The following is a 112,177-nucleotide window of genomic DNA, read 5'->3' as shown; positions in this document are numbered from 1 at the left end:
GGACGGCTTCTCCGTCGTGGGCGGCGCGGAAGGCGGCGACCGTCTCGGGTCCGGTGGCGGGCGCCCAGTCGGGCTGGAGGGTGCCGGTGCCGGTCAGCGCGGCCCGCAGCAGGCCCTTGTCGCGGAGCAGGTGGGCGGCCTTGACGCCCGCGCCGGGCAGCCCCCACTCCTCGGCGAGCGCGGCGGCGATGACCACCCCGTACTCGACGACGGGGACGACCGCGCGGACCTGGGGCGGGCGGGGTACGGCGCGGACGAGGCGCTCGGGGTGTGCCTCGTCCTGGGTGGGCGCGGGCAGCAGCGCGGCCACGCAGGCGTGGCGGTCGGAGAGCCCGGCGAGCCCGCGCGCCTCGATGACGTCGGGTTCCTCCAGCACCAGCACGGAGCCGACCGGGAGGAGGCCGTCGAGCTTGCCGAGCATGACGGGGCTGTAGCCGACGAGGACATGGGTGACGGACGCCTCCGGCACTGCCTCGGGGCCGGTGTCGACGGTGACGGCGGCGCGCACCTCGGCCTCCAGCGCGTCGAGTTCGGCGACGGTCGGGGCGTCGATCAGGAAGGACACCGCACGGTCCTCGGAGCTGTGCAGCTCGCCCAGGCGGGCCCCCCGGTCCTGGTGGACGAGGACCGCGCGCAGGGCGGGTGGGGCGTCGGGCGGGCCGGGCTCGAGGTGCGGCCAGAGTCCGCGTTCCCCGACCCAGGCGGGCGCGACCCCGAAGCCGTCCACGGCGACGTCGCGCAGGATGCCCGGAGCGTGCTCGAGGTAGACCTGGCGGGCGAAGCGCGTGGGCGCCGGGTAGGTGACGGGTTCGCCGAGGGCGATCCGGATGATCTGCCGCTCCAGCGACGCCCCGGTGGCCAGTTCGTACAGCACGCAGAGTCCGTCGCCGGGCGGCCGGGCGGCGACCTCCATCAGTACGGGCCGCCCCTCGGCGCCGATCCGCCACTCGGCGTGGGCGACGCCGTCGCGGAATCCGAGGGTGTCCAGAACGCTCGCGTTGGCGGTGAGCAGGGCCTCGGCGTCGTCGGGGCGGTCGCCGGGCACGGTGTGGGACAGCTCGACGAAGGTGGGCGCGTGGGTGTCGGTGGTGTCCTTGCGGGTGACGGAGGCGAAGACGATCCGGCCGCCCTGTACGAGGGACTCGACGGAGAACTCCTGCCCGGCGACCTTCTCCTCGACGAGCACCGTCTCGTGTGCCGGGTGCCCGGCGAGCAGCTCACGCAGCCGGGCGGGCCCGTCGACGCTCTCCACCCCGGAACTGGAGTGCCGCCCGGCCGGCTTGAACACCACCGGGTAGGCCAGGGACGCCACGTCGACCCGGTCGCGTTCGCCGGGCGGTACGACGACGGCGGCCGGGCTGTACTCGGGCAGGTACCAGCGCTGGAGGTACTTGCTGCGACAGGCGCGGCTCGCGCGCAGGCCGGGGCCCGGCACGCCGAGGGCGTCGGCGAGCAGCCCGACGGGTTCGACCTGGGTCTCGCCCACGGCACAGGCGCCGACGATGTCGTACTCCTCGCGCCAGCGCAGGGCGGCGGCCACCGCGCCGGGGAGGAAGGAGTTGTCGCGGCCGGGGTCGCCGTCCACGAAGGCGAAGTCGTGGATGCCGGCGGCCGGATGGGCGGGGTCGGCGGCGCAGGCCAGCGCCTCGTCGCGAGCGCCGGCGGGGGTGATGAGGAGGATCTTCAGGCCGCGCCGGGCGAGTTCGTCCAGGTAGGCCGGTGACCGGCACACCACCAGGAACGATCCCGCCAGTACGAACGCGGGCGGGCGCTGTTCTCTTCGCTGCGGCTCGTCCATCTCCTGTTCCCCCCGAATGTCGTTGCCGGTGTCGATGGTGCGCGGCGGCCGGGCCGCTCCGCTGTCGGCGGGAGGCGGCCCGGTCGCCGTGGGGGCGCGTCTCAGTCGAAGCGGAGACTGCCCGTGCGGGTCCTCTTCAGCTCGAAGAAGTCCGGGTAGTTGGCCAGCGCGCGGGCTCCGTCGAAGATCCGGGCGGCTTCCTCGCCGCGCGGGATGGAGTTGAGCACCGGGCCGAAGAAGGCGACGCCGTCGATGTGGATGGTGGGCGTGCCCACGTCCTCGCCGACCGGGTCCATGCCCTCGTGGTGGCTCTTGCGCAGTTCCTCGTCGTAGGTGTCGGTGTCGGCGGCGGCCAGCAGCGAGTCGGGCAGGCCACGGGCGGCGAGGGCCTCGGCGGCGACCGCGAGGTAGTCCTTGTTGCCGCCGTTGTGGATGCGGGTGCCCAGCTCCTCGTACAGGCCCGGCAGCACCTCGTCGCCGTGGTGGTGCGCGGCGGCGGTGACGATCCGGATCAGGGCGAGGGAGTTGTCGACCAGTTCGCGGTACCAGTCGGGCAGTTCGCGTCCCTCGTTGAGGACGTACAGGCTCATCAGCCGGAAGCTGAGGTCCAGTTGACGGTGCTGCTGGACCTCGAGAATCCAGCGGGAGGTGATCCAGGCGAAGGGGCATGCCGGGTCGAAGTAGAAGTCGACCTTGGCGGTGTCCGTACCGGCGCCGGCGGCCGGCGCGGTGGCGGGCGTGTCTGCGGTCATGCGGTGGGCTCCTCGTGGACGGCGACGAGCACGCCGTCGCGGTCACGGACGTAGGCGGTCAGCTCGGCGTACTGCTCGCGCAGTTGCCGCTTGAGGACCTTACCGGTGACACCCACAGGCAGACCGGTCTCTTCCGGGACGATCTCCAGCAGGCCGAGCACCGGGTGGCCGGCGGCCCGCAACGCCTCGTTGGCCTGGCGGAGCAGCTTCTCCGGGTCGGGGTCGGCGACCGACTGGCCGACGGTGACGACGGCGACCGGTACCGTCCGTCCGTCGCGGCGCCCGGCGACCACGGCGACGTCGCCGGTGTCGGGGACGTCGTTGAGGATGACCTCCTCCATGAACACCGAGTAGCCGGTGCCCTGTTCGGTCTCGATGGCGTCGGCGGCGCGGTCGACGAGGAAGAAGTCGCCCTCGCTGTCGCGGTAGGCCATGTCGCCGGGCAGCCAGTAGCCGGACAGCTTGAAGCGGTAGGTGAGGTCGGAGTCACCCCAGTAACCGGGCGTGATGGCGGGGCCCTTGGCGGCGAGGAAGCCGACCTCGCCGTCGTCGGCGTGGCTGCCGTCCTTGCGCAGGATGGCGACCTCGGCGACGCCGACCGGCTTGCCCGCACAGCGGTCGTGGCGCTCGCTGTCCAGGGTGCGGGCCTTCAGCAGCACGCCCCAGCCCAGTTCGGTGGTGCCGAGCCGGTCCAGGAAGGCGGCGGGCTCCAGGCCGGGGCTGCGCATGGAGAGCACCTTGGTGATGTGGGCCTGGTGCACGGCGTCCCCGATGGACACCCACGCCTGCACGGAGTCCAGCGCACCGGGCTCCGGCTCGGTGTTGGCGAGTTCGGCGTAGGCGTGCGCGAAGGACATCACGGAGGTGGGCCGGTACTTGCCGACGGCGGTGGCGAGTCCGGGGCCGCTGCGGTCACTGAGGGCGACGATCGGGGTGCCTCCGAGGACCGCGTACACGGTGTACGCGATGCAGCCGAGGTGGGACTGGGGCAGCGCGGTCATCATCAGCGCGCCCGGCTGCTCGGTGTGGTCGACCAGGCGGAACTTGGGCCCGGAGACGATGGACTTGTGGGTGTGGATGGTCGGCTTGGGGCGGCCGGTGGTGCCGGAGGAGTGCAGGATCGCCACCGGGTCGTCGTCGTGGTGGCGCCAGTAGGCGGAGTCCGGGAGCGGCGCGGCCGGCGGGGCGGGCAGCTCCTCCACGGACACGGCGAAGCGCAGGCCGAGGCCGTCCACGGCGGAGCCGAGCCGGTCGAGGCGGGCCCGGTCGGCGTAGAGGCCGACGGGTGCGGTCTGCTCGATCAGTGAGGTGGCGATGGCCTGCGGGGCGTTGGAGTTGATCAGCAGGGCGACCGCGCCGATCTGGGCGAGGGCGTAGAAGTGCAGGGAGTAGGCGAGGGAGTCCTCGAACCAGACGGCGACCCGGTCGCGGGTGCCCACGCCCTGCGCGAGGTACCAGGCGGACCAGCTCTGGGCCAGCGCGTCGAACTCGGCGAGGCTGAACTCCTCGCGCTCCTCCCCCGAGGGCACGGGTATCGGCCGGCTGGAGCGCAGGAACGGCAGGTCGGGGTCGGGGCTGGTGGCCAGCGCGGCGCGCAGCAGGTTGCCGCCGCCGATGGCGGGGTCGGCGGCGAGCGCGGCCCGCTGCTCGGGGGTGAGGACGGTCGGGGCGAACGTGGTCATGGACAACCTCTCGGACAGGGTTCGGGCAGGGTGCGGCGAGGTCTTCGCCGCCGGTGCCGTGCGGCCGCGGGTGATCCCTGGGACCTGTCGTCGCGGGCGGGACTCGGACGACGGGTCCTAGGGCTGTGCGAAGAGCCGGGCGCAGGTGTCGCGGTGGTGGGCGAGGTCGTCACCCAGGTAGGCGCGGAGTTCGCCGAGGAGGGCGGCGAAGTCGGCCTCGGTGCCGTGCTCCACGGTGTCGGCGACCCGGTGCACCGCCTCGGCCAGCGCCTTGCGGGCCGCCCCCGCCTCGGCGTTGGCGTGCTGGACGTCCCAGTACACCTCCGGCGTGCCGGAGGCGACGCGGGCCAGCAGGGCGAGCAGCGTGGTCGCGGGCGGCGGTGCGATCGGCCGCAGGTCGGCGGCCGACACCCCCGTACCGGCGAGCGCCAGCCCGAAGCCGAGGACGGCGGCGTGGGTGAGCGCCTGCGAGGCGGCGGCCAGCCGGTCGTGCTCGGCGGCGTCGACGCGTACGACCGTGGCGCCCCACTCCTCGATCAGCGCCAGCAGCGCGGCTACGCCGGGACCGTCGTGGACGACCACGGCGGCGACCGGCCGGCCGGCGAAGCCGAGCGCGGGCGCGAACATCGGGTTGAGGCCCACCGCCTGGACGCCGGGGGCGTGTTCCCGTACGGCGCGGGTGACGGCCTGCTTCACGGACAGCGTGTCGGCGAGCACCGCGCCCGGCGCCAGCGCCCCGGCCAGGCCGGGCAGCGCGGCGAGCGCCACCGGCTCGGGCACGGCGAGGACGACGAGGTCGGCCCGGCCGAGTTCGGCGGTGAGCGCCGGGCCGGGGTCGGTGATGTCGCCGCGCGTCCGGCGCGCCGCGCCGAAGACCGGGGCGTCGGCGGGGTCGACCACGGTCACCTCGGCGCCCGCCCCGAGCAACCGCTCGGTGAACAGCCGCCCCACGGCCCCGGCCCCGCCGACGACGACGGCCCGCCGGGTCACGGCCGGCCCCCGGACGGCGACGCGGAACCCAGCTCCAGAGCGGTGTCCAGCACGGCCGTCACCATCGCCCGCGACTTCACGACCGTCTCCTCGAACTCCTCCTCGGGGTCCGACAGCGCCACGATGGCCCCGCCCACCCCGAAGGCGACCCGGTCCGGCGTGGCGACGAGCGTGCGGATCACGATGTTGAGATCGGCGGCCCCGCTCAGCGCGAACCAGCCCAGCGACCCGGAGTAGACACCGCGCGGCCCCTCCTCCAGCCGGTCGATGATCTCCATGGTGCGCAGCTTCGGCGCCCCCGTCATCGAGCCGCCGGGGAAGGCGGCCCGGACACAGGACACGGCCGTCTCCTCGGGGCGCAGCGTGCCCCTGATGGTGGAGACGAGCTGGTGGACGGGCGCGTAGGTCTCCACGTGGAACAGGCGCGGTACGTGCACGGAGCCGACCTCGGAGACCGAGTTGAGGTCGTTGCGGATCAGGTCGACGATCATCAGGTTCTCGGCGCGGTCCTTCTCCTGGCTGAGCAGGTCCCGGCGCAGCTCCTCGTCCTCGGCCGGGGTGGCGCCACGCGGCCGGGTGCCCTTGATGGGCTTGGACTCGGTGACCCGGTCCGTGCCGACCGTGACGAACCGCTCGGGCGAGGCGCTGAGCACGGCGACGCCCTGGAAGTCGAGCAGCGCCCCGTACGGCACCGGGCTCAGCCGGCGCAGCCGCGCGTAGGTGGTGAGCGGGTCGATGCGGACGTCCATGACGACGGAGTTGGTCAGGCAGACCTCGTACGTCTCGCCCTGCCGGATCTCCTCCAGGCTCTGCCGGACCCGGTCGAGATAGGCGTCCTTGCCGTGCCGGAGCCGCAGGAGGGCACTGGCGTCCGGGTCGGTCATGCCGGTGAAACGGGCCGGGGTGTCCGGTGCGGTGCCGGGGGCGGGCAGGGCGCGCAGCCTCGCCTCGGTCTCGTCCAACCAGCGCAGGGCGTCGCCGTCCTCGCCGTCGGCGGAGAGGGCGAGCAGGTAGCTGACGCCCTCGCCGTGGTCGACGGCGAGCATCCGGTCGGTGAACAGCATGGCCGCGTCCGGGGTGGCGGACTTGTGCACGGCCTGGCCGCCGGTCTCGGCCTTGAGTTCGTAGCCGAGGTAGCCGACGTAGCCGAGGTTGAACTCGAAGGGCAGCCCGGCCGGTACGGGCACGGCGCGGGTGCGGATCTGTTCGTCGAGGTACTCGAAGAAGCCCTGCTCGACGATCTCGCCCTCGTCGTCGGCGCGGCCGGGGCTGCGGACGGTGACGCCGCCGTCGGACACCCGGTAGCTGACGTACTCGGCGAGCGGGCCGCGCCCGTCGCCGAGGAAGGAGAAGCGGGACAGGCCCTCGATGACGGCGCCGCTGTCCAGCCAGAAGCTGTGCGCGTCCCCGGCGAAGAGGGCGCGGTAGGCGGCCTCGGTGTCGGGCTGGAGGCCGACCCGGCGGGTGTGCACGGTGTACCGGGAGCCGCTCGCAGCGGTGGCCCGGTGGGCGAGCGCGAGGCGGCGGAAGTTGCGCAGCAGGTCGCGGCCGTACTCGCTGCTGATGGACTCGGGGTGGAACTGCACGCCCCACACCGGCCGGGACACATGCCGTACGCCCATGATCACGCCGTCCCCGGTCCAGGCGACGGCCTCGAGTTCGTCGGGCAGGTCGGTGGCGGCCAGCGAGTGGTAGCGGACCACGTCGAAGGGGCTGGGGAGTCCGGCGAAGAGGTCGGTGCCGTTGTGGTGGACGGCGGAGATCCGGCCGTGCATGGGCTCGGGCGCGAGGGCGACCGTGCCGCCGAACAGATGGGTGATGCCCTGGTGGCCGAGGCAGACACCGAGGACGGGCAGCCCGCTGTCGAGGATGGCGCGGGCGCTGATGCCGAAGTCCCGCTCCCGGTCCGGGCGTCCGGGACCGGGCGAGATGACGACGGCGTCGAACTCCTCCAGCCGCAGCGCGGACCAGTCGGCGCCGTTGCGGACGACGACCGGCGGCCGTCCGTTGACCTCGCCGAGCAACTGGTAGAGGTTGTAGGTGAAGGAGTCGTAGTTGTCGATGAGCAAGGTCCTCACGACGAACCTCCGATCACCCGGTCCTCGACGCGGCAGGTCTCCTCGATCACGAGGTCGTACAGCTTCCGCAGGAACTCCCGGTCGATGCCGTGCCGTTCGCCGTAGCGGGCGGCCCGCTCCTGGACGACGCCGATGCGGTGCGGCTGCATCATCGGCACGTCGTGCTCCCGCTTGAAGTGGCCGATCTCCACGCACTTCTCGATCCGGGCGCGCAGTTGTTCCAGGAAACGTTCGTCGATCGCGTCGAGCTCCGCCCGAAGGCCCTCGATGGTGACGCCGGCTGTCGGCCTCTCCCCCATGGCTGCCCCTCCCGCCTGTCCACGGTCCGAATGTGCCCGCCACCGGGCTCGGCCCGCCACCGGCCCGATAGCTCGGATCACCGCAGTGCACACAGTGCGGGGATCGATACGGGGGCAAGCGGGACATCTCGGCGAGCCCCGGAGGCAGTGCGGAAGCCGTGCGGGAGGGGTCAGACGCGCAGGAACGCCGGCGCCCCTGGCGCGGTGGCCTCGGCGACCGTGCCGTCCTTCGCGGGGTGGTCGCGCAGCAGGTCGGCCACGATCTCGGTGGCGAGCCGGTGCCAGGTGGGCAGGCGGCGCAGCATGGCGTGTTCCGCCCCGGTGATCATGATCATTCCGGCGTGCGCGCCGGCCGTGCGGGCCCGCCGCACGAAGTTCACGGAGTCGTCCGCACCGGTGATCCGGTCGGCGTCGCCGTGCATCACCACCAGCCGCTGTCCGCGCAGGTGGACGGCGGGTTCGGCGGCGGGCAGCCAGGGCGCGAGCGCCAGCACTCCGCGTACGGCCGGGTGGGCGGCCGCGTGCAGGGCCGCCCGGCCGCCCATGGAGTGGCCGACCAGCACGACGGGCAGCGGGCCGAACCTGTCGTGCAGTTCGCCGAGGGCGCGCAGCACGTCGTCGGCGGCGGCCCCGCCGTTCCAGCCCCGGTGCCGGTAGCGCACCTCACCGAGCACGATGCCGTCCGACGGCAGCCCTGAGGCGACGGCGCGCAGCACTGGGCGCATGCGCAGCGCGGCGAGATGCCAGGGCCGGCTGACGGAGACGTCCTCGGCCCGGCCGCCGTGCAGGGTGAGCACGGCGGCCTTCGGGGACTTCGGGGCGTACCGGACGACCAGCGCGCTCTCGGGGCCCTCCACGCCCTCGCCGCCCTGCTGGTGCGTCGTCTCGTCCGGGCCGTCGCTGTGGACACTCACGCGGGGCGCCTTCCCTTCGGGCGGTCGTACGGGATCGTCACGTGGAATCCGTAGCCGCTCGGCCTGCGGCTTGGTCGGAGGGGCCCGTTCCGCCTACTGCGACGGGCGGGACAAAACCACGTCTGAGAGGGTCGGACCGGGGCACATGTGCTCAGGCAAGGACTTCTCACCGTGATGACAGAGGTGAACCATGACCAGCCAGACCAAGGATCTGACCCCCGAGTACACCGTTCCGGGCCTCGAGCGTGAGGCGGCCGGCAAGCTCATCGGTCTGCTCCGCCTCCGTCTGCACGCGCTCAACGACCTCCACCTCACGCTGAAGCACGTGCACTGGAACGTCGTCGGACCGCACTTCATCGCCGTGCACGAGATGATCGACCCGCAGGTCGACCAGGTCCGTGAGATGGCCGACGACGTGGCCGAGCGGATCGCCGCCCTCGGCGGTGTCGCCCAGGGCACCCCGGGCGCGCTGGTGTCCGAGCGGACCTGGGACGACTACTCCATCGGCCGGGGCGATGCCATCGCGCACCTCGCCGCGCTGGACGTGGTCTACACCGGCGTGAACGAGGGCGTGCGGGCCGCGGTCAAGGAGGCGGGCGAGATCGACCCCGCCACCGAGGACCTGCTGATCGGGCAGCTCCGCGACCTGGAGCAGTTCCAGTGGTTCGTGCGGGCGCACCTGGAGAGCGCGCGCGGCACGCTCGCCACCGGTGACGTGCACTCGGAGAAGGAGGCGGCCGCCAAGGGCGCCGAGGTGAGCTGAGCCGCCGGTACGGAATTCGCCGCGCGCCGCTGCCCCTCGTGGGCGGCGGCGCGCGGCGTTTCCCGTGTCCGGTCAGGGCGGCGCGTCGCCCCGGTCGTGCGCGGTGCGCAGGACCTCCTCCACGTCACTGAGGCGGTCCAGGCCCTGTACGGCCCGCGACGTCCGGTTGTTCGCGGCGAGCAGGTCGCGGTGGCGGTGCACGAAGGCCCAGTAGCCGGTGGTGTACGGACAGGCCCGCTCCCCGGTCCGGTCACCGGGTTTGTAGGCGCAGCCACCACAGAAGTCGCTCATGCGGTGGATATAGGCCCCACCGGAGGTGTAGGGCTTGGTGGTCATCCGGCCGCCGTCGGCGTACTGGGACATGCCGACGACGTTGGGCAGCATCACCCAGTCGTAGCCGTCGACGAAGCAGCGGTGGAACCAGTCGGTGACCGCGCGCGGCTCCCAGCCCTGCTGGAGCGCGTGACTGCCGAGCAGCATCAGGCGCGGGATGTGGTGGGTCCAGCCGGTGTCGCGCACCTGGGCCAGGGCGGTCGACAGACAGCGGGCGGTGACCGCGTCGGCGTCGAGTTCGAGGAACCAGTCGGGCAGCGGGGCGTGGGCGCGCAGGGCGTTGTGGTTGCGGTAGTCCTCGCCGAAGTACCAGTAGAGCTGCCACACGTACTCCCGCCAGCCCGCGACCTGCCGGACGAACCCCTCGGCGCTGGAGATGGGCGCGTCGCCGGCACGCCAGGCGTCCTCGGCGGCGGTGACGACCTCGGCCGGGTCGAGCAGGCCGAGGTTGAGGGAGGAGGAGAGGAGGCTGTGGCTCATCACCGGGTCGGCGGCGAGCATGGCGTCCTCGTGCGGGCCGAACCCGGCGAGTCGGTGCCCGGTGAACCGGCGCAGCGCGGCCAGCGCCTCCCGGCGGGAGGCGGGGAATCGGCGCGGACCGTCCCGGCCGACGAAGGTGATGCCCTCCTCGCGCTCCCAGCGGTCGAGGTCGGCGCGGACCTCGTCGTCGATCTCGTCCTCGCGGGGCCGGTAGGGCTTGGGCGCGCCGAGGGTGCGGGCCCCCTTGGGCGGGGGTTCGCGGTTGTCGTGGTCGTGGTTCCAGCGGCCGCCGGCCGGTTCGCCGCCGTCCATGAGGAGGTCCAGCTCACGGCGTACCCAGTGGTAGAAGTCCTCCTGGCGCAGCCGGTGTCCGCCGCGTCCGTCGGCCCAGGCACGGAAGGTGCCCTGCGGGAACAGGAAGCCCCGGGCGGGCAGCACGCGCACCTGCTCCAGTGAGCGGACCAGGCCGAGGGCGGCGCGCGAGGTGGGGTGATGGACGGTGACGCGGCCGGTGCCCGCCGCCTCGCGGAGGCCCTGGCGGTAGGTCTCGGCGCGGACGTACCGGGCGCGGTCACCGAGTTCGGCGGCCCGGTGGCGCATCGCGGAGAGCATCAGGTGGGCCTTGGCCCGGTGGAAGCGGCGGCGGCGGAAGACCGAACGCGCCTCGATCAGCACCACGGGGGCGTCATGGGCGGGTCCGTCCGGGCCGGAGGTGAGGAAGTGGGGGCCGAGCTGGTCTCCGAACAGCCAGTGCCGGTCGGTCATCGCGGCCACTCCTCGATCGGTGCTGGAAGCGGCGGGCCGCGCAGGTGGGGGTGTATCCATGTGGCGTCGATCTCATGGCCATCGGGTGAAACACTTGCCGTTTGACAACTATGACCATGAACCAAGAAAGTATCCGGTGTCACAGCAGGAGGGGAAGGATCTGGGATGTCCCGGTCGGCGGAGGCCGCGCCGTTCGCCGGTCACCGGTCGCCGGTCACGATCCACGGCAGCCCTGGCGGCGCCGGCTCGGCTCGCTCAGGCGGTTCGGGTGCCGGAGGACTGGTCGTACCCGTGTATCTGTTCCGACGCGACCGCGCAGAACGCCTCCAGCCCGGTGAGCAGGGCGCTGCGGTCTCCGGACGACATCCGCTCCAGCACCGAGCGCAGCGTCTCCTCGCGCCGGGCGCGCAGGTCCGTCAGGAAGGCGCGGCCCCGGCTGCTGAGGTACAGGCGCACCTCGCGCCGGTCCGTGCGGCTCAGCTCGCGCTCGAGAAATCCCGCCGCCTGGAGCCGGTCGCACAGGCGGCTGGTCGAGGGCGGGGTGGAGGCAAGATGGTCCGCGAGAGTCCGCAGGTTGATGCCCTCCTGGTGCTCCAGAATGAGCAGTACGCGCAGCTGGGACGCCGAGGCGGGAGCCGTGGAGGCCCGACCCCACAGGACTTCCAGCAGTTCCGCGGCCGTAGAGGTCACACGCGCGACTTCGACGGGCTCTGGGCGGGGGTGGAAGTTCGTCACAGTCACACTCTCGCAGGTACGGGGACGACCCACAGCCTACTAGCAGGCAAGACGGTCCGGAATATCGAAGAAGACGGCACGCGGCGTCCACCACTCGGCCCATCGCGGGGCGGTCGCAGCGTTCTTACGGGTGAGAGATTGGCATACCTACGATCGTGAACAGATTCATGGCTGTCGAGCGGGCGTTGCGCACGGCACCTCCCTACGCCCTGGCCGACACCGTCCGCCGGGAGCTGGCCGGGCTCTACGCCGCCGAGGCCGTGGAGTTCCTCGTGGCCGATTACGGCCTCACCATGCTCCAGCCGGTGACCACGCCGCCGCACGCGCTGCCCCCGGTCTCCCTGCGCAACGGCCCCGCGGGCCGTGCCTTCGGCGCGCAGGAACCCTTCCTGGAGAGCCTGGCCGACCACCGGATGCGGGTCCAGTTGCCGGTCACCGTGCACGGGGACCGGCTGGGCGTGCTCACGGTGACCCTGCCCGACACCGAGGACACCCGCGCGGCGCTGCCCGAGCTGGCGGAGATCGCCCAGGTGCTGGGGCACGAGGTGCTGGTCGCCGACCGCGAGACCGACCTGTACCTCCAGGCCCGGCGGCAGGACCGGCTCACCCTGGCCGCCGAGATGCAGTGGCAGCTCCTGCCCGGCCACTCCTGCTCCCTGCCCGAGTTCGACCTCGGCGCCCAGCTCGAACCGGCGTACGCCATGCACGGCGACAACTACGACTGGTCGTCCACCGACGACCGGCTCACCCTGTACGTCTCCAACGGCATGGGCGAGGGCATAGAGGCCGCGCTGCTCACCAACCTCGCGGTCAACGCGCTGCGCAACGCCCGCCGGGCCGGCATCCCGCTCGCCGACCAGGCGGCCCTGGCCGACCAGGCGGTGTACGCCCAGTACCGGGGGCACCGCTATCTGTCGGTGCTGATGCTGGACTTCGACCTCGCCACCGGCCGCACCCGGGTGGTGGACGCCGGGTGTCCGCAGTTGCTCCGGCTGCGCGACGGCGCCGTGGAGCGCATCGGCTTCGAGGCGCAGTTGCCGCTCGGCATGTTCGAGGAGACCGACTACGTCGCGCAGGAGCTCCAGGTGGAGCCCGGCGACCGGCTGGTCTTCGTCAGCGACGGCGTGTACGCGGTCGCCTCGCCCAAGGGTGAGCCGTACGGGGACACGGCGCTGACGCGGGCCATCCAGGCCACCAGGCTGCTCCCGGCCTCGGAGGTGCCCGGAGCGGTGCTGCGCGAGCTGGCCGAGCATCGGGGCACCCCGTCGCCGGACGACGACGCGCTGGTGGTGTGCCTGGACTGGCACGGCCGCTGACGGCCCCCCGTTTCACGCGCCGGCCCGGTGTGACCGCCGTACCCGCACGGCGGCCGCACCGGGCCGCTGCCTCACTCGACGAGGCGCAGCGAGCGGCGGGCCGGGGCCGCGCGCAGTTCCTCGGCGGCCACCGGCACCCCCGTGTCCGCGTCGACGTAACTGACGCGGATCACCGGGTCGCCGGGCGTGTCGCGGCCGGCGGTGGCGTCCAGGGCGAACAGGACCGCCACCGGGCGGGCCGCCTCTCCCTCGCCGTGGACGCCGGAGTAGTGCAGGATGCGCCAGCCGTCGCTCTCCCAGTGGTCCAGCAGCGCCGAGCGCACCACGGGTGACGTGGTGTGCCAGGCCAGTGAGTTCTCCAGCAGTTCGACGCTGGCGGCCACCGGGACCTGCTGCGCCCCGCCCCCGCCGGTCAGCGGGTGACCGAACACGCGCAGCCGGGTGCGGCGCAGCGGCAGCAGCCACCAGCGGTCCAGGTCCGCCGAGAGGGCGAACAGGACCAGCGCGCCCCCGGCCAGCAGGACGGCCGAGGCCACCGGCCGGTCCCCGAGCGCGCCCCACCAGGTGCGGCGCGCCCCGGCCGCCGTGAGCCCGCCCGCCAGGACGAGCGCGGCGCGGGCGAAGGCGCGCCAGGTGACCGGCGTGTCCTCGCTCGCGGAGCAGCCGCAGGACGCCTGAGGGGCCCGCACCCGGCCATAGCCGAGATAACCGAGGAATCCGGCCCCGAGGACCGCGGTGGCCGACCCTGGCAGCGCGCTGCCAGGTGCCGCCAACAGGGCGCCGGCCAGGAGCAGTTCGACCCACCCCGTGGCACGCAGGACCAGGACGGCCCGCTCGCTGCTGCTCAGCAGGCGGGCCAGCGCGGTCTTCGGCGCCGTACGGACGACGTCCGGGCCGAGGGCTTTGACCGCGCCGGTCCAGGCGAGCAGCCCGGCGAGGAGGAGCGGGAGGAGTCCCGTGGTCAGTGACAGCATCTACGCCTCTCCCAACGTCCGGTTCAGTGCCCGACGGAGATACGGACGACGTCCACGGAGTCGTCGGACGGCCGCCAGGCGCCCAGCACTTGGGCGCTCTGCCCGATGCGCAGCCGGGACAGGTCGGAGGTCAGTCCGCGTCCGGCGTAGGAGGCGCCGGTGTCGGTGAGGATGTTGCCGACGACCTCGTGCTGCCCGTGGGCGAGGTGGACCCGGTTCCTGGCGATGCCCCGGATCGTGGTGTCGAGGTTGACGATGTTCACCCAGACCGCGTCGGCGGCCACCGTGCCGTCGGGCATGGGGACTCCGCGCGCGTAGAGTCCGTCGCCGACCTCGATGACTTCGGCGGTGGTGGGACGCACCTTCCACACGCTGGTGACGTTGGTCATCTGCACCCGCGCGTGGCCGCCGCTGGAGCCGGCCACCTCCAGCACGCTGCCGGTGATGCCGGTGATTCTCCCCTCCACGAAGGAGGACTTGGCGATGGCCGGGTCGAGGGAGGGCTCGGCGGCGAAGGCCGCGTCGGCGTCGAGTCCGCCGAGCGCGCTCGCCCCGACGATGGTCGCGCCGCCGAGGGCGGCGGTGGTGAGGAAGCGGCGGCGGCGCATCCCCTCGGACGGCACTCCCGTGGTGTTCCGTGCGTTCATGTCGGGCCTCCTCACTCGTAGATGTAGACGGGGAGCTTGCCGGAGCTGAGGTTGCCGATCGCCGAGAAGGCGGCCGGGGTCAGGTCGAGCACGCGGTTGGTGCGGCAGGCGCCGTTGCAGCAGGTCGCCTCGCCGCACCAGTCCTTGGTGCGGGGGCCGCAGTCGGTGATGGTGATGCACACCGTGGCGCCGGAGCACTGGTGCCGGACGTTCATCACCGAACCGCAGCCGCGCCGGGGGATGTTCTCGCCGCAGAGGTCGGGGCGAGTGATGTTGAAACACGCCGCCGAGGCGTTGGGCCAGGCGCCGTGGTGCGCGCTGGACTGGCAGTTGCCGCAGGCGCCGCCACCGGCGCTGCCGCAGGGCCCCCATGAGTTGCCGCAGCAGAACCAACTGGTCTCACCGGCCCAGAGGCTGGTCGATCCGCAAGCCATCGTGCAGTCCTCCCTTATTGCAGGTACATGACAAACCTGGGATGGGTTGGAGCGATGGAGCGCTCCCATGATGCGCGCGTCTACGCGGGTTGCATAGAGCACGCGCACGACCTCCCAGCGTGATGTGTCCCGGCCGAAAACCCCCTGGACTGTGACGCGGTGGACCCCGTACGGCACCATGGACCCATGGTGAACCGCGGTCAGACGTTTGAGGAAGTGATCCCCCCGCCGGTGGCGTACTCGCGAGCCGACGGAGAACTGTGGGTCATCGGCCTGCGCGGCCACCTCGACCCCGAGGAACTGGACACGGTGGAGGACGCCACCGAGGACGCCCTGGTCCGCTGGACCGGGCCGCTCGTGTTCGACCTGCGGGAAGTCGGCTTCTGCGACTCGTCGCTGCTCAACCATCTGCTGCGTACGGCGCGGCGCCGGAGCGTCGGCATCTTCGGCGGTGACGGGACCGTACGGCGCCTGCTCGAACTCACCGGAGCGGACCGTCTGCTGCCTTCGCACCCCGACCTGGAGTCGGTGCGTGCCGCCCTGTCCTCGCTGCCGCGTCAGGCGCGGCCATGAGCGGCTCCGTCCCGCTTACCGGCGTGCACCGTCCGGACGCGGGCACGCGCAGGGAAAGCACGCCCGCGCGAAAGGGGCTCATGTTCACCGCACACTCCCAGGCATCGTCACCGGCCGACGCCCGTCGGCTCGCGGCGGCGTACCTGGATGCGCACTGTCCCGGCGCGGACGCGGAGGCGGTGCAGATCGTCGTGAGCGAGCTGGTCACCAATGCCGTCCGGCACACCCCGGACGGCACGTGGTCGCTCGTCCTCAGACTGGAGGAGGGGCAGCTCATCCTGGAGATCACCGACGACAGCCCCGAGCTGCCGACCCCGCGCCCGGACCCGCCCCTGGACGGCCGAGGGGGCCTGGGGCTCGGACTGGTGGAGAAGCTCAGCGACCACACCGCCGTCGCGCCCACCGCTCGGGGCAAGACCATCACCGCCTGGTGGAAGCTGCCCACCGGTCACCACGCGGAGCGGCCGGCCTCGGAGCGCTGAGGCTCAGGACGAGGTGGACTCGGCCTCGCCGGTGAGTTCCCCGCCCGGCGCGACGGTCCCGGCGGTGCCGTCCGCGCGGGCGGTGAGGTACTCGGCGGTGCCGGTGAGCGCCAGCATCCGGATCAACTGCACCGGCCGGTGCCGCAGGTTCAGGGTGACGCCCGCCGGATGGGTCCGGCGTCGCAGCGTGAGCAGGGCTGCCAGCCCGCTGGAGTCGAGCAGGCGCAGGCCCGCGCAGTTCATGTCCAGCTCGCGCAGGGCCGGGCCGTGCTCCGCGGCGTGCGCGTCCAGCGTGGTGCCGACCACGTCGAGGAATTCGTCCCCGGACTCGAAGTCGAGGACGCCCTGGAGCGTCAGACGTATCGTGTGCGGGTCGACGGCCTCGACGGTGACGGAGAAGCCGACGGGCTGGTGGAGGGTCATGCGGTCTTTCCTGGGCCGGGGCGGGGTCGGGGGGCGGACGGCGCGGGGAGGGCCTCGGCGGCCGCCTTCAGGAAGCCGAGGGCGCGGGGGAAGTCGCGCAGCTCTCCCGCCAGGATGTCCAGCCCTGTCCGCAGGCTGTGCGGGGGCACGCGGCGGGCCTGGAGGATCTCCGCGGTCCATGTGACGAAGCCGGTGAACAGCTCCGCGTCGTCCACGTAGAGCGCGGTGGCCAGGAAGTCCACGATGTGCGCGAGGTCCTCGGCGGTGCGCTCGCGCTGCGCCTCGGTGTACGCGCGCATGACGGGCCAGTGCTCGTCCAGGGCCGCGACGGACTGCCGGACGAGGGCGGACCGGTTGCCCTTGATCAGGGTGTATTCCTGGTCCGCGAGGTGGGGCAGGTCGTCGATCTGCTGCCGCGTCGTCGGCTCGGGGCGGACCAGGCCGTCGGCCAGCAGCGCGGCGGCGGCGCGGGCGTCGGGGGCCCAGGCGTCGGCGCCGATCAGGCGGGCGTAGCGGCCGTCCTGGCCGAAGGCCGCGCCGCCGACCATGACGGGGATACCGACGGACTGCACGGCCGTCACCGCGATGTGCGCGCTCGGCAGGTGCAGGGGCAGCGAGGCCGAGAGCAGCGTGGCCGCCGGGTTGGTCGCGTGCAGGTGCGCGATCAGATGGGGGGTGGTGGTGTGGGCGCCGAGGAAGTCCACCTGCCAGCCGCGCCCGGTGAGCACCTCGGCGAGCAGCCGGGCGGGCAGCACATGCCATTCACCGTCCACGCAGGCGACCGTGACCCGGGGTCGGGCCGGCGCGGAGGCCGGTGCCGGGACCCGGTGGGCGAGGGCGGCGACGACCCGGTCGATGATCGCGGTGGCCGCGTGCTCCTCGGCGACGCTGATCCGGTCGGCGGCCCACTCCGTACCGACCCGGCGCTGCACCCCGCCGAGCACCTCCAGCAGGAGGCTCTCCCGGCCCGCTCCCGCGTCCGCCGCCGCGAAGACCTCGCGAACGGCGGCCGACTCGTCCCCCGCGATCACGGCCTCCCACACCCGCTCCGACAGTTCCGCGCGCTCCTTCACCGCCGCGCCGGTACCGGTGGTCATCGACGGACCGCCTTGTGCCGGACCGCGGTGCTGTAACGGCCTTTGACGGCGTGCAGGGCGCCGTGGCCGCCCGCCGGGTTGGTGATGGCGAGGCTGGCCATGTCGTCGTGCCGGCCACCGCCCAGCCACTGCGCCGCGAGCATCTGCACCCGCTCCACCACCGCTTCCGCGGGCATCCGGGCACACGGGCCGAGGGCCGCCCGCAGCCGCTCCTCACCGAAGAACTGGTCACCCAGCGGGCCGCCGGAGGCTTCGGTGATCCCGTCCGTGTAGAGCAGGCAGGTCTCCCCGGGCGCCAGCGACACATGGGCGCTGCGTGCGGTGACCTCGGGCATCGCGCCGACGAGCTGCCCCTGGGTGGGGGCCTCCTCCACCCGGCCGTCGCTTCTGATGATCAGCGGCGGCAGATGACCGGCGCTGGTCAGCCGGAGCCGGACGTGGCCCGAGCGGCGGGTGACGGACGCCAGTACCAAGGTGGCGAACCGGGTGTGGTGGGAATCGAGCAGCGCGCCGTTGAGCAGGGAGAGCACCTGCTGGTGGTCACCGGACAGCGGCAGCAGCGCGTGCAGGACGCTACGGATCTTGCCGGTCAGGACGGCGGCCTCCAGCCCCTTGCCGGCCACGTCGCCGAGGACGACGAAGGTCTCCTTGTCCGCGTCCGCGCCGGGATGGACGTCGTAGAAGTCGCCGCCCACCCGCTCGTGGTCCCGCGCCGCCCGGTAGGCACCCGCGTATTCGACGCCGTGGACGCGCTCCAGGCGCGGCGGCAGCAGTTCACGCATCAGGGTCGTGGTGATCGAACGCTGTTCGGCGTACAGGCGTGCGGCCGAGAGCGCGACACCGGCCCGCGCCGCGAACAGACGCGCGAAGACCTCCTCACCGTCCGTGAACGCCTGATGCGTGCTGGAGCGCAGCAGGATCAGTACGCCGGCGGGCACACCGTGGCCTGGCAGCGGGGTGACTATGACCGAGCCGATCGGGCCGTCGAAGCCCTCGGGGACGGCCCAGTCGGGCAGCTCGGCCGGGTCGATCCAGCGGGCGGGGACCGGCGGGAAGCCCTGGAGGGCCTCCGCGAGTCCGGCGACCGAGCGCGGGTCGACCGGGAGCATGGTCTGGGTGACCTCGCCGCCCGCCTGCGCGTAGGTCAGCGGGTGGCGGCGGCCCTGGGCGGGGGCGACGATGATCGCCGCGTCCGCGAGGTGGCCCGCGGCCATCCGCGCGGTCACCGTCATGCACCGCTCGACGTTCAGCGAGGACAGCAGGGCGCTGGAGACCTCGGCGAGCAGGGCGGCGCGTTCCCGTTCGCCGCGCAGCGCCTGCTCGGCGAGGCGGCGGTCGGTGTCCTCCAGCAGCCACCACACCACGGTGCCGTCGTCGCAGGCGGAGGGGTACGCCTCGAAGCTGCGGCCGGCCACCTCGCCCGAGACGGCGTCCACCGGGGTCCCCGCCGAACGCAGCGCGCGGTCGGCGGCGGCCAGCCAGGCCGGCATGGCCGCCGCCGTGACGGAGTCCCCTGCCACAAGCGGTATCAGGCGGCGTGCCGCCTCGTTCGTCTCCACCAGCGTCCCGTCGGCGCTGATCACCAGTACGGGGCAGGGGGCGTTGTCCCACGCCGTGGCCACGCCGGTGCCACCGGCGTGCGGACTTTCGGGTGTACCCGGAGAAGAAATCACAGTCGGGAGCGCGAGCGTGCGCTCCACCACCTCTCTGCAGATCGAGAACGTTTACCGATGACAACGGTCTCGCATCCACCGGCCACGTGCAATGCCTGACAGATTTCCGCACATATTCACCACACCCAGCGCAAATCGCCCTCTTGACCGGCCGACTTCGATGTGCGCGGGGGGGGTCAGGCGGGCAGGAGGGAGTCGTCCTGGGGGCGCGCGCCGGGCAGCCGGTGGCGGGCGGCGATCAGTGCCGCGTCGATGTCTCGGGTACCGGTGGCGACGCACAGGGTGTAGGCGATGTCGTCCATCCGCTGCCGCACTTCGGCGCTGCCCTCCTGGGCGTGCAGGATGCGCAGCGCGTCGTACTGCTCGATCAGGTTCTGGAGCACGGCGGGGTGGGCCATCAGCATCTCGGGTTCTCCCTCTGACCAGCTATCACATGGGTCCTACACCGGCCCGGTTACCCTGAGCCTCTTCAGACACACCTGCGTTTCTTCACCCGATCGCCCCCCGTCCTACCGGAGATCTCCCCGTGCCCGTACCCCTCGGTGACGATCTGCTCGCGCTGCTGCGCCGCGCCAGCACCTGCTACATCGCCACGACGATGCCCGACGGCTCGCCCCAGCTCACCCAGACCTGGGTGGACACCGATGGTGAGCACGTCCTGATCAACAGCGTGCGGTCCCACCAGAAGACCCGGAACATCGCGCGTGACCCGCGGGTGGCCGTCGCGGTCTCCGACCCCGCCGACCCGTCGTCGTACACGCAGATCCGCGGCCGGGTGGTGCGGGTGACCACCGAGGGTGCGGTCGATCACATCGAGGCACTCGCGCAGAAGTACCTGGGCGGCCCCTACCCATGGTTCGGCGGGCGGGACCAGGTGCGCGTGATCTACGTCATCGAGCCGGAGCGGATCAGCAGCCCGCGCGGCTGATCTCGTAGGACTCAGGCGGCTTCGGTCTCGGCTTCGCCCTGGCCGGCCGGGGCGAACGTCTGCCCCCGGCCGCCGTGGATCAGGCGCAGATGGCGGCCTCGGGCGTGGCGGGGCGGTTGCGGCGCCCGCGCCAGCCAGTCCTCGGTACGGTCCATCCCGTACAGCAGCATGGTCACGACCGGCAGCAGCAGAATTGCGACGATGGCCACGGTGGGGGCTCCTCCCCGGCAGACGGCTCTGTACGGATGCCCGCCGCGCGTCCGGCCAGCGGGCGGCCCCTGTGGAGATGCGGTGCCCTTCCGGTGCCCCCTCGCCTGAGTGCACGCCCGGCGGTTTCTGCGTACGCCGCCCCGCGCGCATCCCTAGGGTGGAGCGATGGCGAACTCAGTCTCTTCCCTGATCGACAACGCCGTCCGGGCCACGGCTCCCGTGGTGGACGGCATCACCGACGAGCAGCTCGGCGATCCCACGCCCTGTTCCGCGTACGACGTGCGCGCCCTGCTGAACCATCTCTTCCACGTGGTCACCAACTTCCAGAAGCTGGCCGTCGGGGAGCGCGCGGACCTGGCCTCGGTCGGCGAGTATCTCGACGAGGGCGACTGGCGGAGCCGGTTCCGCGAGGAGGGGGCGCGGCTCGCCGGGGCGTGGGGGGCGCCCGGCTCGGAGGAGGGCATCTCCCCCGCGATGGGTCTGCCGCAGCGCACGCTGGCGTACATGGTGCTGGGCGACCTGCTGGTGCACGGCTGGGACCTGGCGCGGGCCACCGGCCAGGAGTACACCCCGGACGAGGCGACCGTCGAGGAGGTGGCCCCGGAGCTGGAGAAGATCGCGCCGATGGGCCGTAACGCGGGGGTGTACGCCGAGGCGGTGCCGGTCCCGGCCGGGGCGACGCGGTTCGAGCGGCTGCTCGGGGACACGGGCCGGGACGCGAGCTGGTCGCCGAGCTGACCGGCGTCGCGTAACGGGCCGTTCACCGGGGGCGGGACTTCAGGGAAACAAGCGATTCGTAGCCTGGCCCGCCGGCCTCCGTCCGGCAGCGACGCCGGACGGGGGTCTCCCCCCGGTACCCGTACGGAGAGAGGCGTGGCATGAGCGCGACAGAGTCACGACCGACGGCAGAAGGGTCGGCGAAACCGACCACGAGCCAGGCGACCAAGGAGACGCTGGAGGACTACACCCTCCGCTACGCGCCCCGCAGTTACCGCCGCTGGACCCCGATGGTCGTGGCTACCACGGCGCTCGGCGGCATCGCGTACATGGCCGACTTCTCGATCGGCGCCGGCATCGGCCTGGCCCACGGCACCGGCAACGCGCTGGTCGCCATCGCGGTGGCCGCCGTGGTCGTCTTCGTCACCGGCTTCCCGCTCGCCTACTACGGCGCCCGCTACAACATCGACCTGGACCTGATCACCCGCGGCTCGGGCTTCGGCTACTACGGCTCGGTCCTCACCAGCGTCATCTTCGCCAGCTTCACCTTCATCTTCTTCGCGCTCGAGGGCTCGATCATGGCCCAGGGCCTCCGGCTCGGCCTCGGACTCCCCCTGTGGCTGGGCTACTTGGTGTCCACGCTGATGGTGATCCCGCTGGTGGTCTACGGCATGAAGGCGCTGAGCAAGCTCCAGGTGTGGACGACGCCGGTGTGGCTGGTGCTGATGGTGGGGCCTCTGGTGTACCTAGTCGTCACCGATCCGGGCACGGTCGACCGCTTCCTCTCCTACGCGGGCACCGACGGCGACGGCGGCGTGGACACCGCCTCCGTGCTCCTCGGCGCGGGCGTCTGCCTCTCGCTCATCGCGCAGATCGGCGAGCAGATCGACTACTTGCGCTTCATGCCGCCCAAGACCGAGGCGAACAAGCGCCGTTGGTGGACGGCCGTGGTGATGGCCGGGCCCGGCTGGGTGGTGCTCGGCGCGCTGAAGCAGGCGATCGGTGTGTTCCTCGCCGTCTACATCCTCGCCTCGGTCGGCCCGTCGGTCGCACCCGAGCCCATCCAGCAGTTCAAGGGCGCCTTCGACGCGATGCTGCCGTCCTGGCTCGTGGTGCCGCTGGCCGTGGTGCTGGTGGTGATCAGCCAGATCAAGATCAACGTGACGAACGCCTACTCCGGCTCGCTCGCGTGGACCAACTCCTTCACCCGGCTCACCGGGCGCTACCCCGGCCGCATGATGTTCGTGCTGGTCAACCTGGGTTTCGCGCTCGCCCTGATGGAGGCCGACATGTTCAGCTTCCTCAACGGCATCCTGGGCTTCTACTCCAACTGCGCGATCGCGTGGGTCGTCACCGTCGCCACCGACATCGGCGTCAACAAGTACCTGCTGAAACTCTCCCCGCACGCACCGGAGTTCCGCCGGGGCATGCTGCACGCGGTCAACCCCGTGGGCGTGGTGTCCTTCGTCGCCGCGTCCGGGCTGTCCATCGCGATGTACTTCCACGCCTTCGGCGACACCCTCCAGCCGTACTCTCCCGTCGCCGCCGCCGTCATCGCCTTCGCCCTCACCCCGCTGATGGCCGTGGTGACCAGGGGCCGGTACTACCTGCGGCGCACGGACGACGGCATCCCGGAGCCGCTCCTGGACGCGGACGGGAACCCCTGCGGCACGGTGTACGACTGCCACGTCTGCCACCAGGCGTACGAGCGGCCGGACGTGGCGGCGTGCGCGACCCACCACGCCGTGGTCTGCTCGCTGTGCCTGAGCACGGACCGGGTCGGCGACCATGTGCTGCCCGCGTCAGGCCAGTTGATCGCGTAGCACCGCCTCCAGCCCCACGGGCTCACGGCCGATCAGGGTGGTGAGGGCCGGGTCCTCGGCGGCGAACTCGCCGGCGCGGGCGGCGGTGAAGACACCCATCAGGCCCTCCACCCGGTCGGCGGGGACCCCTGCCTCCGCCAGGTGCCGCCGGAACGCGTCGTCCGGCAGCGTGGTGCGGGTGAAGGGGCGCCCGGTGACATCGGTGGCGAGGGCGGCGAGGTCCTCGAAGGTGAGCGACCGGGTGGCGGTGAGGGGCGGGGTGGGCCCGTCGTAACGGCCCTCGTCGGCCAGGATCGCGGCGGCGGCCTCGGCGAGGTCGGCGTGGGCGGTCCAGCTCACCGGGCCGTCCTCGGGGAGCGCGACCTGTCCGGAGTCGAGGGCGGGGCCGAGGAACTGGAGGGCGCTGGCGGCGTAGAAGCCGTTGCGCAGCGAGGTGTACGGCACGCCGCAGTTCCGCAGGAGGCCCTCGGTGGCGGCGTGGTCGCGGCAGGCCTGGAAGTGCGAGTCGGGGCTCGCGGCCATGTGGCTGGTGTACAGGACACGCCGGGCACCCGCCTTCACGGCCGCCTCGATCGCGGTCCGGTGCTGCCGCACGGCTTCGTCACCGAACTTGTCGACGGAGACGATCAGCACCTGGGTGGCGCCCTCGAAGGCGTGGGCGAGGCTGCCGGGGTCGGTGAAGCTGCCCTCACGCACCCGGACGCCCCGCGAGGCGAGGGCCTCGGCCTTCTGCGGGTCGCGGACGCTGACGCCGACGCGGTCGGCGGGGACGCGGTGGAGTAGGCGCTCGACGGTCTGGCGGCCGAGTTGGCCGGTGGCGCCGGTAACGATGATCACGGTGTCCTCCTCTGGATGTTTCCACTGGAACCACTTCAACGGTAACACCGATATTTCCTGGGTTATCGTTCGCCCGGTACCGTTGGAACATGCAGAGTGGCGCCCCTGAGGGAACAGCGACCGGCGAGGCCGCAGGCCGGGAGAAGACGCGGCAACGGGTCATCGAGGCGGCGATCGGCCTGCTGGAGCGGGAGGGGCGGGAGGCGGTGACGACGCGGGCCGTCGCGGCCGCGGCGGGGTTGCAGCCACCGGCGATCTACCGGCTCTTCGGCGACAAGGAGGGCCTGCTGGACGCGGTGGCCGAGCACGGCTTCCACGCGTTCCTGGCCACCAAGCACGGGGCGCCGGAGCCGGAGGACCCGATCGAGGGCCTGCGCGCGGGGTGGGACCTGGCGGTGGAGTTCGCCGTGGACAACCCCGCGCTCTACGCCCTGATGTACAGCGAGCCCAGCCGGGCCACCTCGGCGGCCTTCCGGACCGGGATGCGGATGCTGAAGGAGCGGGTGCACCGCCTCGCCCTCGGCGGCTGGCTCCGCGTGGACGAGGACCTCGCGGTGCTGGTCATCCACGCCACGGCGCGGGGTGCCGCCCTCACCTGGCTGTCCCTCCCCGAGGAGGCCCGGGACCCCGCCCTGCTGAGTACCCTCCGGGACGCCATGACCGACGCCGTGACCGACCCGGAGCCGGCGGTACGGGACACCGGCCCGGCAGGAGCGGCCCGCGCCCTCCGCGCCGCCCTGCCCGAGCAGACCATCCTCAGCGGGGCGGAGCAGCAACTCCTCCGGGAGTGGCTCGACCGCCTCTCCTGACGCTCAGAACGCCCACCGCGTGTGGGTGAAGAGGCCGCCCTCCCGCCCGAACCCGTACGCCGTGTCCGGCTCCACGGCGAACACCACGGCCCGCCCGGTGCGGAACGCGTCCCCGATCCCGCGGAAGGTGCCCTCGGGCGAGGTGATGTGCGCCCCGTACTTCGCCTCGTAGGCGGCGATCACCTCCTCCACCTTCGCCGGATCGGTGACCGGTTCGGCCATTCCCTCGACGATCAGGTCCAGCCCCTCGGTGAGGGAGTTCCGGCCGGTGGTCAGGGCGCAGTGCGCGTTCTGCGCGAGGTTCTTCGCCTTCTGTTCCTCCGGCCCGGTGGAAAAGTACAGCACCCCGTCGTGCCAGGCGGCGATGACGGGGGTGACGTGCAGCCTGCCGTCGGGGCGGACGGTGGAGACCCAGAAGATCTCGGCGTCCTCGATGTGGCGTTGGGCCTCGGGCCAGGGGGTGGGGGTGGCGTTCTCGGCGCCGGGGCGGGGGTGGAGGGCGGAGCTGTAGCGGGGGTCGAGGTCGGTGGTGGGCTCGGGTGTGGGCATGGGGGTCTCCTTCCGTCTGCCAGGGGTAACGAGGATCAGCCGGTGTCGGTCGCCGCCATCTGGGCGAGGGGCGTCGCAAGTTGGCCGCCGTCGTCGCCGCTGTCGAACATGGGCTCAGTCAGCGAGCGGGGCCCGCCGGCCGAGCCACTGATCGGCGTCCCACGCCCGGAACCGCTCTACTTCGATGAACCCCAGCTTCGCCGCGAGTCGCATGGAGCCGGCGTTGGCGGTCTGGGTAGCGAGCACCACGGCCTCCCCGGGCAGGACACCGTCGAGCCAGTCGAGTGCCGCCGCGCACGCCTCGGCGGCGTACCCGAATCCCCATGCCCGTGGCAGGAACAAGTAGCCGAGATCGACCTTCCCCACGGCAGCGGGACTACGGTGCTCAGTCGCCCTCCTGAGCAGAACCTGACCGATCATCGCCCCGTCGAGGTCAACGACGAAACTCCCGGACCGCAGCCCGGGCACCTCGGGCATCTCCCGCTCAAGCTCGTCACGCGGTCGGGGGCCGCCGAGATAGGTATGCACCTCCGGCGAGGCGTACAGCTCGATGAACGTCGCACGGTCCCGGGCCTCGGGCTCACGCAGCACGAGCCGCTCGGTCCTGATCGGTGCGGGTGGCCAGGCAACAGGTCCGAGATCGATCATGTCGGCCAGCCAACCAACAGGCTCAGGGACGGTCAAGACTCGCGGACACTCTTGCTCATCAGCCCCCTGAGGTGTCCAGCGCCAGGTGAGGCCGGCGCTTCGGCACCGCCCACCGTCCGGCCGCACGAAAAGCCCTCGCCCGCCCCGGATGATCAATTGTGGGCGGTCAGGCCTCGCGGTCGACTTCCGGGTGCGTGAACCGCACGGGCTTGCCCAGCGACCGGGCGTAGGCGATTTCGGCGCGGGTGCTGTCTCCGATGTAGTCGCCGACCACGAGCACCTCATCAGCGAGCCGGATCTTCGCCCGGTGCAGATCGTCCAGTCGGACCTTCAGCGCCTCGGCCTCGCCAGGATCGGACCAGAGTTCGTGCGGCGACTTCATGTCGCAACCCGGCTTCACGACAATCTTTCCGGCTTTCGTCTCCCGCAGATCGGCCTCGGTCATCTCGGTCATGAAGCGGGTGGAGCCGCAGATCACGACGATACGCGGGAGGCTCAACAGCTTCTTGGCGTCGGCCAGTTTCTCCTCGGGGGTGAGCGGCTGCGGGTATGACACTGGTTCCTCCTGGTGGTGTGGTCCAAGGGGTGCCTGCGGAGACAACCTGGCAGGCGGGGCCGACTACGGCTACTGCGCCAGCGACTCCACGGGGGTGAGCGACGAGGGCGGCTTCGCGCCCGCCCCGCGTACCGCCGAGGAGGCACTCGAGTTCTTCCATGACGGCGCCTACGACTACACCGGGGAGGGCGTGCGACGGGATTTCGCGCGGGAGGCCGCCGGGCCCGCCCGGCCGGTGGTCGCGGACGTCACCCGGGACGAGCTGGTCGAGATCGTGCGCAGACTCCTTGCGGCCGACCCCGACAGTGATCACTACCTGCGGCTCCTGAAGGCGAACACGCCCCACCCCCGGGTGAGCGACCTGGTCTTCCACTCACCGGGCGCATGCGCGGAGTAGATCGTCGACGAGGCAGTGAATCACCGGGCCTTCGCCCTCTGAAGCCCCCTCATCCCTCGTCCAACCGCCCCAGGTGTGCTGTCACGTCATCCACCAGCCGCCCCAACAGCCGCCCCAGGTCCGCCCGTTCCTCGTCCGACCAGTCCGCGATCGCCTCGGAGAACCAGCCGACGAGCGAGGCCGCGTAACGGTTGGCCGCCTCGGTGCCCTCGGAGGTCGGCTCGATGAGGCTGGCGCGGCGGTCGTGGGGGTCGGCCACCCGGTGCACCAGACCGCGCCGCTCCAGCCCCTGCACCTGGCGGGTCACATGCGGGCCCACGACCTGCATCCGGTCCGCGATCTCGCCGATCCGCAGCGGACGGTCCGCCATGTGCAGGGTCATCAGCACCCCGACCGCCGGGCGGTCCAGCGCCAGCCCGGCGGCCTCGGCCGCGCGCTCGGTCAGCCGGCCGCGGTTGACGGCGTTGCTCAACTGCGCCAGCCGGGGCACGACGGCGAGCACATCGGCCGAAGGCGACTCTGCGTTCACATCAACTCCATTTGCATACCTGAGTTAGGTATCTATATGCTCCAGCAGGAAGGACCTCGGGAGTCTCCCATGCCTCCCAAAAGGATACCTAAGGTACGCATCTTCGCCGTCCCGGAAGGACCCCGCCGTGAACCACTCCGCGCGCCGCACCGTTCTCGTCTCCGGCGCCAGCATCGCCGGTCCCGCCCTCGCCTACTGGCTCGACCGCTACGGCTTCGAGGTCACCGTGGTCGAGAAGGCCCCAGCAGTCCGGGGCGGCGGCTACGCCATCGACATCCGGGGCACCGCCCGCGAGGTCGTCGACCGCATGGGCCTGCTGCCGCGCCTGCGCGAGGCACACGTGGACTCGCAGCGGCTCTCCTTCGTGGACACCGAGGGCGCCCTGATCGCCGCGATCCGCCCCGAGTCCGTCACCGGCGGCACCGAGGGCCAGGACCTCGAGGTGCGCCGGGGCGACCTGGCCGACGCCCTCCAGACCCCGATCCGCGACCGGGTCGAGTTCCTCTTCAACGACTCCATCGCCACCCTGGACGACCGCGAGGACCGGGTGGACGTCGTCTTTGACAGCGGCACCCGCCGCTCGTTCGACCTGGTCATAGGCGCCGACGGGCTGCACTCCAACACCCGCGGCCTGGTCTTCGGGCCCGAGGAGAAGTACCACCGCTACCTCGGCCACACCTTCGCCGGCTTCACCCTCGCCAACGACTTCGGTCTGGAGCGCGAGGGCGTCATCTGGAACGCCCCCGGCCGGGCCGCCGTCCTGTACGCCCATGAGCCGAGCGACCGGATGCACGGCTTCCTCACCTTCACCCAGGAGGTGCCGCCCTTCGACGCCTTCCGGAACCCCGCGGCGCAGCGGGAGCTGGTCGCCTCCCGGTTCCCGGAGCAGAGCTGGCACGTCCCCCGGCTGGTGGCCGCGATGCGGGAGGCCGACGACCTGTTCTTCGACGTGGTGAGCCAGATCCACATGCCCGCCTGGTCGTCGGGGCGTGTGGCGCTCGCGGGCGACGCGGCCCACGCCACCTCGTTCCTGTCGGGCCAGGGCTCCAGCGTCTCCCTGGTCGGCGCCTATGTGCTCGCCGGTGAGCTGGCCGCGCGGGCCGACCACTCCGAGGCGTTCGCCGCGTACGAGCGGATCACGCGGGACTTCGTGCAGAGCAACCAGGCGCTCGCCACCACCGGCGGCACCTTCGTGACCCCCACCACCCAGGAAATGCTCGACGCCCGCAACGCCGCCCTGCGGGACGCGGCCTCGCTCACCGCCGACGAGGGCCGCGCCGCCCACACCGGTCTGGTGCTGCCGGACTATCGTCACCTGGGCTGAACGCTCAGCGGGCCACGAGGCTCGATCCCCGTACCACCAGCTCCGGTTGGAGCACGACCCGGCGGTGCGCATGCCCCCCGGTGTTCTCCGACTCCGTTTCCTCCAGCAGGAGTTCGGTCGCCAGCGCGCCCATCGTGACGGCGGGCTGGCGTACCGAGGTGAGCGGGACCGCCGAGGCGGCGGCGAACTCGATGTCGTCGTAGCCGACGATCGCCATGTCCTGCGGGACCTTGACGCCCGCCGCGTAGAGGGCCTGGAGGACGCCGAGGGCCAGCAGGTCGTTGGCGCAGAACACCGCCGTGGGGCGCTCGGCGAGGCCCAGCAGGCGGGCGCCCGCGTCACGGCCGGCGGCCACGTCCAGGCGCTCGGTGGGGAGTTCGCGCAACGCCTCGGGCCCCAACCCGGCCTGGGTGAGGGCGAGATGGGCGCCTTCGCGGCGGTCCCTGACCTGCTTGAGCTGGGGTGGCCCGCTGACGTACGCGATCGAGCGGTGCCCGGTGTCCACGAGGTGGCGCACGGCGAGGGCGCCGCCCGCCACGTCGTCCACGGAGACCGAACACTCGGTGGTGCCCTCGGCCACCCGGTCGACCAGGACGAACGGGATGCGGTGGCGGCGGAACGCGTCGATGTTGCGGCCCGTGGCGTCGGTCGGGGTCAACAGCACCCCGCGCACCCGGTGTTCGGCGAAGAGGGAGAGGTACTCGGCCTCCTCGGCGGGGCTCTGGCCGCTGTTGCAGACCATGACACCGATCCCCGCCTCCCGCGCGGCCCGTTCGGCACCGCGGGCCACGTCCACGAAGAAGGGGTTGCCCATGTCGAGGACGAGCAGCGAGATGATCCGGCTGCGCCCGGCCCGGAGTTGGCGGGCGCTCTCGCTGCGTACGTATCCGAGCCGGTCGATCACCGCCTGGACGCGCAGCCGGGTCTCCTCGGTGACCGAGTCGGGGCGGTTGATGACGTTGGAGACGGTGCCCACCGAGACCCCCGCGTGCCGGGCCACGTCCTTGATGCCGACTCTGCCTGCCATGCGCGCCTTGCTCCGTTCCGCCGTCCCCCGCCCCGCGCCCAGCCTATGCCGGGTCAGAACCTGTACCGGTCGATGTTGCCCCGGTCGAAGACGGTGGGGGCTCCCAGGTCGATGACGCCCTTGTCCCCGACGGTGAAGGTGCCGAGGCTCCCCGCCTTGAAGGTCTCGCCCCGCTGCCCGGTGATCTGCCCGGAGGAGAGGGCGACGGCGGCGTGCGCGGCCAGGGCGCCGAGCTTGGCGGGGTCCCAGAGTTCGAAGGCGTCGACGGTGCCGTTCTTGACGTACCGGCGCATGTCGTCGGGGGTGCCGAGGCCGGTGAGACGGACCTTGCCCTTGTACTTGGAGCCGGAGAGGTACTGCGCCGCGGCCTTGATGCCGACGGTGGTCGGGGAGATGATCCCGGCCAGCCGCGGGTGTTCCTGGAGGAGGCCCTGGGTCTGCTGGAAGGACTGCTGGGCGTCGTCGTTGCCGTAGGCGGTGGTGACCAGCTTCATGTCCTTGTACCGGGGCTTCTTCAGCTCGTCCTTCATGAAGCCGATCCAGGTGTTCTGGTTGGTGGCGGTCTGCGCGGCGGAGAGGATCGCGATCTCTCCCTTGTACCCGAGCTGCTTGCCGAGGAGCTGGACCTGGGAGCGGCCGAGGGCCTCGGCGCTCGCCTGGGACACGAAGAGGTCGCGGCACCCGGGGTTGGTGTCGGAGTCGTAGGTGACGACCTTGATGCCGTTCTTCATGGCCTGCTTGAGCGCCGTGCACAGGGCACCGGGGTCCTGGGCGGACACGGCGATTCCGTCGACCTGCTGCTGGGTGAGGGTGTTGACGTAGGAGACCTGGCCGGAGGTGTCGGTGGCGTTGTTCGGGCCCACCTCCTTGTAGGAGGAGCCGAGTTCCTTCAGTGCCTGCTCGCCGCCCTTGTCGGCGACGGTGAAGTAGGGGTTGTTCACCTGCTTGGGCAGGAAGGCGACGGTGAGGCCCTTCTTGGTGGGGGCGTCCGGGTCGGCCTTGGCATGGGAGTTCCGGGCGCCGGCGTCGTCGTCCGCGACGGACTTCTTGGTGGTGCCGCCGCAGGCGGTCAGGGTGAGGGCGAGCGAGACGGCTGCGGCGAGCGCGGCGCACGCCGGGCGGAGGGCGGGGGTGGGCATGGCAGGTGGGTCCCTTCAGGAGGCGTGCGGCAGGGCGGTGCCGGCGCGCGTGGCCCGTGCGGCGGCGATCCGGCGGGCGAGGCGCGGGGCGAGCACGGAGACGACGAGCAGGACGCCGGTGACGACGATCTGCGACTGCGCGGAGACGTTGAGCAGGCTCATCACGTTCTGGAGGGCGCCGAGCAGGAAGACCCCCGCGAGGGCGCCGCCGAGGGTGCCCCGGCCGCCGTCGAAGCTGATCCCGCCGAGCAACACGGCTGCGACGACGGAGAGTTCGAGGCCGGTGGCGTTGTCGTAGCGGGCGCTGGCGTAGTGCAGGGCCCAGAAGATCCCGGTGGCGGAGGCCAGCAGGCCGGTGGCGGTGAACAGCCACAGCTTGTGCCGCCTGACCCGGACACCGGCGAACCGGGCCGCCTCCTCGTTGGCACCGATGGCGTACAGGGACCGACCGAAGGGGGTGGCGTGCAGGACGAGGACGGCGACGGCGAGCAGCAGCAGGAAGGGCGGCAGGGCGTACGGGACGAAGGTGCCGCCGATGCGGCCCGCCGCGAAGTCGAGGTACTGGCCGGGGAAGTCAGTGACCGCGTCGGAGCCGAGGACGATCTGCGCGATGCCCCGGTAGGCGGCCATGGTGCCGATGGTGACGGCCAGGGACGGCAGCCCGAGCCGGGTCACCAGCAGCCCGTTGACCAGCCCGCAGACCACGCCGAGCAGCAGGCACAGCGGGATGATCGTCTCGATCGCCATCCCCGCGTTCCACAGCGCGCCCATCACCGCGCCGGACAGCCCGGCGGTGGAGGCCACCGAGAGGTCGATCTCCCCGGAGACCACGAGGAGCGTCATGGGCAGGGCGATCAGCGCGACCGGCAGGGTGTTGCCGATCAGGAACGACAGGTTGAGGGCGTTGCCGAAGCCGTCCACGAAGGAGAAGGACAGCAGGAGCAGGACGAGCAGCAGGGCGCCGACGACCGTGTCCCAGCGGACGGCGCGCGCGAGGGGTGAGTCAGTCATGGCGGAGATCCCTCCGGTGCGGCGCGGACCGTTTCTTCAGGGCACGGGCGACGCGCAGCGCCACGATCCGGTCGACGGCGATGGCGAGCACGAGCAGCACGCCGTTGATGGCGAGCACCCACACGGAGCTGACGCCGAGCGCGGGCAGGACGCTGCCCACGGTGGTGAGCAGCAGGGCGCCGAGCGCCGCGCCGTACAGGCTCCCCGAACCGCCGGTGAAGGCGACCCCGCCGACCACCACGGCACTGACGACGGTGAGTTCGTAGCCGCTGCCGGTGGAGCTGTCGACGTTGCCGAAACGGGCCAGGTAGAGCGCGCCGGCGAGTCCGGTGAGGGCGCCGCAGGCGACGTAGGCGGCGAGGACGCGCCGTCGTACGGGGATGCCGGCGAGCCGTGCCGCCTCCGGGTTGGAGCCGAGCGCGTACAGCTCGCGGCCGCCACCGAAGTTGCGCAGGTAGTAGGCGGTGACCACGAGTACGGCGAGGGCGATCAGGGCGAGGTACGGGACGGCGGACAGGCCGCCGGAGCCGAAGTCGGTGAAGGTGTCGGGCAGGTCGGAGGCGGTGATCTGGCGGGAGCCGACCCAGATGGAGTCGGCGCCCCGGACGATGTACAGCGTGCCCAGCGTGACGACGAGCGCCGGGACCCGGCCGAGGCTGACGAGGGCGCCGTTCAGCAGACCGCACCCCACGCCGAGGACGACCGCGAGCAGCACCGCCACCAGGGCACTTCCGCCTCCCTGCAGGAAGTCCCCCGCGGCGAAGGCGGTGAGGCCCAGCACGGAGCCGACGGACAGGTCGACATTGCGGGTGATGACCACCAGCGCCTGACCGGAGGCGACGAGCACCAGGATCGTCGCGTTGAGCAGCAGGTCCTTGACGCCCTGCTCGGAGAGGAACTCCCGGTTGTCCGCCTGGGTGACGGCGATCATCACCAACAGGACGGCCAGAATGGCGAGTTCGCGGAGCTTGAACACGCGGTCCAGCAGCCGGGTCTCCGCCGCCGTGCCCGGCTCGACGGTGGGTGCGGGGGTGTGTCCGGTGACGGTCATCGCGCCCTCCCGGTGGCTGCCGCCAGTACGGATTCCTCGGTCGCGTCCGCGCGGGGCAGCTCGGCGGTGAGCCGCCCCTCGTGCATGACGAGGACCCGGTCGGCCATGCCGAGGATCTCCGGCAGGTCGGAGGAGATCATCAGCACCGCGACGCCGTCGGCGGCCAGCCCGGACAGCAGCCGGTGCACCTCGGCCTTGGTGCCGATGTCGATGCCCCGGGTCGGCTCGTCCACGATCAGCACCCGGGGCCCGGTGGCGAGCCACTTGGCGAGCACGACCTTCTGCTGGTTGCCGCCGGACAGGGTGCCCACGGCGTCCGCGATCCGGGCGTACTTGACCTTCAGCCGGACCGCCCAGTCCAGCGCCCGGCTGCGCTCCGCGCCCCGGTCCATCAGCCCGGCCCGAACGGTCGAACGGAGCCCGGTCAGGCCGATGTTGCGCTCGATGGACATGTCCATCACCAGTCCTTGGGCACGCCGGTCCTCCGGTACCAGGACCAGCCCGGCGGCCATGGCGGCGCTCGGGGAGCCGTTGGTGAGCGGCCGGCCGCAGACCTCGGCCGTTCCGGCGTCCCACTTGTCGACGCCGAAGACGGCACGCGCGACCTCGCTGCGCCCGGCGCCGACCAGACCGGCGAGGCCGACGATCTCACCGCCGCGCACCTCGAAGGACACATCGGTGAAGGCTCCCTCGCGGGTCAACCTTCGTACGCTGAGCGCCACTTCACCGGGCTCGGCCGGTTCCTTGGGGTACAGCTCGCCGAGGTCCCGGCCCACCATGCGGCGGACCAGAGCGTCTTCGGTGAGATCCCCGACCGGCTCGGAGGCGACCACCTCGCCGTCCCTCAGCGTGGTGACGTACTGGCACAGATCGAAGATCTCCTCCAGCCGGTGCGAGACGAACAGGATCGCGCAGCCCTGGTCGCGCAGGGCGCGTACGACACCGAAGAGGCGGGCCACCTCGCTGCCGGTGAGGGCGGCGGTCGGCTCGTCCATGATGAGGACGCGGGCGTCGAAGGAGAGCGCCTTGGCCGTCTCGACGAGCTGCTGGTCGGCGATGGAGAGGCCGCGCGCGGGCCGTTCGGGGTCGAGGTCCACCGCGAGGCGGGCGAAGAGCGCACCGGCGGCCGCGTTCATGGCCCGGTGATCCACGCGCCGCAGGGAGCGGCGGGGCTGGCGGCCCATGTATATGTTCTCGGCCACGGACAGGTCGGGGAAGAGCGTCGGCTCCTGGTGGATGACGGCCACCCCGGCGTCGCGGGCGTCGGCGGGGCCGTGCAGGACGACCGGGTCGCCGTTCAGCGAGAGGACACCGATGTCGGGCCGGTGCACCCCGGCGAGGGTCTTGATCAGGGTGGACTTGCCGGCGCCGTTCTCGCCCGCGAGGGCGTGGACCTGGCCGGCGTACAGCTCCAGGGAGACGTTGCGCAGGGCGCGCACGGCGCCGAAGGACTTGCTCAGGCCCTGCACGGCCAGGACGGGGGGCTCTGGCATGGGTCACACCGATCGGTCGGTCTGAAAGGTTTCAGGGAATTGCAGGGAAGCTAAGCCCGACCCAACTACCGAGTCAATGGGCGAGACTTGAAAATGCCGGAGGATGCCCGGTGCCCTTGACGGAGCCCGCCGCCGCCCCTAGCTTCACCTTCCGTGAAACGATTCATCACCGAGTCGTTACGGAGCCGACCATGATCAGCAGAAGACGACTATTGGGCACCACCGCCGGTACCGCCCTCGCCGCCACCCTGGCCCCGGGCGCCACCGAAGCCCAGGCCGCACCCCGCGCCGGGCACCCCGCCATCCGGGTCTCCCGGCCGACCGTGGAGTACGTGCGCAACCCCCTGGGCCTCGACACGCCCCGGCCAAGGCTCAGTTGGCCGATGACGCCCGAGGGGCACGACCAGACACAGAGCGCTTATCAGATCCGGGTCGCCACCCGGCCGGGCCGCCTGACCTCGCCGGACGTGTGGGACAGCGGCAAGGTGAAATCCCCCGACTCGGTCCTGGTCCCCTACGCGGGGCCGGAGTTGAGGGCGCGGACGCGCTATCACTGGCAGGTCCGGGTCTGGGACGGCACGGGCCGCGTGGGCGCGTGGAGCGAGCCGGCCTGGTGGGAGACGGGTCTCACCGCCGCCTCCGACTGGACGGCACGCTGGATAGCCGCCCCGAGCGAGCTGGTTGGGGCACCTTCTCTGCAGGGCGCTTCCTGGATCTGGTTCCCCGAGGGCGACCCGGCGAGCAGCGCCCCGGCCGCTACGCGCTGGTTCCGGGCCCGGGTGGAGGTCCCGGCCGGGGTGACGCGGGCCCGCCTGGTCATGACGGCCGACGACGGCTTCACCGCCCACGTGAACGGCGTACCCCTCGCGCACACCGAGCCGGACGGCCCTGCGGAGAACTGGAAGCGTCCGGTCGTCGCGGAGGCTCAACTGACGCCTGGAATCGCGGTGTTCGCCGTTGCCGCGACCAACGCCACTGAGAGTCCGGCGGGTCTGCTCGGCCTGATCGAGCTGACCACCCCGTCCGGTGTGCGCACCGTCGTGACCGACGCGTCCTGGAAAGCGGTGGCCAAGGAGCCCACCGGCGACTGGCGTTCGGCCGACTACGACGACAGCGCCTGGTCGGCGGCCAAGGTCGTCGCCCCCTGGGGGCAGGGGCCTTGGGGCAAGGTGACCGCCGCCTGGTCCCCCGCCGCGCAGTTGCGCCACGAGTTCCGCCTCCCGGCCGGGAAGACCGTCGCCCGGGCGCGCCTGTACTCCTCCGCGCTCGGCCTCTACGACGCCCACCTCAACGGCGCACGCGTCGGCGAGGACCGCCTCGCACCCGGCTGGACGGACTACCGCGAGCGCGTCCAGTACCAGACCCACGACGTGACGGACCGGCTCACCTCCGGCACGAACGCCCTCGCCGTGACTCTCGCGGCGGGTTGGTACGCGGGCAACATCGCCTGGTTCGGGCCACACCAGTACGGCGAACGCCCGGCATTCATCGGCCAGTTGGAAGTGACCTACACCGACGGCTCGACGGACCGCGTGCTGTCGGACTCCCGCTGGCGTGCGACCACCGGGCCGGTCACCGGCGCGGACCTGCTCTCCGGCGAGGACTACGACGCCCGCCGGGAGACACCGGGCTGGACGCGGGCGGGCTTCGATGACACCGGCTGGACGCCCGTCGACGAGGTCGACAAGGTGGCGGCGAAACTGGTCGCCCAGGTCGACGGCCCGGTCCGGGTCGAGCGCGAGGTCGCCGCCAAGAAGGTCACCGAACCCCAGCCCGGTGTGTTCGTCTTCGACCTGGGCCAGAACATGGTGGGCGCGGTCCGGCTGCGCGTCCGGGGTGAGGCGGGCACCTCGGTACGGCTGCGCCACGCGGAGGTGCTGAACCCCGACGGCACGCTGTACACCGCGAACCTGCGCACGGCGCGGGCCACGGACACCTACGTCCTCAAGGGCGGCGGCACCGAGATCTTCGAGCCGCGCTTCACCTTCCACGGCTTCCGCTACGTCGAGGTCACCGGCTTCCCCGGCAGGCCGCCGCTCGACGCGGTCACCGGCCGGGTGCTGCACACCTCGGCCCCGTTCACCATGTCCTTCAAGACCAATGTGCCGATGCTCAACCAGCTCCACAGCAACATCACGTGGGGTCAGCGCGGCAACTTCCTCTCCGTCCCCACGGACACCCCGGCCCGCGACGAACGGCTCGGCTGGACCGGTGACATCAACGTCTTCGCGCCGACGGCCGCCTACACCATGGAGTCGGCGCGCTTCCTCGCCAAATGGCTGGACGACCTGCGCGACGGCCAGTCGCCGGACGGCGCCTTCCCGAACGTCGCGCCCGTGATGGACGTCGGCGTCGGCGCGGCGGGCTGGGGCGACGCCGGGGTGACCGTGCCGTGGGCGCTGTACCGGATGTACGGGGACGTACGGGTGCTGGAGCGGGCCTGGGCGTCGATGGTGCGGTGGCTCGACTACCTGAAGGCGCACAGCACCGGGTACCTCCGGCCCGACGAGGGCTACGGGGACTGGCTGAACCTCCAGGACGAGACCCCCAAGGACGTGATCGGCACCGCGTACTTCGCGCACAGTGCCGATCTGGTGGCGCGGGCGGCCGAGGCGCTGGGCCGGGACCCGGAGCCGTACCGGACGCTCTTCGGACAGGTGCGGGACGCCTTCCGGGCCGCGTACGTCACCGGGGGCGGCCGGGTGAAGGGTGACACGCAGACGGCGTACGTCCTGGCGCTCTCCATGGACCTGCTCGCCGAGGCCGACCGCGCGCCCGCAGCAGCCCGGCTGGTCGAGCTGATCGAGGCGCGGGACGGGCATCTGTCCACCGGCTTCCTAGGTACCCCGAGGCTGCTGCCCGTGCTCACCGACACCGGGCACACCGAGGTCGCCCACCGGCTGCTGGCCCAGCGCTCGTACCCCGGCTGGGGCTATCAGATAGACCGGGGCGCCACCACGATGTGGGAGCGCTGGGACTCCATCAAGCCCGACGGCAGCTTCCAGGACGCCGGGATGAACTCCTTCAACCACTACGCGTACGGCTCGGTCGGCGAGTGGATGTACGCCCACCTCGCCGGAATCGCCCCCGCCGCGCCCGGTTTCCGGAAGATCCTGGTGCGACCCCGCCCGGGCGGGGGTGTGACCGAGGCCCACGCCCGGTTCGACTCGGTGTACGGCCCGGTCTCCACCGACTGGACGACGGGCGAGGAGGGGTTCCGCCTCACCGTGTCCCTACCGCCCAATACCAGCGCCGAGGTGTGGATACCCGAGGGCCGCCGGAAGGCCCAAGTCCGGGGCGGCACAGCCGCGTTGCTGCGCAGGGAGGACGGCTGCGCCGTCTTCGCCGCGGGCTCGGGCACCCACCGGTTCGCCGGCTGACCACCATCCTCCAGAAGGGCTGCGCGATGACCAGTAGGGACGAGCCCCGCTCGCGGGACGCCGTGAAGGCGGCGCTGAGCACCCAGGCCGTCGAGACCCCGTCCTGGGCGTACGCGAACTCCGGCACGCGCTTCAAGGTCTTCGCGCAGCCCGGCGTGCCCCGTACCCCCTTCGAGAAGCTGGACGACGCGGCCCGCGTGCACGCGCACACCGGAGTGGCGCCGACCGTCGCCCTGCACATCCCGTGGGACCGCGTGGACGACTACGGCGAACTGGCCGAGCACGCGGCCAAGTTGGGCCTACGGATCGGGACGATCAACGCCAACGTCTTCCAGGACGACGACTACAAGCTGGGCTCGGTCACCAATCCGGACCCGGCGGTGCGCCGCAAGGCGGTCCGACACCTGCTGGACTGCGTGGAGATCATGGAGGCGACCGGGTCGCGGGACCTGAAGCTCTGGTTCTCCGACGGCACCAACTACCCCGGCCAGGACGACCTCCGGACCCGCCAGGACCGGCTCGCCGAGGCTCTGCGCACGGTGTACGACCGGCTGGGCGACGGTCACCGGATGCTGCTGGAGTACAAGCTCTTCGAGCCCGCCTTCTACGCCACCGACGTGCCCGACTGGGGCACCGCCTACGCGCACTGCCTCAAACTCGGCCCGCAGGCACAGGTGGTGGTCGACACCGGGCACCACGCGCCCGGCACCAACATCGAGTTCATCGTCGCCACCCTGCTCCGCGAGGGGCGGCTCGGCGGCTTCGACTTCAACTCCCGCTTCTACGCGGACGACGACCTGATGGCCGGCGCCGCCGACCCCTTCCAGCTCTTCCGCATCATGTACGAGGTGGTACGCGGCGGCGGCCTCACCCCGGACGTGGCCTTCATGCTCGACCAGTGCCACAACATCGAGCCGAAGATCCCCGCGATCATCCGCTCCGTGATGAACGTCCAGGAGGCCACCGCCAAGGCGTTGTCGGTCGATGCCGAAGCCCTGGCGGACGCCCAGCGCGCCGGTGACGTGCTGGCGGCCAACGGGGTCCTGATGGACGCGTTCAACACGGATGTACGACCGCTGCTCGCCGAGGTGCGCGAGGAGGCGGGACTCGATCCCGATCCGATGGCCGCCTACCGGCGCTCGGGCTGGGCGGAACGGGTCGTGGCGGAGCGGGTCGGTGGCGAGCAGGCGGGGTGGGGCGCATGACACGGCAGGCCGACGTGGTGGGCGAACTCCTGGCGCGTGCGCACCGGCTGGGAGCCGACCCGCGCAACACCAACTACGCGGGTGGCAACGCCTCCGCGAAGGGCACCGCCGTCGACCCGGTGACCGGTGACGACATCGGACTGCTGTGGGTCAAGGGCTCGGGCGGCGACCTCGGCACCCTCACCCCCGAGGGCCTGGCCGTGCTGCGCCTGGACCGGCTGCGGGCGCTCGCGGGTGTCTATCCGGGAGTCGAGGCCGAGGACCGGATGGTCGCGGCCTTCGACTACTGCCTGCACGGCAAGGGCGGTGCGGCGCCGTCCATCGACACCGCCATGCACGCCCTGGTGGACGCGGCCCATGTGGACCATCTGCATCCGGACTCCGGTATCGCGCTCGCCTGCGCGGCGGACGGCGAGAAGCTGACCGCCGAGTGCTTCGGCGAGCAGGTGGTGTGGGTGCCGTGGCGGCGGCCCGGCTTTCAGCTCGGCCTCGACATCGCCCGCGTCAAGGAGGCCAACCCGCGCGCGATCGGGGCGATCCTGGGCGGGCACGGCATCACCGCCTGGGGCGACACCTCCGCCGAGTGCGAGCGCAACAGCCTGCACATCATCCGCACCGCCGAAGCCTTCCTGGCCGCGCGCGGCAAGGCGGAGCCCTTCGGCCATCTCCTCGCGGAGTACACCCCGCTGGAGCCGGCCGCGCGCCGGGAGCGGGCGGCCGCGCTGGCCCCCACGGTCCGCGCGCTCGCCTCACAGGACCTGCCGCAGGTCGGTCACTTCGACGACTGCGCCGAGATCCTGGAGTTCCTGTCCCGTGCCGAGCATCCGAGGCTGGCCGCGCTCGGCACCTCCTGCCCGGACCACTTCCTGCGCACGAAGGTCCGCCCCCTCGTCCTCGACCTGCCCCCGGCCGCGCCACTGGACGAAGTGCGGGCACGGCTGCGGGATCTGCACACCGCCTACCGCGAGGAGTACGCGGCCTACTACGCCCGGCACGCGGGCCCCGACTCCCCCGCGATGCGCGGCGCGGACCCGGCGATCGTGCTGGTTCCCGGGGTCGGCATGTTCTCCTTCGGCCGGGACAAGCAGACGGCGCGGGTGGCGGGCGAGTTCTACCGCAACGCCGTCAACGTGATGCGCGGGGCCGAGGCGGTGTCGTCGTACGCGCCCATCGAGGAGCGGGAGAAGTTCGGCATCGAGTACTGGGAGCTGGAGGAGGCCAAGCTGCGCCGGATGCCGAGGCCGCGCCCGCTGGCCACCCGGATCGCGCTGGTGACGGGCGCGGGCTCCGGTATCGGCCGGGCCATCGCGCACCGGCTGGCCGCCGAGGGGGCCTGTGTGGTGGTGGCCGACGTCAAGGGCGCGGAGGCGGTGGCCGAGGAGCTGGGCGGGGCGGACCGGGCGGTCGCGGTCACGGTGGACGTGACGAGCGAGGAGCAGATCGCCGACGCGTTCCGCCGGGCGGTGCTGGCCTTCGGCGGGGTGGACCTGGTCGTCAACTGTGCCGGGATCTCCGTGTCGAGGCCGCTGCTGGAGACGACGGCGCGGGACTGGGACCGCCAGCACGCCATCATGGCCCGCGGCTCCTTCCTGGTGTCCCGCGAGGCGGCACGGGTGATGACGGAACAGGGGCTCGGCGGCGACATCGTCTACATCGCGTCCAAGAACGCGGTGTTCGCGGGCCCGGACAACATCGCCTACTCGGCGGCCAAGGCCGACCAGGCCCACCAGGTGCGTCTTCTGGCGGCGGAGCTGGGTAAACACGGCATCCGGGTGAACGGCGTCAACCCGGACGGTGTGGTGCGCGGCTCCGGCATCTTCGCGGGCGGCTGGGGCGCCCAGCGCGCGGCGACGTACGGCGTCCCGGAGGACGAGCTGGGCGCCTTCTACGCCCGCCGCACCCTGCTGGGCCGCGAGGTGCTGCCCGAGCACGTGGCCAACGCGGTCTTCGCGCTGACCGGCGGGGACCTGACCCATACGACGGGTACGCACATCCCGGTCGACGCGGGTGTGGCGGCCGCGTTCCTGCGGTGAGCCTCGGGAACGCGTACGCCGCCGTCGACCTGGGCGCCTCCAGCGGCCGGGTCATGGTCGGCCGGGTCGGACCGGACACCCTCCGCCTCACGGAGGTCCACCGCTTCCCGAACCGCCCGGTGCGCCTGCCGTCCGGGCTGCACTGGGACGTGCTCGGCCTGTACGCCGGGGTCCTCGACGGCCTGCGCGCGGCGGGACGCCTGGCCCGGCTCACGTCGGTCGGCATCGACTCCTGGGCCGTGGACCACGGCCTGCTGGACACCGACGGCGCCCTCCTCGGCAACCCGGTGCACTACCGGGACACCCGCACCGAGGGCGTCCCCGAGCAGGTGTGGGCGAAGCTGCCGCCGACGGAGCTGTACGCGCACACGGGACTCCAGTACGCCCCCTTCAACACCCTCTACCAGCTCGTCGCGGCCCGGAACAGCGCGCAACTCCAGGCGGCCACAGAGGTGTTGCTGATTCCGGACCTGCTGGCGTACTGGCTGACGGGGACGCGCGGCACCGAGCTGACCAACGCCTCCACCACCCAGTTGATCGACCCGCGTACCCGTGCCTGGTCGCACGAGGTGGCGGACCGGGCCGGCATCGACCTCGCGCTCTTTCCCCCGCTGCGCCTGCCGGGCACCCCGGCCGGGTCGCTGCTGCCCGCCGTGCTGGAGGAGACGGGGCTGACCGGGCCGGTACCCGTGACCACGGTCGCCTCGCACGACACGGCGTCCGCCGTCGCCGCGGTCCCGGCCGCCGCCGGGGAACGATTCGCGTACGTCTGCACCGGCACCTGGTCCCTGGCGGGACTCGAACTCGACTCCCCCGTGCTGACCGAGGCGAGCAGGCTGGCCAACTTCACCAATGAACTCGGCCTGGACTCCACGGTCCGCTACCTGCGCAACATCATGGGCCTGTGGCTCCTCCAGGAGTGCCTGCGCGCCTGGGGTGAGCCGGACCTCGGCCCGCTCCTCGACGCGGCGGCGGCAGCGGAGCCGCTCCGGTCGGTCGTGGACGCGGGCGACCCGGAGTTCCTGACCCCCGGCCGGATGCCGGACCGTGTCGCCGCCGCCTGCCGCGCCACCGGACAGCCGGTGCCCGAGGGCCGGGCGGCGACCGTCCGCTGCGTCCTGGACTCCCTCGCCCTGGCCCACCACCGGGCCGTCGAAGACGCCCAGCGCCTTTCCGGACGCTGTGTGGACGTCGTACGGGTCGTCGGCGGGGGCGCGCGCAACGCACTGCTCTGCCAGCTCACTGCCGACGCCTGCGGGCTCCCGGTCATCGCGGGCCCGACCGAGGCGGCGGGCCTGGGCAACGTGCTCGCCCAGGCCCGCGCGCACGGCGACACCGGGGAGTCCCTGGCCGAGCTGCGCGCCCTGGTGGCCCGTACACAGCCGCTGAGCCGGTACGAACCGCGGGGCACGACGCGTGCCTGGCGGGCGGCCGGTCAGCGGCTGGCCGACGGTCAGACTCCGGTGGCGGTCACGGCCGAGGAGTAGACCAGTGCGACACGGTGGTTGTACTGGATCGTGTACATCTTCCTGGCGCCGACGACGACCGCCCCGGAGGAGAAGTAGTCGTCGGTGTTGACCGGCGGCCGGGTGGCGACGTACGCCTGACCGGCGGGGACGGTGTAGTAGCTGAGCGGCGCCTGGGTGGAGGGGGACAGCCCCGCGGGGTACTCCGCCGGGTCGGGGTAGCTTGAGCCGTAGACCGCGACCGGGGTGGTGCCCGCGGCGGAGACCAGGGTGACGCCCTGCGCGGGCGTGGTGTTGACGCCGGCCGGGTTGAAGAACCAGACCTTCGTGCCGCTGTACCAGATGGCGGTCCAGTCGCCGTCGGTGCCGGCCACCACGAACTGCTGGCCCGCCTGCGCGGTGGAGCCCCAGTCACTGATCCGGTCGGTGCCCGCGGCGCCCTTGTGGATGGCCTGGTCGCCGAAGAGCGGGGCGGTGGCGCTGGGCGCGGTGCGCAGGTAGACGAAGTTGGCGGCCTGCTGCTGGCGGACGCAGGAGGGGGTCGCGCCCGTGGGGTCGTCGCCGGGGCAGATCTGCACGGTCTGCTGGTTTCCGCTGAAGCCGGGGGCGATCGTCACCGCGGAGCCGACCGGGCCGACGCCCTGCTCCCCGGTCACCGGGGCGCCGAGCAGGCTCATGAAGTGCTCCCAGTCCCAGGCGGTGCCCGGGTCCCAGTGCATGCCGGCGATCAGGCTGGAGCTGGGTCCGGCGACATCGTCGTGGCCCATGATGTGCTCACGGTCCAGGGGTATGCCGAAGCGGCCGGCGAGGTACCGCACCAGGGACGCCGTGGCCTGGTACTGCGCCTCGGTGTACCAGGTGGCGCCGTGCGCGGCGTAGCCCTCGTGCTCGATACCGATGGAGTGCAGGTTCGTCGAGTAGTTGCCCGCGTGGTAGGCGACGTCCTTGGTCGGCACCATCTGGGTCACCGCCCCGTCCGAGGACCGCATCACATAGTGCGCGGAACTGCCGCCCGGGTTCTGGAACGTGGAGATGGCGGACTGGTACGACGACTCGGTGTCGTGGATGACGATCGTGTCGATCCGGACACCGTTGGCGGACCGGTTGGACACCTGCCCGTTGGACGCCGCCGCCGGCACGAAGGTGCAGGTGACGTCGGACGGGCATTCGGTGGCGGTGGCCGTCGCGGCACCGGCCAACTGCCCGTTGGCCGGGTGGACGTGGCCGTCGGCGGCCATCGACACGCGCTGCCCGTCGGAGGTCGTGCGGGCGGCGCCGGTGCGCAGGGTGGCGAAGACGCGGTCGGCGAACGCCGTGGCGGTCCGCTTCCCGGCGGAGCCGCTGTAGCGGGCCACCGCGCCGTACCACTGGCCGGGGTCCGCCGACAGGGTGCGGCGCGCGGACTTCTGATAGGAGGCGAGCAGCGCGGCGCCGCCCGCGATGTTGGCGGCGGGGTCCTCCCGCAGTTCGGCCGGGGACAGCCCGGTGAGCTTCGCCGCCGCGCGCAGGGTGTGCAGGGCGGGGTCCTTCGCCAGATCGGCGAGGTCGGCCCGGCCGACCGCTCCAGCCGGGCCGGAGGCCAGCATCGCGGGGGTGACGTCGGTGAGGTGCATCGGGCCGTAGCCGCCGCCGGTGCTCACCTGGCCGGCGTGCGCGTCCCACGCCGACTCCTGGTAGGAGACGGCGAGCAACACCTGGGTGGGGACGTGGTACTTGGCGGCCGCGGCCGCGAAGGCGTGCTGACGCGCGCCGGGTCCCGACGGCGCCGGGGTGGCGGCCTGCGCGGTGGTGGGCACCAGGCCGGTCAGGGCACCCGCGGTGAGCGCGCCCGCGGCGGCCAGACCGAGCAGCCGATGGCGTACGACGGGCTTACGGGCAGCGTTCTCCGTGGGTCTTTTGGTCTTCATTCGTTTCCGCACTCCATGACAACCAGGAAAGGGTAAAAAGGCATTCGTCATCGCATTGCCGCGCTTCTTTTGGAGCGTCAATTCCCTTGTAGGTCAACGGCGTTCGAACCGTATGGCCACTGAACTCAATTGCGCAACCAGCTCTGCGGGGGCATCGCGGCATCACCCGATCACCAGGCGCTCGCGGCACGGACCGGCCGGTCAGGCTAGGTTTTGCCCATGGCTCCACCCCCACGACAGACGCCCGCGCCATCGCCCGCCGCACCACCGGACACCGGTCAGGACGGGCTGATCAGGGTCCGTGGCGCCGACGAACACAATCTGCGGCATGTCGATGTGGACGTACCCCGTGACCAGGTCGTGGCCTTCACGGGAGTGTCGGGGTCCGGCAAATCGTCGCTCGCGTTCGCGACCATCTACGCCGAGGCCCAGCAGCGCTACCTGGAATCCGTGGCGCCGTACGCCAGGCGCCTGATCGACCAGGGCGCGGCCCCCAGGGTCGGCTCGATCACCGGTCTGCCGCCGGCCGTGGCGCTGCGCCAGCAGCACAGCGGCGGCAGCACCCGCTCGACGGTGGGCACCGTCAGCCGGGTCTCCAACGTGCTGCGCATGCTGTACTCCCGCGCCGGTACCTACCCGGCCGGACGGACCCCGGAGGACCTTGCCGGAACGTTCCCCCGCGACGCGGCGCCGCTGGACTCGGACAGCTTCTCGCCGAACACCGCCGTGGGCGCCTGCCCGACCTGCTCCGGTCTGGGGCGGCTGCACAGCGTCGACGAGAGCAAGCTCGTCGGCGACGACTCCCTGAGCATCCGCGAGGGCGCGATCGCCGCCTGGCCGGGCGCCTGGCAGGGCAAGAACTACCGGGACATCCTCGCCGAGCTGGGCATCGACATCGACGTGCCCTTCCGCGAGCTGCCCGCCGCCCGGCGCGAGTGGCTGCTGACCACGGACGAGCAGCCGACGGTCACCGTGCACCCGGTCCGTGACGCGCACCGGGTCCAGCGCTCGTACCAGGGCACATACATGAGCCCCCGCAAGTGGGTGATGCACACGTTCGCCACCTCCAAGGCGGCGCATCTGCGCGCGAAGGCCGCCTCGTTCATGGCCGAGGAGATCTGCCCGACCTGTCACGGCAAGCGGCTGAATCCGGAGGCGCTGGCGGTGACCATCGCCGGGCAGGACATCTCCGTGGCCACCTCGATGCCGCTGAGACAGCTCGCGGCCTTCCTGGAGTCGGCGCGGGACCACCCCGACACCCTGGCCCTGCCGGCCGAGCGCAGGCAGGCCGCGCAGGCCCTGATCGGCGGCCTCCAGGACCAGCTCGGCACGCTGACCGACCTGGGCCTCGGCTATCTCGCCACCGGGCGCGCGACGTCCACCCTCTCCAGCGGCGAGCTGCAACGGCTGCACATGGCCACCCAGCTCCGCAGCGGCCTGTTCGGGGTGCTGTACGTGCTGGACGAGCCCTCGGCCGGGCTGCACGCCGCCGACACGGAACTGCTGCTCACCGCACTGCGACGGCTCAGGGGCGCCGGGAACAGCGTCTTCGTGGTGGAGCACAACGCGCAGGTGCTCGCCTCGGCCGACTGGATCGTCGACATGGGCCCGGGCGCCGGCCGGCACGGCGGCCAGGTCCTCTACAACGGGCCCACCGAAGGGCTGCACGAGGCACCGGAGTCGGTGACCGCCCGGTACCTCCCGCTGGACGCGCCCAGCGTGCCGGGACCGGAGGAACCACGGCAGCCGGAGGGGTGGCTGCGCCTGGACGGGGTCACCGGCCACAACCTCCGTGACGTGGACGCGAGTTTCCCGCTCGGCACGCTCACCGCGGTCACCGGCGTCTCCGGGTCCGGCAAGTCCACCCTGGTCCGGCGCGCCCTCGCGGAGACGGTCCGCGATCACCTGCACGCCGACGAGACCACGGAGGACCTCGCCCGCAACCCCGCCTCGGTGGAGACCGCCGACGAGGAGGAGGCCGGGGTGCCGGTCTGGGCCCTGGAGGAGGACCGGGTAACGGTGCGCTCCAGTGCGGGACTTGAGCACATCAACCGTCTGGTGGTCGTGGACCAGAAGCCCATCGGCCGTACCCCGCGTTCCAACCTCGCCACCTACACCGGTCTCTTCGACAGCGTCCGCAAGCTGTTCGCCGCCCAGCCGACCGCGCGCGAACTCGGTTACACCGCAAGCCGGTTCTCGTTCAACGTGACCCAGGGCCGCTGCCCGCACTGCCTGGGCGACGGGGTCGTCAGCATCGAACTCCTCTTCCTGCCCACGGAGACCTCCCCCTGCCCGGTCTGCGAGGGCGCCCGCTACAACCCCGGCACGCTGATGGTGCGTTACCGCGACAAAACCATCGCCGACGTGCTGGCGATGAGCGTGGAGGAGGCGCACGAGTTCCTCGCCGACGTGCAGCCCGCCGCCCGCATCCTCAAGCTGCTCTCCGACATCGGGCTCGGCTATCTGACGCTGGGTCAGAGCGCCACCACCCTGTCCGGCGGCGAGGCCCAGCGCATCAAGCTGGTGAGCGAGCTGCACCGGGCGCCGCGCGGCCACAGCCTCTATCTGCTGGACGAGCCGACGACGGGACTGCACCCGGCGGACGTGGACCTGCTGATCGGACAGTTGCAACGCCTGGTGGACGCCGGGAACACGGTCGTCGTGGTGGAGCACGACCTGCGCACGGTCGCCGCCGCGGACTGGGTCGTGGACCTCGGGCCGGGCGCCGGGGACGACGGCGGCCGCATCGTCGCCGAGGGCCGACCGCAGGACGTCGCGCGGGCGGGCGGCACCCCTACCGCCGACCACCTGGCGCACCGCCTGTCAGCCCGCTGACCTGCGAGGCTGCGGTCTGTCCATATTTGTCGGCATATCTGATGATTGTCGGTAGCATGGATACGGCCGTAGCCGCGCGAGGGCCGCAGCGGGCTCGTGGGGCTGCCAACCGAGGGGTGCGGGCAGAACGCTCCCCGACACGGAAGGTGAGCGATCATGACGGGCAAGATGGACGCATCAGAGGCCGCACGCATCATGAGCGACCCGAACTCCACCCCGGAAGAGCGCTCGGTCGCGGCCAGCGCCCTGTCGGACAGCGAGCGCGGGCACCACACGAGCAAGCGTGTCGGCTCCGAGGCGGGCCGGCTTCTGGACGACCAGAACATCTCCGAGGACGACCGGTCCGTGGCCGGCAGCGACCTCGAGCAGGACCGCAGGCGCAAGGGCCACTGAGCAGTTCCGGCCGGAACGCCCGACGAGATGGACGCCGCCCGTCACGCGGCGTCCATCTCGTCGTACGGACAAGGGAGTTACGCGCCGTCCTCGTCGGCCGCCGCCTTCGAGGTGACCGCCAGGTCGATGAACCGGCGGATGGTCTCCACGGGCATGTCGAGCCCCTGGGAGGCGGCGTCCTCGTCACCGAAGACCTCCACCGCCTCCACGACGGCCACGGCCAGCTCGGCCTCCGCCTTGCGCGCCTTCACCTCGGCCTTGTCGACGGTGTCGACGACGGCGAGCTGACGACGCTGCTTCTCCTGGAGGCGCTGTTTACGGGACGGCGTCTTGCCGGGGCTCTGCACAGTCACAACCAAGATCATAAACGGACCCGCGGCCGGACAAGAAATCGGCAACTACACGCGGCCGCAACCCTGTTCAGGCCGACAGCTCCCACGCGTACGGCGGTTCGGCACCGGAGCGGGAACAGGTCAGGGCGGCGGCACGGGCGGCGAAGCCGAGCACATCGCGCCAGACCTCGGCGTCCAGACCGGCGACGGTCGCGTGGCTCAGCGCGTCGATCTCACGCAGGCGGTGCAGCAGCGCCGCGTTGACGGTGTCCCCCGCCCCGATGGTGTCGACCACCGTGACCGACGTACCCGGCACGCTCACCCGGCCCGCGCCCCGGCTCCACACGCTCAGTCCGTCGCCGCCCCGGGTCAGGACGATCGCCGCCGGTCCGCGCTCCAGCCACGCGGACAGGTGGACGTCGAGATCCTCACCGGAGCCGATGCCCGCGAGCCACTCGGCGTCCTCCACCGACAGCTTCAGCAGGGCGACATGGGGCAGCCAGGACAGGAAGCGTTCCCGGTAGGCGTCGGCGTCCGCGATCAGTCCGGCCCGGATGTTGGGGTCGAGGGCGGTGAAGATCCCGTTGCCCGACTCCCGCCGCAGCAGCGCCTCGTACGCGCTCGCGCCGGGCTCCAGCACCAGCGAGCAGGTGCCGACGGAGAGGGCGGTGACGCCGTCCGGCAGCGCGGTCGGGAGGGCGAACAGCCGGTCGGCCGTACCCTCGGTGTAGAAGCCGTAGCCGGCCGAACCGTCGCTGCCCACGTCGGCGACGGCCAGCGTGGTGGGCTCGGGGCCCCGCTGGACCAGCGCCGTGTCGACACCGGCGTCCCGCAGACCCGACAGCAGGGCGGCGCCGAAGGCGTCCGTGGACACCCGCGAGCAGAACGCCGTCGGGGAACCGAGGCGGCCCAGCGCGACGGCCGCGTTGTACGGTCCGCCGCCGCGCTGCGGGAGGAGCGGCGGCAGGGCGGGCGCCGGGTCGGAGCTGACGGGGGCGGGCACGAGGTCGATGAGTGCCTCGCCGGCGACGACGATCACTGTGCTGTTTCCTTTCGGTGCGCCGTGGTGCGGCGGGGCGAAGTGGACGTCAGCCGGGAAGGCCGACGGCGTCCGGCGGGCAGCCGCAGGACGTGCGGTGGACGAGGGTGCAGGGCAGCCGGACGGTCCGCGGGGGACGGTCGGGCGCGTCGAGCCGCTCCAGGAGCAGACGCAGCGCCAGCCTCCCGAGCTCACGGCTCGGCTGGCGTACGGCTGTGAGGCTGGGCGAGAAGAGGTCGGCCCACTCGAAGTCGTCGAAACTGACGAGCGCGACGTCCTCCGGGATGCGCAGGTCCGCGTCGCGGAGTGCCTGGAGCGCGCCTATGGTCATCGCGTTGTTCGCCGCGATCACGGCGGTGGGGCGTGCGGGCGAGGCCAGCAGGCGCTCGGTGGCGTGGCGGGCACCATCGGAGGCGGAGTACCCGTGGGCGAGCAGGGCGGGGTCGAAGGGCAGGCCGGCCGCGTCGAGGCCCTGCCGGTACCCCTCGATGCGTTCGGTGGTGGTGCTCAGTCCGGCGAGTCCGGCAACCATGGCGATCCGGCGGTGTCCGAGCGCGGCGAGGTGCCCGACCAGCTCCCGCACGGGTGCCACGCCGTCGGCGCAGACCTGGTCGTACGCGGGCTCCTCGGCCTCGTCGACGAGGCGGTCCAGGAAGACCACCGGGACATCGGCGCGGTCCAGGTAGGCGAGGAGCTCGGACGGTTCGGCGGAGGGGGCGATGATCACGCCGTCCACCCGGCGCTCGTGGAGCATGCGGACCACGCTCAGCTCGTGGGCCGGGTCGTCGTGCGGGTCGGCGATGAGGAGGCCGTAGCCGGTGGCGAGGGCCTCGGCCTCGACCCCCTGGAGGATCTCGGTGAAGTACGGGTTGCTGATCGCCGAGACGGCGAGACCGACCGAGTGGGTGCGGGAGGTGACCAGCGACCGGGCCAGGGTGTTGTGGATGTAGCCCAGCTCGTCGATGGCGCGCAGCACCGCGTCACGGGTCGCGGGCCGCACCGGGCGTGTGGCGTTGAGCACGTGGGAGACCGTGGCCACCGAGACGCCCGCGTGTCTCGCCACGTCCGCCATCGTCCGCATCGGTTCTCCTTCGTGTGCCCCGTGCCGTGTGTTCGCCCGCCCGCGGTGGAGCCGGCCGGGGCCGAGCAGACCGGGGGAGGCCGGCTCGTCCGTCCATGAGATGCCAATGACCTATCAAAAGTCACACGTAAGCGTTTGCGCAAACGCTTACGTGAGGATTAGGTTTCCCGGCGTCTTCGGACATCCGTCCGCACACTGTTGTGAGGAGGCGCCATGCGCGCTGTCGTGGTCACCCAGCCGGGAAGCGCCGAGCTGGCCGTCATACCCGATCCGAGTCCCGGCTCCTCGGAGGTGGTCGTCCGCGTCAGCTCGTGCGGCCTGTGCGGGACGGACATGCACATCCTGGGCGGCGAGCTGCCGTCCGTGCCCTACCCGCTGATCCCCGGCCACGAGCTGACGGGTGTCGTGGTGGAGGTCGGCAAGGACGTGCTCTTCCCGGCCGTCGGCCAGCGGGTCGCCGTCGACCCCAACACGCCCTGCGGCGCCTGCCACTACTGCCGGATCGGCCGCGGCAACCTCTGCGAGCACTACACGGCTGTCGGCGTGACCCGCAACGGCGGCTTCGCCGAGTACGTGGCCGTCCCCGCCGCTCGCTGCCACGTCCTGCCCGACGGCCTGTCCGAGGCGGCGGCCGGGCTGGTCGAGCCGCTGTCCTGCGCGGTCCACGGCCTGAGCCGGCTGCCCCGGCGGCCCGGTGAGCACTACCTCGTCTACGGCGCCGGGACCATGGGCCTGATGATGGCCGCCCTGGTGGGCAACGCGGGCGCCGCCTCCGTGTCCGTGGTCGACCCCAACGTCCGCCGCCTGGAGCTCGCCCGGCGCATGGGCGCCGACGCAACAGCCGCCGGCGCCGACGAGTTGGGCCGGGAGCACGGTTTCGAGGTCGTCATCGACGCCACCGGTGTCATCGCGGCCATCGAGGACGGTCTGGGGCGGGTCCGCAAGGGTGGCACCTTCCTCCAGTTCGGCGTCGCCGACCCCGCCCGGCGGGCCACCTTCTCGCCCTTCATGGTCTACAACCGCGAGATCGACATCATCGGTTCCATGGCGGTCCACACCGGCTTCCAGCCCGCCGTGGAGATCCTCGCCGGCGGCCTGGACCTCGACCCGCTGGTCAGCGACGTGCTGCCGCTGGAGAGCTTCGACGAGGCCGTCAGCCTCTTCCGCGCCGGCGCCGGACAGAAGATCCACCTCGCCCCGCAGGCCGACGACCCGCGCACCGCGGCGATCCGTACGGCGGCCGCGGTCGCGGACGCGGCGTCATGATCGGCCGGCCGGAGGCGCCGAAGCGGCGTCCACGGCTGCGGAACGCCCTGATCTGGGTGTTCGGCGCCCTCGGCGGCATCCTGTGGGGGTACGACACGGGGGTGATCTCCGGTGCGATGCTCTTCATCCGCCGGGACATCGCCCTGTCGCCGCTGCTGGAGGGCCTGGTGGTCTCGGGCCTGCTGGTGGGCGCGATGGCGGGCGCCGGGCTGGCCGGAAAGCTCTCCGACGCCTGGGGCAGGCGCCGCCTGATCCTGGGCGCCGCGCTCGTCTTCATCGTCGGCACGGTCGGCGCGGCCCTCTCCTCCGAGGCGTCGCTGCTGATCGGCGCGCGGGTGCTCATCGGCGTGGGCGTCGGCATCGCCTCCGTCGTCGTGCCGCTCTACCTGACCGAGCTGGCGCCGGTGGAGGTGCGCGGCGGACTCGCGTCCCTCATGCAGCTCCTGGTGACCGTGGGCATCTTCCTGGCCTACCTCACCGACTACGCCCTGGCCCCGGCGCACGCCTGGCGCTGGATGATCGGGCTCGGTGTACTCCCGGCGGCGGTCCTCGCCCTCGGCATCCTCACCCAGCCGGAGAGTCCCCGCTGGCTGGTGGGACGGGGCCGCCGGGACGACGCCCGCGAGGTGCTGACCCGGCTGCGCGGTGACGGCGAGGCGGCCCGCAGCGAGCTGCTCGACATCGAGCGGACGCTCGCGGAGGAGCGCGCGGAGACGCGGCGGCTGACGCTGCGCGACCTGCTCTCCCCCCGGCTGCGGCCCATGCTGGTGGTCGGTCTGCTGCTGGTGTTCTTCCAGAACTTCGGCGGCATCAACACGATCATCTACTACGCCCCGACCCTGCTGACCAGCATCGGCTTCGGCGACAAGGGCGCGATCCTCGCCAACGTCGGCATCGGCGTCGTCAACATGCTGATGACCCTCCCGGCGATGCGCCTGATCGACCGCCGGGGGCGCCGGCCCCTGCTGCTGTGGGGCTCGGCCGGGATGTGCGCCGGCATGCTCGTGCTGGCGGCGGTGAACCTGACGCCGCTCGGCCACGGCTCGCTGCTCGCCCCGCTGACGCTCTTCGGTGTCGCCCTGTACGTGGCCGCGTTCGCCATGTCGTGGGGTCCGGTGCAGTGGGTGATGCTGCCGGAGCTGTTCCCCACCCGCATCCGCGCGGGTGCGGTGGGCGTGTGCGTGGTGTTCAACTGGCTGTTCAACATGGCCGTAGCGCTGGTCTTCCCGTCCCTCCTCAGCGCGTGGGGCGCGGGAGCGAACTTCGTGATCTTCGCCGTGACGACCCTCGCCTCCGGCATCTTCGTCAAGAAGCTGCTGCCGGAGACACGGGGGCGGACGTTGGAGCAGATCGAACGGGACCTGCTGCATCGCGGGGGCGAGGCTCCTGAGCGAGCCGCCTCGACGGTGTCGGCGGGCTGACCGGGTCCGGGGCCCGGCGTTGTGCCGGGTCCCGGAGGCGCGCTACTCGAAGAACTTCAGGCCCCACCCGGTGTCCGAGGTGGGTCCGGGCACATTGGCGCGCCGATATGTGGTGTCGCCCCACCAGGCGAACGACCCGGTGTACCAGTAGCGGTTGTCCCAGGAGTACGGCGTGCCCTTGGCCACCGCGTGGAACATCAGTGGGAAGCGCGGTCCGGCCGGCGGGCTGGTGGCGATGTCCCCATCGAGCAGGACGAAGGTGTGGTGGCCGGGCCCGTTGACGTACAGCGTGGGGTCCCAGCCGGCCATCATGGTCGAGCGGTTGGAGCCGAAGAGGCAGCCGTTGGACTTGTACCAGTCCCACACGTACGTCGGATCGCCGCCGGCCCGCAGCCGCAGGTCGGCCAGGCAGTACTGGTCGCTCCAGCTACCGTTCGCCGAGTAGACGACGTGGAGTTGGCCGTTGGGGTCCCGGATCGCCTCGGGCGCCTCGTTGATGTACGGGTTGCCCACCACCCGCTCCCAGCTCTCCCGCGGCTGGGAGATGATGAAGCGGGCCCCGGTCGGCGTGGTGGGGCTGCTCATCCGGGCGATGTAGAGGTTCTGCTCGACGTTGGTGTCACCGGCCCAGCCCGACCAGACGAACCAGCGCTGCCCGTCGAAGGTGAACATGGTGCCGTCGATGGCCCACTTGTCGTCCGGGAGCGCGAGCCGGGTCTCGCCGCCGTAGCCGCTGTCGGGGCTCGCGGAGCTGATGACGAACATGCGGTGTGCGGCGCCCCGTCCGGCGGTGAAGTAGATGTAGTAGCGCCCGCCGTCCGTGGTCAGTTCCGGCGCCCACACCTCCCCGCGCCCCTGGGTGTCCGACCACACCTGCCGGGCGGGGGCGGAGGCGAGTCCGGCGGTGGAGGACGCCTGCCGCACCGCGATCCCGCCGCCGGTGGACTGCGCCGAGATGTAGGTGCTGCCGACGCGGATGACGCTCGGGTCGGCCGCCCGCAGGGAGGTCTGCTCCGCCTCGGCAGGACCGGCGGAGGTGAGCGACAACAGGGCGGCGAGGACGCCCGACACCGTGAGCACGAGGGCAGCTCGGAAGCTGCGAAATGGTTTCATGCGGGTCTTCTACATCGATGCAAGGCCACTGCCCAGCCCTCTTGCGGACCCAAGCCCTCCGCGGTTCTTCCGGCATGCAAAAACCGGGAGGCGCCGCGCGGGCGCCTCCCGGATGACCAAGTCAGTGGCGAGGAAAGCGAAGGAACTCGTTTCAGAAAAGGAAGTTGAGAAGGAAGCCCCTTCATGGCCTCGCCGTGGGCAACGCTAGCACTCAGCCCGGGATCAGGTCGCGCAGATTTTCGAGGGTGATGACGCGTGAGTCCGGGTGCAGTCCCTCGGGGCGTCCGAGGCCGATGTAGGTCACGGGCTCGTCCGGAACCCGCTCGCCGTCCCACTGCTCGACGGGTGCCGTGCCGTCGGACATCAGGCCGATCAGGTACCGCACCGTCAACTGCTCCCGCTCCACGACGGCACGTACCACCGTGGACACGGACGCCTGGTTCTCCTCGACCCGGTTGGCCTCCGAGATGCCCCTCAGGTGCAGGTGCAGCCACTTCGCGCGCCACGCGCCGTCGTCCTGGCGCTGGAACACCAGCGGCAGCGCCACCCGGCCCACACCGCGCAGTTCCGACTTCATCCGCACCGTGCGCGGCTCGAAAGGCCGGCCCTTCTGCTCCCCGTCGCGCAGCATGAAACCGAAGAACGACTCCTCGACCTCCTCGAAGCCCTCGCCGGCGAAGATGTTGACCTGCGGGACGATGAACGTGCCGCGCACCCGGTCCAGGGACAGATCGATGAACTCCGAGGCGCCGTCGGGGGCTTCGGTGATGTCGCCCGAATGCCGGCCCCCGACACCTCTGAGCGACGTGTAGGAGAGCCAGGAGTCGGTCCTGTAGTCGGCACGCAGCAGCAGCGCCGACAGGTCGTAGTCGGTCCGGCGCTCGGCCTCTTTCCAGTACACGAAGAAGCGGAGCTGTCCGCCGTCGACCGCGGAGACCGAGCCTCGCGGCAGTACGCCGAGTCCGGCGGCGGTGGCCCGGCCGCTGAGCGGAAGCGCCACGTCGAGGACATCGGGGTCGAGCAGCAGACGGCCCGGCGCCGGGAGCCGACGGCGTATCTCGGCGTCGAGGGCGGCGATCAGACGGTCGCGGTCCCCGGCCGGTACCGGCGGCCGGAAGTCGGGGGTCACCCATGCATGGCCCCGACGGTTGACGAAGATCCGAGGCCGGCCGCTCTCACCTGCCCTGTTGTGGAGATGCTCGCGCACCGAGAGCACGACCCGGCCGGAGACGTCCGGAGCGACCTGCACCGCGGCGGCGATGACCGCGTCCCGCTCCTCCTGATCGGCGGCGATGCGCAGCAGGAGATCCAGGGCGCGGAACAGCTTGCCGGGAGCGGACTCGAGCAGCTTCACCGCACCGAGGACGTCGGACGCGTCGAGCAGCTTCTCGATCCGGCTGTCGAAGGACCGTGCCTCCTTCTCGCCCCGGGCGACCGCGAACACATCGGCGGCGTGCGGCCAGCGCGGGTACTCGTGCGGGTGGAGGCGCTCGCCGAGCCGCTTGAAGGGCTCCCGGTGCGCGTGCACATCGGCGAGCTTCGCGGGGTTCGCCGCGACCACGGCGTCGAGACCGGCGAGCAGCCCTCGGCGCAGCGGCCGTGGAATGGACCGGAACCGGGTCGGTTCCTGGAGCGTCACGTCGCCGCCGGACAGCGCGCAGGCCAGCCGCAGCACGTCGGTGACGGTGTCGAGCAGGAGGTCGGCCCCGGCGCCGAGCCGGGCCTCGTTGATGACCGCCCGGTTCTCCCGGACCGGGATCGCCTCCGGCTGGGGACCGAGCGCGCAGTGCTGGGCAAGGGCCTTGAGGTCGCCCAGGTCGTCCTCGTCCAGCGGGGTAGTGCTGCCGGCCAGAGCCAGGTACAGGTCGCCGAGTTCGTCGTCCAGAGCCCGGCCGAGATGCAGGACGGTGATCCGGTCGCCCGCCGAGGCGATCAGCTCGTCCTGCGCCGCGAGCATCTCCTCGTACGTGTGCTGGTACCTGCCGTACGCGGGGAGGCTGAGCAGGTCCACCGCCCCGCGCGTCAACTGCGTCAGCACCTTCCCGCGTGACTTCTTGTCACCGAGGGCCTCTGCCACGCACCGCGTCCAGAACTCCTCGGTGTCCGGCACGTTGGCGGGGAAGTCGATGAAGTACGAGTTGTGCTGAACATGGTCGCCCACCATCTCGCGCACGGTGCGCAGCGTCCGCCTGGCGGTGTGCACGACGGCGGCTTCGGAGAGCCCCGACAGCCGCTCCAGCAGTTCCGCCGAGAGCTTGAAGCCCACGGATGCCAGCACCGCGTCGAATTGCCGTGCGGCGACCGCGCCTTCTCCGGCCGGGCCCTCGGGGGAGGGAAGACGGTGCGTGTGCCGGATGACCAGCGATTCGAAACTGTGCGCCATTCGGGGATGATCGCAGAGGCAGGCAAACCGGTGCACGGGAGTTTTGCCCTCCGGCACACCGTCCGCGCCCGTCCGTCAAGAAGATCAGCGCGTGCGCTCGTAGTGACGTCGCGCCTTCTCGCGGTTGCCGCAGACGGCCATGGAACACCAGCGGGCCCGGTTGGCGCGGCTGCGATCGAGCAGGAACAACCGGCACTCGCTGTTGGCACAGGGTCGCAGCCGGCCGGGCATGCGCTCCTCGGTGTCGGCCCAGGCAAGGATCACCTCGACGGCCAGCCGGGCATGCGGGGCGGTCCTGAGCGTCCACCGAAGACCCTCCTGACCGACCTCCGGAACCTGCTGGACCCCGTCGAGCAGCGGCTTCAGCGCCTCGGGCGAGCACTCTCCGCCCACGATCTCCCGCAGGACGTCCCGCGCCTCACGCAGCAACGCCAGCTCCGCGAGGCTGCCGTCCCCGCCGTGCTCCCGCGCCCAGCGTCGGCCTTCGGCCGGGTCGGCGAGGGCGTCCTGTTCCCGGCCGTCGACCAGCGGCCTGCTGTTGAGCAGGTCCAGCAGCGTGTTCATCGGACACCCTTCCCTAACCACATCAAAGCACTTGACAGGTTAGCCCACAGGTGTTTGCCTGGCCAGAAGTCAACCGGATAACGCACCTGAAGGGGTTAGACATGAACTCGGTGCACCACCGGACCGCCACCGTCGACGGCCACGAGATCTTCTACCGCGAGGCCGGACCCGCCGACGCTCCCGCGATCGTCCTGCTGCACGGCTACCCGACCAGCTCGTTCATGTTCCGCGAGCTCATCCCGCTGCTGGCCGACGACTATCACGTCATCGCGCCGGACCACCTCGGCTTCGGCCTCTCCGACGCTCCTGACGCAGCGGACTTCACCTACACCTTCGACGCCCTCGCCGAGATCACCTCCCATCTGCTCGACCGACTGGGCCTGGACCGCTACGCCCTCTACGTCCAGGACTACGGCGCCCCCATCGGCTGGCGCCTCGCGCTCAAGCACCCCGAGCGGATCGCCGCCCTCGTCACCCAGAACGGCAACGGGTACGAGGACGGCTTCGTCGAGTCGTTCTGGAGCGACGTCTGGGCCTACGGGGCGAACCCCGGCCCCGACACCGAACCCGCCGTACGCACCGCGCTCGGACTCGACGCCATCCGCTGGCAGTATCTGCACGGCGTGCCCGACCCGAGCGTGGTCAGCCCGGACACCTGGGAGCACGACTTCGCCCTGGTCTCCCGTGAAGGCAACGACGAGGTTCAGCTCGCCCTGTTCCGCGACTACGGCGACAACCGGCCGCTCTACCCGCTGCTGCACGAATTCCTGCGCGCCAACGAGGTTCCGGTGCTCGCCGTGTGGGGCCGCAACGACGAGATCTTCGGCCCGGCCGGCGCGCAAGCCTTCGCCCGCGACGCCCAGGACGCGGAGGTGCACCTGATCAACGGCGGCCACTTCCTGCTGGAGAGCCACCTGGACATCGTGGCGGGGTATCTGCGCGGATTCCTCGGCCGGGTACTGACCTGACGCTGCGGGGCTCCGTCGGCGGACGCCCGGAGCCCAGGCATGGATGCCACACGCACACTCCCGCCTGAAACTATGTAGCCCCACCACATGTGCCCCTGACCTGCCCCTTCCTACGGTGTGCCGACACCCCCCGTCCCCACCGCACACAAGGAAGTGGCGCACATGGCAGCCGACCACACCGCTCCCCCACCCCCGGCGAAGCTCCCCCGCATCGTCGCCGCCAGCCTGATCGGGACCACCATCGAGTGGTACGACTTCTTTCTGTACGGGTCGGCGGCGGCCCTGGTGTTCAACAAGCTGTTCTTTCCGGACTCCGACCCGCTGGTGGGGACGCTGCTGGCGTTCGTGACGTATGCGGCCGGGTTCGCGGCGCGGCCGCTCGGGGCGTTGGTGTTCGGGCACTTCGGGGACCGGCTGGGACGCAAGAAGCTGCTGGTGCTGAGCTTGCTGCTGATGGGCGGGGCGACCTTCGCCATCGGCCTGCTGCCCACCCACGCCACCGTCGGCACCGCGGCGCCGGTGCTGCTGACCGTGCTGCGGCTGGTGCAGGGGTTCGCGCTGGGCGGGGAGTGGGGCGGCGCCGTACTGCTGGTGTCCGAGCACGGGGACGCGCGCAGGCGCGGCTTCTGGGCCTCGTGGCCGCAGACCGGCGCGCCCGCCGGGCAGTTGCTCGCCACGGGTGTGCTCTCCCTGCTCACCGCCACCCTCTCGGACGACGCGTTCACCGCCTGGGGCTGGCGCGTCCCCTTCCTGCTCTCCGGTGTGCTGGTGGTCGTGGGGCTGTGGATACGCCTCTCCGTCGATGAATCGCCCGTCTTCAAGCAGGCGTTGGCCCGGGCCGAGGCGCGGCAGGGCGAGGCGGCGGAGAAGCTGCCACTGGTGTCCGTGCTGCGCCACCACTGGCGTGAGGTGCTCATCGCCATGGGCGCCCGCATGGCGGAGAACATCAGCTACTACGTCATCACCGCCTTCATCCTCGTCTACGCCACCACCGCCGCCGACGTCTCCAAGCAGACCGCGCTCAACGCCGTACTCATCGGCTCCGCCGTCCACTTCGCGGTGATCCCGGCCTGGGGCGCGCTGTCGGACCGGGTCGGACGGCGCCCGGTGTATCTCTTCGGCGCGGCCGGCATGGGCCTGTGGATCTTCCCCTTCTTCGCGCTGGTGGACGCCGGTACCTTCGGCCGGCTGGTGCTGGCCGTCGCCGTCGGCCTGATCCTCAACGGCGCCATGTACGCACCGCAGGCCGCCTTCTTCGCGGAGATGTTCGCCACCCGCGTCCGCTACTCCGGCGCCTCCATCGGCGCCCAGTTCTCCTCCGTGGCCGCTGGTGCGCCCGCCCCGCTGATCGCCACCGCGCTGTTCGCGGAGTACGACAGCGCGACCCCGATAGCCCTGTACGTCATCGGCGCCGTCCTGCTCACCCTGGTCGCCGTGGGCGTTGCCCGCGAGACCCGCAACCGGGACCTCGCCGACGTCACGGCCGACAGCACCCCGTCCGCCCCGGTGGACACGGTGGCGAAGACCCCGGCCCCCTGACCGGCGCCTCACCCGAGACCGGCATCCCCGCACGGGTGCCGGTCAGCGGCGTCCCGGTCCGGCCAACCCGTGCAGGCGCAGCGCGAGTTGGATCTCCAGCACGCGGGACGGCGTCTGCCAGTCCTCACCCAGCAGCCGGCCCACCCGTTCCAGCCGCTGGGCGACGGTGTTCACATGTACGTGCAGCGCGTCCTTGGTGCGGGCCGGGCTCATCGCGGCGGCGAAGTAGGCGTCCAGGGTGCGCAGCAGATCGGTGCCGCGCCGCGCGTCGTACGCCACGAGGGGGCCGATGGTGCGCTCCACGAAGCCGCCGATGTCCCGGTCCCCGGCGAGCAGCAGCCCGAGGAAGCCGAAGTCCTCGGCGGCCGCGCCGTCCCCTCCCCGGCCGAGCAGGTGGAGGGCGTCCAGGCAGCGGCGGCCCTCGGCGTAGGCGGCGGCCACCTGGTCGGGGCGGGCGGCCAGACCGGTGACGGGGGCGGAGGCTCCGACGGTGACCGGCTGACGGACCGCGGTGCCGAGTTCGCGGGCGGTACGCCGGGCCAGTTCCGTGGCGGTGTCGCCGGGGTCGAGCGGCAGCAGCAGGACGGTGCCGCCGTCGCGGGTGGCGGCCAGGCCGTGCCGGGTGGTGGCGAGGTGGGAGGCGGCGGACCACAGGCGGCGCCGGGCGGCGGCCTCCTCGTCGGCGTCGGCCGAGGGCGCGTCGAGACGGGTGGCGAGGACGGCGTGGGTGGCGTCCAGGTCGGCGTCGAGCCGCGCGGCGCGCTCCCGGAGCAGGCGCGGGTCGCGGTCGCGGGCGTCCAGGAGGTCGTCCAGGAGTTCGCCGCGCACGCGTCGTTCGGCCTCGGCGGCGGAGCGGCGGGCCAGTAGGAGCAGGGAGGTGACCATCGCGGCGCGCTCCAGGGTGCGCTGGTCGACCGGGTCTAGGTCGGGGTGGCCGTGCAGCACGAGCGCGCCGAACACCTCCTCCCCCGCCGCCACGGCCGCGATCCAGTCGGGCCCGTGGCGTACGGCGTGCCCCTCGGCGCGGGACGCCTCCAGCGCATCGGCCGGCGTGGTGCCGGTCTCGGTGAACTCGACCGCTCCGTCGAGGACTTCGGCGACGGCGGCGGCCACGTCGTGGACTCCCCCGCCGCGCAGGACGAGTTCGGCGAGCCGGTCGTGCACCTCGGAGGCCCGCTCTATGACCGCGCTGCGGTCCTGGATGACCTCGTTGGCGCGCTCGAGTCCGGCGAGGGCGGCCTGAGTTCCGGTGAGGAGGTTGGTGGTGTCGATGGCGGCCGCGGCGAGGGCCGCGAAGGAGCCCAGCAGGGCGATCTGTTCGCGTTCGAAGACCCGTGCGCGCCGGTCGGCGGCGAAGAGGACGCCGATGACCTGCGGGCCGAGCGTCAGCGGAACCCCGACGATGGCGAACAGGCCCTCGTCGCGCACCGCGACGTCGATGGTGTCGGTGTGCTGGAAGCGGGCGTCCTGGAAGTAGTCGTCGGTGACGTAGGGCCGGGCGGTCTGGGCGACGAGGCCGCCGAGCCCCTCGCCCATGCCGAGCCGGAGCTGCTGGAAGCGGGCGGAGACGGAGCCCTCGGTGACCAGCATGTAGGTGTCGCCGCGCTCCGGGTCGTTGAGGCTGAGGTAGGCGATGTCGGTGGCGAGCAGGGAGCGGGCGCGCTGCACGATGGCCCTCAGGACCGCGTCCACGTCCCTGAGCCCGGCCAGGTCGTGGGCGGTCTCGAAGAGGGCGGAGAGCTCCGCCTCCCGGCGGCGGCGCCCTTCCAGTTCCGCGCGGACGCGCAGCGCGAGGAACTTGGCGTGTTCCAGCGCGGCGACCCGGTCGGCGGACTCTCCCTCGGCGCGGGCGAGGAGGACGGGACGTTCGTACGCCTCCGGGGAGGCGTCGCGGGCGAGCAGTTCGAGGTAGGGGGCCTCCGCACAGGCGACGGCCCCCGCCGCGGCGGCCCCGGTGGCGGGGCGCGCGGCCGACTGGAGTTGATCGGGAGACATGGCCACAGGATCGCTCATCGTGGACTCGGCCCGTCAGCCCTGTGGACAACTCCACGAGGGCCGGTCGGGGCACCGGTTCAGTGGGCCGTCCAGCCGCCGTCCAGCACCAGCGAGGTGCCGGTGACGAAGGACGCCTGCGGGCCGCACAGATAGGCGACGGCCTCCGCGACCTCCTCGGGTTCGATCAGCCGGCGCAGCGCGCTGTCCTTGAGCAGGACCTCGGCGAGGACCTGCTCCTCCGGGATGCCGTGCGCCTCGGCCTGGTCGGCGATCTGCTTCTCCACCAGTGGGGTGCGCACATAGGCGGGGTTCACACAGTTCGACGTCACACCATGGGGGGCACCCTCCAGCGCGGCTGTCTTGGACAGTCCCTCCAGCCCATGTTTGGCGGCCACATAGGCCGACTTGAAGGCAGAGGCGCGCAGACCATGGACGGAGGACACATTGACGATGCGCCCCCACCCTTGCGCGTACATATGGGGCAACGCCCCGCGGATGAGCCGGAACGGCGCCTCCAGCATCACCGTCAGCACGGTGTGGAAGACCTCGGGCGGGAACTCCTCCAGCGGCCGCACCAGTTGCAGCCCGGCGTTGTTGACCAGTACGTCGGTCCCGGCGGCGGCACGCTCGGCCGCGTCGAGGTCGGTCAGGTCCAGCACCTGCGGCACGACCCGGCCCGCGAGACCCCCGGCCCGCCCGGCCAGCTCGGCCAGCCCCGCCGCGTCCAGGTCGAGCGCGCGCACCTCGGCCCCGGCCGCGGCGAGTCGGAGCGCGCACGCACTGCCGATGCCTCCGGCGGCCCCGGTGACGAGGGCGACCCGGCCGGCGAGGTCCAGGGCGGAAGGGGTGCTGGGCTGGGGGCTGAGCGAGATCATGTCTCGACCCTAGTGACGCGCCCCCGGCTCACCACATAGGGCGAGAACCCATACTTCAGCCAAGAGTCATGGGGTCGAACCATGTGGGTGTCTCGGACAGGGCCTGCTTGATCCGGAACAGCGAGAACTCGTTCAGCTCCGGCAGCGCGTCCACCGCGAACCAGCCCACATCCAGCGACTCGTCGTCGTTCACCCGCGCCTCGCCGCCCACGGCCCGGCAGCGGAAGGTGATGTCCATGTACTGGCACTCGTCGCCGTTGCCGTAGGTGATCGGCTGGAGGGCCTGCACCAGGACGACCCGCTCGGGCACGCAGTGCACGGCCGTCTCCTCGAAGACCTCGCGCACCGCGCACGCGGCGGGCTGCTCGCCCGGCTCCGGGATGCCGCCGACCACCGACCACTTGCGGGTGTCGGTGCGGCGGCCCAGGAGCACCCGCCCCTCGTCGTCGAAGACGATCGCGGTGACACCGGGGAGCCAGAGCAACTGGGTGCCCGCCGTGGCCCGGAGCGTGGTGATGAATTCAGGTGTAGCCATGGCCCCGACCCTAAACGGCCGGACACCGGCCGACCGCCACGACCAGGCGCGTTCGGCCGGCCCTACGGCTGAGCGCCACCGGCGCGCCGACCGCATACCGCGACCGCGCCGGCCCAGCCCAGACCGCCCGCCGCGACCAGCAGCAGCGCCAGCTCGGGCAGGATGCCGAGCCGGGTCGCGGGCGTCTCGGAGGTGCGCAGCGGCACCTTCATGTCGATGTGGGCGGGGACGAACATCCCGGTGTGCCGCGCGACCCGCCCGTCCGGCATGATCACCGCGCTGACGCCGCTGGTCACCGGCACGGTCACGGTCCGGCTGTGCTCGACGGCGCGGACGCGGGACATGGCGAGCTGCTGGTAGGTCATCTCGCTGCGGTCGAAGGTGGCGTTGTTGCTCGGCACGGAGATCATCTGGGCGCCGTGGGTGACGGTGTCCCGCACGGCCCAGTCGAACGCGGCCTCGTAGCAGGTGGCGAGGCCGACCTTGACGCGGCCGAAGCCGAAGACGCCCGGCTTGCCGCCCCGGCTGAAGTCCTGGCGGACCATGCCGGTCCACTCGCTGTTGATCGCGCCGATGAGCGAGCGCATCGGGAGGTATTCGCCGAAGGGCTGCACCTGGCGCTTGTCGTAGGTCTGCAGGGGGCCCTTGACCGGGTCCCAGAGGATCTGCTCGTTGAGGAGCTTGCCGTCCCGCTCGACGACCGACCCGACCGAGACGGGCGCGCCGATCGCCTCGGCGGCGCCCTGGATGACGGCGGCCGCGTCGGGGGCGGCGAAGGGGTCGATGTCGGAGGAGTTCTCCGGCCAGAGCACGAAGTCGGGGCGCGGCGCCCTGCCCGCCGCGACCTCGGCGGCGAGACGGCGGGTTTCGCGCGCGTGGTAGTCGAGCACCGCGCGCCGCTGGGCGTTGAACTCCAGGCCCGCGCGCGGCACGTTGCCCTGGATCACCGCCACGGTGGCGGTCCCCGCCTCGGCCTTGTCGCTGACCAGCGCACGCGCGCCGACCGCGCCCACCACCGGCACCGCGACGCTGAGCAGCGCGACGGCGGCGGCGGACCGCCGTACCTCGCCGTCGCGGCGACGCAGGAGCAGCCGGACGATCTCGTAGAGGCCGAAGCCGCACAGGACGACGCCGAAGCCGAGCACCGGGGTGCCGCCCAGCGCGGCGAGCGGCAGGAAGACGCCGTCCGCCTGGCCGAAGGCGACCTTGCCCCAGGGGAAGCCGCCGAAGGGCATGCGCGCGCGTACCGCTTCTCCGGCGGTCCACAGCGCCGCCGCCCAGACGGGCCAACCGGGCAGCCGGGACACGGCGGCGATGCCGACGCCGACCAGGGCGACGTAGACCGCCTCGATGACGACCAGCGCGATCCAGGGGCCGGGGCCGACCTCCACGCCGGTCCACACCAGGAGCGGCAGCAGGAAGCCGAGGCCGAAGAGGTAGCCGAGGCCGAGCGCCGTCTTCCAGGTCCGGCCGCGCAGCGCCCAGGCGAAGCCGGCGAAGGCGGGCAGCGCCAGCCACCACAGGGTGCGGGGCGGGAAGCTGACGTAGAGGAGCACGCCGCTCAGCGCGGACACGAGGGCCGGGACCAGACGGATCAGGCGGGCGCGCGCGCCCTTGGCCGGGGGCGGCCGAAGCCGGTCCGGCCGGTCCACGGAAGTTGCGGTGACGGTCACCCTGGGGAGTGTACGGCGGTCCGCACACCCCCTGACATGCCGGTCATCACGGCATTCCCGCGCAACTCGTCCACAAATCGGCCCGCAGCCATTAGCGTGATCCGAGCCTCGGCGGTGCGGCCGGTCCCGGCCGGATGCCGTCGCGAGGTGCGGCCACAGGTCGGGGGACCGGGTGCGAGGGGCTACGGGTGGCGTCGACGGGGATGGAGTGCGCGTCCGGTGCGGACGCGGACCGTGCGGGACGGAACGTGTCCGACGGTGCGGGGATGATTCTGCTCGGGCTGTGCGCGGCCTGGTCGCTGATATCGGCGGCGGCGCACGACGGGCGGCCGGAGGGGATGCTGCTGGCGGTGCTCGCCACGGCGGCGGGCTGCGCGGCGGGGCGGATGTCGGGGGCCCTGCTCCCGGTGGCCACGCCGTGCGCCGGGGCGGTGGCCGCGCTGGTGTCGGCCGTGACGATGCCCGGCCCGTTGCCGGGACCGGCCTACGCGGCTCCGCTCGGGCAGGCCGGTGCCGTGGCCGCGCTGCTGGCGCTGGCCACGGGAGCCCTGTGCTGCGCCGCCTGGTCGACGCCGGTGCCGGGGGTGCGGCCGCTGTTGTGGCTGCTGGCGGGCGCGACGGTGCCGGCCGGGGCGCTGCTGGGCTCGCCGGGCGGCTGCGCTGCCGGGGGCGCCGTACTGCTGTGCTCGGTGGCCGCCGGTTCGATGCCGCGCCGGGGTGCGGGGCTCGCCGGGCTGGGGATCGTGGCCGCGGTGGCGGTGGGCGCGGTGTGGGGGCTGGCGTCGGGGGTGCTGCCGGGCGGGTGCGCCGCGGAGTTGACGGAGCGGATCGGGCCGTACCGGGTGGGGCTGTGGGGCCGGGCGGTGCGGCTGGCCCGTGAGGCGCCGGTGTGGGGTGTCGGGCCGGGGCGCTTCGGCACGCCGGGTGATGCGGCGGGGCGGCCGCATTCGGCGCCGCTCCAGTTGCTGGCCGAGCAGGGGGTGGTGGGGGCGCTGCTGCTGGCGGGCGTGTTCGGGTGGGTGCTGCACGCTCTGTGGCGGGCCGCCCGGCCGACGCCGGTGGTGCTGACGGCGGGGGCGGCGCTCACGGCGCTGGCGGTCATCGCGTCGGGGGGCGACGCGCTGAGCTTCACCACGGTGACGGCGGGCGCGGGCCTGCTGGCCGGATGGGCGACGGCGCGCCCGTGGGGCGAGGAGGAGCGGGTGCCCCGCGCGGAGCCGGTGCCCCGGCAGGAGACGGTGGGCTGAGCGGGGTCAGTGCGCGTTGTCCGGGGTGATGGCGCGCAGCCGGGCCCGGATGGCGCGGACCGCCGACTCGGCGTCGTCCACGGTGATGGTGAAGGTGTGACCGTCCCACAGGCTCAGCACGATGCCCTCGCCCCGGCGGACGACGACGGCGGTGCCCTTCTCGGGACGCCAGCGGTAGCCCCACCCGCCCCAGTGACGCGGGGTGACGTGCGGGATGTAGTCGGCGCCGACGACCTGGGAGAGCGGGATGCGGCGGCGCGGCAGCCCGACATGGCCGCAGCGCACCTCCAGCGAGTCCCGGTCCAGCTTGAGGTCGACGTGCACGAAGGCGAGCGTGCCGAACAGGACGAGCAGTCCGACCGCGATGCAGCCCACGACGGACATGACCAGGGCGATGATCCCGGAGGTCCACGCGGACTGCACGGCCAGCTCGATGCCGAGCGCCACGCAGGCGGCGCCGGCCAGCGCCAGTACCCACTGCACGCGGTTGGTGGCGCGCCCGGTCCAGACGTCGGGGTGCGGGACGTCCTCGGCGTCGCGGTGCTCCCTCATGTCTATGAGGTTACCCAGGTTCCGCCTTGGTGGTATCCGGTCACGGAGAGGTACTGCTCCGGCCGGGCGGACCGGCGAGCGGCCGCGCCCGGTGTCACATCCGGTCGGCGAGCGGGCCGGCCGCGGGCAGTAGCCGTCCCTCGGCGTAGTGCAGCGCGGCCGCGGGCAGGGCGCCGCCCTCGCGGCCGCTGAGCAGCACGGTGAGGGAGCCTTCGGCGGGGGCGTCGGGGGCGGGGAGCTCGCCGATGCGGCGCAGCGCCTGGGTGGCGACGGCCCCGGCGGAGCCGTGCAGGACCAGCGGGGCGGCGCCCGGCTGCTGGACGGCGGCGCGGATGCGTTCCGCCACGAGTTCGTAGTGGGTGCAGCCGAGGACGACGGTCGTGACGTCGGGCGGGGTGAGTTCCGCGGCGGCGGCGACGGTCGCGGCGATGGCCCGCTCGTCGGCGTGTTCGACGGCCTCGGCCAGCCCCCAGCAGGGCACCTCGGTGACCTGGACGCCGTGGGCGAAGTCCGCGATCAGACCGCGCTGGTAGGGGCTGCCGGTGGTGGCGGGGGTCGCCCAGATCGCCACGTGTCCGCCGCCGGCCGAGGCGGGCTTGATCGCGGGTACGGTGCCGATCACCGGGATGCCGGGTTCGCAGAGGGCGCGCAGCGCGGGCAGGGCGTGCACGGTCGCGGTGTTGCAGCCGACGATGAGGGCGTCCGGCCGGCGTGCGGCGGCGGCCTCGGCGACGGCAACGGCACGCCGGGTCAGGTCCTCGGGGGTGCGCGGCCCCCAGGGCATGCCGTCGGGGTCCAGGGAGAGCACGAGATCCGCGTCGGGCCGAAGGCGGCGTACCGCCGCGGTGGCTGCGAGGAGGCCGATTCCGGAGTCCATGAGCGCGATCTTCACCCGGCCACGATAGTCGATGGCCGCCGATGGGCCCTTCCGGTGGGGCAGACTGCGGCCGTGAGCGCCATCGTGTGGACCGCCGCCGTATCCCTCGCCGTCTGGTGCTGGCTGCTGCTGGGCCAGGGCTTCTTCTGGCGCACCGATGTACGCCTTCCGCCACGCCGCGAGCCCGAGGAGTGGCCGTCGGTGTGCGTGGTGGTCCCGGCCCGCGACGAGGCGGACGTGCTGCCCGCGAGTCTGCCCTCGCTGCTCGCCCAGGACTATCCGGGCCGGGCGGAGGTCTTCCTGGTGGACGACGGCAGCCGCGACGGCACCGGCGAGCTGGCCCGCGAGCTGTCCGCGCGGCACGGCGGGCTGCCGCTCACGGTGGACTCCCCCGGTGAGCCGCCCGCGGGCTGGACGGGCAAGCTGTGGGCGGTGCGCCACGGGATCGCGCTGGCACGCGCGCGTGACCCCGAGTTCCTGCTGCTGACCGACGCGGACATCGCGCACGCCCCGGACAGCCTGCGCTCCCTGGTCGCGGCGGCTCGTACGGGTGATTTCGACCTGGTGTCCCAGATGGCCCGGCTGCGCGCGGAGAGCCCCTGGGAGCGGCTGGTGGTCCCGGCCTTCGTCTACTTCTTCGCCCAGCTCTACCCGTTCCGGTGGATCGGCCGCCGGGGAGCGCGTACGACGGCGGCGGCCGGGGGCTGTGTGCTGCTGCGGGCGGACATGGCCGGGCGGGCCCGGATTCCGGACGCCGTCCGGCACGCGGTCATCGACGACGTGGCCCTCGCGCGCGCGGTGCGGGCGAACGGCGGCCACCTATGGCTGGGCCTGGCGGACCGGGTGGACAGCGTGCGCCCGTATCCGGGTCTCGGCGAGCTGTGGCGCATGGTGTCGCGTAGTGCGTACGCCCAGCTCAGGCACAGTCCGGCACTGCTGCTGGGCACGGTGGCGGGGCTGGTGCTGGTGTATCTGGTGCCGCCCGGGGCGGTGGTGGCGGGCGCGGTCGCGGGGAACGCGCCGGCGTGCGCGCTCGGCGCGGTGGCGTGGGCGGTGATGGCGGCGACGTACGTGCCGATGCTGCGTTACTACCGGCAGCCGTTGTCGCTCGCTCCCCTGCTGCCGTTCACGGCGTTCCTCTATCTGCTGATGACGCTCGACTCTGCGGGCCGGCACTACCGGGGCCGGGGCGCGGCCTGGAAGGGCCGCACCTACGCGCGTCCCGACGCCGTGCCGGACGAGGGTTGAGCGCGGCTCATTTGCGGCCGGGCGTCCAGTTCATGCCCCAGCCGTAGGCCCGGTCCACGGTGCGCTGCGGGCTCACCCCGCGTTCCGGGACCAGGTAGCGGGCCTCGCGCCGGACCACGAGGTCGCCGCCCGTGTCGGTGATCAGCGCGAGCGCGCACACCGTGGAGGGGACCGTGCACTCGTCGAGCGAGAAGTCGATCGGGGCGCCGTGCTGCGGCTTCAGGGTGACGGTGGCGTGCAGGTCGGCGAAGGAGCTGGCGCCCTCGTAGATGGTGACGAAGACCAGGACCCGTCTGAGGTGCTCCTTGTGGTCGAGGCTGATGGTGAGGTTCTCGCCGTCCGCCACGGCACCGGTGCGGTCGTCGCCGTCGAGATGGATGTACGGCGGCCGCTCCAGCGCCCCGAAGGCGTGGCCGAGGGCTTGTACCACGCCCTTGCGGCCGTCGGTGAGTTCGTACAGGGCGCACAGGTCGAGGTCCAGGTCACCGGGCCCGCGGCCCCGGCGGCGGCCCGTGATCTGCTTGCGGGTCCGCCAGTTGAGGTTGACACGCATGACGCCGGAGGTGCCGCCCTGCTTGGCCAGGGACACCGAGGGGGTCGCCTTGGTGAGCGTGACCTTGGAGGGCCGGGCCGGGGGCGCGGCCGGAGCAAAGGGCGCGGCCGGGTGCCGGGGTACGTCGACGGTGATGCCGAAGTCCGTCGCCAGGCCCTCGAGTCCGCTGTCGTAGCCCTGGCCCACGGCACGGAACTTCCAGGCGCCCTGGCGGCGGTAGAACTCGCCGAGGACGAAGGCGGTCTCCACGGTGGCGCCGGTGCTGTCGAAGCGGGCGGCGGTGTCTCCCGTGGCAGGGTCGAAGACCTGGACGGCGAGGCCGGGGACCTGGCCGAAGGTGCCGCCGTCGGCCGAGGCCGCGAGGACGATCCGCTCGATGCCGGCCTCCACGCGCGCGAGGTCGACGAGCAGGGTGTCGGTGACCTGTGCCCCGCTGGTCTCCTTGCCCTCGTGGCGGACCGCGCCGGAGGGGTGCGCGGGCTGGTTGTAGAAGACGAAGTCGCCGTCCGCGCGGACCCTGCCACCCGCGAGGAGCAGGGCCGAGGCGTCCACGTCGGGGATGCCGGGGCCCGTCTCGCGGGTCACCTGGACGCGGAGCGGGGTGACGGGCACCGGTGTGTTCGACCCCTTGGGCATTGACATGTCCGCCCCCATCTGTACATCTTCCGACGCTCCGTCAACCGCCGGTAACCGGACAGGAACTCGCCTTCTACACGATCCAGACGTCGGATGGAGTCCATTTTTGCCAAGTTCGCTCGGATTAGCGATCGCAGATCGCCGCCGACACGGAAAACAACCCTCTTATCGGTCTCCCCAACCAGCACATCGTGGGCTTAACTTATGTGCCATGACCTCCCCCCGCTCCACCTATGGCGGCGGCTACTACTCCGCCTCCTTCCCGGACACCCCGATCTACGACTCGCTCGTGGCCGAGCGCGGCACCCCGCAGATCGCCCCGATCAGGGTCCCGGCCGCCTATGACACCGGTTTCGGCATGCAGTCCTCCCCGGGCATGCCCTCCCCCGGCGGCAACCTCCCCGCACTCCCCTCCGCTCTCCCCGCGCTGCCCGCGGCTCCCTCGCCGCAGCCCGCGTACGGCTACCCGCAGGCCCAGCAGGCGGCTCCGATGCAGCCCACGCCCACGGCGTACATCCCGCAGCAGGCCGGCGCCCCGCGCGGCTACCCCGGCGCGCAGCCCCAGCCGCCGCGCCCGGCACCCTCGGGCTACGAGGCGATGCGCCCGGCCGCTCCCCGGCCGCCGCAGCAGCCGTACCAGGAGCCGTACAACAACCAGCAGTACCGCGGCTACTGAGCCCCTTCCGCTCTTCGTAGCGGCCGTCCGGCTCCGGGAACGCGACTCCGCGATCGATCCATGTCCACCGTGACCCGCGGTGGTACCGGTTCGACGACGGGGGGAAGGTCGTCACCCCGCCCGAGCCGCCCCGTCCCGCGTGTGCCGTCGCCGAGCTGTCGCCCGGCGGCGGCATTCGTCTGTCTGCCTCCGCTCGTCCTCCCCTGACGGTGCCCGTACCCCGTCACACCGGGAACATGCCGATCACTTTTCCCGGCCGCGAGGACCGGTACGCGTCCACATCCGACACCCCGTCACCACTGGTCGGCTGTTCGGACGCGGGAACCGGGAACTCCCTCCGCATCCGGGTCGTTGGGCGAACATGAGAAATCCGTGAGAGAAACCGCGGGGACGTGATGTCCTTCTCCCGTGCCCTCTTCACCGGGCCGGGGATGAGCGGGGCCGACACGGGGCAGGACAGGGGGCGTCGGAGCGAAGGGGGTGGAGGACGTGCACACCATCAGTGGTGTGTGGCGCTGGCGGGGCAATCCCCTGCGCCGCCCGACCGATGTCGCGGAGGCATGGGTGTGCCTCCTGGCGCTGTTGCTGACGCTCGTGGCGATGCCCGTCGTCGGGGCGGTCACCGGGTCCGCCGCGCAGGACTCGCTGCGGCGGTCGGTGCGCGAGCAGCGGCACACCCGTCATCTCGTCACGGCCACCGTGCTGCACACCCTCGCGCAGGCTCCGCCGGAGGCCGATCCCGACACGGGCGCGGCCCGTACCTCCCGCAGCCGGGTCCTGGCCGGGTGGACCGCGCCGGACGGCACCCGTCGGCAGGGCGCGGTGCTGGCGGACGTCAAGTCCCCCCGCGCGGGTGAGCACTTCCGGCTGTGGACGGACCCGAGCGGGCGAATAACGACCCGGCCGCTGGATTCCGCCACCGCGCGGGCGCACGCGGTGCTGGCCGGCTTCGGCGCCGCCGTGGTGGCGGCCGGACTCATCGAGACCGTGCGGCGCTTCGTCGTCTGGCGCATGGTCCGCCGCCGGTACGCGATTTGGGACCGCGCCTGGGACCGGGCGGGACCGGACTGGGGCAAGGCCGGTACGGGCAGCTAGGGCCGGGCGTTCGCGGGCCCCGGGGCCTGGGTTCCGGCTCTGGTCGGTCCGCCACCCGCGCGCACGCTACGGTGGACCGGCCGACTCGCTTTCGGCATCGACCCGCGCGCGAGCGAGCCGAAGGCCGCGCCGGAGTCCGGAACACGCGTACACGCGAACGCCCCGGTGGGGCCCAGCGGTCGCCGTCCCGGCACCGGCTGCGGAGCCCCTTCGGCGGACGAGCACAAGTACCACGAGGTGGGGGCACGGCAACGCCATGGCACAGGGCACGGTCCAGGTGACGCACACCGGCACATCGCGGTGGCGGCGCCGCACGGGTGAGTACGCGTCGCTCGCGGCCGCCCTCGAGGCCGCTTCCGACGGCGACGTCCTCACCATCGCCCCCGGCACCTACCGGGAGAACCTCGTCGTGCGGCGGGAGGTGACACTGCGCGGCCCCGACAACGCGCCGGGTTCGGTGCGGATCGCCCCCGTGGACGGCGTGCCGCTGACCGTACGGGCCTCCGCCGTGGTGCAGGGCCTGCACGTGGAGGGCCAGGACGGCGCCGCACCGGCGCTTTTGGTGGAGGAGGGCACGCCCGAGCTGCTGGACGTGCGGATCGTGACGCGCTCCGCCTCCGGCATCGAGGTGCGCGGCGGAGCCCGGCCGACCGTGCGCCGCTGCACGGTGGACAACCCGGCCGGCATCGGCATCCTCGTCCTCGACGGCGCCGCCGGGGTCTTCGAGGAGTGCGAGGTCGTCTCGGCCGGCCAGGCGGGCGTGGCGGTGCGCGGCGGCGGGCACCCGCGCCTGGACCGCTGCCGGGTGCACCACGCCTCGGGCACCGGACTGAGCGCGACCGGCGAGAACTCCTCGCTGGAGGCGTTCGGTTGCGAGGTGTACGAGGTGCGCGGTGCCGGGGTGCAGGTCACCCAGCGGGCCAGCGCCCATCTCACCGACTGCGAGGTGCACCGCACCTCGGCGGACGGCGTCACCCTCGACACCGACGCGGTGCTGACGCTGGCCGACTGCCGTATCCACGACATCCCGGAGAACGCGGTCGACCTGCGCTCCCGCTCGGTGCTGACCCTCACCCGGACGACGGTGCGCCAGTTCGGGCGCAACGGCCTGTCGGTGTGGGACCCGGGCACCCGCGTGGACGCCAACCAGTGCGAGATCTTCGACAGCACCGGCGACTACCCGGCGGTCTGGGTGAGCGACGGCGCGACGGCCGTACTGGACTCGTGCCGGGTGCACGACGTGCCGGACGCGCTGTTCGTGCTGGACCGGGGCTCCCGCGCGGACGTGGTCGACAGCGACCTCTCCCAGGTGCGCAACACGGCGGTCTCGGTGAGCGACGGCGCGACCGCGCAGCTCGACGACTGCCGCATCCGGGACGCGGCGACCGGCGCCTGGTTCCGGGACCACGGCAGCGGCGGAACCTTGAGCAACTGCACGGTGGACGGCACCCAGACCGGCGTCATCGTGACCAAGGGTGCCGACCCGACGATCGAGCGCTGCGCGGTGGAGAGCCCGGCCGAGGCGGGGTTCTACGTCTCGGCGGGCGGTCGGGGCAGCTTCGTCAACTGCCGGGTGACCGGCAGCGGCGGCTACGGCTTCCATGTGCTCGACGGCTGCCGTACGACCCTGCGCAAGTGCCGTACCGAGCGGTGCGTGCGCGGCGGTTACGAGTTCGCCGAGGGCGGGCCGGACGCGGGCTCGGGCGCCGGACCGGTCGTGGAGGAGTGCTCCAGCGACGAGAGCGGCGCGCTGCGGCCCCCGACGGCACAGGACACGGCGGTGCAGACGGTACCCGCGTCCACCGGCGGGCTGCTCGGTGCCATTCCGGGACAGCGCGCCGTCGGCCCGGAGCCGTCGGCCGCGCCGCCCGTGCCGGAGCGGGAGACCCGTACGTCCAAGGCCGTGATGGGTGAACTCGACGCGCTGGTGGGCCTGGAGAGCGTCAAGCACGAGGTGCGGGCGCTGACCGACATGATCGAGGTGGGCAGACGCCGCCAGAAGGCGGGGCTCAAGGCGGCCTCGGTGAAGCGGCACCTGGTCTTCACCGGCTCCCCCGGCACCGGCAAGACGACGGTGGCCCGGCTGTACGGGGAGATCCTGGCCGCGCTCGGCGTGCTGGAGATAGGGCATCTGGTGGAGGTGTCGCGGGTCGACCTGGTGGGCGAGCACATCGGTTCCACCGCGATCCGCACCCAGGAGGCGTTCGAACGGGCGCGTGGCGGTGTGCTGTTCATCGACGAGGCGTACGCGCTGTCGCCGGAGGACGCCGGGCGTGACTTCGGCAAGGAGGCCATCGACACCCTGGTGAAGCTGATGGAGGACCACCGGGACGCGGTCGTGGTGATCGTGGCGGGCTACACGGCGGAGATGGAGCGCTTCCTGTCGGTCAACCCCGGTGTGGCGTCCCGCTTCTCGCGGACGATCACCTTCGGGGACTACGGCCCCGAGGAGCTGCTGCGGATCGTGGAGCAGCAGGCCGACGAGCACGAATACCGGATCGCGTCCGGCACGGCGGAGGCGCTGCTGAAGTACTTCACGGCGCTCCCGAAGGGCCCGGCGTTCGGCAACGGCCGTACCGCGCGGCAGACGTTCGAGGTGATGGTGGAGCGGCACGCGAGCCGGGTCGCGCAGTTCGCCGACCCGAGCACCGAGGACCTGACCCTGCTGTACCCGGAGGACCTGCCGGAACTGCCGTGAGAGGGCCTCATGTCCGGCCGGGTTCCGGGCGAGGGGCGGGCAGGTCGGGGTGGAGGCGAGCCAGCAGGCGATCGCGTTCGCGGATGAAGACCGGGTCTTCCTGGTAGTCGGAGTGGCCGAGGATCGGCGCGGGCAGCGGGTGTTCGGGGGTGCGGCCGTAGGCGCGCGGGTCGGGCAGCGGTTCGTGGTCGACCTCGGTGCCGTGCCCGGCGGGCAGCCGGACGGGGCCCCCGATGGGGTCGGTGCGGCGGTGGAGGTTGCGCCAGCAGCAGATGTCCCGGTGCAGGGCGGCGAGGGCGGCCGGGCCGAAGTGGGCCGGGAACCAGCGCCCGTAGAGCCGTTCCAGCGGTGAGCCGTAGGTGAGCAGGGCGACGCGCCGGCGTACGGCGGGCGGAAGCTGCCAGGCCGCCGCGGCCACCAGGACGCTGCCCTGCGAGTGGCCGGAGAGGACGAGACGACCGCCGGTGCGCTCGGTCCAGGTCGCGGTGCGCCAGGTCAGGTCGGGTACGGCGCGCTCGGCGTAGCAGGGGGGCGCGAAGGGGTGCGCCGCGCGCGGCCAGAAGGTGCCGACGTCCCACAGGATGCCTATGGTGCGGCGGGCCGATGCGTCCTTGTAGGCGCGGCGCCCCCAGGTGACGAAGAGCAGGAAGCCGACGCCGATCAGCCAGGAGCCGAGCGTCTGGCAGATCTCGGCGGCGGTCCGGACGGGGGTACCGGCGTGCCGGGCGGCGTGGGCGGGCGCGAGCCCGGTGGCGAGGGCGCCGGTGAGGGCTCCCGCGCCGGCGATCAGGGTGGCGACGGAACCGACGGCGAGGATCAGGGGCGCGCGGTCGGTGAGGGTGGCCATGGCGCGGACGTGGGCGATGCGCCGGGTGCGGTGGGGGTCCTCCGGCTCACCGGGGTGTTCGGCGCGCACCCGTCGGCGCTCCGCGCGGGCGAGGCGTGCGGTGCGCCGGGCCAGGACGGCGATGTGGACGAGGAGCACGGCGAGTACGGGAGGGATCGCGGACGCCTGCCACGTGAGGGTGACGGGCGGCCCGGTGATCGAGGCGCGGGTGCCGTCCAGCCAGTCGGCGACGCGCTGGGCGACCCCGCCGGAGGCGACCCCGCCGAGCGCGCACGCCAGCAGGGCGACAGCCGGTCCGCCGAGGCCGCGCATGGCGGCGCGGGGGTCGGGCAGGCGCCGGTGCAGCCGGCGGGCGACGACCGCGAGGGCGACGACGAGGATGCCCTGGGCCAGCATGATCGCGCCGAACGCAGGGTCGCCGGGCAAGCGACCTGCGGATTGCCAGCCCGGCCGGGCCCAGCAGGCGTAGGCGACGGCGAGCAGCAGCAGGGCGAGGGCGCCGAGCGGGAGGACGCGCACCAGGTGACGGTCGAGCGCCTGGTCGAGCCGGTGTTCGCTGCGGCCCCGGCGGCACACCACCGCGACGACCGCGCAGGCCCAGGCGAGGATGCCGGCGCCGAGGAGGATGCCGAGGAGGTGGAGGAACGCGGGTCCGCCGGGGCGGTGGTCGAAGCGGGTGGCGGGCAGGGTGACGGCTGCGGCGACGGTGAGCAGACCGGCCGCGGTGTGCGCGGCGCGGAGCCGCGCGCCGAGGCGGCGTCCGTACCAGAAGCCGGGGCGGGCCAGTGCGCCCTCGTCGGCGGCCGGTTCGGCGGTGGTCGTCAGGGGGCGGTGGGACTCGTACGCGCTCCAGGTGCGGTGGGATAGGTACCACAGCAGCGCGGTGAGCAGGGTGGGCGCCAGGGCGGCGAGGGCGAGGCGGCGGCCGGGCGGGCTCCACCAGCCGCCCTCGGAGAGGGTGGGCGAGAGGAAGGTGAGCCAGGTGTGGCGGCCGGCGCAGGCGGAGGCACCGGCGCACTGCCAGGCCACCAGGTCCAGCGCGACCTCGCAGGCGGCGGCGACCAGGAGCACGGTCAGGGTGAGCGCGGCCAGCCGGACGAGGAGACCGTAGAGGCGGACCGAGGGGCCGGGGCGCTCGACGGAGGGGCGCATCCAGTGGGCGAGGTTGACCACCATGAAGGGCAGCAGCAACAGCCACAGGGCGCGGGTGCCGTTGCCGGAGGTGAGGTTGCACCAGACGTACGCCTCGCGCACCGGGCCGTCGCCTGGGAGTTCGTCCAAGGCGGGTCCCGCGCCGCCCGCGGACTCCGGGACGTCCTCGGCGCGGCGGTAGACGGCGGCCGTGTCGTCGCCGGTGACGCGGACCGTGCGGGGGTCCCCCAGCATCTTCTCCGGGGTGGTGCCGCCGACGCCGTGCACCAGCAGTTCCAGACCGCGCTTCGCCGTCGTGGCCACCGGGGCCGGCGGGGCCGTGACGTCGGGCCGGGGATCGGTGATGCGTTCCCGTGCGTGTTCCACTTGTCGTCCGCACTTCCGTTGTCACCTGAGGAGTCTCAAGTCCGTGCGGGCTTCAGGTTCTCCGTTTCCGAGGTGGCGTACACCTGGCTGACAGGCTTGTCACGGAATCTCCCCGATCCGGGTGACGACGGCGGCCATGGTGCCCGCACACATGTGCGCGCGCCCTAGGTGTGCGTGGTGACAGCCAGTGGCGCGCCCCATGGCGGCCCGTGACAAGATGAGACGCCGGTGCGTGTGGTGGGCCCTGGGAAGGGGCAGGTCACCGCAGGTGCGCCAGGCGGCTCGGACAGGTGTGGCGAAAGGACCGGAGCGTACGTGAGCGAGAATCAGAACCTCCTCGCGGAGCAGCGGCGCGCTCTGATCGTTGACGAGGTCCGGCGGCGGGGCGGTGTCCGGGTCAATGAACTGACCCGTCAACTGGGCGTCTCGGACATGACCGTGCGCCGTGATCTGGACGCGCTGGCCCGGCAGGGTGTGCTGGAGAAAGTGCACGGTGGCGCGGTTCCGGTGGTCGAGGCGAGCACGCACGAGCCGGGCTTCGAGGCCAAGTCGGGCCTGGAGCCGACCGCCAAGGAGGAGATCGCGCGAGCGGCCGCCCGCCTGGTGGCGCCGGGTTCGGCGATCGCCCTGTCCGGCGGTACGACCACCTACACGCTCGCCCGGCAGCTCCTGGAGGTGCCCGATCTGACCGTGGTGACGAACTCGGTGCGGGTGGCGGACGTCTTCCACACCGCACAGCGCGCCTCGGGCCGGCGTCCGGGCGCGGCCACGGTGGTGCTGACCGGCGGGGTGCGCACCCCGTCCGACTCGCTGGTGGGTCCGGTCGCGGACCGCGCCATCGCCGCGCTCCATTTCGATCTGCTCTTCCTCGGCGTGCACGGCATATCCGCGGAGGCGGGGCTGTCCACGCCGAACCTCGCCGAGGCGGAGACGAACCGGCAACTGGTGCGCTCGGCGCGCCGGGTCGTGGTGGTCGCGGACCACACCAAGTGGGGCACGGTGGGCCTGAGTTCGTTCGCCGCGCTGGACGACGTGGACACGCTCGTCACGGACGGCGGGCTGCCCCCCGAGGCCCGTACGGAGATCTCCGAGCGGCTGCGGCGCCTGGTGGTGGCGGGCGAGCCGGAGGACGACGAGGAGCCCGAGGGCCCCGAGGAGGACTGACGGCGCGCCGGGAGCGGCCTGGCCTCAGTCCGGCCACACCCCCGTGGCCAGCAGCGACTCGATCGCGGCCGTGTACGGCCCGATGTCGAGGTTCTGCTCCTCCAGCCAACTGTCCGAGTAGTACTTGTCGAGGTAGCGGTCGCCGGGGTCGCACAGCAGGGTGACCACGCTGCCGTTCCGGCCCTCGGCCACCATCTCGGAGACGATCTTCAGCGCGCTCCACAGGCCGGTCCCGGTGGACCCGCCCGCCTTGCGGCCGAGCGCCCGCTCCAGTGCGCGTACGGCGGCCACACTCGCGGCGTCCGGGACCTTCATCATGCGGTCGATCGCGCCGGGCACGAAGCTGGGTTCCATGCGTGGCCGCCCGATCCCCTCGATACGGGAGCCGCAGTCACAGGTGACGTCCGGGTCGCCGGTGGTCCAGCCCTCGAAGAAGCAGGAGTTCTCGGGGTCGGCCACACAGACCCGGGTGTCGTGCTGGAGGTAGTGCACATAGCGCGCGAGGGTGGCCGAGGTGCCGCCGGTGCCGGCCGTGGCGACGATCCAGGCGGGCACCGGGAACCGCTCCAGCGCGAGCTGCCGGAAGATCGACTCGGCGATGTTGTTGTTGCCGCGCCAGTCGGTGGCGCGCTCGGCGTAGGTGAACTGGTCCATGAAGTGGCCGCCGGTCTCGGCCGCCAGCCGCGCGGACTCGGCGTACATGGTGCGCGGGTCGTCCACGAAGTGGCAGCGGCCGCCGTGGAACTCGATGAGCCGGCACTTCTCGGCGCTGGTGGTGCGCGGCATGACGGCGATGAACGGCACGCCGATCAGGGAGGCGAAGTACGCCTCGGAGACGGCGGTCGAGCCGCTGGACGCCTCGATCACCGGGCGGCCGGGGCGAATCCAGCCGTTGCACAGGCCGTAGAGGAAGAGGGAGCGGGCGAGGCGGTGCTTGAGGCTGCCGGTCGGGTGGGTCGACTCGTCCTTGAGGTAGAGGTCGATGCCCCATTCCTCGGGCAGCGGGAAGCGCAGCAAGTGGGTGTCCGCCGAGCGGTTCGCGTCCGCCTGGACCTTGCGTACGGCTTCTTTCAGCCAGTCCCGGTAGGCCGCGTCGCTGCGGTCGACATCGAGGGTGGCGCCGGTCCGGGCCGGTGGGGTGGTGCTCACGGCGGGCTCCTTACGCTGGGCGCCGACGACGCCCGGCGCGGTCGGCAGCCCGATCATAGGCATCAGTCGAACCGCTTCTCACCTGCATCAACACATCTTTGAGCCACCCAAAGGCAGCCTGGGGCACACCCGTACGAGGGGGCGCGGGGGCGCATTGGCGCGAGTGCTCCAGCGCCACGTGCGCCCCGTCCGCGCGCACTGGTGCTCCTGTCCGCGCCGGGGCAGACTGCACCGCGTGGACCGGCCGCCGTGCGGGGGCCGGTGAACCGGTACGCGCGAGGGGGCGGTGCGGGATGGCGGAGCCGGAGTTCACGGCGAGAGGCGTGCGCATCGGCAAGGGGGTGCGCTCGCTGACGCGGGCGGGCCGGGTCCGGATCAGCGACGGCAGGGTGGAGCTGCTCACCAGTGAGGGCAGCGAGATCGACAGCGCCCCCGTCGGGACCGTACGGGCCTCCAGACCGTGGTTCGCCCCACAGGGCCGGGCGCAGGCCGAGCTGAACGGCCACCGCTACCAGCTCACGCTCACCGAACGTGACGCCGCTCCGGGTGAGCCGGGGCCGCCAGCCGCCCGCCGGTTCATCGAAGCGGTGCGCCGGGCCGCCGGTCGGGGTGGCTGACCTGCGGGCCACCGTGGCGAGTTGCGGGAGGGCGGGCACTGCGGCACGCTGATCTCAGTCACTCTGGGTTTACCGGAGGTAACGCTGCGGACCAGCCCGTCGGCCTCGACGGCAGGCGGTCACAGGGACGCCGGCGCCCTCCCGGATTTCCGTTGTTCTCCGTGTTCCTCCGGTCAATCCGGACCTCACACCGGGGAGTCGCAGCCGTGATCAGTTACCCGAACAGGCACTGCACGGTGGAGCTCCAAGCCCTGCCGTCGCGGATCGGCCAGGTCCGCAGAATCGTATCTGCGCAATTGCGCTACTGGCGTCTGGACCCACTGATAGACCGGGCCGCGCTCGGTGTGACCGAGCTGCTGAGCAACGTCCACCGACATGCCCGGCCCGACAAGTCGTGCACCGTGGAGCTGGAGTTCCAGTCCGACCGGCTCACCGTCTCGGTCCGCGACCGCGACCCACGCCTTCCCGTGGTGGCCGACGGCGCCGAGGCGTCGGACGCCGGACCGCTCGCCACCTGCGGGCGGGGGCTGGTCATGGTGGCCGCCGTCAGCGAGAGCTGGGGGTGCCGGCCGGACGGCGAGGACGGCAAGGTCGTGTGGTTCGTGCTGTCCGCGACCGCCGCCCCGGCCCCGCGTCCAACGGCGCCGAAGCCGCCACGCGCGACGGAGAAGCGGCCCGAGCCCGCCCCGCTCACCGTCCAGCCACCGGTCCGCGCACCCGAGCCGGTCGTGGTCCACGCCCCGGCACCCGAGCCCTCGGTGGCGCACGGTCCGGCCCGCTCCCCCGAGCCCGCCGTGGCCCACGCTCCCGCCGGTACCCCGGCACCGGAGCCCGCCCTGGCCCACGCGGCACCCGAACCCGTGGCCCCCGAACCGGCCGTGGCACACGCCGCGCCCGAGCCCGTGGTGGCGGCAGCGGCTCCCGCGACATCGGCCGTCCCCGGCTGACCGACCGGCACGACGCACCCGGTACCGCGCCCGTGCGCCGTACCGGGCCGTGCCGCACTACGCGCCGAAGAACCGCCCGGCCGCCAACTCCAGGTAGGACGCCAACGGCCCTGGCAGCGCCCGGAGTTCGGACAGCGAGCCGATCAACTCCACCCGGTCGAACTCGGGGTCCACCCCCGAGGCGATCTCGGCGCGCGCCAATTCCGCGTGGCGCTCCCGCAGTTCGCGCGCGGGACGCGGCGGGGCGCTGAAGAGGAAGCCCAAGCTGCCCCGAGCACCACGGACCACCGGGCCCGGTACGAGGGCGTCGGCGGGGGCGTCGGAGCCGGTCTCCTCCGCCAGTTCACGGGCCGCGTGGACCCGGAGCGCATCCAGGTCCAACGCGGCACCGTCGCCCGGAGGTTCGAGCGTGCCACCGGGTGGCTGCCACCGGCCGGGGGCCGAGGTGGTGGATGACATCCGCCCCACCAGCAGGCGCCCGTCGTCACAGGGCTGGAGCACCGCCACGAACAGCCCCGCGACGGCCGGCGCGTCCGGAAGCCCGCGCAGGACGCGGAAGCGGTACGTCAGCCTCGTCCAGGAGACCGACAGGCCGCCCGCGTCGTCCCGTTCGAACCCGGTGAGCGCGGCCACGGGCCCGTCGAACAGGGTCGGGTTGGCGCGTACGGCGGCTGCCCAGCGGTGGTCCATCGTCGTGCGCTGGGCGGCGGTGAGGGCGGGCGGGGCGGTCTCCGCGAAGCGGAGGCGGGAGACGTCCCACAGCTCCGCCGTCACCGCAGGGCCGCGAGGGGGTCGTCGAGGACCGGCTGCCAGGCGAGTTCGGCGGCGCCGACCAGGCTGTCGTGGTCCAGGGTGCACGGCAGGATGGGCACGCTCCCGCTCTGTCCCCACAGGCTGCGCTCGGCGACGACGGCGCGCAGCCGCTCGGGGTCGGCGTTGAGCAGGCCCCGGTGCAGTCCGCCGAGGATGACGCGGTCGGGGTTGAGGATGTTGACCAGTCCGGCCAGCCCCAGGCCGAGCCGGTCGATCAGGGTCTCGGCGGCGGCGCGTACGGCGGGCTCGGTGTACCGGGTGCGCAGCAGGTCGTCGGCCTGGGCCAGGAGGGACACCTCGGGGCCGGGGTCGAGTCCGGCCTCCATGAGGAGGGCGAGCGGGTCGGCCTCGACGTCGAGACAGCCCCGGCTGCCGCAGTGGCAGACGCGGCCCTCCGGGTTGACGGTGAGGTGGCCGACCTCCAGGGCGAGGCCCGAACTCCCGGTGTGCAGGCGGCCGTCGAGGACGAGCGCGCCGCCGACGCCACGGTGGCCCGTGGCCACGCACAGCAGGTGCCGGGCGCCCCGGCCCGCGCCGTGCCGGTGTTCGGCGAGGGCGGCGAGGTTGACGTCGTTGCCCGCGAAGGCGGGGCCGGTGATCCCTGCGGCGTGCACGAGGTCGGTGAAGATGCGGCGCACCGGTTCTCCGGCGGGCCAGGCCAGGTGGAGGGGGTTGAGGGCGAGCCCGTCGGGTTCGGCGACGGCGGACGGGACGGCGAGCCCGGCGCCCACGCAGCGGCGGCCCGTGGCGCGCAACAGGTCGGCGCCCGCCTCCACCACGGCGCCGAGCACCTTGGCCGGGTCGGCGTCGACGGTCTCGCAGCCGGGCGTGGTCGCCACGATCCGTCCGCCGAGGCCGACCAGGGCGGCCCGGAAGCCGTCCGTGTGCACTTGCGCGGCCAGCGCCACGGGCCCGTCCTCGGCGACCTCCAGGCGGTGCGAGGGGCGGCCCTGGGAGCCTGCGGGGGCACTGGGGCGAGCGTCGACCCTGATCAGGCCGAGCGCCTCCAGTTCGGCGGCGACGGCACCGGCGGTGGCGCGGGTGACGCCGAGTTCGGCGGTGAGCACGGCGCGGGTCGGGGCGCGTCCGGTGTGCACCAGCTCCAGCGCGGGGCCGAGGGCACCGCGTCCCCGGTCCAGCCGCGCCCGTGAGATGGGTCCTGCCCCCGCCTTCCGGGGGTCCGCCGTGCCGCTCATGGGGGCGAGTCTCGCATGATCCGTGCCGGTCGTGACCTGTCTCGTGACCGATGTGACATGGTCAGCCGGCAGGGGCGGTCAGCCCGCTCACCCGGAGGGTGATGTTGAGCCGTCCGGTCAGGCCCAGCCCGGGCGGCGCGGTGCCGGGGAGCACGCGCGGGACGCCGTGGAAGGCGAGGCGGGAGGGGCCGCCGAAGACGAAGAGGTCACCGCTGCGCAGTTCCACGTCCGTGTAGGGGTGGGTACGGGTCTCGGTGTTGCCGAAGCGGAAGACGCAGGTGTCGCCCAGGCTGAGGGAGACCACCGGGGCCTCGGAGCGTTCGTCGCCGTCGCGGTGCATGCCCATGCGGGCGTCGCCGTCGTAGAAGTTGATCAGGGCGATGTCGTAGGGGTCGCCGGGGACCGCCTGCGGGCCGAGGGCGTCGGCGACCGCGTTCCGGGCCAGCTCGTCGAGCCAGGCCGGGAAGGGTTTGACGGGGGCGTTGTCGCCGTCAACGACGGTGCGGGCGTAGGCGTAGGGGTACCAGTGCCAGCCGAGGCAGACCTGCTGGGCGGTCATCGTGCCGCCGCCGGGGGTGCGGACGGTGCGCAGTCCGGCCGGCGGGCGGGCCCACTCGCGGCAGGCGGTGAGCAGCGCGCGCTGCCGGTCCGCGTCCAGCCAGTGCGGGACGTGCACGGCGCCCGGCGCGGCTTCGGCCCGCTCCCGCGGGAAGAGTTCCACGTCCATGCGCCCATCCTCCCTCAGGGGGTGTCTCGTCGGTCGGGCCGGATCAGGGAGCGGCGTCCGGTGCCGTGCATCGCAAGGCGGAGGAGGGAGTCGATGCGGAGCATCGGGGACCGACGACAACGCGGCGAGGTGCGGTGCCAGACGCCGCGAGCCCGGCATGACCGACGAGACACCCCCTAGGACGGCCGACCGGTCCTGAGCTGGGGCTCGGCTAGCCTGGGGGCGATGAACGACCGCATGACGACTCCGTGGGGCGAGACCGAACTGTCCCGTTTCCCCGACGATCCCCGCGACCGGCTGCGTGCCTGGGACGCCTCCGACGCGTATCTGCTGCGGCATCTGGCCGGGGAAGGGGTGGATCTGTCGGGCGAGGTCGTGGTGCTCGGCGACCGCTGGGGCGCGCTGGCGACGGCGCTCGCCGCGCACCGGCCGACGCAGATCACCGACTCCTTCCTGAGCCAGGAGGCCACGCGGGCGAACCTGGCGCGGGCCGGGGTCGGTCCCGGCGCGGTGCGGCTGCTGACCACGCAGGACCCGGTGCCGGAGCGGGTGGACGTGCTGCTGGTGCGCGTGCCCAAGAGCCTGGCGCTGCTGGAGGACCAGTTGCTGCGGCTGGCGCCCGCCGTGCACGCGGGGACGGTGGTGGTCGGCACCGGCATGGTGAAGGAGATCCACACGTCCACGCTCAAGCTGTTCGAGCGGATTCTCGGGCCGACCCGCACCTCGCTGGCCGAGCAGAAGGCCCGGCTGATCTTCTGCACCCCGGACCCGTCGCTCGTCGCGCCGGACAACCCCTGGCCGTACGGCTACACCCTGCCGGACGGGGTCGGGGCGGCGTCGGGGCGGCCGGTGGTCAATCACGCGGGCGTCTTCTGCGCCGACCGGCTGGACATCGGCACCCGGTTCTTCCTGGGGCACCTGCCGGAGACGCGCGGGCGCCGGGTGGTGGACCTCGGCTGCGGCAACGGTGTGGTGGGTACGGCGGTGGCGCTGGCCGACCCGGAGGCCGAGGTGCTGTTCGTGGACGAGTCGTTCCAGGCCGTCGCCTCGGCGGAGGCCACGTACAAGGCGAACGGGGTGCCGGGGCACGCGGAGTTCCGGGTCGGGGACGGGCTGGCCGGGGTGGCGTCCGGCAGCGTGGACCTGGTGCTGAACAACCCGCCCTTCCACTCCCACCAGGCCACCAGCGACGCCACGTCCTGGCGGATGTTCACCGGTGCCGAGCGGGCGCTGCGCCCGGGCGGCGAGCTGTGGGTGATCGGCAACCGGCACCTGGGCTACCACGTGAAGCTGAAGCGGCTGTTCGGCAACTGTGAACTGGTGGCGAGCGACCCGAAGTTCGTCGTGCTGAAGGCGGTCAAGAAGGGCTAGCGCCCGCCCGCCCGAGTACGCGGATGATCCGGGCCACCTCGTCGGCCATGGCCGACCGGCCACCGGCGAGGTAGGTACGCGGGTCGACGGTCTCGGGGTGCCGGCCGAGGTGGTCGCGGACGGCTCCGGTGAGGGCCGTGTTGAGGGCGGTACCGACGTTGACCTTGCCGATGCCCCCCTCGACCGCCTCCACCAGCTCGTCGTCCGGCACGCCCGAGGAGCCGTGCAGCACCAGAGGTACGGCCAGTTCGGCGGAGAGCCGCTTGAGCAGGGCGTGGTCCAGAGTCGCGGTGCGGGTGGTCATGGCGTGGCTGCTGCCGACGGCCACGGCCAGCGCGTCGACACCGGTCCGCGCGACGAAGTCCCGCGCCTCGGCGGGGTCGGTACGGGCGCCGGGGGCGTGGGCATCCAGCGGGGGTCTGCCGCCCTTGCCACCTATCTGACCCAACTCCGCCTCGATCCAGAGCCCTTGGGAATGCGCCCAGTCGGCGGCGGTCCGGGTGGTGGCCAGGTTCTCCGCGTAGGGCAGGCGCGCGGCGTCGTACATCACCGAGCTGAACCCGGCGTCCGGGGCGCGGCGCAGGAGGCCGTCGCTCTGGACGTGGTCGAGGTGCAACGCCACGGGTACGGCGGCCTGTTCGGCGGCGGAGACGGCGGCGCGGGCGAGGGGCTGGAGGTTTCCGTTCCTGAACTTGACCGCGTTCTCGCTCACTTGGAGCACGACGGGCGCTCCGGCGGTCTCGGCTCCGATGACGGCGGCCTCGATGTGTTCGAGGGTGATGATGTTGAACGCGGCCACGGCGGTGCGGAGTCGGGCGGCTCGGGTGATCAGTTCACCGGTGGTGGTGAGGGGCACGACGGCTGGTCCCTTCCGCGTTCAGGGGGTGAGGATCACCGAGCGGGTGAGGTGGCGGGGCCGGTCGGGGTCGAGTCCCCGGGCGGCGGCCACGGCGACGGCGAGACGCTGGACGCGGATCAGTTCGGCGAGCGGGTCGAGTCCGCCCTCGATCCACAACGCGCCGGTCGCGCGCACCTGCTCGGCGAGCCCCTCGGGTGCCGGGCCGAGCGTCCAGGTCGCGGTGTCCTCGGTGCTGATGCTGATCGGGCCGTGCCGGTACTCCATCGCCGGATACGCCTCGGTCCAGGACAGCGACGCCTCGCGCATCTTCAGCGCCGCCTCGTTCGCCAGTCCCACGGTCCAGCCCCGGCCGAGGAACGTGAACTCCCGTCGCTCCACGAGCCCTTCGGGCAGCGGGTCGGTGAGGGCAGCGCGGGCGTCGGTGACGGCGGCCGGAGTGTGCAGCCCGAGGTGGGCGCGGAGCAGGGTGAGGGCGGTGGTGGCGAACCGGGTCTGCACGACGGAGCGTTCATCGGCGTGGTCGAGGACCACGAGATCGTCGGCGGCCTGCCGTATGGGCGTCTCGGGGTCGGCGGTGATCGCGGTGGTCCGTGCCGTGCCCTTCAACTGGGCCAGCAGATCGAGCACTTCGGTGGTGGTGCCGGAGCGGGTGAGGGCGATGACCTGGTCGTAGGCCCGGCCGCGCGGGAACTCCGAGGCGGCGAAGGCGTCCGTCTCGCCCTGCCCGGCGTCCTCGCGCAGCGCGGCCACGGCCTCCGCCATGAAGTACGACGTCCCGCAGCCGACGACCGCGACCCGCTCCCCCGGCACGGGCAGGGCCGCCCGGTGCGGGCCCGCCTCCCGCGCCGCCCGCTCCCAGCACTCGGGCTGGCTGCTCAGCTCGTCCTCGACATGGCTCATGCCACACCCTCCCCAGGATGATCGTTCGTGCAAGGTACTGCCGACTTTCGAGCACAATCAAGCATCGGGACGGGATTCGGACGGTGCGTTAGGGTCGCCGGGAGATCACAGGAACGGAGACCCGATGGCGCGGGACACCCGCTGGCAGGCACTGCTCGAACTCCTCGCGGAGCGGGGCCGGCTGGAGGTCGAGGAGGCGGCGGCCGAGCTGGCGGTGTCGGCGGCGACCATCCGCCGGGACCTCGACGGGCTGGCCGAGCAGCGGATGCTCGTACGGACGCGGGGCGGGGCGGTGGCGCACGGGGTGTCGTACGAGCTGCCGCTCCGCTACAAGACGGCCCGGCACGCCTCCGAGAAGCAGCGGATCGCGGCGGCGGTGGCGGATCTGGTGGCGCCGGGCGAGGCGGTGGGACTGACCGGGGGCACGACGACCACGGAGGTGGCCCGCGCGCTGGCCGTGCGCCCCGACCTGGCCGCCGGCTCGCCCGCGCTGACCGTGGTCACCAACGCGCTCAACATCGCGGGGGAACTCGCCGTACGGCCGCAGTTCAAGATCGTGGTGACCGGCGGGGTCGCGCGTCCGCAGTCGTTCGAGCTGGTCGGTCCGCTCGCGGACGGGGTGCTCGGCGCGGTCACGCTGGACGTGGCGGTGCTCGGGGTGGGCGCCTTCGACCCGGTGCACGGCGCGGCGGCGCACGACGAGTCGGAGGCGGCGGTCAACCGGCTGTTGTGCGAGCGCGCCGAGCGGGTGGTGGTCGCGGCCGACTCCAGCAAGCTGGAACGGCGGGCGTTCGCCCGGATCTGCGGCCCGGAGCCGGTGGACACGCTGGTGACGGACACCGCGGTCGCCCCGGAGACGGTGCGCCGGTTCGAGGAGGCGGGCGTGCGGGTGCTGGCCGTCTGAGGCCGCCGGATCAGGCGGCGGGCAGGCCCACACTCGTGCCGAGCCGGGTCACGGCGTGGCGGAAGAAGCGCTCGCGGTCGGCCACCACCTGCTCGAACTGCCCGAACAGCTCGAAGCCGACCAGCCCGAACAGCTCCGCCCAGGCGGCGACCATGGCGGGCGCGGCCTCCACCGGCAGTTCGGGGGCGATGTCGGCCGCCATGCGCTCGGCCTCGGGCCACAGCTCGGCGGGGAGCGACAGTCCGGTGAGGCCGGGCCCCCGGTCGGCGTCACGGACGACGCCGATGAGGACCATGGCGACCCGCGCGGCGGACGGAATGGTGGTGGCGGGGGCGGCGTATCCGGGTACGGGCGAGCCGTAGATCAGCGCGTACTCGTGCGGGTGGGCCAGTGCCCAGCCGCGTACCGCCTCGCAGGCGGCCGTCCAGCGGCGCATGAACTCCCCCTCGGGGACGCCGGCGTGGGCGGTCTCGGCCGCCTCGCCGAGCGAGTCGTAGGCGTCGATGATCAGCGCGGTCAGCAGGTCGTCGCGGCTCGGGAAGTACCGGTAGAGCGCGGAGGACACCATGCCCAGTTCGCGGGCCACGGCGCGCAGCGAGAGCTTCGCCGCGCCCTCGGCGGCGAGCTGTCTGCGGGCCTCGTCCTTGATGGCCGCGGTGACCTCGGTCCTGGCCCGCGCGCGGGCGCCCTCTGCGGTGCTCATGCGGGTCAGTGTGCCATGAGTCGGAGCAGTGCACACAAAGCAGAGCACTGCTCTTGCGCGAGAGCACCGATCTCGGCACACTGGAACTCGAAGCGAGAGCACCGCTCTCCCGAACCCCTGGGGGTCGTCATGTCGTCCGCGCCGTACTACCTGAAGGCAAGCCCGCTCGGTACGTGGTTCAACGGGCTGGTCGGCAAGCTCGCCCGCCTCGGTGTCAGCCTCGCGGGCAGCGCGGAGCTGTCGGTGCGCGGCCGCAAGAGCGGCGAGATGCAGCGCATCCCGGTCAACCCGCACACCTACGGGGGCGAGCGGTACCTGGTCTCGGCGCGCGGCCACTCCCAGTGGGTGCGCAACATGCGCGCGGCGCACGGCGGTGAGCTGCGGGTCGGCCGGAAGGTGCGGCCGTTCCGCGCGGTGGAGCTGCCCGACGCGGAGAAGCTCCCGGTCCTGCGGACCTACCTGGAGCGCTGGGGCTGGCAGGTGGACAAGTTCTTCGCCGGGGTGACCGCGAGCAGCTCCGACGCGGAGATCCTCGCGGCCGCCTCCGACCACCCGGTGTTCCGGATCACCGTCACGGACTGACGGTGTCCCCCTGCTCCGGCTGCACCGGCTGGATCTCCGGCGTGGTCCGCCCCCGGTCCAGCGCGGCCAGCGTCCGCTGGGCGAGCGGACGGGACCTGACCATCTCCCCGAGCGTCGTCGCGCCGGTGGTGATGTCCCGGAACGCCTTCCACGCGGGCCGGAAGCCGGTGATCCCGGCGTGGAAGACACCGGGACGGCGCTCGAAGGCGGCCAGCAGCCGCTTGCCGACGCTCATCTCCACGCCGAGCCCCGCCTTGATGGCGAAGGCGTAGTTCAGGGCCTGCCGGCGGGTGTCGACCGCATCGTGGGCCTCGGCGATCCGTACCGCCCACTCCCCCGCGAGACGCCCGGAGCGCAGCGCGAAGGAGATGCCCTCCCGGGTCCAGGGTTCCAGCAGTCCGGCCGCGTCGCCGCAGACCAGCACCCGGCCGCGGGAGAGCGGGGAGTCGTCGGCGCGGCAGCGGGTCAAGTGCCCGGAGGAGATGCTCGGTTCGAAGCCGGCGAGGCCCAGCCGGGCGATGAAGTCCTCCAAGTACCGCTTGGTGGCCGCACCTTCGCCGCGCGCGGAGATCACGCCGACGGTGAGCGTGTCGCCCTTGGGGAAGACCCAGCCGTAACTGCCGGGCAGCGGGCCCCAGTCGATGAGGACGCGGCCCTTCCAGTCCTCGGCGACGGTGTCCGGCACCGGGATCTCGGCTTCGAGACCGAGGTCGACCTGGTCCAGCTTGACCCCGACATGGGCCCCTATCCGGCTGGCGCTGCCGTCCGCGCCGACGACCGCGTGGGCCAGTACCGTCTCGCCGCCCTGGAGGACCACGGCGACGGTGCGCCGGTCGGGGACGGCCGAGCCGTGCTGCTCCACGCGCTGCACGGTGACGCCGGTACGCACCTCGGCGCCCGCCTTCTGGGCGTGCTCCACCAGCCGCTGGTCGAACTCGGGCCGGTTGATCAGCCCGAACAGCATCTGCCGGGAGCGGCGGGTCCGGGTGAAACGGCCGTTGTGGGAGAAGGTGACCGCGTGCACCCGGTCCCTGAAGGGAAGTTCGAAGCCGGGCGGGAGCGCGTCGCGCGAGGGGCCGATGATGCCGCCGCCGCACGTCTTGTAGCGGGGCAGTTCCGCCTTCTCCAGGATCAGCACCCGGCGGCCGGCGACGGCCGCCGCGTAGGCCGCCGAGGCGCCCGCGGGTCCCGCGCCGACCACGACGACGTCCCAGACCCGCCGCTCATCCTCCGCCGAAGTGTTCTCGCCGCTCACGATGGTCCATCGCTCCGATCAAGCCGCTGCCGCTCCCCCGGTGCACCGCTGACACGGGGCGGGGAACCCCCATGTCCCACGCATCCTACGGCCGGTCCCCGGAGTGGGCCGCTGTGGGAGGATCGGTGTATTCCAGCAGTTCAACGTCATAACCCCATGAGGAGTCGTGCCCATGTCGTCGAATCCGGTCGCCGAGACCGTCGCCTCGCTGATGCCCCGCGCCAAGGCGGAGCTGACCGAGCTGGTCGCCTTCAGGTCGGTGGCGGACTTCGAGCAGTTCCCGAGGAGCGAGAGCGAGGGCGCCGCGAACTGGATCGTGGACGCGCTCACCGCCGAGGGCTTCACCGACGTGGCACTCCTGGACACCCCGGACGGCACCCAGTCGGTGTACGGCTACCTGCCCGGCCCCGAGGGCGCGAAGACCGTGCTGCTCTACGCCCACTACGACGTGCAGCCCCCGCTGGACGAGACCGGCTGGACCACGCCTCCGTTCGAGCTGACCGAGCGGGACGGACGCTGGTACGGGCGCGGCGCGGCCGACTGCAAGGGCGGCCTGATCATGCACCTGCTGGCGCTGCGCGCGCTCAAGGCGAACGGCGGAGTGCCGGTGCACGTCAAGGTGATCGCGGAGGGCTCCGAGGAGCAGGGCACGGGCGGTCTGGAGCGGTACGCGGAAGCGCACCCGGAGCTGCTGACGGCGGACACCATCGTGATCGGTGACACCGGCAACTTCCGGGTGGGCCTGCCGACGGCGACCACCACCCTGCGCGGCATGACGATGCTCCGGGTCCAGGTCGACACCCTGGCCGGGAACCTGCACTCGGGCCAGTTCGGCGGCGCCGCCCCGGACGCGCTCGCCGCGCTGATCCGCCTGCTGGACTCGCTGCGCGCCGAGGACGGTTCGACCACCGTGGACGGTCTGACGGCCGACGCCCGCTGGGAGGGCCTGGAGTACGGTGAGGAGCAGTTCCGTTCGGACGCCAAGGTGCTGGACGGCGTCGAGCTGATCGGTGACGGCTCGGTGGCCGACCGCCTGTGGGCGCGTCCGGCGGTGACCGTCATCGGCATCGACTGCCCGCCGGTCGTGGGCGCCACCCCGTCGGTGCAGTCCAGTGCCCGCGCGCAGATCAGCCTCCGGGTGCCGCCGGGCGTGGACGCCGCCGAGGCGACCAAGCTGCTCACCGCCCACCTGGAGGCCCATGTGCCGTGGGGCGCGCGGGTGAGCATCGAGCAGGTCGGCCAGGGCCAGCCGTTCCGCGCCGACACCACCAGCCCCGCCTACCAGGCGATGGCCGACGCGATGGCGGCCGCCTACCCCGGCGAGACCATGCAGTACGCGGGCCAGGGCGGCTCGATCCCGCTCTGCAACACCCTCGCCGGCCTCTACCCGGAGGCGGAGATCCTCCTCATCGGCCTGAGCGAGCCGGAGGCCCAGATCCACGCGGTCAACGAAAGCGTCTCCCCCGAGGAACTGGAGCGCCTCTCGGTGGCGGAGGCCCTGTTCCTGAACAACTACGCGGCGAACTGAGCGGGTTGACCCCAATGCGGCGCGTCCACGGGCTATGCCTCGTGGACGCGCCGTAGCAGTTCCATGAGTTGACGCCCCTCCTCCGCGCTGAGCGGCGCGAGGAGTTCGGCATTGGCCCGATCGGCCAGTTCGGCGCAGCGCCGCAGGGTCTCCAGGCCCGCCGGGGTCACGGTCACGGCGTTCTTGCGGCGGTCGCCGGGGTCGGGGGCGCGTACCGCGAGTCCGGCCGTTTCGAGGTGGTTGACCAGCAGGACCACGTCCTTGGGGTCGAAGCCGAGGCGGCGCACCAGGTCCGCCTGGGCGACCGGCCCGTGTTCGGCGACTGCCGCGAGCACCGCGTGCTGCGGCAGCTTCAACCCCTCACCCGCTATGGCCCCGGCGACCAGGTCCCGGCCGCGCGCGGCCACCCGTCCGGCCAGCCAGCTCGGCAGGGACTCGATGTGTGCGAGGGCACGGAGGCGTTCGGTGCGCGGCATGCCGGGCAGCCTACCGCCCAACTCATTGGACTTCCCAACAGAGTTGCCTATACGGTTCCATCCGTTGGCCTTCCCAATGGTTCCCGGAGGTGTGCCCGTGCGTCGTGTCCGGTACGAGATGGACGGCGAGCTGATCACCGAGGATGTGGCCGCCCCCGAACCCGGGCCGGGGGAGATCCTCGTACGCGCCGAGGCGATCGGGGTGACCCTGCCCACGGTCCGCAAGGTGCGCGAGGCGGCGGAGCAGCCGGGGTCTCCGGGCGGGGAGATCGCGGGCCGCGTGGTGGCCGCCGGTGAGGGGGTCACCGGGTTCGCGGTGGGTGACCGGGTCACCGGCCTCTGCTTCTCGCACGCGTACGCCGAACTCGCCGTGCTCCAGCAGGCGATGACCTCGCGCGTCCCGGACCGGGCGAGCGCCGTCGAGGCTGTCGCGCTGGTCCGCAGCGGGTTGGTGGCGCGCGGTGCGTACGAGGCAGGGCGCCCCCGGCCCGGCGACGCCGTGCTGGTGACGGCGGCGGCCAGCGCGGTCGGCTGCCTCGCGCTCCAGCACGCGCGGGCGGGCGGCGCCTCTCGCGTGGTCGCAGCCGTGAGTACGGCGGAGAAGGCGGACTTCGTCCGCTCCCTCGGTGCCGACGGCGTCGTCCTGTACGGCGACGCCTCCTGGGGCGAGCCGGTCGACGTGGTCCTGGACGGGGTCGGCGGCGACCTCCTCGGACCGGCGGTGCGCGCCCTCGCACCCGGCGGCCGGCTGGTCGCCTTCAGCTCGGGAGGCGGCACCGTGGACGCCTATCAACTCCTCGTCCGCAGCGCCTCCGTGACCGGCTTCCAGATGGCACGGATCGCCCGCGAGAACCCCGAGCGGTACGCTTCCTGGCTGGCCGACCTGTGGCGCCACCACGCGGACGGCGCCCTGCGCGCTCCCGTGCACGCCGAGTTCCCCCTCGACGAGGCGGCGCGAGCCCACCGGGTCATCGAGGAGCGCCGCAATCTCGGCAAGGTGGTACTGGTCCCGTGAGCGTCTTTCAGCCGACCGGCATCCCCGCCTCCAGGTACAGCGCGGCGCCGCGTTCGCGGGCTCTGAGGGCCCAGCGGAGGCGTTCGTAGCGGACCGGGGGGAGCATGGTGGCGGCCTCGCGTTCGGTGGCGAAGCGCCAGGCGCGCAGTTCCGGGCCGGGCAGCAGTACGTGGGCGGCCTCGTCGGGGCCGAGACGGCCGCCGTCGAAGAGGAGGCGCAGTCCGCCGTAGCCGGGCGGGTCGGGGCGCTCCCAGTCGACCACCAGCAGGCGGGGCACCTCCCGCAGCCGTATCCCGACCTCCTCGGCGACCTCCCGCATCCCGGCGCGGGCCGGGGCCTCCCCCCGCTCGACCACCCCACCGGGGAACTCCCAGCCCGGCTTGTAGGTGGGGTCGACCAGCAGCACCCGGTCCTCCGCGTCGAAGAGCAGCACCCCGGCGGCCAGGGTCTCGCCGGCCGGTTCGGGGGTCTGCACGATGTCGCAGGGCTGGGCGGCACCGCTGCCCACGGCCTCCATGATGCGGACGGCGCTCTGGTACGGGGTGAGCCGGCTGGTGTCGACCGGGTACGCGTCGGCGGTGAGCCAGGAGGCGAGGGCGGCGCGGTAGGGCTCGATGTGGTCGTACGCCCACTGCCGCTCGCGCATCTCGGCGTCGGGCACGCCCGGCGAGGGCTCACGTCCGGCGATGCGCTGGCGCAAAATCGTTTCGGCCGGGGTGAGCAGCAGATGGCGCACCGAGATCCGGCGGGCGGCGAGGCCGCCGAAGATCTCGTCGCGGTACTCCTGGCGCAGCAGGGTCATGGGGACCACCAGGGTCCCGCCCAGCTCGGCGAGGAGCGCGGCGGCGGTGTCGATCACCAGGCGGCGCCAGATCGGCAGGTCCTGGAAGTCGTCGACCTCGGCGAGGCGCTTGGCCGGCAGCAGGCGCGCGAGCGCCGCGCCGATCAGCTCGGGGTCGAAGAGCGTGCTGTTCGGGATCAGTTCGATCAATTCCCGTGCGGTGGTGGTCTTTCCCGCACCGAACGCGCCGTTGATCCAGACGACGGTCACGGTTCCCCCTCTTCTGTTGGCCCCCTGGGGCTTGCCCGTTCCACCCTGTCACGGAAACCACGCGCAGTTGAGGGCGCACAGCACGGTGCCGGGGCCCCTGGAGCAGGGGTCCCGGCACCGTGTCGGCGATCGGTTCCGGCCGTTACCGGCCGAGCGCGCCCTCGTCCACGTCGAAGCTGTCCTGGCTCACGATGTGGTCGACGGCGCTCAGGGTGTCGTCCACCTTGAGGTCGCTCAGGCCGGCGTTCTCCGCGGCGTGGGACGGGGTGAGGGCGGCCACCACGAATCCGGTGGCCAGGCTGGCGATGGCGAGCATGCTGCGCTTCTTCATGCCGTGATCAACTGCCGGACGGCCCGAGGGGTCACGCTGTACGGGTTTCGGCCAGCCGAACCAACAGGACCGAACGTGTCTGTCCCACCCCTTCCAACAGACTCGGACACGTCCTACCGTGATCGCGCACCGGTGCCCGTCCCTGTCTGCCGCGAGCCGGAGGAACGTCGACGATGCGTCACCCTCGTCCCCGCACGCACCGCATCCGAGCAGCCGCCTTACTCCTGACGGCGCTGCTGAGCGCGGGCGGTCTCGCCGCCCCGGCCACGGCCGCGCCGCCCGCGGCCCAAGCCGAGGGCCTGGCCCTCACCCCGCCCATGGGCTTCAACAACTGGAACTCCACGCACTGCCGGGCCGAGTTCAACGAGGACATGGTCAAGGGCATCGCCGACCTCTTCGTGAGCAAGGGCCTCAAGGACGCCGGGTACCAGTACGTCAATCTCGACGACTGCTGGGCGCTCCCCCAGCGGAACGCCGACGGCAAGCTGGTGCCGGACCCGGCCCGTTTCCCGCACGGCATCTCGGCGGTCGCGGACTACGTCCACGCCAAGGGCCTCAAGCTCGGCATCTACACCAGCGCCGGCACCAAGACCTGCGACGGCGCGGGTTTCCCCGGCGCGCTGGGCCACGAGGTGAGCGACGCCCGGCAGTTCGCCGACTGGGGCGTGGACTACCTGAAGTACGACAACTGCAACAACCAGGGCGTGGATGCCCGTCGGCGCTACGGCACCATGCGTGACGCCCTGCGGGCCACCGGGCGGCCGATCGTCTACAGCATCTGCGAGTGGGGCGAGAACAAGCCCTGGGAGTGGGCCTCCGACGTGGGCCAACTCTGGCGCACCACCGGGGACATCAGCGACAACTGGGGGTCGATGCTCTCCATCCTCAAGCAGAACCTCCCCCTCGCCCCGTACGCCGGCCCCGGCCACTGGAACGACCCCGACATGCTGGAGGTCGGCAACGGCGGGATGACGGACACCGAGTACCGCTCGCACTTCTCGCTCTGGGCGGTCATGGCGGCCCCGCTGCTCATCGGCACCGACCTGCGCACCGCCTCCCCCGCCACCCTGGACATCCTGGGCAACAAGGAGGTCATCGCGGTCGACCAGGACCCGCTGGGCCGGCAGGGCACGGTGGTCTCCAGTGCGGGCGGGCGCTGGGTCGTCGCCAAGGAGATGGCGGACGGCAGCCGCGCGGTCGCCCTGTTCAACGAGTCCGGGACCGCTCAGCGCGTCGCCACCAGCGCCGCGGCAGTGGGCCTGCCCCGCGCCCCCGGCTACACCCAGCGCGACCTCTGGCAGCACCGGGACGCCAACACGGCGGGCACCATCGCGGCCACCGTCCCGGCCCACGGCACCGTCCTGCTCCGGGTGTCGGCCGACGGCCACTGGGCGGAGCACCCGCCCGCTGTCGAACTCGGCCTGGACGAGGCACCCTTCATCGAGCGGGACACCCCGGCCACCCTCACCGGCACCGTCACCGACCTGGGCCGCACCCCGGCTCGCGAGGTCTCGGCCGCGCTGACCGGCCCGGACGGCTGGACCGTACGCGCCCTCTCCCCCGCCACGGCGGCCAACCTGCCCAACGGGGCTTCCCTGCGCACCCGTTGGCGGGTGACGGCTCCACCGGGGACGCCTGTCGGGTCGTACGCCTTCTCGCTGCGCGTGCGGTACCGCTCGCCCGCCGGGGAGCGGGTCACCAGCGAGCTGCCGGTGACCGCGTCCGTGGTGGTGCCGCCACCTTCCGGGACCTCGTACCTGAGCGATCTGCCGTGGCTGTCGGCGGCTGGTGGGTGGGGGCCGGTGGAGCGGGACACCAGCAACGGCGAGGACGCGGCGGGCGACGGCTCCCCCCTCACCATCGGCTCCACGGTGTACGCCAAGGGGCTCGGGGTGCACGCGGCCAGCGAGGTCGCGTACTACGCCGGGCGGCGCTGCGCGAAGGTCACCGCCGAGGTGGGCGTGGACGACGAGAAGGGCGCAAAGGGCAGCGTGGCGTTCGAGATCTGGGCGGACGGGGTGAAGGCCGCGTCGACGGGCGTGCTGACCAACGCCGACCCCGCCGAGCCGCTCACCGCCGATGTCACCGGCGCGCAAGTGGTGCGGCTGGTCGTCACCGACGGGGGCGACGGCATCGACTCCGACCACGCGGACTGGGCGGACGCCCGGCTGAGCTGCTGAACCGGCCGTGGCCACGGGGGCGCCCCCGTGGCCACGCGCGGCCTTTCAGACCCCGGCGGCGGTGGTGTCCGGCCTGAGGGCCAGCGCGGCAGCCGCGGCACCGACCAGGCCGGCGTCGGTGCCCATCTGCGCGGGCACCACGGTGAGCCGCTGGACGAAGGAGAGGGTGGCGTAGTCCGCGAGGGCCTTGCGCAGCGGGGCGAAGAGCACGTCGCCCGCCTTGCCGACGCCGCCGCCGATCACCGCGATGTCGATCTCGACCAGGGTCGCCGTCGCCGCGATCCCGGCCGCGAGGGCTTGCGCGGCCCGCTCGAAGGAGGCCACGGCGACCGGGTCGCCCCGGCGGGCCGCGTCGGCGACGGCGGCGGCGGAGGTGTCGCCGTCCGGGCCGGGCCGCCAGCCGTCCGCCAGGGCACGGCGGGCGATGTTGGGGCCGCTGGCCAGGCCCTCCACGCAGCCGCGCGCGCCGCACGGGCAGGGCTCGCCGTCCAGGTCGACGCTGATGTGGCCGATGTGACCGGCGTTGCCGGTGGGGCCGGGGTGCAGGCGCCCGCCGAGGACCAGTCCGCCGCCGACGCCGGTGGAGACCACCATGCACAGGGCGTTGTCGTGACCGCGTGCGGCGCCCTGCCAGTGTTCGGCGGCGGTGATGGCGACCCCGTCGCCGATCAGCTCGACCGGGAGTCCGCCGGTCGCCGCGCGTACCCGGTCGACCAGCGGGAAGCCGCGCCAGCCCGGCACGTTCACCGGGCTCACGGTGCCCGCCGAGGCGTCCACCGGCCCGGCGCTGCCGATGCCGATCACGGAGGCGCGTCCCCACAACGGCGAGGCGGCGAGATCGCCGAGCACCTGCTCGACGGCCTGCATGACCGTTTCGCCGTCCTGTCGCGCGGGCGTCGCGCGCTGCGTGCGCGCCTGAATCCGGCCATGGCCGTCCACCAGCGCACCGGCGATCTTGGTACCGCCGATGTCCAGGGCCGCCACGAGGTCGGTGTGCATCTGAGTCTGGTCTCCCCGTCGAGCCGTAGGTCGGGTTCCGGTGGGCCTCCTGGCCTGGTCGCGGTGGGGGCGCGGGCCGGGACGGCGGTGGACAGTCTCTCTCGCACCTGACAACGTTGTCCAGGCTCTATGCTCGACGCCACATGCTTGTACCGGCCTTTGATTCCCCGCACCACCCCGCGACACCCCCGGACAACAGGACAGGACACCGCACCGTGCCCGAGACCACCCGCCGAGCAGACCGCGCCCACGGCAGCCGTTACGGCAACCGGCCCACCATGAAGGACGTGGCCGCACGGGCCGGGGTCGGCCTGAAGACGGTGTCCCGCGTGGTCAACGGCGAGCCGGGTGTCACCCCGGACACCGAGCGGCGGGTGCGGGAGGCGATCGAGGCGCTGGGTTTCCGGCGCAACGACAGCGCGCGGGTGCTGCGCAAGGGCCGCACCGCCAGCATCGGCCTGGTGCTGGAGGACCTCGCGGACCCCTTCTACGGGCCGCTCAGCCGCGCCGTCGAGGAGGTGGCCCGCGCGCACGGGGCGCTGCTCATCAACGGGTCCAGCGCGGAGGACCCGGAGCGGGAGCAGGAGTTGGCGCTCGCGCTGTGCGCGCGGCGGGTGGACGGTCTGGTGGTGATCCCGGCCGGGGACGACCACCGTTATCTGGAGCCGGAGATCCGGGCGGGCGTGGCCACGGTGTTCGTGGACCGGCCGGCCGGGGGCATCGACGCGGACGTGGTCCTGTCGGACAACTTCGGCGGCGCGCGTGACGGGGTGGCCCATCTGATCGCGCACGGCCACCGCCGCATCGGCTTCATCGGTGACATGCCCCGCATCCACACGGCCGCCGAGCGGCTGCGCGGTTACCGGGCGGCGATGAAGGACGCGGGGATACCGGTCGCGGAGGGCTGGATGTCGCTGGGGGCGACCGATCCGGAGCGGGTGCGGCGGGCCACGGAGGAGATGCTCTCCGGGTCCGACCCGGTCACCGCCGTCTTCACCGGCAACAACCGGGTGACGGTCACCGTGATCCGGGTCCTGGCCGAGCACGCCCGGCCGGTCGCCCTGGTCGGGTTCGACGACTTCGAGCTGGCCGATCTGCTCCAGCCGGGCGTGACGGTGGTCGCCCAGGACGCGGCCGCCCTGGGCCGGACCGCCGCCGACCGCCTCTTCCAGCGCCTCGACGGCGCCCTCGGCACCCCGGAACGCCTCGAACTCCCCACCCGCCTCATCACTCGGGGCTCGGGCGAACTGCCTCCGGCGGGCTGAGGGCGTCACTGGGGGCGGACGGCCGCCAACTGCTCCAGCCCGGCCCGGCTCAGCCCGCTCGCGGCCGTCACCTCCGCACTGTCCAGGGCGCCGCAGTGCAGCCCCCGGAGCAGGTAACCGCTCAACGCCCGTGCGGTGGCGGGCTCGTCCAGCACGTCGCCCTGGGCACGCGCGGTGTAGGCGGCGAGGCGGGCCGCCGCCTGGGCGAAGCCCTCGCGGTAGAAGGCGAAGACGGCCGCGTACCGGGTCGGCAGATGGCCGGGGTGCATGTCCCAGCCCTGGTGATAGGCGCGGGCCAGGGCGCGGCGGGTGAGCCGGTGGTGCAGCCGCCAGGCGTCGTGGACCTGCGCGGTGGGGCCGACCGGCAGCACGTTGGTGGAGCCGTCCGAGACGCGTACGCCGGTGCCGGCGGCCGCGACCTGCATCACCGCCTTGGCGTGGTCGGCGGCGGGGTGGTCGGGTGCCTGGTGGGCGGCGGAGACGCCGAGGGCGGCGCTGTAGTCGAAGGTGCCGTAGTGCAGTCCGGTGGCCCGGCCCTCGGCCGCCTGGATCATGCGGGCGACAGTGGCGGTGCCGTCCGTGGCGAGGATCGCCTGGCTGGTCTCGATCTGGATCTCGAAGCCGAGCCTCCCGGCCTCCAGCCCGTGCGCCCGCTCGAAGGCGTCCAGCACGCGGGCGAACGCCGCGACCTGCTCGGCGTACGTCACCTTCGGCAGCGTCAGGTTCAGCCCCTCGGGCAGCCCTCCTGCCGCCATCAGCCCGGTGAGGAAGACGTCGAGCGTACGGATGCCCCGCTCGCGCATCCCCGCCTCCATGCACTTCACCCGCACACCCAGGTACGGGGGCGCGTCCTCCGCGAGGAGCCGGGCGGCACGCGCGGCGTCCTCGTCCTCCTCGGCGTCCGGCCGGTGCCCGTACCCGTCCTCGAAGTCGACCCGCAGATCTTCCACGGGCTCCCGCTCCAGCTTGGCCCGGACCCGCTCGTACACCGGCCCGGCGAGTTCCCCGTCCAGCCCGAGCACGGCCGCGAACGAGCCCGCGTCCGGCGCGTGTTCGTCGAGCGCGGCCAGCGCCCGGTCGCCCCACTCGCGGACGGTGCCCGCCTCGAACACATCGCCGGGCACATACACGGTGTGCACGGGCTGACGCGTGCCAGGGTCGCCGGGATAACGGAGCGCCAACTCCTCGTCGACGGGCGCGAGAAGCCCGTCGACCTCCTTGCCGACCTCCGCGCCGAGAGTCGTCCTCACATGCTCCTGCCGACCCATTCCCACACCCTCCGGCCTCGACAAACCGTTGACGGACGGTATCCAGGGCGATTCCGGCGGGTCAACAACAGGGCGAGGCCCCCGGGACCGTGTGGGTTCCGGGGGCCTCGTTCAGCGGCGGGGGTCAGCCCTTGCGGGTCTTGACTTCCTCGGTGAGCTGCGGGACGACCTCGAAGAGGTCGCCGACCACGCCGTAGTCGACCAGGTCGAAGATCGGGGCCTCGGGGTCCTTGTTGACCGCGACGATCGTCTTCGAGGTCTGCATGCCGGCGCGGTGCTGGATCGCACCGGAGATGCCGTTGGCGATGTAGAGCTGCGGCGAGACCGACTTACCGGTCTGGCCGACCTGGTTGGTGTGCGGGTACCAGCCCGCGTCCACCGCGGCACGCGAGGCGCCGACGGCGGCACCGAGGGAGTCGGCGAGGGCCTCGATCAGCGCGAAGTTCTCCGCGCCGTTGACGCCACGGCCGCCGGAGACCACGATCGCGGCCTCGGTCAGCTCCGGGCGGCCCGTGGACTCGCGCGGCGTGCGGCCGGTGACCTTGGTGCCGGTCGCCTTCTCCGAGAAGGTCACCGACAGGGCCTCGGCCGCGCCGGCGGCCGGGGCGGCCTCCACGGCGGCCGAGTTCGGCTTGACCGTGATGACCGGGGTGCCCTTGGTGACCTGGGACTTGGTGGTGTACGACGCGGCGAACACCGACTGGGTGGCGACGGGACCCTCGGTCCCGGCCACCAGGTCGACGGCGTCGGTGATCAGACCGGAGCCGATGCGCAGCGCCAGACGGGCGGCGACCTCCTTGCCCTCCGCGGAGGACGGGACCAGCACGGCGGCCGGGGAGACGGCCTCGACGGCGGCCTGGAGCGCGTCGACCTTCGGCACGACCAGGTAGTCGGCGTACTCGGACGCGTCGTCGGTGAGTACCTTCACCGCGCCGTGCTCGGCGAGGGCGGCGACGGTGTCGGCGGCGCCGTTGCCCAGGGCGACGGCGACGGGCTCGCCGATGCGGCGGGCCAGCGTCAGCAGCTCAAGGGTGGGCTTGCGGACGGCACCGTCCACGTGGTCGACGTAGACGAGGACTTCAGCCATGGGATTGCTCTCCTGCGTAACGAAGTTGAGGGGCGGTCGGCGGGGTGCGGGGCCTTAGATGAACTTCTGGCCCGCGAGGTACTCGGCGAGCTGCTTGCCGCCCTCGCCCTCGTCCTTGACGATCGTGCCCGCGGTGCGCGCCGGACGCTCGGTCGCGGCCTCGACCTTGGTCCAAGCGCCCTCGAGACCGACCTCCTCCGCCTCGATGTCGAGGTCGGACAGGTCCCAGGACTCCACCGGCTTCTTCTTCGCCGCCATGATGCCCTTGAACGACGGGTAACGCGCCTCACCGGACTGGTCGGTCACGGAGACCACGGCCGGAAGGGAAGCCTCGAGCTGCTCGGAGGCGGCGTCGCCGTCGCGGCGGCCCTTGACGGTGCCGTCCTCGACCGAGACCTCGGAGAGCAGCGTCACCTGCGGCACGCCCAGACGCTCGGCGACCAGCGCGGGAACGACACCCATGGTGCCGTCGGTGGAGGCCATGCCGGAGATCACCAGGTCAAAGCCGGCCTTCTCGATCGCCTTGGCCAGCACCAGCGAGGTGCCCATCACGTCGGTGCCGTGCAGGTCGTCGTCCTCGACGTGGATCGCCTTGTCGGCGCCCATCGAGAGAGCCTTGCGCAGCGCGTCCTTCGCGTCCTCGGGGCCGACGGTCAGCACGGTGACCTCGGCGTCGTCCGCGTCCTCCGCGATCTGCAGAGCCTGCTCCACCGCGTACTCGTCGAGTTCGGAGAGCAGACCGTCCACGTCGTCGCGGTCGACGGTCAGGTCATCGGCGAAGTGCCGGTCGCCAGTGGCGTCGGGCACGTACTTCACAGTGACAACGATCCTCAAGCTCACGCCGGCTCTCCTACTGCATCGTCTTTTCCGGGCTGCCTCTTGAAGTGCAGCATAGGCGCCTCAAGCGGCCGATCGCGGTCGGGGCGTCCGCGCGCTCCGACCGAAATATTACTCGCCAGTACACCCAGTTCCTGCCCGCTAAGCAAGCGCTTTGAACTGTGACCTTCGCAACGCAGCGTAACCGGAACTCGACGGCTCCGCAGAGCCGGGGCCCAACCCGCTCAGTCCCGCAGGGCGTTGAAGCGTCCCTGGTGATAGAGCAGCGGACGGCCGTCGCCGGACGGGTCGCCGAACAGCACCTCGGCGAGCACGATCCGGTGGTCCCCGGCTGGTACCCGGCCCACGATCCGGCACACCAGCCAGGCGAGCACGTCGTCCAGTACGGGCACCCCGCCGGGCCCCTCGCGCCACGCGGTGGACGCCCCGAAGCGGTCGGCGCCGCTGCGGGCGAAGGTGGCGGCGAGGTCGCTCTGGTGCTCGGCGAGCAGATGCACGCCGACGTGGTCGGTGCGCTCGATGGCGGGCCAGCTCGACCCGCCGGTGCCTATGCCGAAGGAGATCATCGGGGGCTCGGCGGAGACGGAGCTGAGCGAGGTGGCGGTGAAGCCGACCGGGCCGCGCTCGCCGCGCGCGGTGATCACCGCGACACCGGCCGCGTGCCGGCGGAAGACGGAACGCAGCAGCTCCGGCGAGGCGGGCTGACGGGAACCGAGGCCGGGGGTGGCCGTCATGGAGTGATCCTTCTGCTGACGGGGGCGAGCTGGTGAGGTCCGGGGCTGTTCAACGGCCCCGGCAGCGGGCGCTCCCGGGGCGGGCCGGTCCGCTGGGGCCGACCGGTCCGGCGAGAAGGTGTTCGATCTGCACCGGGCCAGGCTGACGACAGACGGCGGGCGCAGTCAAGTCGCCGCCGGGGTGCCCGGGAGCGCTCAGCCATCGTGCCGCCCGTCGACGGCCTCGCCCAGCGCGGCGATGACATCGGCCCTGCGTGGCTGCCCCTGGGCGCGCCGCACGACCGCGCCGTCCGCGTCGAGGACGAGCACGGTGGGGGTCTTCAGGATGCCGAGTTCGCGGACGAGTTCCAGCCGGGCCTCCGCGTCGATCTCGACGTGGACGACGCCGGGCACCATGCGCGCGACCTCGGCGAGGGTGCGCCGGGTGGCCCGGCAGGGCGCGCAGAAGGCGGAGGAGAACTGTACGAGGGTGGCCCGCTCCCCCGGTTCGCCGCCGAGGTCGGCCGTCGTCAGCCGCCGTACGTCGTCCGCCCCGCGCACCCGTGTCCTCCACTCCGCCGCCTGTGCGGCGCCGCTCGTCCGATCCGTCCTCAACACCAGCACATCGAGGGCCGAATGGATTCCCTGCCTCCGAAAGGGGGGGTCGAGGGCGGACGTGACGAGGATCTCGCCGCCACCGGGCACCAGGACTGGTCACCCGCCCGTTCTTGGGGCACGATCTGCGAGAGCCGTAAACCTACGGCTCCGTAACTTCCCGCCGGGAGCCCCCTTTCCCGAGCAGAGCAGAGCAGAAAGGGACCACCCCGCTTATGGCAGAGCTGGTCTACCGTCCCGTCGTCGGTCTCGCCAAGACGATGTTCAAGGTCTGGGACCTCAAGATCGACTGCCAGGGGTCGGAGAACATCCCGCGCTCCGGCGGCGCCGTCCTGGTGAGCAATCACATCAGCTACCTGGACTTCATCTTCAACGGCCTGGCCGCGCTGCCGCAGAAGCGCCTGGTGCGGTTCATGGCCAAGGAGTCGGTGTTCCGGCACAGGGTGTCGGGTCCGCTGATGCGCGGCATGAAGCACATCCCGGTCGACCGCGAGCAGGGCGAGACGGCGTACGCGCACGCGCTGGCGTCGCTGCGCGCCGGGGAGATCGTCGGGGTGTTCCCCGAGGCGACGATCTCGCAGTCCTTCACGCTGAAGGGCTTCAAGTCCGGTGCCGCGCGCCTGGCCCAGGAAGCGGGCGTCCCGCTGGTGCCGATGGCGCTGTGGGGCACCCAGCGGCTGTGGACCAAGGGCCAGCCGCGCAACTTCAGGCGCAGCCACACCCCGATCACCATGCGGGTCGGCGAGGCGATGGAGGCGTCGCGCGAGCAGTACGCGGGCGCGATCACCCGCCGGCTGCGCGAGCGCGTCCAGGAGTTGCTGGACGCCGCCCAGCGCGCCTACCCGGCCCGCCCGAAGGGCGCCGAGGACTCCTGGTGGCTCCCCGCCCACCTGGGCGGCTCGGCTCCGACGAACGAGCAGTTGCGCGCGGCCGAGGCCCACTGAGACGACGACGGCCCGGCCGGACGATCACCGTCCGGCCGGGCCGTTCCTGCGTCTTGAGCGGGCCCTCAGCGGGCCATCTCCTCCTTGAGCGCCGCGACGAAGGTGTCGACGTCGTCCTCGGTGGTGTCGAAGGCGCACATCCAGCGGACGTCACCGGCCGCCTCGTCCCAGAAGTAGAAGCGGAACCGCTTCTGCAACCGGACGCTCACGTCGTGCGGGAGCCGGGCGAAGACGCCGTTGGCCTGCACCGGGTGCAGGATCTCCACGCCGTGCACCGCGCGGACGCCCTCGGCGAGGCGCTGGGCCATCTCGTTGGCGTGCCGGGCGTTGCGCAGCCAGAGGTCCTTGGCGAACAGGGCCTCCAACTGCACCGAGACGAAGCGCATCTTGGACGCGAGCTGCATGGACAGCTTGCGCAGGTGCTTCATGTGGGAGACGGCGTCCTGGTTGATGACGACGACCGCCTCGCCGAACAGGGCACCGTTCTTCGTCCCGCCCAGCGAGAGGATGTCGACGCCGACCGCGTTGGTGAACGCCCGCATGGGGACGTTCAGGGAGGCGGCGGCGTTGGATATCCGGGACCCGTCCAGGTGCACCTTCATGCCGTGCGCGTGGGCGTGCTCGCAGATCGCCCGGATCTCGTCCGGCGTGTAGAGCGTGCCCAGCTCGGTGGACTGGGTGATCGAGACGACCTGGGGCATCGCCCGGTGCTCGTCGTCCCAGCCGAACGCCTGCCGGTCGATCAGCTCGGGGGTGAGCTTGCCGTCCGGGGTGGGCACGGTGAGCAGCTTCAGTCCGCCCATCCGCTCGGGCGCGCCGCCCTCGTCCACGTTGATGTGCGCGCTCTCGGCGCAGATCACCGCGCCCCAGCGGTCGGTGACCGCCTGGAGCGCGACGACGTTGGCGCCGGTGCCGTTGAACACCGGGAACGCCTCGGCGGTGGCGCCGAAGTGACTGCGAATGATCCGCTGGAGGTTCTCGGTGTACTCGTCGTCGCCGTACGCGACCTGGTGGCCGCCGTTGGCCAGGGCCACGGCGGCGAGCACCTCGGGGTGCGCCCCGGCGTAGTTGTCGCTGGCGAAACCGCGGACCTGCGGGTCGTGGTGGCGACGGGCGTCGGTCCTGGGAGGGTTCACGGCTTCTCGGTCAGCCACAGACGGTTTCCGTTCACTTCGGCGGCGGGCCTGCCCCAGACGCCCTCGATGGCCTCGGCCAGCTCCTTGACGTCCGTGAAGCCCGCGAACTTCGCGTTGGGACGCTCCGCGCGCATCGCGTCGTGCACCAGCGCCTTCACCACCAGGATGGCAGCCGCGGCCTGCGGGCCGTCCTCGCCCCCCGCCTTGCGGAAGCCGTCGGCCATGGCCAGCGTCCACGCCTCGGCCGCGGCCTTGGCGGCGGAGTACGCGGCGTTGCCCGCGGTCGGCTTGGACGCGCCGGCGGCGCTGATCAGCAGGTAGCGGCCGTCACCGGCGCGCTGGAGGGCGTCGTAGAAGGCCAGCGAGGTGTGCTGGACCGTGCGGACGAGCAGCTTCTCCAGCAGGTCCCAGTCGGCGAGGTCGGTGTCGTCGAATTTGGCGCCGCCGCGCCAGCCGCCGACCAGGTGGACCAGGCCGTCGACGCGGCCGAACTCCTTCTCGATGCCGGAGGCCCAGGCGCGGGTGGAGTCCAGGTCGAGCAGGTCGACCGTCTCGCCGGTGACCTTGGCGCCGCCGTTGGCGTAGCGCGCCGCGTCCACGGCCTCCGCCAGGCGGGCGGGGTCGTTGTCCGCGCCGACCACGGTCGCGCCCGCCTCGGCGAGCCTGATCAGGGTGGCCCGTCCCGCCGGTCCGCCCGCACCGGCGACCGCGATCACCGCGCCCCGAAGAGCCCCGTTCTGCATCGTCTTCCCTTCTCCCACTGCCGTGTCGTCCCGGCGGTCGCTCACGCGGCGATCCGCTCGGCGCCGTCCGCCGTGATGCCCTTGGTCTCGGCGATCACATTCTTCAGCTTCTTGGCGAGTGCCTCGTAGAACATGCTCAGCGGAAACTCGTCCGGGAGCACGTCGTCCACCAGCTTGCGCGGCGGCAGGCTGAGGTCGAGGGCGTCGGGGCCCTTGGCCCACTTCGAGCCGGGGTGCGGGGAGAGGTAGCCGGCGACGAGCTCGTACCCGGCGAACCAGTGGACCAGCTTGGGGCGGTCGATGCCGTCGCGGTAGAGCTGCTCGATGTCGGCGCAGAGCTGGTTGGTGACCTGCGGGGCGCGCTCCCAGTCGATGGCGAGCTTGTTGTCGGTCCAGCGGACCACGTCGTGCTTGTGCAGGTAGGCGAAGAGGAGCTGGCCGCCGAGCCCGTCGTAGTTGCGGACGCGGTCGCCGGTGACCGGGAAGCGGAACATCCGGTCGAAGAGCACCGCGTACTGCACGTCACGGGCCTGCGGGACGCCGTCCGCCTCCAGCTTCACGGCCTCCTTGAAGGCGGTGAGGTCGCAGCGCAGCTCCTCCAGGCCGTACATCCAGAACGGCTGGCGCTGCTTGATCATGAACGGGTCGAACGGCAGGTCGCCGTGGCTGTGGGTGCGGTCGTGGACCATGTCCCAGAGCACGAACGCCTCTTCGCAGCGCTTCTGGTCGTGCACCATCGCGGCGATGTCCCCGGGCAGCTCAAGGCCCAGGATGCCGACGGCGGCGTCGGTGACCCGGCGGAAGCGCGCGGCCTCGCGGTCGCAGAAGATGCCACCCCAGGAGAAACGTTCCGGCGCCTCGCGGACGGCGATGGTCTCCGGGAAGAGGACGGCGGAGTTGGTGTCGTAGCCGGCCGTGAAGTCCTCGAAGGTGATGCCGCAGAACAGCGGGTTGTCGTACCGGGTGCGCTCCAGCTCGGCCAGCCAGTCCGGCCAGACCATGCGCAGCACGACCGCCTCGAGATTGCGGTCGGGGTTGCCGTTCTGCGTGTACATCGCGAAGACGACCAGGTGCTGGAGGCCGTCCGCGCGGTCGGCGGCGGGCTGGAAGGCCAGCAGCGAGTCCAGGAAGTCCGGCACCTCGAAGCCGCCCTCGGCCCAGCGGCGCAGGTCGGCCACCAGCGCGCGGTGGTACGCCGCGTCGTGCGGGAGCAGCGGGGAGAGCTGCTCCACCGCGTCAACGACCCGGTTCACGGCCGCCTCGGCCTCGGCCCGCTCGAGGGCGCCCTCGGCGGTGAAGTCGATCGAGCCGTCCTTCGACTGCCATGGCCGGATCTGCTCCACCGCGGCCTTGAGGACGGGCCACGCCGGGTGCTCGACCACCCTGGTCAGCGAAGGAACCTGTCCCTCCGGACCGGCCTGCACAAGAATTTCCGTCATGTCCCATCCTCCACGGGAGAACCTCGCGTATGGACACCGTATGCATACCCCGTTTTGCCGAACAAGAGGGGGATCGGGAAATTATTCTGCACGGCCGCATGGTCACCGCTGTTTTTCCCGCCTCAAACCGTGACCGCGCTCACTTTCACAGCGGGTCTCGAGGAGGTCCGGGACCGTGACCGGACGCCCCGTTCCGGCCATAAAGCCTCTGGCGCCCCGCCGGGCAGTCCGCGATCGCCGGGGGGCCGAGATGGCCGTTAGGCTGCGAGCCAGGTGTGCGGACGACGACACTCCGTCGGGTCCGCGAAAGCCGGATCCGCCGTCGACGGAAGCGAGTTGAACCTTGAACTTCCTTACCATCGGGCACCGTGGGGTCATGGGTGTCGAGCCCGAGAACACGCTCCGTTCCTTCGCCGCCGCCGAGCAGGCCGGGCTGGACCTGATCGAACTCGATCTGCACCTGAGCAAGGACGGTGCGCTGATCGTCATGCACGACGCCGCGGTGGACCGCACCACGGACGGCACCGGGCAGATCGCCGAGAAGACCCTCGCGGAGCTGCGCGCCCTGGACGCCGGGCTCGGCGAGCGGGTGCCGGTCTTCGAAGAGGTGCTCGACGCGGTCCGGGCGCCCGTGCAGGCCGAGATCAAGGACGTGGCCGCCGCGAAGGCGCTGGCGGAGGTGATGCTCCGGCGGGACCTGGTCTCCCGCGTGGAGGTCATCTCCTTCCACGACGAGGCGCTCGCCGAGGTCTCCCGGCTGGTACCGGGGGTGCGCACCGCGCTGGTGGCCGAGCACTACGGCCCCGAGGTGGTGGACCGCGCGGTCGCGGTCGGCGCGGCGACCCTCTGTCTGGACGTCCGCAGGCTGACGCTGGAGGTCGTGGAGAAGGCGCGCGCCGCGCGCCTGAGGGTCTTCGCCTGGGTGGTGAACACCCAGGACGAGCTGCGGCTGGTGCGCGCCCTCCAACTGGACGGCGCGACCACCGACCTCCCGGACATCAAGCGCACCGGCCGCTTCACCGCCTAGGCGGGGCCGCCGTCACACCAGCGGCTTGACCAGCAGCTCGAAGCGCAGGTCGGGGCGGCGCGGGATGCCGAAGCGCTCATCGCCGTACGGGAACGGGGTCATCTCACCCGTACGGCGGTAGCCCCGGCGCTCGTACCAGCCGATCAGGTCGTCGCGGACCGAGATCACCGTCATGTGCATCTCGGTGGCGCCCCAGTCGGCCCGCGCCAGCCGCTCCGCCTCCGCCATGACCGCCTTGCCCAGGCCCGACCCCTGGAGGGTGGGGCTCACCGCGAACATGCCGAAGTAGGCGTGCGTTCCCCGGTGTTCGAGCTGGCAGCAGGCGACGATCCCGCCCTCCCGCTCCACCACCAGCAGCCTGCTGTCGGGCGTCTTGATGACCTGGCGCACACCCTCGGGGTCGGTGCGCTGCCCGTCCAGGATGTCCGCCTCGGTGGTCCACCCGGCCCGGCTGGCGTCCCCCCGGTACGCCGACTCGACGAGCGCGACGAGGGCGTCCACGTCGGCGTCGGTGGCGTCGCGGAACGTCGGTCCGGTGGCGGTGTCCATGGGGTGTACTCCGATCTGGGGCGCGGCTGAACACAGACGAGGGTAATCGGGCGGCTAGGCTCCGCTCGCATGGTGCATGTACTGGGCAGCCGGACCCTCATCCGCCCCACGGACCCCGAACGCTCCCGTGCCTTCTACGGCGGCCGGCTCGGGCTCGCCGTCTACCGCGAGTTCGGGGAGGGCCCCGAGCGCGGGACCGTCTACTTCCTGGGCGGCGGCTTCCTCGAACTCTCCGGCCGGGCCGAAACCCCGCTCGCACCGTCGGTACGCCTGTGGCTCCAGGTGCCGGACGCGGCCGCCGCGCACGACGAGCTGCGGGCCGAGGGCGTGGAGATCGTGCGGGCGCCGGTCCGGGAGCCGTGGGGGCTGATCGAGATGTGGATCGCCGACCCGGACGGCATCCCGATCGTGCTGGTGGAGATCCCGGCGGACCATCCGCTGCGGTACCGACCGGGCATCTGACGCACCTCTTCAGCCGCGCAGGGCGCCCAGCCGGCCCTCCAGACCGTCGAGGAGCCCGGCGAGCAGACCGGACAGCTCGTCCTGGCTGTCGGGGGTCAGCACGGACAGCACGGCCTCCTCGTAGGCGAGTTGCTCGGGCAGGATGCCGTCCACGAGGTCGCGTCCGGCGTCGGTGAGGCGGAGGTGGGAGACGCGGCGGTCGCGGGTGTCGCCGCGCCGCTCGACGAGGCCGCGTTCGGTGAGCTGCTTGACCCGCTTGGTCACGGCCGCCCCGGAGGAGAAGGTCTCCCGCGCCAGCTCCCCCGGCGTCAGCTCGTGGCCGGTGCGGCGGAGCGCGCCGAGCAGGTCGAACTCCGCCCGGCTGAGCCCCGCCCGGCGCAGCGGGGCGTCCTCGGCCTGCTGGAGGAGGGCGGCGCAGCGGTTGATCCGGCCGATAACCTCCATGGGCCCGGTGTCCAGCGCGGGGTGCACGGCACGCCACTGCCGGACCACCGAGGCGACGGTGTCCGCCCTGGCATGCTGATTCGCCCTGTCCGTCATGGCCGTGTGTCCTCCGTGGTCCCGCTGTCGTGCCGTGTCAGTCCTGCTTCAAGGGTGCGACTCCTCGGTGTCGCACCGCCGCGGCGAGCGTACGGTGTCCGGCCTGCTCGGCGAGCGCGAGGCGTTCGGCGGGGAAGGGCCGCTGCCACCACTCCCCCTGCGCGGCGGCGGTGGTGGCGCGCAGGTCGGTCAGAGCCACGGCGAGGGCGCGGCGGGCCGCGGGCAGGGCTTGAGGCGCGGGGTGGGCCAGCAGGTGCTCGGTGTGCGCACTCGCGTTCTCGACGGCGGTCAGGGCGTCGTGCACGCGGTCGCCGGCCCGGCGGTTGGTGACCATCACGGCGGCGGCAAGCCCGGCCAGCGCGCCGACCAGCGTGTCCAGCACCCGCTGGGTGATCAGCAGGCCCGGGTCCTGGAGGTGGGTGAACTCGGTGATGAGCAGCGCCATGGGCGTGACGCATACCGTACCGAGCCAGTAGTTGCGGGCGATGAGCGCTTCCGCGCCGAAACTGCACGCCAGGCAGCACAGGACGAGTGTGACGGGGTGGAGGTGGGTCAACGGGGTGAGCGCGGCGAACACGAGCACGCCGAGGAGGTTGCCGACGACGCGCTGGACGCTCCGGTTCCAGGTGAGGGTGACGTTGGCCTGGTAGAGCGAGGCGGCGGTGACCAGGGCCCAGTAGGGGCGGCCCACGCCGAGAGAGAGGGCGGCCAGGCCGGCCAGCGCGCAGCCCAGGACGGTGCGGGTGGCTATGGGGGCCAGGTGCCTGAAGGGGACGCGGGCGGGGCGCGGGTGCGCGTCGGCCGAGGCCGGGGCTGTTACTTGGGGCACCGGGCCGGTGCCGCGCAGGGCTTGGGCCCAGGCGCGCAGTCGGCCGGGGTCGGCGTCCGCGGTCTCGGCGCGGATCAGCAGGTTTTCCAGGGCGCGCCGGGTGGGGTCGGGGCGGGCGCCGGGGGAACGCAGGGCCTGCCAGGCGGTGTGCACGGCGGCGTGGGCGGGTGCGTGGCCCTGTTCGGCGAGGTCGGCGGCGGCATGGAGTGCCGCCGCGACGGCCCGGCGCTCGGGCCCGTGCGGTCGGAGCACTCCGGGGGCCATGCAGACGAGCCAGGCCCAGGCTCCGGCGGCGAGGGCGAGCCCGAGGTGGGCGGGGACCTCGTCGAGGGTCTGCGGGACGAACAGCGCGGCGGAGCTGATGAAGGTGACGACGACGTTGCCGGGCGGGCCGACGCGGGTGGCCTCACAGACCGTCTTCTGCGCGGCGGCCAGCAGGGCGCCGACGAGCACCAGGACGACGGGGCCGGGAGTGAGCGCCGAGGCGAGCAGGGCGACGGCGAGTCCGGCCGTCATGCCGAGCACGACCCCGGCGAGGACGCGGGCACGGGCCGCGTAGGGGCGCTGGTGGGCGTAGAGCGCGCAGAGGGACCCGGCCATCGTGTAGAGGGCGAGGTCCAGGCGGCCGAGGGCCAGCAGGAGGAGGTTGGGCGGGGCCGCCGACACGACCACGCTGAGCGCGGGCTTGAACCAGATGGCGGAGGGCCCCTGGAGGCGGAGCGCCCGGGTGAGGGGGAGGCGGCGGCTGCTCATGCAATCAATTTAACAGGTGTTTCACCAGTAAAAGAATTGAGCGAGGCCCGTAACCGCCCTGGTCACACGCCGTGCTCCGGTGAACGCTCCCCGTACACCCCCTTGCGCTCGCGTGCGCTGCGCCTGGCGTGGGCATCGCATCCCTCGACACGGCGTCGAACGGGGGTGGTGCGCGTGCACGGACCGGTGTCACCGGCCTGGCTGCTGGTCGCGCTCTGCGCGGCGACCGGCGCCTACTGCCTGCTGCGGATGCGCAGCGGGGTCGAGGAGCAGCGCCGCGCGGCGGGCGGCGAGGCACTGATGGGCTTCGGGATGGCGGCGATGGCGGTACCCGCCGCGGTGTTCGCCCCACCGCGCTGGGTATGGCCGCTGTACGCCGCGGTCTTCGGGCTGGCCGCACTGCGCGCGCTGTGGTCGGCGCGGCAGAGCGCCCACCATCTGCACCATCTGCTGGGCAGTACGGCGATGGTGTACATGGCGGTGCTGATGGCCGCCGCCCCGGCTCCGCATCACCACACGGGCGGCTCCGGCCCGGCCTGGCTGACCGGCGCGCTCCTGCTCTACTTCACCGGCTACGTCCTGCTGACCGGTGCCCGCCTGGTACCCGTGACCGTGCGGGGCGGCCCCGGCGCGGTGCGGTGGGGTGACCGGCCCGAGCTGTCCCGGGTGTGCCGGCTGTCGATGGGGATAGGCATGCTGGCGATGCTTCTGACGATGTGACACCTCAAGCGGTGGGCGGTGCGCGGGAGTTGCCTGCGTCACTTCGGCGCCGGCGGGCGGCCCGGTGCTCGTAGGGTGCTGCCCATGATGGTCCCCGTGGCGCTGCTGCTGCTCGGCATCCTGACCTCCGTCGCCGCCCCGCGCCTGCTGGCCCGGGCCGACTGGCCGGACCGGGAGCCGGTGGTGGCGCTGTGGGCCTGGCAGTGCGTGGTGGCCGCCGTCCTGCTGTGCTGCGCGCTGTCGATGACACTGAGCGCGGCGGCGGCCTGGCAGGAGG

The 112,177-nt window shown here is 72.6% G+C and carries 104 protein-coding genes and 1 pseudogene (2 of these 105 cut by a window edge); 40 read left to right on the top strand and 65 right to left on the bottom strand.

The features are described from left to right. The 7 genes from OG448_RS28185 to OG448_RS28155 form a co-directional block, all read right to left on the bottom strand. Positions 1-1,798, bottom strand: partial view of an ATP-grasp domain-containing protein gene (locus OG448_RS28185; protein ID WP_405557948.1) — the 5' portion only. It extends 830 nt beyond the left edge of the window; the window shows 1,798 of its 2,628 coding nt (coding positions 1-1,798); its start codon is at positions 1,796-1,798; its stop codon lies beyond the left edge, outside the window. Positions 1,799-1,899: 101 nt separating this feature from the next. After that, on the bottom strand, positions 1,900-2,550 hold the full coding sequence (locus OG448_RS28180; RefSeq protein ID WP_405557946.1) for a DsbA family protein: 651 nt from the start codon (positions 2,548-2,550) through the stop codon (positions 1,900-1,902). Further along, entirely contained in the window at positions 2,547-4,232 is a 1,686-nt protein-coding gene (locus OG448_RS28175; protein WP_405557945.1) for a class I adenylate-forming enzyme family protein, read from the bottom strand. Before OG448_RS28175 ends, OG448_RS28180 begins: the two co-directional genes overlap by 4 nt. 117 nt (positions 4,233-4,349) lie before the next feature. After that, on the bottom strand, positions 4,350-5,222 hold the full coding sequence (locus OG448_RS28170) for a prephenate dehydrogenase/arogenate dehydrogenase family protein (protein ID WP_405557943.1): 873 nt from the start codon (positions 5,220-5,222) through the stop codon (positions 4,350-4,352). After that, positions 5,219-7,300: an aminodeoxychorismate synthase component I gene (gene pabB / locus OG448_RS28165; protein WP_405557941.1), complete on the bottom strand. Its 2,082-nt coding sequence runs from the start codon at positions 7,298-7,300 to the stop codon at positions 5,219-5,221. The genes OG448_RS28170 and pabB overlap by 4 nt, the downstream gene beginning before the upstream one ends. After that, on the bottom strand, positions 7,297-7,599 hold the full coding sequence (locus tag OG448_RS28160) for a chorismate mutase family protein (protein WP_405557939.1): 303 nt from the start codon (positions 7,597-7,599) through the stop codon (positions 7,297-7,299). The genes pabB and OG448_RS28160 overlap by 4 nt, the downstream gene beginning before the upstream one ends. Positions 7,600-7,769: 170 nt before the next feature. After that, complete coding sequence (locus OG448_RS28155; RefSeq protein WP_405557937.1) at positions 7,770-8,513, bottom strand: alpha/beta fold hydrolase; 744 nt, start codon at positions 8,511-8,513, stop codon at positions 7,770-7,772. A gap of 190 nt (positions 8,514-8,703) precedes the next feature. Here OG448_RS28155 and OG448_RS28150 point away from each other — a divergent pair, with 190 nt between their 5' ends. Further along, entirely contained in the window at positions 8,704-9,276 is a 573-nt protein-coding gene (locus OG448_RS28150) for a Dps family protein (RefSeq protein WP_405557935.1), read from the top strand. A 72-nt stretch (positions 9,277-9,348) separates the two neighbouring features. Here the strand turns inward: OG448_RS28150 and OG448_RS28145 are convergent, their stop codons facing one another. Beyond that, positions 9,349-10,854 (bottom strand): cryptochrome/photolyase family protein, encoded by a 1,506-nt coding sequence (locus OG448_RS28145; RefSeq protein WP_405557933.1) that lies wholly within the window; start codon positions 10,852-10,854, stop codon positions 9,349-9,351. Positions 10,855-11,109: 255 nt separating this feature from the next. Further along, on the bottom strand, positions 11,110-11,595 hold the full coding sequence (locus tag OG448_RS28140) for a MarR family winged helix-turn-helix transcriptional regulator (RefSeq protein ID WP_405557932.1): 486 nt from the start codon (positions 11,593-11,595) through the stop codon (positions 11,110-11,112). A 161-nt stretch (positions 11,596-11,756) separates the two neighbouring features. Between OG448_RS28140 and OG448_RS28135 the strand changes: the two genes are divergently transcribed. Then, positions 11,757-12,905, top strand: a complete 1,149-nt coding sequence (locus tag OG448_RS28135) for a PP2C family protein-serine/threonine phosphatase (RefSeq protein WP_405557930.1) — start codon at positions 11,757-11,759, stop codon at positions 12,903-12,905. Between the two features lie 71 nt (positions 12,906-12,976). Here OG448_RS28135 and OG448_RS28130 read toward each other — a convergent pair whose 3' ends face one another. Genes OG448_RS28130 through OG448_RS28120 form a run of 3 tightly spaced genes read right to left on the bottom strand, consistent with a single transcriptional unit; the run spans position 12,977 to position 14,960 of the window. Further along, a complete protein-coding gene (locus tag OG448_RS28130; protein ID WP_405557928.1) occupies positions 12,977-13,879 on the bottom strand; it encodes a MauE/DoxX family redox-associated membrane protein in 903 nt (300 codons plus the stop codon). Positions 13,880-13,902: 23 nt separating this feature from the next. Beyond that, entirely contained in the window at positions 13,903-14,526 is a 624-nt protein-coding gene (locus tag OG448_RS28125; protein WP_405557926.1) for a cell wall protein, read from the bottom strand. Positions 14,527-14,537: 11 nt separating this feature from the next. Continuing rightward, positions 14,538-14,960, bottom strand: coding sequence for a septal ring lytic transglycosylase RlpA family protein (locus OG448_RS28120; protein ID WP_217464128.1), 423 nt, complete (start codon positions 14,958-14,960; stop codon positions 14,538-14,540). Between the two features lie 231 nt (positions 14,961-15,191). Between OG448_RS28120 and OG448_RS28115 the strand changes: the two genes are divergently transcribed. Both OG448_RS28115 and OG448_RS28110 read left to right on the top strand, forming a co-directional pair. Then, positions 15,192-15,533 (top strand): STAS domain-containing protein, encoded by a 342-nt coding sequence (locus tag OG448_RS28115; protein ID WP_405557924.1) that lies wholly within the window; start codon positions 15,192-15,194, stop codon positions 15,531-15,533. A gap of 80 nt (positions 15,534-15,613) precedes the next feature. Beyond that, complete coding sequence (locus tag OG448_RS28110) at positions 15,614-16,015, top strand: ATP-binding protein (RefSeq protein WP_051720121.1); 402 nt, start codon at positions 15,614-15,616, stop codon at positions 16,013-16,015. A 3-nt stretch (positions 16,016-16,018) separates the two neighbouring features. Here the strand turns inward: OG448_RS28110 and OG448_RS28105 are convergent, their stop codons facing one another. The 4 genes from OG448_RS28105 to OG448_RS28090 form a co-directional block, all read right to left on the bottom strand. After that, positions 16,019-16,438 (bottom strand): STAS domain-containing protein, encoded by a 420-nt coding sequence (locus OG448_RS28105; RefSeq protein WP_405557923.1) that lies wholly within the window; start codon positions 16,436-16,438, stop codon positions 16,019-16,021. Next, positions 16,435-17,535, bottom strand: a complete 1,101-nt coding sequence (locus OG448_RS28100; protein WP_405557921.1) for a B12-binding domain-containing protein — start codon at positions 17,533-17,535, stop codon at positions 16,435-16,437. The genes OG448_RS28105 and OG448_RS28100 overlap by 4 nt, the downstream gene beginning before the upstream one ends. Further along, on the bottom strand, positions 17,532-19,157 hold the full coding sequence (locus OG448_RS28095; RefSeq protein WP_405557919.1) for a PP2C family protein-serine/threonine phosphatase: 1,626 nt from the start codon (positions 19,155-19,157) through the stop codon (positions 17,532-17,534). The genes OG448_RS28100 and OG448_RS28095 overlap by 4 nt, the downstream gene beginning before the upstream one ends. A gap of 227 nt (positions 19,158-19,384) precedes the next feature. Then, a complete protein-coding gene (locus tag OG448_RS28090) occupies positions 19,385-19,612 on the bottom strand; it encodes a DUF5133 domain-containing protein (RefSeq protein ID WP_030803872.1) in 228 nt (75 codons plus the stop codon). 122 nt (positions 19,613-19,734) lie between these two features. On the opposite strand from OG448_RS28090, the gene OG448_RS28085 reads away from it, so the two are divergent. Continuing rightward, entirely contained in the window at positions 19,735-20,136 is a 402-nt protein-coding gene (locus OG448_RS28085; protein WP_405557917.1) for a PPOX class F420-dependent oxidoreductase, read from the top strand. A gap of 11 nt (positions 20,137-20,147) precedes the next feature. Here the strand turns inward: OG448_RS28085 and OG448_RS28080 are convergent, their stop codons facing one another. Further along, a complete protein-coding gene (locus tag OG448_RS28080) occupies positions 20,148-20,345 on the bottom strand; it encodes a hypothetical protein (RefSeq protein WP_405557915.1) in 198 nt (65 codons plus the stop codon). A 166-nt stretch (positions 20,346-20,511) separates the two neighbouring features. Here OG448_RS28080 and OG448_RS28075 point away from each other — a divergent pair, with 166 nt between their 5' ends. Both OG448_RS28075 and OG448_RS28070 read left to right on the top strand, forming a co-directional pair. After that, positions 20,512-21,084, top strand: coding sequence for a TIGR03086 family metal-binding protein (locus tag OG448_RS28075; RefSeq protein ID WP_405557914.1), 573 nt, complete (start codon positions 20,512-20,514; stop codon positions 21,082-21,084). Positions 21,085-21,224: 140 nt separating this feature from the next. After that, a complete protein-coding gene (locus OG448_RS28070; protein ID WP_405557912.1) occupies positions 21,225-22,886 on the top strand; it encodes a purine-cytosine permease family protein in 1,662 nt (553 codons plus the stop codon). On the opposite strand, the gene OG448_RS28065 is transcribed toward OG448_RS28070, so the two are convergent. Then, entirely contained in the window at positions 22,866-23,723 is an 858-nt protein-coding gene (locus OG448_RS28065; protein ID WP_405557910.1) for an NAD(P)H-binding protein, read from the bottom strand. The genes OG448_RS28070 and OG448_RS28065 overlap by 21 nt on opposite strands. An 89-nt stretch (positions 23,724-23,812) precedes the next feature. Between OG448_RS28065 and OG448_RS28060 the strand changes: the two genes are divergently transcribed. After that, the gene (locus OG448_RS28060) at positions 23,813-24,532 is read left to right on the top strand and encodes a TetR/AcrR family transcriptional regulator (RefSeq protein ID WP_405557908.1); all 720 of its coding nucleotides are present in this window, start codon (positions 23,813-23,815) and stop codon (positions 24,530-24,532) included. 3 nt (positions 24,533-24,535) lie between these two features. Here the strand turns inward: OG448_RS28060 and OG448_RS28055 are convergent, their stop codons facing one another. The 3 genes from OG448_RS28055 to OG448_RS28045 form a co-directional block, all read right to left on the bottom strand. Further along, positions 24,536-25,081 (bottom strand): pyridoxamine 5'-phosphate oxidase family protein, encoded by a 546-nt coding sequence (locus OG448_RS28055; protein ID WP_405557906.1) that lies wholly within the window; start codon positions 25,079-25,081, stop codon positions 24,536-24,538. A 114-nt stretch (positions 25,082-25,195) separates the two neighbouring features. After that, positions 25,196-25,729 carry a GNAT family N-acetyltransferase gene (locus OG448_RS28050; RefSeq protein WP_405557905.1) on the bottom strand — a complete coding sequence of 178 codons (534 nt, stop codon included), beginning with the start codon at positions 25,727-25,729 and terminating at the stop codon, positions 25,196-25,198. A gap of 166 nt (positions 25,730-25,895) precedes the next feature. Beyond that, positions 25,896-26,285, bottom strand: coding sequence for a hypothetical protein (locus tag OG448_RS28045; RefSeq protein ID WP_405557903.1), 390 nt, complete (start codon positions 26,283-26,285; stop codon positions 25,896-25,898). Between the two features lie 76 nt (positions 26,286-26,361). On the opposite strand from OG448_RS28045, the pseudogene eno reads away from it, so the two are divergent. Then, a pseudogene (gene eno, locus OG448_RS28040) lies at positions 26,362-26,502 on the top strand (phosphopyruvate hydratase); the annotation flags it as partial. A gap of 229 nt (positions 26,503-26,731) precedes the next feature. Here eno and OG448_RS28035 read toward each other — a convergent pair. Further along, positions 26,732-27,211 (bottom strand): MarR family winged helix-turn-helix transcriptional regulator, encoded by a 480-nt coding sequence (locus OG448_RS28035; RefSeq protein ID WP_405557902.1) that lies wholly within the window; start codon positions 27,209-27,211, stop codon positions 26,732-26,734. Between the two features lie 127 nt (positions 27,212-27,338). On the opposite strand from OG448_RS28035, the gene OG448_RS28030 reads away from it, so the two are divergent. Continuing rightward, positions 27,339-28,535, top strand: a complete 1,197-nt coding sequence (locus tag OG448_RS28030) for an FAD-dependent monooxygenase (protein WP_405557900.1) — start codon at positions 27,339-27,341, stop codon at positions 28,533-28,535. 4 nt (positions 28,536-28,539) lie between these two features. Here OG448_RS28030 and OG448_RS28025 read toward each other — a convergent pair whose 3' ends face one another. Genes OG448_RS28025 through OG448_RS28005 form a run of 5 tightly spaced genes read right to left on the bottom strand, consistent with a single transcriptional unit; the run spans position 28,540 to position 34,256 of the window. Continuing rightward, a complete protein-coding gene (locus OG448_RS28025; protein WP_405557899.1) occupies positions 28,540-29,562 on the bottom strand; it encodes a LacI family DNA-binding transcriptional regulator in 1,023 nt (340 codons plus the stop codon). A 53-nt stretch (positions 29,563-29,615) separates the two neighbouring features. Further along, entirely contained in the window at positions 29,616-30,701 is a 1,086-nt protein-coding gene (rhaS, locus tag OG448_RS28020; RefSeq protein WP_405557897.1) for a rhamnose ABC transporter substrate-binding protein, read from the bottom strand. A 15-nt stretch (positions 30,702-30,716) separates the two neighbouring features. Further along, positions 30,717-31,712, bottom strand: a complete 996-nt coding sequence (locus tag OG448_RS28015) for an ABC transporter permease (protein WP_405557895.1) — start codon at positions 31,710-31,712, stop codon at positions 30,717-30,719. Then, complete coding sequence (locus OG448_RS28010) at positions 31,705-32,763, bottom strand: ABC transporter permease (protein WP_405557893.1); 1,059 nt, start codon at positions 32,761-32,763, stop codon at positions 31,705-31,707. The genes OG448_RS28015 and OG448_RS28010 overlap by 8 nt, the downstream gene beginning before the upstream one ends. After that, on the bottom strand, positions 32,760-34,256 hold the full coding sequence (locus tag OG448_RS28005; RefSeq protein ID WP_405557892.1) for a sugar ABC transporter ATP-binding protein: 1,497 nt from the start codon (positions 34,254-34,256) through the stop codon (positions 32,760-32,762). The genes OG448_RS28010 and OG448_RS28005 overlap by 4 nt, the downstream gene beginning before the upstream one ends. 191 nt (positions 34,257-34,447) lie before the next feature. Between OG448_RS28005 and OG448_RS28000 the strand changes: the two genes are divergently transcribed. From OG448_RS28000 to OG448_RS27985, 4 genes are read left to right on the top strand one after another with little or no spacing between them, the layout of a single operon-like run. Further along, entirely contained in the window at positions 34,448-37,636 is a 3,189-nt protein-coding gene (locus OG448_RS28000) for an alpha-L-rhamnosidase (RefSeq protein WP_405557890.1), read from the top strand. Between the two features lie 26 nt (positions 37,637-37,662). Continuing rightward, positions 37,663-38,841 carry an L-rhamnose isomerase gene (gene rhaI, locus OG448_RS27995; RefSeq protein ID WP_405557888.1) on the top strand — a complete coding sequence of 393 codons (1,179 nt, stop codon included), beginning with the start codon at positions 37,663-37,665 and terminating at the stop codon, positions 38,839-38,841. After that, on the top strand, positions 38,838-40,874 hold the full coding sequence (locus tag OG448_RS27990) for a bifunctional aldolase/short-chain dehydrogenase (RefSeq protein ID WP_405557886.1): 2,037 nt from the start codon (positions 38,838-38,840) through the stop codon (positions 40,872-40,874). The genes rhaI and OG448_RS27990 overlap by 4 nt, the downstream gene beginning before the upstream one ends. A 53-nt stretch (positions 40,875-40,927) precedes the next feature. Then, positions 40,928-42,361: a rhamnulokinase family protein gene (locus OG448_RS27985; RefSeq protein ID WP_405559007.1), complete on the top strand. Its 1,434-nt coding sequence runs from the start codon at positions 40,928-40,930 to the stop codon at positions 42,359-42,361. On the opposite strand, the gene OG448_RS27980 is transcribed toward OG448_RS27985, so the two are convergent. Next, positions 42,328-44,247 carry an N-acetylmuramoyl-L-alanine amidase gene (locus tag OG448_RS27980; protein WP_405557884.1) on the bottom strand — a complete coding sequence of 640 codons (1,920 nt, stop codon included), beginning with the start codon at positions 44,245-44,247 and terminating at the stop codon, positions 42,328-42,330. The two genes, OG448_RS27985 and OG448_RS27980, sit on opposite strands and share 34 nt — an antisense overlap. Positions 44,248-44,466: 219 nt before the next feature. Here OG448_RS27980 and OG448_RS27975 point away from each other — a divergent pair, with 219 nt between their 5' ends. Together OG448_RS27975 and OG448_RS27970 are read left to right on the top strand one after the other, a co-directional pair. Then, positions 44,467-47,082, top strand: coding sequence for an ABC transporter (locus OG448_RS27975; RefSeq protein ID WP_405557882.1), 2,616 nt, complete (start codon positions 44,467-44,469; stop codon positions 47,080-47,082). Between the two features lie 156 nt (positions 47,083-47,238). Next, a complete protein-coding gene (locus OG448_RS27970) occupies positions 47,239-47,475 on the top strand; it encodes a hypothetical protein (RefSeq protein ID WP_405557880.1) in 237 nt (78 codons plus the stop codon). Positions 47,476-47,552: 77 nt separating this feature from the next. On the opposite strand, the gene OG448_RS27965 is transcribed toward OG448_RS27970, so the two are convergent. From OG448_RS27965 to OG448_RS27955, 3 genes are all read right to left on the bottom strand, one after another. After that, positions 47,553-47,828, bottom strand: coding sequence for a hypothetical protein (locus tag OG448_RS27965; RefSeq protein WP_405557878.1), 276 nt, complete (start codon positions 47,826-47,828; stop codon positions 47,553-47,555). A gap of 67 nt (positions 47,829-47,895) precedes the next feature. Next, positions 47,896-48,846: a carbohydrate kinase gene (locus OG448_RS27960; RefSeq protein ID WP_405557876.1), complete on the bottom strand. Its 951-nt coding sequence runs from the start codon at positions 48,844-48,846 to the stop codon at positions 47,896-47,898. A gap of 49 nt (positions 48,847-48,895) precedes the next feature. Continuing rightward, positions 48,896-49,927: a LacI family DNA-binding transcriptional regulator gene (locus tag OG448_RS27955; protein WP_405557874.1), complete on the bottom strand. Its 1,032-nt coding sequence runs from the start codon at positions 49,925-49,927 to the stop codon at positions 48,896-48,898. A 213-nt stretch (positions 49,928-50,140) separates the two neighbouring features. Here OG448_RS27955 and OG448_RS27950 point away from each other — a divergent pair, with 213 nt between their 5' ends. After that, positions 50,141-51,193 (top strand): zinc-dependent alcohol dehydrogenase family protein, encoded by a 1,053-nt coding sequence (locus OG448_RS27950; protein WP_405557872.1) that lies wholly within the window; start codon positions 50,141-50,143, stop codon positions 51,191-51,193. Beyond that, positions 51,190-52,614: a sugar porter family MFS transporter gene (locus OG448_RS27945; protein WP_405557870.1), complete on the top strand. Its 1,425-nt coding sequence runs from the start codon at positions 51,190-51,192 to the stop codon at positions 52,612-52,614. The genes OG448_RS27950 and OG448_RS27945 overlap by 4 nt, the downstream gene beginning before the upstream one ends. A 42-nt stretch (positions 52,615-52,656) precedes the next feature. Here OG448_RS27945 and OG448_RS27940 read toward each other — a convergent pair whose 3' ends face one another. From OG448_RS27940 to OG448_RS27930, 3 genes are all read right to left on the bottom strand, one after another. Then, on the bottom strand, positions 52,657-53,727 hold the full coding sequence (locus tag OG448_RS27940; RefSeq protein ID WP_405557868.1) for a glycoside hydrolase family 43 protein: 1,071 nt from the start codon (positions 53,725-53,727) through the stop codon (positions 52,657-52,659). A 211-nt stretch (positions 53,728-53,938) separates the two neighbouring features. Beyond that, positions 53,939-56,110, bottom strand: coding sequence for a TerD family protein (locus tag OG448_RS27935; RefSeq protein ID WP_405557867.1), 2,172 nt, complete (start codon positions 56,108-56,110; stop codon positions 53,939-53,941). Between the two features lie 84 nt (positions 56,111-56,194). Continuing rightward, complete coding sequence (locus OG448_RS27930; RefSeq protein ID WP_405557865.1) at positions 56,195-56,674, bottom strand: CGNR zinc finger domain-containing protein; 480 nt, start codon at positions 56,672-56,674, stop codon at positions 56,195-56,197. A 101-nt stretch (positions 56,675-56,775) separates the two neighbouring features. Here OG448_RS27930 and OG448_RS27925 point away from each other — a divergent pair, with 101 nt between their 5' ends. Then, a complete protein-coding gene (locus tag OG448_RS27925; protein WP_405557863.1) occupies positions 56,776-57,642 on the top strand; it encodes an alpha/beta fold hydrolase in 867 nt (288 codons plus the stop codon). Positions 57,643-57,804: 162 nt separating this feature from the next. Continuing rightward, positions 57,805-59,181 carry an MFS transporter gene (locus tag OG448_RS27920; protein WP_405557862.1) on the top strand — a complete coding sequence of 459 codons (1,377 nt, stop codon included), beginning with the start codon at positions 57,805-57,807 and terminating at the stop codon, positions 59,179-59,181. Between the two features lie 42 nt (positions 59,182-59,223). Here OG448_RS27920 and OG448_RS27915 read toward each other — a convergent pair whose 3' ends face one another. The 4 genes from OG448_RS27915 to lnt all read right to left on the bottom strand — a co-directional run bounded on the left by OG448_RS27915 (position 59,224) and on the right by lnt (position 64,259). After that, on the bottom strand, positions 59,224-61,176 hold the full coding sequence (locus OG448_RS27915) for a helix-turn-helix domain-containing protein (protein WP_405557860.1): 1,953 nt from the start codon (positions 61,174-61,176) through the stop codon (positions 59,224-59,226). Positions 61,177-61,253: 77 nt separating this feature from the next. After that, positions 61,254-62,051, bottom strand: coding sequence for a 3-hydroxybutyrate dehydrogenase (locus OG448_RS27910; RefSeq protein WP_405557858.1), 798 nt, complete (start codon positions 62,049-62,051; stop codon positions 61,254-61,256). Positions 62,052-62,106: 55 nt separating this feature from the next. Then, entirely contained in the window at positions 62,107-62,586 is a 480-nt protein-coding gene (locus tag OG448_RS27905) for an NUDIX hydrolase (RefSeq protein WP_405557856.1), read from the bottom strand. A gap of 62 nt (positions 62,587-62,648) precedes the next feature. Further along, positions 62,649-64,259 carry an apolipoprotein N-acyltransferase gene (gene lnt / locus OG448_RS27900; RefSeq protein ID WP_405557854.1) on the bottom strand — a complete coding sequence of 537 codons (1,611 nt, stop codon included), beginning with the start codon at positions 64,257-64,259 and terminating at the stop codon, positions 62,649-62,651. Positions 64,260-64,525: 266 nt separating this feature from the next. On the opposite strand from lnt, the gene OG448_RS27895 reads away from it, so the two are divergent. Then, complete coding sequence (locus tag OG448_RS27895; RefSeq protein ID WP_405557852.1) at positions 64,526-65,506, top strand: O-antigen ligase family protein; 981 nt, start codon at positions 64,526-64,528, stop codon at positions 65,504-65,506. Positions 65,507-65,512: 6 nt separating this feature from the next. Here OG448_RS27895 and OG448_RS27890 read toward each other — a convergent pair whose 3' ends face one another. Together OG448_RS27890 and OG448_RS27885 are read right to left on the bottom strand one after the other, a co-directional pair. Then, positions 65,513-66,058 (bottom strand): hypothetical protein, encoded by a 546-nt coding sequence (locus tag OG448_RS27890; RefSeq protein WP_391298413.1) that lies wholly within the window; start codon positions 66,056-66,058, stop codon positions 65,513-65,515. A gap of 94 nt (positions 66,059-66,152) precedes the next feature. After that, positions 66,153-66,950, bottom strand: coding sequence for a glutamate racemase (locus tag OG448_RS27885; RefSeq protein ID WP_405557850.1), 798 nt, complete (start codon positions 66,948-66,950; stop codon positions 66,153-66,155). Between the two features lie 57 nt (positions 66,951-67,007). On the opposite strand from OG448_RS27885, the gene OG448_RS27880 reads away from it, so the two are divergent. Then, a complete protein-coding gene (locus OG448_RS27880; protein WP_405557848.1) occupies positions 67,008-68,183 on the top strand; it encodes a glycosyltransferase in 1,176 nt (391 codons plus the stop codon). Positions 68,184-68,190: 7 nt separating this feature from the next. On the opposite strand, the gene OG448_RS27875 is transcribed toward OG448_RS27880, so the two are convergent. Next, positions 68,191-69,372 carry a TerD family protein gene (locus tag OG448_RS27875; protein ID WP_405559005.1) on the bottom strand — a complete coding sequence of 394 codons (1,182 nt, stop codon included), beginning with the start codon at positions 69,370-69,372 and terminating at the stop codon, positions 68,191-68,193. A 211-nt stretch (positions 69,373-69,583) separates the two neighbouring features. Between OG448_RS27875 and OG448_RS27870 the strand changes: the two genes are divergently transcribed. From OG448_RS27870 to OG448_RS27860, 3 genes are all read left to right on the top strand, one after another. Next, entirely contained in the window at positions 69,584-70,048 is a 465-nt protein-coding gene (locus OG448_RS27870) for a DUF6643 family protein (RefSeq protein ID WP_405557846.1), read from the top strand. A gap of 489 nt (positions 70,049-70,537) precedes the next feature. Further along, on the top strand, positions 70,538-71,143 hold the full coding sequence (locus OG448_RS27865; protein WP_405557845.1) for a hypothetical protein: 606 nt from the start codon (positions 70,538-70,540) through the stop codon (positions 71,141-71,143). Between the two features lie 256 nt (positions 71,144-71,399). Then, on the top strand, positions 71,400-73,841 hold the full coding sequence (locus tag OG448_RS27860; RefSeq protein WP_405557844.1) for a right-handed parallel beta-helix repeat-containing protein: 2,442 nt from the start codon (positions 71,400-71,402) through the stop codon (positions 73,839-73,841). Between the two features lie 7 nt (positions 73,842-73,848). On the opposite strand, the gene OG448_RS27855 is transcribed toward OG448_RS27860, so the two are convergent. Continuing rightward, positions 73,849-76,206, bottom strand: coding sequence for a hypothetical protein (locus OG448_RS27855; RefSeq protein ID WP_405557842.1), 2,358 nt, complete (start codon positions 76,204-76,206; stop codon positions 73,849-73,851). Between the two features lie 315 nt (positions 76,207-76,521). On the opposite strand from OG448_RS27855, the gene OG448_RS27850 reads away from it, so the two are divergent. Further along, a complete protein-coding gene (locus tag OG448_RS27850) occupies positions 76,522-77,370 on the top strand; it encodes a DeoR/GlpR family DNA-binding transcription regulator (RefSeq protein WP_405557840.1) in 849 nt (282 codons plus the stop codon). Positions 77,371-77,394: 24 nt separating this feature from the next. On the opposite strand, the gene OG448_RS27845 is transcribed toward OG448_RS27850, so the two are convergent. Then, the gene (locus OG448_RS27845; protein WP_405557838.1) at positions 77,395-78,519 is read right to left on the bottom strand and encodes a PLP-dependent cysteine synthase family protein; all 1,125 of its coding nucleotides are present in this window, start codon (positions 78,517-78,519) and stop codon (positions 77,395-77,397) included. Positions 78,520-78,812: 293 nt separating this feature from the next. Here OG448_RS27845 and OG448_RS27840 point away from each other — a divergent pair, with 293 nt between their 5' ends. Both OG448_RS27840 and OG448_RS27835 read left to right on the top strand, forming a co-directional pair. Then, positions 78,813-79,136, top strand: a complete 324-nt coding sequence (locus OG448_RS27840) for a hypothetical protein (RefSeq protein ID WP_405557836.1) — start codon at positions 78,813-78,815, stop codon at positions 79,134-79,136. Positions 79,137-79,432: 296 nt separating this feature from the next. After that, positions 79,433-80,083 carry an ATP-binding protein gene (locus tag OG448_RS27835; protein WP_405557834.1) on the top strand — a complete coding sequence of 217 codons (651 nt, stop codon included), beginning with the start codon at positions 79,433-79,435 and terminating at the stop codon, positions 80,081-80,083. Positions 80,084-80,140: 57 nt separating this feature from the next. Here OG448_RS27835 and OG448_RS27830 read toward each other — a convergent pair whose 3' ends face one another. From OG448_RS27830 to OG448_RS27820, 3 genes are all read right to left on the bottom strand, one after another. Further along, a complete protein-coding gene (locus tag OG448_RS27830) occupies positions 80,141-80,857 on the bottom strand; it encodes an NUDIX domain-containing protein (protein WP_405557832.1) in 717 nt (238 codons plus the stop codon). Beyond that, positions 80,854-82,092: an ROK family protein gene (locus tag OG448_RS27825; protein ID WP_405557830.1), complete on the bottom strand. Its 1,239-nt coding sequence runs from the start codon at positions 82,090-82,092 to the stop codon at positions 80,854-80,856. The genes OG448_RS27830 and OG448_RS27825 overlap by 4 nt, the downstream gene beginning before the upstream one ends. A 61-nt stretch (positions 82,093-82,153) precedes the next feature. Next, positions 82,154-82,819, bottom strand: a complete 666-nt coding sequence (locus OG448_RS27820) for an alpha-ketoglutarate-dependent dioxygenase AlkB family protein (RefSeq protein WP_405557829.1) — start codon at positions 82,817-82,819, stop codon at positions 82,154-82,156. 237 nt (positions 82,820-83,056) lie between these two features. On the opposite strand from OG448_RS27820, the gene OG448_RS27815 reads away from it, so the two are divergent. Continuing rightward, complete coding sequence (locus tag OG448_RS27815) at positions 83,057-84,190, top strand: methyltransferase (protein ID WP_405559003.1); 1,134 nt, start codon at positions 83,057-83,059, stop codon at positions 84,188-84,190. Here the strand turns inward: OG448_RS27815 and OG448_RS27810 are convergent. Beyond that, on the bottom strand, positions 84,177-85,046 hold the full coding sequence (locus tag OG448_RS27810; protein ID WP_405557828.1) for a ketose-bisphosphate aldolase: 870 nt from the start codon (positions 85,044-85,046) through the stop codon (positions 84,177-84,179). The genes OG448_RS27815 and OG448_RS27810 overlap by 14 nt on opposite strands. A gap of 21 nt (positions 85,047-85,067) precedes the next feature. Continuing rightward, positions 85,068-85,949: an SIS domain-containing protein gene (locus tag OG448_RS27805; protein WP_405557826.1), complete on the bottom strand. Its 882-nt coding sequence runs from the start codon at positions 85,947-85,949 to the stop codon at positions 85,068-85,070. Positions 85,950-86,073: 124 nt separating this feature from the next. Here OG448_RS27805 and OG448_RS27800 point away from each other — a divergent pair, with 124 nt between their 5' ends. Beyond that, the gene (locus tag OG448_RS27800; protein ID WP_405557824.1) at positions 86,074-86,853 is read left to right on the top strand and encodes a DeoR/GlpR family DNA-binding transcription regulator; all 780 of its coding nucleotides are present in this window, start codon (positions 86,074-86,076) and stop codon (positions 86,851-86,853) included. Between the two features lie 10 nt (positions 86,854-86,863). On the opposite strand, the gene OG448_RS27795 is transcribed toward OG448_RS27800, so the two are convergent. Beyond that, positions 86,864-87,556 carry a TetR/AcrR family transcriptional regulator gene (locus tag OG448_RS27795; RefSeq protein ID WP_405557822.1) on the bottom strand — a complete coding sequence of 231 codons (693 nt, stop codon included), beginning with the start codon at positions 87,554-87,556 and terminating at the stop codon, positions 86,864-86,866. A gap of 129 nt (positions 87,557-87,685) precedes the next feature. Here OG448_RS27795 and OG448_RS27790 point away from each other — a divergent pair, with 129 nt between their 5' ends. Continuing rightward, the gene (locus OG448_RS27790) at positions 87,686-88,138 is read left to right on the top strand and encodes a nitroreductase/quinone reductase family protein (protein ID WP_405557820.1); all 453 of its coding nucleotides are present in this window, start codon (positions 87,686-87,688) and stop codon (positions 88,136-88,138) included. On the opposite strand, the gene OG448_RS27785 is transcribed toward OG448_RS27790, so the two are convergent. Continuing rightward, a complete protein-coding gene (locus OG448_RS27785; protein ID WP_405557818.1) occupies positions 88,128-89,393 on the bottom strand; it encodes a geranylgeranyl reductase family protein in 1,266 nt (421 codons plus the stop codon). The genes OG448_RS27790 and OG448_RS27785 overlap by 11 nt on opposite strands. Positions 89,394-89,565: 172 nt before the next feature. Here OG448_RS27785 and OG448_RS27780 point away from each other — a divergent pair, with 172 nt between their 5' ends. After that, a complete protein-coding gene (locus OG448_RS27780) occupies positions 89,566-90,921 on the top strand; it encodes a dipeptidase (protein ID WP_405557816.1) in 1,356 nt (451 codons plus the stop codon). 32 nt (positions 90,922-90,953) lie between these two features. Here OG448_RS27780 and OG448_RS27775 read toward each other — a convergent pair whose 3' ends face one another. After that, positions 90,954-91,397, bottom strand: coding sequence for a MarR family winged helix-turn-helix transcriptional regulator (locus OG448_RS27775; protein WP_405557814.1), 444 nt, complete (start codon positions 91,395-91,397; stop codon positions 90,954-90,956). 97 nt (positions 91,398-91,494) lie between these two features. Here OG448_RS27775 and OG448_RS27770 point away from each other — a divergent pair, with 97 nt between their 5' ends. Then, a complete protein-coding gene (locus OG448_RS27770) occupies positions 91,495-92,412 on the top strand; it encodes a zinc-binding alcohol dehydrogenase family protein (protein ID WP_405557812.1) in 918 nt (305 codons plus the stop codon). 7 nt (positions 92,413-92,419) lie between these two features. Here the strand turns inward: OG448_RS27770 and OG448_RS27765 are convergent, their stop codons facing one another. Further along, positions 92,420-93,463: an NUDIX domain-containing protein gene (locus tag OG448_RS27765; protein WP_405557810.1), complete on the bottom strand. Its 1,044-nt coding sequence runs from the start codon at positions 93,461-93,463 to the stop codon at positions 92,420-92,422. 142 nt (positions 93,464-93,605) lie between these two features. Next, positions 93,606-93,794, bottom strand: coding sequence for a hypothetical protein (locus OG448_RS27760; protein WP_405557808.1), 189 nt, complete (start codon positions 93,792-93,794; stop codon positions 93,606-93,608). Positions 93,795-93,967: 173 nt separating this feature from the next. Between OG448_RS27760 and OG448_RS27755 the strand changes: the two genes are divergently transcribed. Continuing rightward, the gene (locus OG448_RS27755; RefSeq protein WP_405557807.1) at positions 93,968-95,974 is read left to right on the top strand and encodes an NPCBM/NEW2 domain-containing protein; all 2,007 of its coding nucleotides are present in this window, start codon (positions 93,968-93,970) and stop codon (positions 95,972-95,974) included. A 45-nt stretch (positions 95,975-96,019) separates the two neighbouring features. On the opposite strand, the gene OG448_RS27750 is transcribed toward OG448_RS27755, so the two are convergent. Continuing rightward, positions 96,020-96,973 carry an ROK family protein gene (locus OG448_RS27750; RefSeq protein WP_405557805.1) on the bottom strand — a complete coding sequence of 318 codons (954 nt, stop codon included), beginning with the start codon at positions 96,971-96,973 and terminating at the stop codon, positions 96,020-96,022. Positions 96,974-97,188: 215 nt separating this feature from the next. On the opposite strand from OG448_RS27750, the gene OG448_RS27745 reads away from it, so the two are divergent. Further along, the gene (locus tag OG448_RS27745; RefSeq protein ID WP_405557803.1) at positions 97,189-98,238 is read left to right on the top strand and encodes a LacI family DNA-binding transcriptional regulator; all 1,050 of its coding nucleotides are present in this window, start codon (positions 97,189-97,191) and stop codon (positions 98,236-98,238) included. Positions 98,239-98,243: 5 nt separating this feature from the next. On the opposite strand, the gene OG448_RS27740 is transcribed toward OG448_RS27745, so the two are convergent. The 5 genes from OG448_RS27740 to OG448_RS27720 form a co-directional block, all read right to left on the bottom strand. Continuing rightward, positions 98,244-99,506, bottom strand: a complete 1,263-nt coding sequence (locus OG448_RS27740; protein WP_405557801.1) for a DUF6986 family protein — start codon at positions 99,504-99,506, stop codon at positions 98,244-98,246. 124 nt (positions 99,507-99,630) lie between these two features. After that, positions 99,631-100,593, bottom strand: coding sequence for an electron transfer flavoprotein subunit alpha/FixB family protein (locus OG448_RS27735; RefSeq protein ID WP_405557799.1), 963 nt, complete (start codon positions 100,591-100,593; stop codon positions 99,631-99,633). Positions 100,594-100,647: 54 nt separating this feature from the next. Further along, a complete protein-coding gene (locus tag OG448_RS27730) occupies positions 100,648-101,433 on the bottom strand; it encodes an electron transfer flavoprotein subunit beta/FixA family protein (RefSeq protein WP_405557798.1) in 786 nt (261 codons plus the stop codon). A gap of 221 nt (positions 101,434-101,654) precedes the next feature. Continuing rightward, on the bottom strand, positions 101,655-102,164 hold the full coding sequence (locus OG448_RS27725; protein WP_405557796.1) for a flavin reductase family protein: 510 nt from the start codon (positions 102,162-102,164) through the stop codon (positions 101,655-101,657). Positions 102,165-102,359: 195 nt separating this feature from the next. Continuing rightward, the gene (locus OG448_RS27720; RefSeq protein WP_405557794.1) at positions 102,360-102,767 is read right to left on the bottom strand and encodes a TlpA family protein disulfide reductase; all 408 of its coding nucleotides are present in this window, start codon (positions 102,765-102,767) and stop codon (positions 102,360-102,362) included. Between the two features lie 206 nt (positions 102,768-102,973). Here OG448_RS27720 and OG448_RS27715 point away from each other — a divergent pair, with 206 nt between their 5' ends. Then, on the top strand, positions 102,974-103,702 hold the full coding sequence (locus tag OG448_RS27715; RefSeq protein ID WP_405557793.1) for a lysophospholipid acyltransferase family protein: 729 nt from the start codon (positions 102,974-102,976) through the stop codon (positions 103,700-103,702). A 65-nt stretch (positions 103,703-103,767) separates the two neighbouring features. On the opposite strand, the gene OG448_RS27710 is transcribed toward OG448_RS27715, so the two are convergent. Genes OG448_RS27710 through OG448_RS27700 form a run of 3 tightly spaced genes read right to left on the bottom strand, consistent with a single transcriptional unit; the run spans position 103,768 to position 107,020 of the window. Next, entirely contained in the window at positions 103,768-104,838 is a 1,071-nt protein-coding gene (locus tag OG448_RS27710; RefSeq protein WP_405557792.1) for a threonine aldolase family protein, read from the bottom strand. Continuing rightward, positions 104,835-105,581: an SDR family NAD(P)-dependent oxidoreductase gene (locus OG448_RS27705; protein WP_405557790.1), complete on the bottom strand. Its 747-nt coding sequence runs from the start codon at positions 105,579-105,581 to the stop codon at positions 104,835-104,837. Before OG448_RS27705 ends, OG448_RS27710 begins: the two co-directional genes overlap by 4 nt. Before the next feature lie 41 nt (positions 105,582-105,622). Beyond that, positions 105,623-107,020, bottom strand: coding sequence for a DUF6421 family protein (locus tag OG448_RS27700; RefSeq protein WP_405557788.1), 1,398 nt, complete (start codon positions 107,018-107,020; stop codon positions 105,623-105,625). Positions 107,021-107,363: 343 nt separating this feature from the next. On the opposite strand from OG448_RS27700, the gene OG448_RS27695 reads away from it, so the two are divergent. Then, positions 107,364-108,047: a glycerophosphodiester phosphodiesterase gene (locus OG448_RS27695; RefSeq protein ID WP_405557787.1), complete on the top strand. Its 684-nt coding sequence runs from the start codon at positions 107,364-107,366 to the stop codon at positions 108,045-108,047. 12 nt (positions 108,048-108,059) lie between these two features. Here the strand turns inward: OG448_RS27695 and OG448_RS27690 are convergent, their stop codons facing one another. Further along, entirely contained in the window at positions 108,060-108,596 is a 537-nt protein-coding gene (locus tag OG448_RS27690; protein WP_405557785.1) for a GNAT family N-acetyltransferase, read from the bottom strand. A 69-nt stretch (positions 108,597-108,665) separates the two neighbouring features. Here OG448_RS27690 and OG448_RS27685 point away from each other — a divergent pair, with 69 nt between their 5' ends. Beyond that, positions 108,666-109,058: a VOC family protein gene (locus OG448_RS27685; RefSeq protein WP_405557783.1), complete on the top strand. Its 393-nt coding sequence runs from the start codon at positions 108,666-108,668 to the stop codon at positions 109,056-109,058. A gap of 9 nt (positions 109,059-109,067) precedes the next feature. On the opposite strand, the gene OG448_RS27680 is transcribed toward OG448_RS27685, so the two are convergent. Continuing rightward, complete coding sequence (locus OG448_RS27680) at positions 109,068-109,598, bottom strand: MarR family winged helix-turn-helix transcriptional regulator (RefSeq protein WP_405557782.1); 531 nt, start codon at positions 109,596-109,598, stop codon at positions 109,068-109,070. A gap of 37 nt (positions 109,599-109,635) precedes the next feature. After that, on the bottom strand, positions 109,636-111,180 hold the full coding sequence (locus tag OG448_RS27675) for an FUSC family protein (RefSeq protein ID WP_405557780.1): 1,545 nt from the start codon (positions 111,178-111,180) through the stop codon (positions 109,636-109,638). 174 nt (positions 111,181-111,354) lie between these two features. Between OG448_RS27675 and OG448_RS27670 the strand changes: the two genes are divergently transcribed. Both OG448_RS27670 and OG448_RS27665 read left to right on the top strand, forming a co-directional pair. Continuing rightward, on the top strand, positions 111,355-111,900 hold the full coding sequence (locus OG448_RS27670; RefSeq protein ID WP_405557778.1) for a DUF5134 domain-containing protein: 546 nt from the start codon (positions 111,355-111,357) through the stop codon (positions 111,898-111,900). Positions 111,901-111,984: 84 nt separating this feature from the next. Then, positions 111,985-112,177 carry the beginning of a M56 family metallopeptidase gene (locus tag OG448_RS27665; protein WP_405557776.1) on the top strand. It continues 740 nt past the right edge of the window, so 193 of the gene's 933 nt are visible here — the first part of the coding sequence; the start codon lies at positions 111,985-111,987; its stop codon lies beyond the right edge, outside the window.

This window comes from Streptomyces sp. NBC_01171, assembly GCF_045039805.1.
Classification (GTDB): Bacteria; Actinomycetota; Actinomycetes; order Streptomycetales; family Streptomycetaceae; genus Streptomyces.
Note: the sequence above shows the minus strand (reverse complement) of the source record. Positions and strands in the feature narration are given on the sequence as shown.

Bases quoted from the DNA above. Each gene is read 5' to 3' on its own strand.
- OG448_RS28180 (WP_405557946.1), bottom strand. From the start codon at position 2,550: ATGACCGCAGACACGCCCGCCACCGCGCCGGCCGCCGGCGCCGGTACG.
- OG448_RS28175 (WP_405557945.1), bottom strand. From the start codon at position 4,232: ATGACCACGTTCGCCCCGACCGTCCTCACCCCCGAGCAGCGGGCCGCG.
- OG448_RS28160 (WP_405557939.1), bottom strand. From the start codon at position 7,599: ATGGGGGAGAGGCCGACAGCCGGCGTCACCATCGAGGGCCTTCGGGCG.
- OG448_RS28150 (WP_405557935.1), top strand. From the start codon at position 8,704: ATGACCAGCCAGACCAAGGATCTGACCCCCGAGTACACCGTTCCGGGC.
- OG448_RS28145 (WP_405557933.1), bottom strand. From the start codon at position 10,854: ATGACCGACCGGCACTGGCTGTTCGGAGACCAGCTCGGCCCCCACTTC.
- OG448_RS28135 (WP_405557930.1), top strand. From the start codon at position 11,757: ATGGCTGTCGAGCGGGCGTTGCGCACGGCACCTCCCTACGCCCTGGCC.
- OG448_RS28130 (WP_405557928.1), bottom strand. From the start codon at position 13,879: ATGCTGTCACTGACCACGGGACTCCTCCCGCTCCTCCTCGCCGGGCTG.
- OG448_RS28125 (WP_405557926.1), bottom strand. From the start codon at position 14,526: ATGAACGCACGGAACACCACGGGAGTGCCGTCCGAGGGGATGCGCCGC.
- OG448_RS28120 (WP_217464128.1), bottom strand. From the start codon at position 14,960: ATGGCTTGCGGATCGACCAGCCTCTGGGCCGGTGAGACCAGTTGGTTC.
- OG448_RS28110 (WP_051720121.1), top strand. From the start codon at position 15,614: ATGTTCACCGCACACTCCCAGGCATCGTCACCGGCCGACGCCCGTCGG.
- OG448_RS28105 (WP_405557923.1), bottom strand. From the start codon at position 16,438: ATGACCCTCCACCAGCCCGTCGGCTTCTCCGTCACCGTCGAGGCCGTC.
- OG448_RS28100 (WP_405557921.1), bottom strand. From the start codon at position 17,535: ATGACCACCGGTACCGGCGCGGCGGTGAAGGAGCGCGCGGAACTGTCG.
- OG448_RS28090 (WP_030803872.1), bottom strand. From the start codon at position 19,612: ATGCTGATGGCCCACCCCGCCGTGCTCCAGAACCTGATCGAGCAGTAC.
- OG448_RS28075 (WP_405557914.1), top strand. From the start codon at position 20,512: ATGGCGAACTCAGTCTCTTCCCTGATCGACAACGCCGTCCGGGCCACG.
- OG448_RS28070 (WP_405557912.1), top strand. From the start codon at position 21,225: ATGAGCGCGACAGAGTCACGACCGACGGCAGAAGGGTCGGCGAAACCG.
- OG448_RS28060 (WP_405557908.1), top strand. From the start codon at position 23,813: ATGCAGAGTGGCGCCCCTGAGGGAACAGCGACCGGCGAGGCCGCAGGC.
- OG448_RS28055 (WP_405557906.1), bottom strand. From the start codon at position 25,081: ATGCCCACACCCGAGCCCACCACCGACCTCGACCCCCGCTACAGCTCC.
- OG448_RS28050 (WP_405557905.1), bottom strand. From the start codon at position 25,729: ATGATCGATCTCGGACCTGTTGCCTGGCCACCCGCACCGATCAGGACC.
- OG448_RS28025 (WP_405557899.1), bottom strand. From the start codon at position 29,562: ATGGCAGGCAGAGTCGGCATCAAGGACGTGGCCCGGCACGCGGGGGTC.
- rhaS (WP_405557897.1), bottom strand. From the start codon at position 30,701: ATGCCCACCCCCGCCCTCCGCCCGGCGTGCGCCGCGCTCGCCGCAGCC.
- OG448_RS28015 (WP_405557895.1), bottom strand. From the start codon at position 31,712: ATGACTGACTCACCCCTCGCGCGCGCCGTCCGCTGGGACACGGTCGTC.
- OG448_RS28010 (WP_405557893.1), bottom strand. From the start codon at position 32,763: ATGACCGTCACCGGACACACCCCCGCACCCACCGTCGAGCCGGGCACG.
- OG448_RS28005 (WP_405557892.1), bottom strand. From the start codon at position 34,256: ATGCCAGAGCCCCCCGTCCTGGCCGTGCAGGGCCTGAGCAAGTCCTTC.
- OG448_RS28000 (WP_405557890.1), top strand. From the start codon at position 34,448: ATGATCAGCAGAAGACGACTATTGGGCACCACCGCCGGTACCGCCCTC.
- rhaI (WP_405557888.1), top strand. From the start codon at position 37,663: ATGACCAGTAGGGACGAGCCCCGCTCGCGGGACGCCGTGAAGGCGGCG.
- OG448_RS27990 (WP_405557886.1), top strand. From the start codon at position 38,838: ATGACACGGCAGGCCGACGTGGTGGGCGAACTCCTGGCGCGTGCGCAC.
- OG448_RS27985 (WP_405559007.1), top strand. From the start codon at position 40,928: ATGGTCGGCCGGGTCGGACCGGACACCCTCCGCCTCACGGAGGTCCAC.
- OG448_RS27980 (WP_405557884.1), bottom strand. From the start codon at position 44,247: ATGAAGACCAAAAGACCCACGGAGAACGCTGCCCGTAAGCCCGTCGTA.
- OG448_RS27975 (WP_405557882.1), top strand. From the start codon at position 44,467: ATGGCTCCACCCCCACGACAGACGCCCGCGCCATCGCCCGCCGCACCA.
- OG448_RS27970 (WP_405557880.1), top strand. From the start codon at position 47,239: ATGACGGGCAAGATGGACGCATCAGAGGCCGCACGCATCATGAGCGAC.
- OG448_RS27955 (WP_405557874.1), bottom strand. From the start codon at position 49,927: ATGCGGACGATGGCGGACGTGGCGAGACACGCGGGCGTCTCGGTGGCC.
- OG448_RS27950 (WP_405557872.1), top strand. From the start codon at position 50,141: ATGCGCGCTGTCGTGGTCACCCAGCCGGGAAGCGCCGAGCTGGCCGTC.
- OG448_RS27945 (WP_405557870.1), top strand. From the start codon at position 51,190: ATGATCGGCCGGCCGGAGGCGCCGAAGCGGCGTCCACGGCTGCGGAAC.
- OG448_RS27940 (WP_405557868.1), bottom strand. From the start codon at position 53,727: ATGAAACCATTTCGCAGCTTCCGAGCTGCCCTCGTGCTCACGGTGTCG.
- OG448_RS27935 (WP_405557867.1), bottom strand. From the start codon at position 56,110: ATGGCGCACAGTTTCGAATCGCTGGTCATCCGGCACACGCACCGTCTT.
- OG448_RS27930 (WP_405557865.1), bottom strand. From the start codon at position 56,674: ATGAACACGCTGCTGGACCTGCTCAACAGCAGGCCGCTGGTCGACGGC.
- OG448_RS27925 (WP_405557863.1), top strand. From the start codon at position 56,776: ATGAACTCGGTGCACCACCGGACCGCCACCGTCGACGGCCACGAGATC.
- OG448_RS27920 (WP_405557862.1), top strand. From the start codon at position 57,805: ATGGCAGCCGACCACACCGCTCCCCCACCCCCGGCGAAGCTCCCCCGC.
- OG448_RS27915 (WP_405557860.1), bottom strand. From the start codon at position 61,176: ATGTCTCCCGATCAACTCCAGTCGGCCGCGCGCCCCGCCACCGGGGCC.
- OG448_RS27910 (WP_405557858.1), bottom strand. From the start codon at position 62,051: ATGATCTCGCTCAGCCCCCAGCCCAGCACCCCTTCCGCCCTGGACCTC.
- OG448_RS27905 (WP_405557856.1), bottom strand. From the start codon at position 62,586: ATGGCTACACCTGAATTCATCACCACGCTCCGGGCCACGGCGGGCACC.
- OG448_RS27895 (WP_405557852.1), top strand. From the start codon at position 64,526: ATGATTCTGCTCGGGCTGTGCGCGGCCTGGTCGCTGATATCGGCGGCG.
- OG448_RS27890 (WP_391298413.1), bottom strand. From the start codon at position 66,058: ATGAGGGAGCACCGCGACGCCGAGGACGTCCCGCACCCCGACGTCTGG.
- OG448_RS27875 (WP_405559005.1), bottom strand. From the start codon at position 69,372: ATGCCCAAGGGGTCGAACACACCGGTGCCCGTCACCCCGCTCCGCGTC.
- OG448_RS27870 (WP_405557846.1), top strand. From the start codon at position 69,584: ATGACCTCCCCCCGCTCCACCTATGGCGGCGGCTACTACTCCGCCTCC.
- OG448_RS27860 (WP_405557844.1), top strand. From the start codon at position 71,400: ATGGCACAGGGCACGGTCCAGGTGACGCACACCGGCACATCGCGGTGG.
- OG448_RS27840 (WP_405557836.1), top strand. From the start codon at position 78,813: ATGGCGGAGCCGGAGTTCACGGCGAGAGGCGTGCGCATCGGCAAGGGG.
- OG448_RS27825 (WP_405557830.1), bottom strand. From the start codon at position 82,092: ATGAGCGGCACGGCGGACCCCCGGAAGGCGGGGGCAGGACCCATCTCA.
- OG448_RS27820 (WP_405557829.1), bottom strand. From the start codon at position 82,819: ATGGACGTGGAACTCTTCCCGCGGGAGCGGGCCGAAGCCGCGCCGGGC.
- OG448_RS27815 (WP_405559003.1), top strand. From the start codon at position 83,057: ATGACGACTCCGTGGGGCGAGACCGAACTGTCCCGTTTCCCCGACGAT.
- OG448_RS27805 (WP_405557826.1), bottom strand. From the start codon at position 85,949: ATGAGCCATGTCGAGGACGAGCTGAGCAGCCAGCCCGAGTGCTGGGAG.
- OG448_RS27800 (WP_405557824.1), top strand. From the start codon at position 86,074: ATGGCGCGGGACACCCGCTGGCAGGCACTGCTCGAACTCCTCGCGGAG.
- OG448_RS27795 (WP_405557822.1), bottom strand. From the start codon at position 87,556: ATGAGCACCGCAGAGGGCGCCCGCGCGCGGGCCAGGACCGAGGTCACC.
- OG448_RS27790 (WP_405557820.1), top strand. From the start codon at position 87,686: ATGTCGTCCGCGCCGTACTACCTGAAGGCAAGCCCGCTCGGTACGTGG.
- OG448_RS27780 (WP_405557816.1), top strand. From the start codon at position 89,566: ATGTCGTCGAATCCGGTCGCCGAGACCGTCGCCTCGCTGATGCCCCGC.
- OG448_RS27775 (WP_405557814.1), bottom strand. From the start codon at position 91,397: ATGCCGCGCACCGAACGCCTCCGTGCCCTCGCACACATCGAGTCCCTG.
- OG448_RS27760 (WP_405557808.1), bottom strand. From the start codon at position 93,794: ATGAAGAAGCGCAGCATGCTCGCCATCGCCAGCCTGGCCACCGGATTC.
- OG448_RS27755 (WP_405557807.1), top strand. From the start codon at position 93,968: ATGCGTCACCCTCGTCCCCGCACGCACCGCATCCGAGCAGCCGCCTTA.
- OG448_RS27750 (WP_405557805.1), bottom strand. From the start codon at position 96,973: ATGCACACCGACCTCGTGGCGGCCCTGGACATCGGCGGTACCAAGATC.
- OG448_RS27740 (WP_405557801.1), bottom strand. From the start codon at position 99,506: ATGGGTCGGCAGGAGCATGTGAGGACGACTCTCGGCGCGGAGGTCGGC.
- OG448_RS27735 (WP_405557799.1), bottom strand. From the start codon at position 100,593: ATGGCTGAAGTCCTCGTCTACGTCGACCACGTGGACGGTGCCGTCCGC.
- OG448_RS27725 (WP_405557796.1), bottom strand. From the start codon at position 102,164: ATGACGGCCACCCCCGGCCTCGGTTCCCGTCAGCCCGCCTCGCCGGAG.
- OG448_RS27715 (WP_405557793.1), top strand. From the start codon at position 102,974: ATGGCAGAGCTGGTCTACCGTCCCGTCGTCGGTCTCGCCAAGACGATG.
- OG448_RS27705 (WP_405557790.1), bottom strand. From the start codon at position 105,581: ATGCAGAACGGGGCTCTTCGGGGCGCGGTGATCGCGGTCGCCGGTGCG.
- OG448_RS27700 (WP_405557788.1), bottom strand. From the start codon at position 107,020: ATGACGGAAATTCTTGTGCAGGCCGGTCCGGAGGGACAGGTTCCTTCG.
- OG448_RS27690 (WP_405557785.1), bottom strand. From the start codon at position 108,596: ATGGACACCGCCACCGGACCGACGTTCCGCGACGCCACCGACGCCGAC.
- OG448_RS27685 (WP_405557783.1), top strand. From the start codon at position 108,666: ATGGTGCATGTACTGGGCAGCCGGACCCTCATCCGCCCCACGGACCCC.
- OG448_RS27680 (WP_405557782.1), bottom strand. From the start codon at position 109,598: ATGACGGACAGGGCGAATCAGCATGCCAGGGCGGACACCGTCGCCTCG.
- OG448_RS27675 (WP_405557780.1), bottom strand. From the start codon at position 111,180: ATGAGCAGCCGCCGCCTCCCCCTCACCCGGGCGCTCCGCCTCCAGGGG.